Source organism: Enterococcus spodopteracolus (assembly GCF_030441955.1).
Taxonomy (GTDB): Bacteria; Bacillota; Bacilli; order Lactobacillales; family Enterococcaceae; genus Enterococcus_B; species Enterococcus_B spodopteracolus.
Map to the genome: position 1 here is coordinate 57,672 of NZ_JARJHD010000003.1, position 115,343 is coordinate 173,014.

General features: G+C 38.7%; 109 protein-coding genes, 1 pseudogene, 1 riboswitch and 1 other annotated feature (1 of these 112 only partly in view). Of the genes and pseudogenes, 30 read left to right on the forward strand and 80 right to left on the reverse strand.

Annotation, left to right across the window (positions count from 1 at the left end; all coding sequences use genetic code 11):
- Nucleotides 1-207: 207 nt before the first annotated feature.
- From P3R27_RS05300 to rlmH, 8 genes are all read right to left on the reverse strand, one after another.
- Entirely contained in the window at nucleotides 208-933 is a 726-nt protein-coding gene (locus P3R27_RS05300) for a hypothetical protein (protein WP_235186362.1), read from the reverse strand.
- A gap of 207 nt (nucleotides 934-1,140) precedes the next feature.
- Nucleotides 1,141-1,527, reverse strand: coding sequence for a DUF4176 domain-containing protein (locus tag P3R27_RS05305; RefSeq protein ID WP_051536270.1), 387 nt, complete (start codon nucleotides 1,525-1,527; stop codon nucleotides 1,141-1,143).
- Nucleotides 1,528-2,083: 556 nt separating this feature from the next.
- Entirely contained in the window at nucleotides 2,084-2,314 is a 231-nt protein-coding gene (locus tag P3R27_RS05310; RefSeq protein WP_301357596.1) for a hypothetical protein, read from the reverse strand.
- An 81-nt stretch (nucleotides 2,315-2,395) separates the two neighbouring features.
- Nucleotides 2,396-3,121, reverse strand: coding sequence for a hypothetical protein (locus P3R27_RS05315; RefSeq protein ID WP_051536272.1), 726 nt, complete (start codon nucleotides 3,119-3,121; stop codon nucleotides 2,396-2,398).
- Nucleotides 3,111-4,109: a hypothetical protein gene (locus P3R27_RS05320; protein ID WP_301357290.1), complete on the reverse strand. Its 999-nt coding sequence runs from the start codon at nucleotides 4,107-4,109 to the stop codon at nucleotides 3,111-3,113. The genes P3R27_RS05315 and P3R27_RS05320 overlap by 11 nt, the downstream gene beginning before the upstream one ends.
- On the reverse strand, nucleotides 4,110-4,397 hold the full coding sequence (locus P3R27_RS05325; RefSeq protein WP_051536279.1) for a hypothetical protein: 288 nt from the start codon (nucleotides 4,395-4,397) through the stop codon (nucleotides 4,110-4,112).
- The gene (locus P3R27_RS05330) at nucleotides 4,388-4,726 is read right to left on the reverse strand and encodes a hypothetical protein (protein ID WP_235186366.1); all 339 of its coding nucleotides are present in this window, start codon (nucleotides 4,724-4,726) and stop codon (nucleotides 4,388-4,390) included. The genes P3R27_RS05325 and P3R27_RS05330 overlap by 10 nt, the downstream gene beginning before the upstream one ends.
- Before the next feature lie 371 nt (nucleotides 4,727-5,097).
- Nucleotides 5,098-5,577: a 23S rRNA (pseudouridine(1915)-N(3))-methyltransferase RlmH gene (gene rlmH / locus P3R27_RS05335; protein WP_034689953.1), complete on the reverse strand. Its 480-nt coding sequence runs from the start codon at nucleotides 5,575-5,577 to the stop codon at nucleotides 5,098-5,100.
- Nucleotides 5,578-6,005: 428 nt separating this feature from the next.
- Here rlmH and P3R27_RS05340 point away from each other — a divergent pair, with 428 nt between their 5' ends.
- Nucleotides 6,006-7,310, forward strand: coding sequence for a S1C family serine protease (locus P3R27_RS05340; RefSeq protein WP_301357291.1), 1,305 nt, complete (start codon nucleotides 6,006-6,008; stop codon nucleotides 7,308-7,310).
- Between the two features lie 47 nt (nucleotides 7,311-7,357).
- Here P3R27_RS05340 and ytpR read toward each other — a convergent pair whose 3' ends face one another.
- From ytpR to pepA, 5 genes are all read right to left on the reverse strand, one after another.
- Nucleotides 7,358-7,963, reverse strand: a complete 606-nt coding sequence (gene ytpR / locus P3R27_RS05345) for a YtpR family tRNA-binding protein (protein ID WP_034689956.1) — start codon at nucleotides 7,961-7,963, stop codon at nucleotides 7,358-7,360.
- Nucleotides 7,960-8,181, reverse strand: coding sequence for a hypothetical protein (locus tag P3R27_RS05350; RefSeq protein WP_301399064.1), 222 nt, complete (start codon nucleotides 8,179-8,181; stop codon nucleotides 7,960-7,962). Before P3R27_RS05350 ends, ytpR begins: the two co-directional genes overlap by 4 nt.
- A 52-nt stretch (nucleotides 8,182-8,233) precedes the next feature.
- On the reverse strand, nucleotides 8,234-8,689 hold the full coding sequence (locus P3R27_RS05355; RefSeq protein ID WP_034689132.1) for a universal stress protein: 456 nt from the start codon (nucleotides 8,687-8,689) through the stop codon (nucleotides 8,234-8,236).
- Between the two features lie 21 nt (nucleotides 8,690-8,710).
- Nucleotides 8,711-9,031 (reverse strand): thioredoxin family protein, encoded by a 321-nt coding sequence (locus tag P3R27_RS05360; protein WP_034689135.1) that lies wholly within the window; start codon nucleotides 9,029-9,031, stop codon nucleotides 8,711-8,713.
- Between the two features lie 123 nt (nucleotides 9,032-9,154).
- A complete protein-coding gene (gene pepA, locus P3R27_RS05365; protein WP_034689137.1) occupies nucleotides 9,155-10,234 on the reverse strand; it encodes a glutamyl aminopeptidase in 1,080 nt (359 codons plus the stop codon).
- Between the two features lie 201 nt (nucleotides 10,235-10,435).
- Here pepA and P3R27_RS05370 point away from each other — a divergent pair, with 201 nt between their 5' ends.
- Nucleotides 10,436-10,786 carry a PepSY domain-containing protein gene (locus P3R27_RS05370; protein ID WP_034689140.1) on the forward strand — a complete coding sequence of 117 codons (351 nt, stop codon included), beginning with the start codon at nucleotides 10,436-10,438 and terminating at the stop codon, nucleotides 10,784-10,786.
- Nucleotides 10,787-10,924: 138 nt separating this feature from the next.
- Nucleotides 10,925-11,884 carry a glycosyltransferase family 2 protein gene (locus P3R27_RS05375; RefSeq protein WP_034689143.1) on the forward strand — a complete coding sequence of 320 codons (960 nt, stop codon included), beginning with the start codon at nucleotides 10,925-10,927 and terminating at the stop codon, nucleotides 11,882-11,884.
- 37 nt (nucleotides 11,885-11,921) lie between these two features.
- Here the strand turns inward: P3R27_RS05375 and P3R27_RS05380 are convergent, their stop codons facing one another.
- Nucleotides 11,922-13,379, reverse strand: coding sequence for an NAD-dependent succinate-semialdehyde dehydrogenase (locus P3R27_RS05380; RefSeq protein ID WP_301357293.1), 1,458 nt, complete (start codon nucleotides 13,377-13,379; stop codon nucleotides 11,922-11,924).
- 213 nt (nucleotides 13,380-13,592) lie between these two features.
- On the opposite strand from P3R27_RS05380, the gene P3R27_RS05385 reads away from it, so the two are divergent.
- Nucleotides 13,593-13,973, forward strand: a complete 381-nt coding sequence (locus tag P3R27_RS05385; protein ID WP_010736533.1) for a PH domain-containing protein — start codon at nucleotides 13,593-13,595, stop codon at nucleotides 13,971-13,973.
- A gap of 114 nt (nucleotides 13,974-14,087) precedes the next feature.
- On the opposite strand, the gene P3R27_RS05390 is transcribed toward P3R27_RS05385, so the two are convergent.
- The 3 genes from P3R27_RS05390 to pepV form a co-directional block, all read right to left on the reverse strand.
- Nucleotides 14,088-14,273 carry a hypothetical protein gene (locus P3R27_RS05390; protein WP_034689148.1) on the reverse strand — a complete coding sequence of 62 codons (186 nt, stop codon included), beginning with the start codon at nucleotides 14,271-14,273 and terminating at the stop codon, nucleotides 14,088-14,090.
- A gap of 135 nt (nucleotides 14,274-14,408) precedes the next feature.
- A complete protein-coding gene (locus P3R27_RS05395) occupies nucleotides 14,409-14,567 on the reverse strand; it encodes a hypothetical protein (protein WP_164546235.1) in 159 nt (52 codons plus the stop codon).
- Between the two features lie 413 nt (nucleotides 14,568-14,980).
- Nucleotides 14,981-16,399 carry a dipeptidase PepV gene (gene pepV, locus P3R27_RS05400; RefSeq protein WP_301357270.1) on the reverse strand — a complete coding sequence of 473 codons (1,419 nt, stop codon included), beginning with the start codon at nucleotides 16,397-16,399 and terminating at the stop codon, nucleotides 14,981-14,983.
- A 142-nt stretch (nucleotides 16,400-16,541) separates the two neighbouring features.
- On the opposite strand from pepV, the gene P3R27_RS05405 reads away from it, so the two are divergent.
- The 4 genes from P3R27_RS05405 (at nucleotide 16,542) to P3R27_RS05420 (ending at nucleotide 18,944) form a co-directional block, all read left to right on the forward strand.
- Nucleotides 16,542-17,366 (forward strand): NAD(P)H-hydrate dehydratase, encoded by an 825-nt coding sequence (locus tag P3R27_RS05405; RefSeq protein ID WP_301357269.1) that lies wholly within the window; start codon nucleotides 16,542-16,544, stop codon nucleotides 17,364-17,366.
- Nucleotides 17,367-17,383: 17 nt separating this feature from the next.
- Nucleotides 17,384-17,854 carry an acyl-CoA thioesterase gene (locus P3R27_RS05410; RefSeq protein ID WP_301357268.1) on the forward strand — a complete coding sequence of 157 codons (471 nt, stop codon included), beginning with the start codon at nucleotides 17,384-17,386 and terminating at the stop codon, nucleotides 17,852-17,854.
- Between the two features lie 64 nt (nucleotides 17,855-17,918).
- A complete protein-coding gene (locus P3R27_RS05415) occupies nucleotides 17,919-18,086 on the forward strand; it encodes a hypothetical protein (protein WP_019723404.1) in 168 nt (55 codons plus the stop codon).
- Between the two features lie 183 nt (nucleotides 18,087-18,269).
- A complete protein-coding gene (locus P3R27_RS05420) occupies nucleotides 18,270-18,944 on the forward strand; it encodes a GntR family transcriptional regulator (protein ID WP_034689156.1) in 675 nt (224 codons plus the stop codon).
- A 70-nt stretch (nucleotides 18,945-19,014) separates the two neighbouring features.
- Here the strand turns inward: P3R27_RS05420 and P3R27_RS05425 are convergent, their stop codons facing one another.
- The 7 genes from P3R27_RS05425 to infC form a co-directional block, all read right to left on the reverse strand.
- Nucleotides 19,015-19,659 carry a hypothetical protein gene (locus P3R27_RS05425; RefSeq protein ID WP_301357266.1) on the reverse strand — a complete coding sequence of 215 codons (645 nt, stop codon included), beginning with the start codon at nucleotides 19,657-19,659 and terminating at the stop codon, nucleotides 19,015-19,017.
- Nucleotides 19,634-21,763: a hydantoinase/oxoprolinase family protein gene (locus P3R27_RS05430; RefSeq protein ID WP_034689161.1), complete on the reverse strand. Its 2,130-nt coding sequence runs from the start codon at nucleotides 21,761-21,763 to the stop codon at nucleotides 19,634-19,636. Before P3R27_RS05430 ends, P3R27_RS05425 begins: the two co-directional genes overlap by 26 nt.
- Before the next feature lie 32 nt (nucleotides 21,764-21,795).
- A complete protein-coding gene (locus P3R27_RS05435) occupies nucleotides 21,796-23,136 on the reverse strand; it encodes a hypothetical protein (RefSeq protein WP_034689163.1) in 1,341 nt (446 codons plus the stop codon).
- 359 nt (nucleotides 23,137-23,495) lie between these two features.
- Complete coding sequence (locus tag P3R27_RS05440; protein ID WP_301357265.1) at nucleotides 23,496-25,316, reverse strand: DUF3329 domain-containing protein; 1,821 nt, start codon at nucleotides 25,314-25,316, stop codon at nucleotides 23,496-23,498.
- Nucleotides 25,317-25,785: 469 nt separating this feature from the next.
- Nucleotides 25,786-26,145 (reverse strand): 50S ribosomal protein L20, encoded by a 360-nt coding sequence (gene rplT / locus P3R27_RS05445; RefSeq protein ID WP_019723984.1) that lies wholly within the window; start codon nucleotides 26,143-26,145, stop codon nucleotides 25,786-25,788.
- 53 nt (nucleotides 26,146-26,198) lie between these two features.
- On the reverse strand, nucleotides 26,199-26,399 hold the full coding sequence (gene rpmI, locus P3R27_RS05450) for a 50S ribosomal protein L35 (protein ID WP_010736566.1): 201 nt from the start codon (nucleotides 26,397-26,399) through the stop codon (nucleotides 26,199-26,201).
- A 71-nt stretch (nucleotides 26,400-26,470) separates the two neighbouring features.
- Nucleotides 26,471-26,995 (reverse strand): translation initiation factor IF-3, encoded by a 525-nt coding sequence (gene infC / locus P3R27_RS05455; protein ID WP_010736567.1) that lies wholly within the window; start codon nucleotides 26,993-26,995, stop codon nucleotides 26,471-26,473.
- A 43-nt stretch (nucleotides 26,996-27,038) separates the two neighbouring features.
- Nucleotides 27,039-27,168 (reverse strand) — a sequence feature (ribosomal protein L20 leader region).
- 963 nt (nucleotides 27,169-28,131) lie between these two features.
- Here infC and P3R27_RS05460 point away from each other — a divergent pair.
- The gene (locus P3R27_RS05460; RefSeq protein ID WP_301355128.1) at nucleotides 28,132-29,493 is read left to right on the forward strand and encodes a lytic polysaccharide monooxygenase; all 1,362 of its coding nucleotides are present in this window, start codon (nucleotides 28,132-28,134) and stop codon (nucleotides 29,491-29,493) included.
- 132 nt (nucleotides 29,494-29,625) lie between these two features.
- Here P3R27_RS05460 and P3R27_RS05465 read toward each other — a convergent pair whose 3' ends face one another.
- Nucleotides 29,626-30,282, reverse strand: coding sequence for a deoxynucleoside kinase (locus P3R27_RS05465; RefSeq protein WP_034689169.1), 657 nt, complete (start codon nucleotides 30,280-30,282; stop codon nucleotides 29,626-29,628).
- A gap of 296 nt (nucleotides 30,283-30,578) precedes the next feature.
- Between P3R27_RS05465 and mvk the strand changes: the two genes are divergently transcribed.
- Genes mvk through fni form a run of 4 tightly spaced genes read left to right on the forward strand, consistent with a single transcriptional unit; the run spans nucleotide 30,579 to nucleotide 34,634 of the window.
- On the forward strand, nucleotides 30,579-31,526 hold the full coding sequence (gene mvk, locus P3R27_RS05470) for a mevalonate kinase (protein WP_284592240.1): 948 nt from the start codon (nucleotides 30,579-30,581) through the stop codon (nucleotides 31,524-31,526).
- Nucleotides 31,519-32,496 carry a diphosphomevalonate decarboxylase gene (gene mvaD, locus P3R27_RS05475; RefSeq protein WP_034689174.1) on the forward strand — a complete coding sequence of 326 codons (978 nt, stop codon included), beginning with the start codon at nucleotides 31,519-31,521 and terminating at the stop codon, nucleotides 32,494-32,496. The genes mvk and mvaD overlap by 8 nt, the downstream gene beginning before the upstream one ends.
- Nucleotides 32,497-32,508: 12 nt before the next feature.
- The gene (locus tag P3R27_RS05480; RefSeq protein WP_034689176.1) at nucleotides 32,509-33,594 is read left to right on the forward strand and encodes a phosphomevalonate kinase; all 1,086 of its coding nucleotides are present in this window, start codon (nucleotides 32,509-32,511) and stop codon (nucleotides 33,592-33,594) included.
- Complete coding sequence (fni, locus tag P3R27_RS05485) at nucleotides 33,591-34,634, forward strand: type 2 isopentenyl-diphosphate Delta-isomerase (RefSeq protein WP_034689178.1); 1,044 nt, start codon at nucleotides 33,591-33,593, stop codon at nucleotides 34,632-34,634. The genes P3R27_RS05480 and fni overlap by 4 nt, the downstream gene beginning before the upstream one ends.
- Before the next feature lie 41 nt (nucleotides 34,635-34,675).
- Here fni and P3R27_RS05490 read toward each other — a convergent pair whose 3' ends face one another.
- The 15 genes from P3R27_RS05490 to tgt form a co-directional block, all read right to left on the reverse strand.
- Nucleotides 34,676-35,479: a gluconate 5-dehydrogenase gene (locus tag P3R27_RS05490; RefSeq protein WP_034689180.1), complete on the reverse strand. Its 804-nt coding sequence runs from the start codon at nucleotides 35,477-35,479 to the stop codon at nucleotides 34,676-34,678.
- 15 nt (nucleotides 35,480-35,494) lie between these two features.
- Nucleotides 35,495-36,337 carry a 5-dehydro-4-deoxy-D-glucuronate isomerase gene (gene kduI / locus P3R27_RS05495; RefSeq protein WP_034689182.1) on the reverse strand — a complete coding sequence of 281 codons (843 nt, stop codon included), beginning with the start codon at nucleotides 36,335-36,337 and terminating at the stop codon, nucleotides 35,495-35,497.
- 16 nt (nucleotides 36,338-36,353) lie between these two features.
- A complete protein-coding gene (locus tag P3R27_RS05500) occupies nucleotides 36,354-37,361 on the reverse strand; it encodes a sugar kinase (RefSeq protein ID WP_034689184.1) in 1,008 nt (335 codons plus the stop codon).
- Between the two features lie 6 nt (nucleotides 37,362-37,367).
- Nucleotides 37,368-38,012: a bifunctional 4-hydroxy-2-oxoglutarate aldolase/2-dehydro-3-deoxy-phosphogluconate aldolase gene (locus P3R27_RS05505; protein WP_034689186.1), complete on the reverse strand. Its 645-nt coding sequence runs from the start codon at nucleotides 38,010-38,012 to the stop codon at nucleotides 37,368-37,370.
- 93 nt (nucleotides 38,013-38,105) lie between these two features.
- Entirely contained in the window at nucleotides 38,106-38,867 is a 762-nt protein-coding gene (locus P3R27_RS05510; RefSeq protein WP_034689189.1) for an IclR family transcriptional regulator, read from the reverse strand.
- Nucleotides 38,868-38,918: 51 nt separating this feature from the next.
- A complete protein-coding gene (locus P3R27_RS05515; RefSeq protein ID WP_034689190.1) occupies nucleotides 38,919-39,830 on the reverse strand; it encodes an AraC family transcriptional regulator in 912 nt (303 codons plus the stop codon).
- Nucleotides 39,831-39,886: 56 nt separating this feature from the next.
- Nucleotides 39,887-40,729, reverse strand: coding sequence for a sugar phosphate isomerase/epimerase family protein (locus P3R27_RS05520; protein WP_404830914.1), 843 nt, complete (start codon nucleotides 40,727-40,729; stop codon nucleotides 39,887-39,889).
- Between the two features lie 10 nt (nucleotides 40,730-40,739).
- Nucleotides 40,740-42,035, reverse strand: coding sequence for a TRAP transporter large permease (locus P3R27_RS05525; RefSeq protein WP_034689193.1), 1,296 nt, complete (start codon nucleotides 42,033-42,035; stop codon nucleotides 40,740-40,742).
- Nucleotides 42,036-42,045: 10 nt separating this feature from the next.
- Nucleotides 42,046-42,525, reverse strand: a complete 480-nt coding sequence (locus P3R27_RS05530; protein ID WP_301355141.1) for a TRAP transporter small permease — start codon at nucleotides 42,523-42,525, stop codon at nucleotides 42,046-42,048.
- A gap of 3 nt (nucleotides 42,526-42,528) precedes the next feature.
- Nucleotides 42,529-43,548 (reverse strand): TRAP transporter substrate-binding protein, encoded by a 1,020-nt coding sequence (locus P3R27_RS05535; protein WP_126133822.1) that lies wholly within the window; start codon nucleotides 43,546-43,548, stop codon nucleotides 42,529-42,531.
- A gap of 16 nt (nucleotides 43,549-43,564) precedes the next feature.
- Nucleotides 43,565-44,671: a beta-galactosidase BglB gene (gene bglB / locus P3R27_RS05540; protein ID WP_301355143.1), complete on the reverse strand. Its 1,107-nt coding sequence runs from the start codon at nucleotides 44,669-44,671 to the stop codon at nucleotides 43,565-43,567.
- 199 nt (nucleotides 44,672-44,870) lie between these two features.
- Nucleotides 44,871-45,125, reverse strand: a complete 255-nt coding sequence (locus tag P3R27_RS05545) for a hypothetical protein (protein WP_034689198.1) — start codon at nucleotides 45,123-45,125, stop codon at nucleotides 44,871-44,873.
- A 276-nt stretch (nucleotides 45,126-45,401) separates the two neighbouring features.
- Nucleotides 45,402-47,999, reverse strand: coding sequence for a bifunctional acetaldehyde-CoA/alcohol dehydrogenase (gene adhE, locus P3R27_RS05550; protein ID WP_019722420.1), 2,598 nt, complete (start codon nucleotides 47,997-47,999; stop codon nucleotides 45,402-45,404).
- Nucleotides 48,000-48,313: 314 nt separating this feature from the next.
- Complete coding sequence (yajC, locus tag P3R27_RS05555; protein WP_010736590.1) at nucleotides 48,314-48,691, reverse strand: preprotein translocase subunit YajC; 378 nt, start codon at nucleotides 48,689-48,691, stop codon at nucleotides 48,314-48,316.
- 93 nt (nucleotides 48,692-48,784) lie between these two features.
- On the reverse strand, nucleotides 48,785-49,930 hold the full coding sequence (tgt, locus tag P3R27_RS05560; RefSeq protein ID WP_010736591.1) for a tRNA guanosine(34) transglycosylase Tgt: 1,146 nt from the start codon (nucleotides 49,928-49,930) through the stop codon (nucleotides 48,785-48,787).
- 206 nt (nucleotides 49,931-50,136) lie between these two features.
- Between tgt and P3R27_RS05565 the strand changes: the two genes are divergently transcribed.
- On the forward strand, nucleotides 50,137-50,829 hold the full coding sequence (locus tag P3R27_RS05565; protein ID WP_023518956.1) for a DUF975 family protein: 693 nt from the start codon (nucleotides 50,137-50,139) through the stop codon (nucleotides 50,827-50,829).
- A 64-nt stretch (nucleotides 50,830-50,893) separates the two neighbouring features.
- Here P3R27_RS05565 and P3R27_RS05570 read toward each other — a convergent pair whose 3' ends face one another.
- Both P3R27_RS05570 and queA read right to left on the reverse strand, forming a co-directional pair.
- Nucleotides 50,894-53,554, reverse strand: a complete 2,661-nt coding sequence (locus P3R27_RS05570) for a calcium-translocating P-type ATPase, PMCA-type (RefSeq protein WP_034689200.1) — start codon at nucleotides 53,552-53,554, stop codon at nucleotides 50,894-50,896.
- A gap of 569 nt (nucleotides 53,555-54,123) precedes the next feature.
- Entirely contained in the window at nucleotides 54,124-55,155 is a 1,032-nt protein-coding gene (gene queA, locus P3R27_RS05575; RefSeq protein WP_034689201.1) for a tRNA preQ1(34) S-adenosylmethionine ribosyltransferase-isomerase QueA, read from the reverse strand.
- A 261-nt stretch (nucleotides 55,156-55,416) separates the two neighbouring features.
- On the opposite strand from queA, the gene P3R27_RS05580 reads away from it, so the two are divergent.
- From P3R27_RS05580 to P3R27_RS05595, 4 genes are read left to right on the forward strand one after another with little or no spacing between them, the layout of a single operon-like run.
- The gene (locus P3R27_RS05580) at nucleotides 55,417-56,586 is read left to right on the forward strand and encodes a betaine/proline/choline family ABC transporter ATP-binding protein (protein ID WP_284592242.1); all 1,170 of its coding nucleotides are present in this window, start codon (nucleotides 55,417-55,419) and stop codon (nucleotides 56,584-56,586) included.
- A gap of 3 nt (nucleotides 56,587-56,589) precedes the next feature.
- Nucleotides 56,590-57,231: an ABC transporter permease gene (locus tag P3R27_RS05585; protein WP_034689203.1), complete on the forward strand. Its 642-nt coding sequence runs from the start codon at nucleotides 56,590-56,592 to the stop codon at nucleotides 57,229-57,231.
- Nucleotides 57,228-58,145, forward strand: coding sequence for an osmoprotectant ABC transporter substrate-binding protein (locus P3R27_RS05590; RefSeq protein ID WP_034689204.1), 918 nt, complete (start codon nucleotides 57,228-57,230; stop codon nucleotides 58,143-58,145). The genes P3R27_RS05585 and P3R27_RS05590 overlap by 4 nt, the downstream gene beginning before the upstream one ends.
- A gap of 5 nt (nucleotides 58,146-58,150) precedes the next feature.
- Nucleotides 58,151-58,813, forward strand: coding sequence for an ABC transporter permease (locus P3R27_RS05595; RefSeq protein ID WP_019722425.1), 663 nt, complete (start codon nucleotides 58,151-58,153; stop codon nucleotides 58,811-58,813).
- A 419-nt stretch (nucleotides 58,814-59,232) separates the two neighbouring features.
- On the opposite strand, the gene P3R27_RS15130 is transcribed toward P3R27_RS05595, so the two are convergent.
- The 10 genes and pseudogenes from P3R27_RS15130 to P3R27_RS05645 form a co-directional block, all read right to left on the reverse strand.
- Nucleotides 59,233-59,367, reverse strand: a complete 135-nt coding sequence (locus tag P3R27_RS15130; RefSeq protein WP_318036064.1) for a hypothetical protein — start codon at nucleotides 59,365-59,367, stop codon at nucleotides 59,233-59,235.
- Nucleotides 59,367-59,579: pseudogene (gene mazE, locus P3R27_RS05605) on the reverse strand (type II toxin-antitoxin system PemI/MazE family antitoxin); the annotation flags it as partial. The gene P3R27_RS15130 and the pseudogene mazE, both read right to left, overlap by 1 nt.
- Nucleotides 59,580-59,866: 287 nt before the next feature.
- Nucleotides 59,867-61,690, reverse strand: a complete 1,824-nt coding sequence (gene kimA, locus P3R27_RS05610; RefSeq protein ID WP_010736602.1) for a potassium transporter KimA — start codon at nucleotides 61,688-61,690, stop codon at nucleotides 59,867-59,869.
- 300 nt (nucleotides 61,691-61,990) lie between these two features.
- The gene (locus tag P3R27_RS05615) at nucleotides 61,991-64,696 is read right to left on the reverse strand and encodes a YhgE/Pip domain-containing protein (protein WP_284592244.1); all 2,706 of its coding nucleotides are present in this window, start codon (nucleotides 64,694-64,696) and stop codon (nucleotides 61,991-61,993) included.
- A gap of 649 nt (nucleotides 64,697-65,345) precedes the next feature.
- Nucleotides 65,346-65,708: a type II toxin-antitoxin system PemK/MazF family toxin gene (locus P3R27_RS05620; RefSeq protein ID WP_019722700.1), complete on the reverse strand. Its 363-nt coding sequence runs from the start codon at nucleotides 65,706-65,708 to the stop codon at nucleotides 65,346-65,348.
- Nucleotides 65,709-65,718: 10 nt separating this feature from the next.
- Nucleotides 65,719-66,837, reverse strand: a complete 1,119-nt coding sequence (gene alr, locus P3R27_RS05625) for an alanine racemase (protein WP_034689207.1) — start codon at nucleotides 66,835-66,837, stop codon at nucleotides 65,719-65,721.
- 15 nt (nucleotides 66,838-66,852) lie between these two features.
- Complete coding sequence (gene acpS, locus P3R27_RS05630; RefSeq protein ID WP_034689208.1) at nucleotides 66,853-67,203, reverse strand: holo-ACP synthase; 351 nt, start codon at nucleotides 67,201-67,203, stop codon at nucleotides 66,853-66,855.
- A 613-nt stretch (nucleotides 67,204-67,816) separates the two neighbouring features.
- Nucleotides 67,817-69,352, reverse strand: coding sequence for a degradosome RNA helicase CshA (gene cshA, locus P3R27_RS05635; protein WP_034689209.1), 1,536 nt, complete (start codon nucleotides 69,350-69,352; stop codon nucleotides 67,817-67,819).
- A gap of 312 nt (nucleotides 69,353-69,664) precedes the next feature.
- Nucleotides 69,665-71,017 (reverse strand): UDP-N-acetylmuramoyl-tripeptide--D-alanyl-D-alanine ligase, encoded by a 1,353-nt coding sequence (locus tag P3R27_RS05640; RefSeq protein WP_284592245.1) that lies wholly within the window; start codon nucleotides 71,015-71,017, stop codon nucleotides 69,665-69,667.
- A gap of 197 nt (nucleotides 71,018-71,214) precedes the next feature.
- Entirely contained in the window at nucleotides 71,215-72,282 is a 1,068-nt protein-coding gene (locus P3R27_RS05645) for a D-alanine--D-alanine ligase (protein ID WP_034689211.1), read from the reverse strand.
- Nucleotides 72,283-72,461: 179 nt separating this feature from the next.
- Here P3R27_RS05645 and P3R27_RS05650 point away from each other — a divergent pair, with 179 nt between their 5' ends.
- Entirely contained in the window at nucleotides 72,462-74,207 is a 1,746-nt protein-coding gene (locus tag P3R27_RS05650; protein ID WP_301355163.1) for an ABC1 kinase family protein, read from the forward strand.
- A gap of 180 nt (nucleotides 74,208-74,387) precedes the next feature.
- Here the strand turns inward: P3R27_RS05650 and P3R27_RS05655 are convergent, their stop codons facing one another.
- The 8 genes from P3R27_RS05655 to P3R27_RS05690 form a co-directional block, all read right to left on the reverse strand.
- Nucleotides 74,388-74,753: a DUF2512 family protein gene (locus P3R27_RS05655; protein ID WP_034689215.1), complete on the reverse strand. Its 366-nt coding sequence runs from the start codon at nucleotides 74,751-74,753 to the stop codon at nucleotides 74,388-74,390.
- A gap of 175 nt (nucleotides 74,754-74,928) precedes the next feature.
- Entirely contained in the window at nucleotides 74,929-75,375 is a 447-nt protein-coding gene (locus tag P3R27_RS05660) for a YaiI/YqxD family protein (RefSeq protein WP_034689216.1), read from the reverse strand.
- Nucleotides 75,356-76,729, reverse strand: a complete 1,374-nt coding sequence (locus P3R27_RS05665; protein ID WP_034689218.1) for a hypothetical protein — start codon at nucleotides 76,727-76,729, stop codon at nucleotides 75,356-75,358. Before P3R27_RS05665 ends, P3R27_RS05660 begins: the two co-directional genes overlap by 20 nt.
- Nucleotides 76,730-77,162: 433 nt before the next feature.
- Complete coding sequence (locus P3R27_RS05670) at nucleotides 77,163-77,651, reverse strand: GNAT family N-acetyltransferase (protein WP_200868967.1); 489 nt, start codon at nucleotides 77,649-77,651, stop codon at nucleotides 77,163-77,165.
- A gap of 25 nt (nucleotides 77,652-77,676) precedes the next feature.
- Complete coding sequence (locus tag P3R27_RS05675) at nucleotides 77,677-78,279, reverse strand: TVP38/TMEM64 family protein (RefSeq protein WP_034689220.1); 603 nt, start codon at nucleotides 78,277-78,279, stop codon at nucleotides 77,677-77,679.
- Nucleotides 78,280-78,610: 331 nt separating this feature from the next.
- Nucleotides 78,611-79,240: a uridine kinase gene (udk, locus tag P3R27_RS05680; RefSeq protein WP_010734363.1), complete on the reverse strand. Its 630-nt coding sequence runs from the start codon at nucleotides 79,238-79,240 to the stop codon at nucleotides 78,611-78,613.
- 83 nt (nucleotides 79,241-79,323) lie between these two features.
- On the reverse strand, nucleotides 79,324-80,019 hold the full coding sequence (locus P3R27_RS05685) for a YjjG family noncanonical pyrimidine nucleotidase (protein ID WP_010734364.1): 696 nt from the start codon (nucleotides 80,017-80,019) through the stop codon (nucleotides 79,324-79,326).
- Between the two features lie 19 nt (nucleotides 80,020-80,038).
- Nucleotides 80,039-80,755 carry a 16S rRNA pseudouridine(516) synthase gene (locus tag P3R27_RS05690; RefSeq protein WP_034689222.1) on the reverse strand — a complete coding sequence of 239 codons (717 nt, stop codon included), beginning with the start codon at nucleotides 80,753-80,755 and terminating at the stop codon, nucleotides 80,039-80,041.
- 321 nt (nucleotides 80,756-81,076) lie between these two features.
- Here P3R27_RS05690 and P3R27_RS05695 point away from each other — a divergent pair, with 321 nt between their 5' ends.
- The 3 genes from P3R27_RS05695 to P3R27_RS05705 all read left to right on the forward strand — a co-directional run bounded on the left by P3R27_RS05695 (nucleotide 81,077) and on the right by P3R27_RS05705 (nucleotide 83,928).
- The gene (locus P3R27_RS05695; protein WP_034689223.1) at nucleotides 81,077-81,685 is read left to right on the forward strand and encodes a 50S ribosomal protein L25/general stress protein Ctc; all 609 of its coding nucleotides are present in this window, start codon (nucleotides 81,077-81,079) and stop codon (nucleotides 81,683-81,685) included.
- A 325-nt stretch (nucleotides 81,686-82,010) separates the two neighbouring features.
- The gene (locus P3R27_RS05700; RefSeq protein ID WP_034689224.1) at nucleotides 82,011-82,334 is read left to right on the forward strand and encodes a DUF960 domain-containing protein; all 324 of its coding nucleotides are present in this window, start codon (nucleotides 82,011-82,013) and stop codon (nucleotides 82,332-82,334) included.
- A 217-nt stretch (nucleotides 82,335-82,551) separates the two neighbouring features.
- Nucleotides 82,552-83,928 (forward strand): MATE family efflux transporter, encoded by a 1,377-nt coding sequence (locus P3R27_RS05705; RefSeq protein ID WP_034689225.1) that lies wholly within the window; start codon nucleotides 82,552-82,554, stop codon nucleotides 83,926-83,928.
- Nucleotides 83,929-83,975: 47 nt separating this feature from the next.
- On the opposite strand, the gene P3R27_RS05710 is transcribed toward P3R27_RS05705, so the two are convergent.
- Nucleotides 83,976-85,274: a hemolysin family protein gene (locus P3R27_RS05710; protein ID WP_034689247.1), complete on the reverse strand. Its 1,299-nt coding sequence runs from the start codon at nucleotides 85,272-85,274 to the stop codon at nucleotides 83,976-83,978.
- A 260-nt stretch (nucleotides 85,275-85,534) separates the two neighbouring features.
- On the opposite strand from P3R27_RS05710, the gene pepG1 reads away from it, so the two are divergent.
- A complete protein-coding gene (gene pepG1, locus P3R27_RS05715) occupies nucleotides 85,535-85,678 on the forward strand; it encodes a type I toxin-antitoxin system toxin PepG1 (protein WP_126134420.1) in 144 nt (47 codons plus the stop codon).
- A 142-nt stretch (nucleotides 85,679-85,820) separates the two neighbouring features.
- On the opposite strand, the gene P3R27_RS05720 is transcribed toward pepG1, so the two are convergent.
- From P3R27_RS05720 to rpsO, 4 genes are all read right to left on the reverse strand, one after another.
- Nucleotides 85,821-87,815, reverse strand: coding sequence for a KUP/HAK/KT family potassium transporter (locus tag P3R27_RS05720; protein WP_126133817.1), 1,995 nt, complete (start codon nucleotides 87,813-87,815; stop codon nucleotides 85,821-85,823).
- Nucleotides 87,816-87,915: 100 nt separating this feature from the next.
- On the reverse strand, nucleotides 87,916-88,173 hold the full coding sequence (locus P3R27_RS05725) for a GlsB/YeaQ/YmgE family stress response membrane protein (protein WP_010734373.1): 258 nt from the start codon (nucleotides 88,171-88,173) through the stop codon (nucleotides 87,916-87,918).
- 173 nt (nucleotides 88,174-88,346) lie between these two features.
- Entirely contained in the window at nucleotides 88,347-90,458 is a 2,112-nt protein-coding gene (gene pnp, locus P3R27_RS05730; RefSeq protein ID WP_034689227.1) for a polyribonucleotide nucleotidyltransferase, read from the reverse strand.
- Between the two features lie 177 nt (nucleotides 90,459-90,635).
- On the reverse strand, nucleotides 90,636-90,905 hold the full coding sequence (gene rpsO / locus P3R27_RS05735; protein ID WP_010734375.1) for a 30S ribosomal protein S15: 270 nt from the start codon (nucleotides 90,903-90,905) through the stop codon (nucleotides 90,636-90,638).
- 242 nt (nucleotides 90,906-91,147) lie between these two features.
- Here rpsO and def point away from each other — a divergent pair, with 242 nt between their 5' ends.
- Nucleotides 91,148-91,711, forward strand: coding sequence for a peptide deformylase (gene def / locus P3R27_RS05740; protein WP_034689228.1), 564 nt, complete (start codon nucleotides 91,148-91,150; stop codon nucleotides 91,709-91,711).
- An 876-nt stretch (nucleotides 91,712-92,587) separates the two neighbouring features.
- Here the strand turns inward: def and P3R27_RS05745 are convergent.
- The 5 genes from P3R27_RS05745 to P3R27_RS05765 form a co-directional block, all read right to left on the reverse strand.
- On the reverse strand, nucleotides 92,588-95,029 hold the full coding sequence (locus tag P3R27_RS05745; protein ID WP_126133816.1) for a hypothetical protein: 2,442 nt from the start codon (nucleotides 95,027-95,029) through the stop codon (nucleotides 92,588-92,590).
- A 94-nt stretch (nucleotides 95,030-95,123) separates the two neighbouring features.
- Complete coding sequence (locus tag P3R27_RS05750; RefSeq protein WP_241234783.1) at nucleotides 95,124-95,354, reverse strand: hypothetical protein; 231 nt, start codon at nucleotides 95,352-95,354, stop codon at nucleotides 95,124-95,126.
- Between the two features lie 206 nt (nucleotides 95,355-95,560).
- On the reverse strand, nucleotides 95,561-96,088 hold the full coding sequence (locus P3R27_RS05755; RefSeq protein ID WP_034689232.1) for a transcription repressor NadR: 528 nt from the start codon (nucleotides 96,086-96,088) through the stop codon (nucleotides 95,561-95,563).
- A 4-nt stretch (nucleotides 96,089-96,092) separates the two neighbouring features.
- Nucleotides 96,093-96,929: a chorismate mutase gene (locus P3R27_RS05760; RefSeq protein WP_034689233.1), complete on the reverse strand. Its 837-nt coding sequence runs from the start codon at nucleotides 96,927-96,929 to the stop codon at nucleotides 96,093-96,095.
- On the reverse strand, nucleotides 96,926-97,642 hold the full coding sequence (locus P3R27_RS05765) for an NAD-dependent protein deacylase (RefSeq protein WP_301355182.1): 717 nt from the start codon (nucleotides 97,640-97,642) through the stop codon (nucleotides 96,926-96,928). Before P3R27_RS05765 ends, P3R27_RS05760 begins: the two co-directional genes overlap by 4 nt.
- A 176-nt stretch (nucleotides 97,643-97,818) precedes the next feature.
- Here P3R27_RS05765 and P3R27_RS05770 point away from each other — a divergent pair, with 176 nt between their 5' ends.
- From P3R27_RS05770 to brnQ, 4 genes are all read left to right on the forward strand, one after another.
- On the forward strand, nucleotides 97,819-98,115 hold the full coding sequence (locus P3R27_RS05770) for a hypothetical protein (protein WP_010734383.1): 297 nt from the start codon (nucleotides 97,819-97,821) through the stop codon (nucleotides 98,113-98,115).
- A gap of 269 nt (nucleotides 98,116-98,384) precedes the next feature.
- Nucleotides 98,385-98,559: riboswitch (Lysine riboswitch) on the forward strand.
- 212 nt (nucleotides 98,560-98,771) lie between these two features.
- The gene (locus tag P3R27_RS05775) at nucleotides 98,772-100,367 is read left to right on the forward strand and encodes an ABC transporter permease subunit (protein WP_034689235.1); all 1,596 of its coding nucleotides are present in this window, start codon (nucleotides 98,772-98,774) and stop codon (nucleotides 100,365-100,367) included.
- A 12-nt stretch (nucleotides 100,368-100,379) separates the two neighbouring features.
- Nucleotides 100,380-101,123: an amino acid ABC transporter ATP-binding protein gene (locus P3R27_RS05780; protein WP_034689236.1), complete on the forward strand. Its 744-nt coding sequence runs from the start codon at nucleotides 100,380-100,382 to the stop codon at nucleotides 101,121-101,123.
- Nucleotides 101,124-101,501: 378 nt separating this feature from the next.
- Nucleotides 101,502-102,866 carry a branched-chain amino acid transport system II carrier protein gene (gene brnQ / locus P3R27_RS05785; RefSeq protein ID WP_034689237.1) on the forward strand — a complete coding sequence of 455 codons (1,365 nt, stop codon included), beginning with the start codon at nucleotides 101,502-101,504 and terminating at the stop codon, nucleotides 102,864-102,866.
- Between the two features lie 295 nt (nucleotides 102,867-103,161).
- On the opposite strand, the gene P3R27_RS05790 is transcribed toward brnQ, so the two are convergent.
- From P3R27_RS05790 to treP, 6 genes are all read right to left on the reverse strand, one after another.
- Nucleotides 103,162-103,536 carry a hypothetical protein gene (locus P3R27_RS05790; RefSeq protein ID WP_034689238.1) on the reverse strand — a complete coding sequence of 125 codons (375 nt, stop codon included), beginning with the start codon at nucleotides 103,534-103,536 and terminating at the stop codon, nucleotides 103,162-103,164.
- 136 nt (nucleotides 103,537-103,672) lie between these two features.
- Entirely contained in the window at nucleotides 103,673-104,137 is a 465-nt protein-coding gene (locus tag P3R27_RS05795; RefSeq protein ID WP_034689239.1) for a low molecular weight protein-tyrosine-phosphatase, read from the reverse strand.
- Nucleotides 104,138-104,184: 47 nt separating this feature from the next.
- Nucleotides 104,185-104,787 carry a TetR/AcrR family transcriptional regulator gene (locus P3R27_RS05800; protein WP_404830918.1) on the reverse strand — a complete coding sequence of 201 codons (603 nt, stop codon included), beginning with the start codon at nucleotides 104,785-104,787 and terminating at the stop codon, nucleotides 104,185-104,187.
- A gap of 48 nt (nucleotides 104,788-104,835) precedes the next feature.
- Nucleotides 104,836-105,837: a Holliday junction branch migration DNA helicase RuvB gene (ruvB, locus tag P3R27_RS05805; protein ID WP_034689241.1), complete on the reverse strand. Its 1,002-nt coding sequence runs from the start codon at nucleotides 105,835-105,837 to the stop codon at nucleotides 104,836-104,838.
- Nucleotides 105,838-105,849: 12 nt separating this feature from the next.
- Complete coding sequence (ruvA, locus tag P3R27_RS05810; RefSeq protein WP_301355192.1) at nucleotides 105,850-106,452, reverse strand: Holliday junction branch migration protein RuvA; 603 nt, start codon at nucleotides 106,450-106,452, stop codon at nucleotides 105,850-105,852.
- Between the two features lie 151 nt (nucleotides 106,453-106,603).
- Complete coding sequence (gene treP / locus P3R27_RS05815) at nucleotides 106,604-108,583, reverse strand: PTS system trehalose-specific EIIBC component (protein WP_301355194.1); 1,980 nt, start codon at nucleotides 108,581-108,583, stop codon at nucleotides 106,604-106,606.
- Nucleotides 108,584-108,815: 232 nt separating this feature from the next.
- Here treP and treR point away from each other — a divergent pair, with 232 nt between their 5' ends.
- The gene (treR, locus tag P3R27_RS05820) at nucleotides 108,816-109,529 is read left to right on the forward strand and encodes a trehalose operon repressor (RefSeq protein ID WP_034689245.1); all 714 of its coding nucleotides are present in this window, start codon (nucleotides 108,816-108,818) and stop codon (nucleotides 109,527-109,529) included.
- A 386-nt stretch (nucleotides 109,530-109,915) separates the two neighbouring features.
- Complete coding sequence (gene msrB / locus P3R27_RS05825) at nucleotides 109,916-110,362, forward strand: peptide-methionine (R)-S-oxide reductase MsrB (protein ID WP_034689349.1); 447 nt, start codon at nucleotides 109,916-109,918, stop codon at nucleotides 110,360-110,362.
- A gap of 138 nt (nucleotides 110,363-110,500) precedes the next feature.
- Here msrB and P3R27_RS05830 read toward each other — a convergent pair whose 3' ends face one another.
- The 4 genes from P3R27_RS05830 to mutS all read right to left on the reverse strand — a co-directional run.
- Nucleotides 110,501-111,445: a tocopherol cyclase family protein gene (locus P3R27_RS05830; protein ID WP_126133814.1), complete on the reverse strand. Its 945-nt coding sequence runs from the start codon at nucleotides 111,443-111,445 to the stop codon at nucleotides 110,501-110,503.
- A 174-nt stretch (nucleotides 111,446-111,619) separates the two neighbouring features.
- Nucleotides 111,620-112,186 carry a Maf family protein gene (locus tag P3R27_RS05835; protein WP_034689351.1) on the reverse strand — a complete coding sequence of 189 codons (567 nt, stop codon included), beginning with the start codon at nucleotides 112,184-112,186 and terminating at the stop codon, nucleotides 111,620-111,622.
- A 28-nt stretch (nucleotides 112,187-112,214) separates the two neighbouring features.
- Nucleotides 112,215-114,323, reverse strand: coding sequence for a DNA mismatch repair endonuclease MutL (mutL, locus tag P3R27_RS05840; protein WP_126133813.1), 2,109 nt, complete (start codon nucleotides 114,321-114,323; stop codon nucleotides 112,215-112,217).
- A gap of 17 nt (nucleotides 114,324-114,340) precedes the next feature.
- A protein-coding gene (gene mutS / locus P3R27_RS05845; RefSeq protein ID WP_034689354.1) for a DNA mismatch repair protein MutS crosses the window boundary here: on the reverse strand, nucleotides 114,341-115,343 show its end. It continues 1,616 nt past the right edge of the window; the window shows 1,003 of its 2,619 coding nt (coding positions 1,617-2,619); the start codon falls outside the window, past its right edge; the stop codon is at nucleotides 114,341-114,343.

Below are 115,343 nucleotides of genomic sequence, written 5' to 3' on the forward strand. Positions count from 1 at the left end.
ATTCCTATGGAGCAATGAAGGATTCCCTAATTTTTCTTTATTTGGTAGGATTTTTTGATAGATACTCAAAGATACAGCACCTATGCTCCTAAATGCTTAAAGGTCGACTAAAAAATAAATACATATTCTATATAAACTTAAATTTTGGAAATTCTAGTAGTCATATTCTTTCTTTTCAAACATTCTTCTGTTTATTCCCGTAATAGATTAGAATAATGGTTTCAAATGTACAATCATTTCAATTGATAATCTTTCATGTGATTTTCTTCTTTTTTCAATTTGATATTTAGAAGATACATCTGGGACTTCTCTAAAATTTGATATGATTTTTCCAAATATTAATGAAATTGTAGGTGATACTAATGAAACAAAAATAACTTTCCAAAAGTCACCTGATAAAATTGCCGATATAAATAGGTAACCTACAAATATACCATATACACATGATAAAAAATTACTCAGAAATACATAAATTTTTGACCTTTTATTTTCAACAAGTACTAACTGTACAATTGTCGTATCTTTAACGATTTCTTTCACTTTCTTATTGTTATGTAATAGTCGACAGGTTGATATTATTCCATATGTACTAAGAACACTACCAATCAATAGAGCTAAATATATTGATTCAAGATAGCCCAAAAATATAAGAAAAGGACTAATTACAAAAACTCCGAAAATCCCATAAGATTCAGGAACATAAAATTGTATTTCAGGTATTTTTTTACCTTCAAAAATTTCTGCTGATCCAGTTACTTTATATGCAGTCCAACTTTTTTTTGGAGCGTTGTCGTAAAAGGTACTAAACGGAAAAAAGTTTCTCAGCCTCATTAACTTAAAATAATCAACAATGTACAATCCATCATTTAATTCCAGTAAATAATATCTGCCATTAATTCTTTTAATCTCTTGGGCACAGTTGTTTCCTATCATCTAAAGCCTCCTTCAAGTTTCTCAGTTGATTCTGGAAAATTTAGCATTATAAGCTATTACTTAATTAGTTTCAAAACAGTTCTATAGTATTTTATTTCTGTGATTTTTTCATAAAAAACCAACCAAAACGATCTTGCTCCTCATCTTTAAATTGTATTTGATGGGCTTAATAATCCTTGCTAGCATTCTCATTAACTCAATATAAAATTAAAAACCAAATGTTTCTTCTTCCAAGAAAGATTTTTTTCTTAAATCCCCGTATTCTTTTTTCTTAGAAGTTTGTTTTAGATCAATAACTTTACCTTTAGGGATATCCAAATTATTTTGCTTCCATTCTTCTAAGGCTGTTAAAACTGTTTTTTCATTTTTACTTATATATTCTTGATATAAAATTTCGCGAATGTCCTCGTTATTAAAATACGCTATTTCTTCAATATTATTTAAACCAGTTAGTTGATTTACTGCAGCATAATCTAAGTAATAAATTTCCTCTTGCATCTTCAAAATCGGTTGTCGCGCAACAATTAGTAATGGCATAATTCCTTCTTTCATGTACACAACACTACCCAAAGGCAATAAATTAGTTTGTTTCATATGTATTCTTCATTCTAGTTATTATAGCTGTTGCTATTAGTAGGCTCAATCTCTGTATTTCCGACTTCTATTCCATAAGAAATTTAATACAAAAAAGGATATACATATTTACCGATCATCTTTATCAAATATTATTTTATATTTCACTTTTTTTTGTTGAATATATTTTGCCATTATATATAGTACTTACAAGAATAAACACTGTAAGAACAAATAATAATCTTTCTTGTATCAAAAAAAGCAAGAACTAGCGTAAATATGCCATAAAATATAAGCAATCCTATCCCTACTATTAATACCTTTACGCAATGAATCATCTTCATTCTTCTCACCACCACTTTAAATTTTTTTGTGTAATGATCAATGGAGTAATTGCATATCCCTTACCTATACGTTTTAAAGAACTACCTCTTTTTTCTAATTCCTTTTTTAATCTATTTTTTCGCCAATAAGAGACAACAGAAAGACAAATGACTAATGTTAACCAGAAGAATAATAAATTGATGATTCCTTCCAACATATCTATTGGCAAATTACTTTTGCCCCAAGGCCAATTCTATGGAATAAAATTCCTTACTAAGTTACTTAAAAGAAGTCCCATGGCTACTCCTAAATGACTTTTTTCTGATTTTTTCTTAATTTCCTTTTCCATTTCTAAACCAGAAATACTGAATTCACTCAAAGAAATACTGGCTTGATAGATCTTTCTATTAACCCTATATTGCTTTAAACCTACCATGAAATTGTTTTGTCTTATTAAATATTCTTCATTATTATCTGAAATCAATAGACACCAACCTGGAATTACTCTTTTTTTATCAAAGCATAAATTTCTAATCTAACCATCTTCTATTTACATATCATTTACTCAAGATACACTTTCTAACATTATATATTTCACATCATTATTAACGAACCAAACTTTACCATTGAACAAAATAATTTTAACTATATAAAAACTCAACAAACTTAGCAATCTTGCTTGTACTAAAAAAGGTATTATAAACAAAAAAATGATTGTCAAACAAATAATCAAAGCTAGACCAACTAGATTATTTATTGTCCATACTTTTTTTGTATATTTAGAATTATTAATCAGATTTATCCTTCCTAAAAAACTTACATCAAAACCATTATTCATCATTTTAAAAAGAAAATTTCTTTTTCTAAAGAATGAACAAAAGTACAAGCAAACTATTATAGTTAGCCAAAAAAACAATAGATTTTTTATACCTATAGAAAAATTAAAAGATTGATCAGAATTACCCCATAACCATTCAACTGGAACTATTTTTCTTATTATTGGATATAATACTAAAGCAATCGCACTACCTATGTAATTACTGTTCGATTTTTTCTTATTCTCTTTTTCCGTCTCTTTGTAGTCAACAGAAAAACTCTTTAAGGAAGTATTAGATTTATATATTTCTCTTTTTAAATGATAGTTGCCTAATCTTAAGAAATTAGAGTTTTGTCGAACAACAAATTCCTCATTGTTTTCTGTTACTAATAACAACCAACCACGAATAATTTTATTTTTTTGAAATGCAATATTATATATTTTCCCACCAATAATGTTACGGTTATATTCCATCTGATAGGCCTCCAATAAAACCACTCACCCCTGCAGTGAAATCACCCCATCCAGATACTACTGCTTGTCCCACACTATCTTCAAAATCTCTAATAAATTTGAATTTTTCTCTTAAAATATCATTCGCAATACCTACACCTATACCTACAGCTATAGAACCTACTATACCAATACTTACAGGAGCAGAAATTAGTCCAACTGCAGCTAATGCTCCCGTACTAAGCTTTATACCACTTACTACTCCTGCACTCGCTAATCCTGTAATTATTCCTTTTCCCCAAGCCTCTTCAGCACTATCACCTGAAACTATATCTATCCCTACACCAATTAATAATCCTGCTCCTTCTGTTATTACCTTACCTCCATATTTAAATACCCCTTTTATTGCATTCTCAGCCGATTCTCTTGCAGCTAGAGTGGCTCCAGGAACTTCTCCCAAAATCTTTCCGTCTGGTAATTCTAATGAATATCGGTTTTTCCAGATATAGTCGGAAGCATCTTGACCATGCTGTATTCCTTTTTGTATAAATAGTTTCTCTGTTTTCTCACTAGCCAGAGTCCCCCCTGTTGTTTGAAGTACTGAAATAACTTCATCATAATTTTCTATATCCATTTGATCAGAAGTAAACCACTTTTTATTTATCCCTTGTGGTAACAAATATGAACCATCTGTCCTCACTCGCGTATTCTTTAATACTAATACACCCTGCATTGCCAGTTTTAATTCATCCAAACTATGACTGAATAATCCACTAGTTTGAGTATTGAAATTATGTAATTTTTTTAGTTTATTTTGTAATTGATCAATATCTTGTTGAAAGCTTTCTGACATACGATCTAGATCTCGTTGGACATTTAGCAATGTTTCGAGAATGCCGATGAACGGATTACTTTGTGCTTGGGATCGGACAAAAGCATAAGTCGTGTCTACTGATGCTTTCATAACTCGTGTCGCCGCCAGTTGTTGGTTCAGTTTGTTTTCATCCAATTATCCTTCCATTGCTACAATCTGATCTGCGACTTTATACCTTTGTAGCTCCTGTTCAATTTTTTCAACCGCATTCGTTGTTCGTATAATTGTCGGAATGATCAATTCACTAAATAATCCTTTTGCTGCTGTATATGCTGCACCAGATAATTCGTTTCCGTTAACAGCTGACACGACTTTTTGACTTCCTCTCTTTAGTTGATTGATCGTTTCTTTACTACTTGCTAAGTTCTTCTTTAACGCTGACATAAATTCTGATGATTCCCCACTCACATATACTAACTCCACTCTAATGTTCTCCTTTCTGCAAACAACTCTTCTCTTTTTACTTCTAATCCTTGTAAAGTTTTCCTGTACGAAAAACCAAGTTCTTCATGTGCCTGATGAAATCGTTGTTGAAATGCTTGTTGCTTTGCTTCATACTCCTTCTGCATCCAATTTGCATTGGCCATACCTTGTTGGATATCTTCATGATTCAATTCAGATAATTGGCGAAAACCTCTTTGAAGTTCTTTTTCTAATTGAAGAAGCTGGTTTTCTACCCTAGGTTTCCCATTTGCTAATTCGTCTTGTTGCTGTTCCACTTTCCGAATTTCTTTTTGATTCTCATAGATCATTTCATTGTCTATTGACAGTCATTCACCTTCTTAGATATTTGATGGTTGATTTCTTGCAATATTCTTTTTCCTAAACGATAGCTTTGCTCTTTAGATACTGGCCTGCTTAAACTAAATACGCATTTTATCTGAATTATTTTCATATTTAAAACAATTAAAGCGATTTTTATTATTTCATAAAAAATTGAGCCCTTTGATCAAATAAAATAACTTATAAAATTAATTTTATACCTTCTATATATTTTCATTTTAATATAATAATCAGTTGAAAAATAAAAGATATCATAAAACATCGTTTCAGTCTAACAATCGTTAAAATAACAAAAAAGACCGCCATTTATTGACAGTCGATCTTGATATGGATAATTATTTCATTTGTGGTATGGAGCCCCAGTATTGATCCGAAATGCACGATAAATTTGTTCAACTAGGATCAGGCGCATCAGTTGATGAGGGTAGGTCATTTTGCCGAAAGAGATTTGGGCATTGCTGCGTTGCATGACATCATCGCTTAATCCTAACGAGCCACCGATGACAAAGACGAGCTGGCTTTTCCCTTGGATGCCTAATTGATCAATTTGCTTGGCAAAGGCTTCACTAGTAGGATTTTCGCCTTGGATCGCTAAAGCGTAGACAAATTCATGATCTTTGATTTTTGCGAGTATACGCTCGCCTTCTTTTTCTTTGACTTGGCGCATTTGAGCTTCGCTAAGATTTTCTGGTGCTTTTTCGTCAGGTACTTCTATTAGTTCGATTTTTCCGTAGGCTTTAAGACGCTTAACGTACTCATTGATTCCTTGAATCAGATATTTCTCTTTTAATTTTCCTACTGAGATGATTTTTATATTCATAATTATTTCCTTTCCTCATTCTTCCATGTCGATTTATTCCTTCCTTATTATAATTGAGGATGCTTATTCAAGAAAGTGATTTAAAAAAGTTTTCCCACATAGTTATACACATCTTCCACAGGTTTATCCACAGTTTATCGTGGTTTTATTACTTATTTCATAAGTATTTCTTAAGCAAACATATGTTTCGCACAGATTTTTCCACTTTTTCCACAAGTTGTTGATAACTTTTATGGACAATTATACGCATTTTTTACAAATACTTTTCCACAATTTCTGTGTATAAGTTTGTATTTAATTTTTTCATCTGAAAACAATTATTTTTCCTAATGTTTTTCATAAAAAGTTCACAGTCTGGAAGTAGACTAAATCTAGTAAATAAGTCTATACTTAACTTATCTAGAAAATAATAAATGGAGGCAGATCACATGGACAGAAGAGATGTGACACCAAAAATGAAAAAAAGAAAATCTAATGGCATTTGGCGAAAGCTAGGTCTTGGCGTAGTTGGTGGCGTGATTGGCGGATTACTGACTTTCGGTATTTTTTATGCAGCAACTGGAGGTGGTAACTCAGTAACGACTTCTTCTAGCAGTGGGACACAAAATGCATCAGGCGAAACAGTTGTCGAAAATGTAAAAGTCAATGTAGATTCAGATATCACTTCTGCAGTAGATAAAGTACAAGGAGCAGTTGTTTCTGTTATCAACCTACAAAAACAAAGTTCATCATCTGACCCGTTTGGTTCATTATTTGGCCAACAACAAGAAAGTAGTGGCGAAGATGGCGAATTGCAAGCTTACAGTGAAGGTAGCGGTGTGATCTATAAAAAAGAGGGCGGTTCCGCTTATATCGTGACGAATAATCACGTGGTCGATGGACAACAAGGGTTAGAAGTTTTATTAAAAGATGGAACAAAAGTGAAAGCAGAATTAGTCGGTACAGATGCTTACACTGATTTAGCTGTATTGAAAATCAGTGCTGACAAAGTCGACACTGTTGCTTCATTTGGCGATTCTGCTTCATTGAAAGTCGGCGAACCTGCGATTGCGATTGGTTCTCCTCTAGGTTCTCAATACGCGAATTCCGTAACATCAGGGATCATTTCTTCCTTGAATCGCCAAGTGACAAGTACCAATGAATCTAATGAAACGGTCAATATCAACGCGATCCAAACAGATGCAGCGATCAACCCGGGGAACTCTGGTGGTCCACTAGTTAATATCGAAGGACAAGTCATTGGTATCAATTCAAGTAAAATTGCATCGACTTCTGATTCTTCAAGTGTAAGTGTTGAAGGAATGGGCTTTGCGATTCCAAGTAATGATGTCGTAAATATCATCAATCAACTTGAAAGAGATGGAAAAGTAACACGCCCTGCACTGGGTATCACAATGACCGATCTTTCAGCCGTTTCTACACAACAACAGGAACAGATCTTAAAATTACCATCTTCTGTAACAAATGGCGTGATCATTCGTTCTGTTCAACCAGCAACGCCTGCGGAAAAAGCTGGCTTAGAACAATATGATGTCATCACAAAAATCGATGATACAGAAGTCTCATCTGGTGTTGAATTACAGTCTGTGCTTTATGGTAAAAAAGTTGGTGACACTGTGAAGATCACTTATTACCGTGGCGAAGAAGAAAAAACTGTAGATATCAAATTGACAATTGATAATACTGCATTAAACAAAGGAAATTCAAATAGTTCCAATGGCTCAAATAATTAATAAAAAAGACGACTACCTCAGTGGAGGTAGTCGTTTTTTTATTATTGCTAGTTTTTGAATGCTTCGCCAACTATCGCATCTTCAGGTAAAACTAAGATGCCTTTTTTCTCTGGGGCGTTAGGTACGTGAAGTTCCTTTGCAGAGCAAATCATTCCGTCACTTTTGACCCCTCTTAATTCTCCAGGCCAAATCATCATACCATCTGGCATCATTGCACCTGGTTTGGCAACGACTACTTTTTGCCCTGCTTCGATATTTGGTGCACCACAAACGATTTGTAAAACTTCGCCACCATCTACTTCTGTTTCAGTTACTGATAAGTGGTCTGAATCTGGATGAGGTTCACAAGTTTTAACAAAACCAACAACGATTTTCGGTTGATTGTCTTTTTCGAGTGTTTCTCCAAAGCCAGCTTCCTTGATCAAACGGTTCAATTCAGCTAATTGTTCTTCAGAAATCGTTACTTGCCCGTTGCCTTCAATTGTTAGATGATCTGAGATATGGAAAAAGTTCCATGCAACGATTTGGCCAGATTCATCTTTGATCTGCGCAACATTCCATTTGCGAATAGCGGTATTTTCTGTTCCTTTATCGTCGGCTACGATCACCATTAGTGTGTCGCCCACATGTGCGCGATTATAAGCAAAAATCATTTTGTTTCCTCCAATATCATTTGTTGAAGTTGTTTTTTATTTATGGCAACTGAAGACATCGTACTTTCGGGAAACCCAACGTAGTCCAGCGCCAAACTCTCTTGCTTTATCTTAACAAAAAAAGGCGGTTCTTGCATGATAAATTCTCTTAGGAAACCTTGCCGGAATAAAAAGAAAGCACGGATCACAAAAAAAGACGAGGAAACGAAATGCACCATCTTTCGTTTCCTCGTCTTTTTTTGTTCAAGGATCTGCCTATTGAATCAAAAACTATGCTTCTCTTGGTTCTGAAACGACTAAGACATCACACGGAGCTTGTCGAATCACATAGCTTGCCACACTACCAGTCATAAAACGTTCAACGGCATTTAACCCTGATTGACCAATCATGATCAAGTCGATTTGATATTTCTTTGGTAGTTTTACTGCCATAGATTCTCTGACCGAACCGTAAGCCACAATACCTTCTATTTTTTGGTAATCAACGGATTTTCCGTAATTTTTACATTCTTCAATCAATTCTTTTGCTGATTCAGTCTGTTGATCGATCAAGGATTGGTCAATAGGCGTATACCCCATAAATTGATAAAATTGTTGGTCGATCACATTCGTCACATATACTGTGCCGTCATTTCTACGAGCTACCTCAACGGCTTTTTTGAATGCAGCAAACGCTTGCTCGCTTCCGTCAATTCCAACTAAGATTTTCTTATATGCTTGTTCCATTTTTCCCACTCCTCTCGTTTCTCACTGCTGAATCGTTTTTGTTAAAAACTGTTCGATTTCTTCTTTTGTTTTACGATCTTTATTGACCAGACGACCTAGCTCTTTCCCATCTTTAATGACAATAAAACTTGGAATACCGAAAATATTCCATTCTGCTGCTAAGTCGATATACGCATCACGATCCATTTCGACAAATGTCCAATCTGAAAAGCTGCGCTCGATCTCTGGCATTTGTGGTTTGATGAAGCGACAATCGCCACACCAATCGGCAGTAAAGAAAAAGATATGATTGCCTTTTTCAACATAACCGGCTACTTCTTCAAGACTTTTAGGAGTAATCATAGGTTCACACTTCTTTCTTATTCTATATTCTACTTAAATTATACACCTTTACAAAAAACTGACCAAACTATATCTAAAAAATAAAAAACGAGCAAAAGCGGATAGCCTTCACTCGTTGATTACTTATTTTCCGTAAACGATCGTATTCACCGTTGATTTATCTAAGCCCTTCAATGTTTGGATCAACATTTCTCTGGCTGCTTCAAAGTCACGGATACTAAACATCGTTTGATGCGTATGGATATAGCGCCCAACCACACCGATAACGGTACTTGGGATTCCTTCATTTTGTGTATGAGCAGCACCCGCGTCGGTACCACCTTTTGATACAAAGTATTGATATGGAATATTGTTTGTTTCAGCAATATCTAGTAAATATTCACGTAAACGTGGCAACATGATCAATCCTGGATCTTGGATACGCATCAAGGTGCCTTCTCCTAGATGACCAAATGTGCCTTTTTTCGTTACTGTATCATCCGCTGCAGAGCAGTCTACCGCAAAGAATAGATCAGGTTTGAATTTGTTCACTGAAGCTTTTGATCCACGTAAACCAACTTCTTCCTGGACGTTAGCACCGGCGATCAGCGTATGACCTAATGTTTCTTTTTCTAGGGCTTCTAATGCTTCCAAGACCATCGTACAACCGTAACGGTTATCCCATGACTTACTGATGATATTTTTGCCATTTGCTGTTTTGATCGTTTCTGCAAAAGGTACGATCGTATCTCCTGGTAGGACACCAAAACTCATTGCTTCTTCTTTTGATTCAAAACCAGCATCAAATAAAATATCTGTTACTTCGACTGACTTTTGACCACTTGTACCACGTAATAAATGTGGTGGAACGGAAGAAGAAATACATGGGTAATTTTCCCCTGTTGATGTCTTCAATGTAAAGCGTTGAGCCGATACTACATAAGGATTCCAACCACCTAGCGGTACCACTTTGAACAATCCGTTATCTTGGATTTGTGTCAACATAAAACCAACTTCGTCCATGTGTGCTGCCACCATCACACGAGGGGCATCCGCTTCTTGGTGATGACGCAATCCAAAGATCCCACCTAATCCATCTAATTGTAATTCATCAACTAGTGGCTCCATGTGTTGTTCCATGTACGCGCGGATATCTTGTTCAAAACCGCTTGTTCCTTGTAATTCTGTTAATTCTTTGATACGTTGAAATGTTTTTTCATCCATAATAATGATCGTCTATAATTCAGACTTGTCTCCTTTCAATCTCAGCTTTGATTTGTCTTAAAAAAATAGCATCTGGACAAATCTATCGTGATCATTATACCGTATTTTATTTCAAAACGGTTATTTATTTCAAAGAAAATCCGATAGTGTGGTAAAATAAAGCCAAAGAAACTTGTGTAATTGTAAAGGAGGGCAAGCAGTATGTATGAAGAAAGTGAACAGGCCTATTTCAAAGGTGGTTTAGCTGTCGGACTTGGTTTAGGATTATTAAGTGGCGTGGCAACTGCACTATGGTACAACCGTAACAAAACGATGTCCGCTGATGAAGTCTTAGCTACCATCAAAGAAGCATTTTTAGACGAAGGCTCGATTGAAGGTTCCTGGATCTCTTTTGAGAAAGAACCGACACGTAAATTTGCAATCCATTCAAAAGCTTATCGTGGTGGGATTTCTCGCATAGAAGATGGGGAAATCGTCTATTATGAATTTTTAGCAGATGCCTATACTGGTACTGTTTTAGATATTTCTAGAAAAAAAGGAACAGATGCTTGATTTCATTTTTAAAAGATTCTCTTAGAAATAGGCTTTCCTATGGATAAGGGCTTCTTTTTTTGTGTAAAAACTGGTATAAACGTACATGATAGGTTATGCTTAGTTTAAACTTTTTCAATTTATTTAGGAGAGTGAAAAATGAATCACACAGAAAAAATTGCTGTCCTGATTCCTTGTTATAATGAAGAAGCAACGATTCCCACAGTCATTGCCGACTTTAAACGAGAGTTACCAGAAGCAGATATTTATGTATACGACAATAACTCAACGGATCACACCTACGATTTAGCAGTTGCAGCGGGTGCTATTGTAAAAAAAGAACCTCGTCAAGGTAAAGGAAATGTTATACGTCAAATGTTTTTTGACATTGATGCTGATTATTATTTGATGGTAGACGGAGATGATACATATCCAGCCGAAGCCGTACATGGACTTTTAGAAAAATTACGTTCTGGCGAAGCGGATATGGTTATTGGCGATCGTCTTTCTAATGGCACTTACTTTGAAGAAAATAAACGCGCCTTCCATGATTTTGGCAATAATTTAGTTAAAAATACGATCACTCGTTTATATAAAACAAAAATAAGAGACGTGATGACTGGCTATCGCGGATTTAATCGTATTTTTGTCAAAAGTTTTCCGATTATGAGTGCGGGATTCCAAATCGAAACGGAATTGACCATTCATGCCTTAGATAAAAAATTCAAATTAGTTGAGCTCCCTATTGATTACCGTGATCGCCCAGAAGGTAGCGAATCAAAATTGAATACCTTTTCTGATGGCTTTAAAGTCATTATGATGATTATTAAAATGTGTAAAGATTATAAACCTATCCTATTTTTCAATATCTGGACAGTCATTTTCTTTTTAGCTGGTCTGTTCACTGGGATTCCTGTCATTCGGGAGTTTATGTTGACCAGCTTTATTACTAAAGTCCCTTCAGCCATATTAAGTACAGGATTGATGATCCTAGCTTTACTTTCACTAGTTACCGGTATGATTTTAGATACAGTCGTTACAAATGCAAAGAAAGAGTACGAACTGAACCTCTATCATGTTTATCATGAGTATCACCAAAATAAAAAAGAAGAGAGATGATTTTATGCAATCATCCCTCTTCTTTTTATCTTATCATTTATTTCTCTGATGCAATCGTCACAAACTTCACTTCGACATATTCCTCTACCCCAAAAGTTCCGTTCTCACGGCCAAATCCTGAATGTTTGACTCCCCCAAATGGCGTCGCAGAATTTGAAATGGCCGTGTCATTGACGCCTACCATGCCATATTGCAATTTATTGCTTACATTGTTGATCGTATGGATATTTGTCGCAAAGAAATACGATGCTAAACCAAAAATCGTATCATTGGCATCTTTGATTACTTGTTCTTCGTCTTCAAACGTAATGATTGGAATCACTGGTCCAAATGTTTCATTGTAGAAAATATCCATTTCCTTTTTCACGCCATCTAATACTGTCGGTTCAAAGAAGAAGCCATTTGCATATTCTCCGTCCGTTAGACGATGACCGCCAGCCAAAATTTCTGCTCCTTTAGCTACTGCATCTTCTAGTTGTTCTTCAACTTTTTTTACGCCTTCTTCATTGATCAATGGCCCCGTAGTTGGATCGTCTAATCCATTTCCAACAGTCACTTCTCTGATTTTTTCCACAATCAATTTTGTTGCTTGTTCTTTGATTTCTTTATGGATAAAAATTCGATTTGGTGACGTACATACTTGTCCATTGTTGATAAATTTCGTTTTGATCAATGTATCGACTGCTAATTCTACATCAGCATCTGGAAAAATAATAAATGGCGCATGTCCACCTAGCTCCATGGATACTTTTTTCAAGGTAGGTGCTGCTTGTTCATTTAGAATTTGTCCGACTTCTGTTGAGCCTGTGAATGTGATTTTTTGAATATCATCCGATTCAGATAAAATCTTCCCGATTGTGGAGGAATCACCCATGACGATATTTACGACACCATCTGGAAAGCCAGCTTTGTGGAATAGTTCCATCAGCGCAAGTGCTGATAAAGGTGTTGATTTTGCTGGTTTTAAAATAACCGTACATCCTGCGGCGATTGCTGGTGAGATTTTACGAATGATCATGTTAGAAGGAAAATTCCATGGTGTGATGGCACCGACGACACCGATTGGTTGTTTACGTGCTTGCCATTGTTTCCCTTCAGGTGAAGGAATGATTTCTCCCATGATCCGTTGACCTTGCGCTGCATTCCAGCGAAGGTTCTCGACATTTGTTTGGATTTCTGCAGTTGCTTGAGCGAGCGGTTTCCCTTGTTCCATCGTCATGATTTTTGCTAAACGTTCACTGTCTTCTTCTACAAGATCAGCCATTTTATTCATTAATTTTGCTCGTTCGCTTGGTGCTGTTCTTGACCAATCCACGAATGCCTTATTGGCAGCTTTGATTGCTTCTTTTGTCTCTTTTTCGCCACCTTGTTGAACGCTTGCTAATGTTTCCCCAGTTGCTGGATTGACGACATCAAGTGTTCCTTCAGAGCCTTCAAGCCATTTGCCATTAATATAAAGATGAGTTTCTACTTGCGGTAAATCATATTTCCCCATAGTTTTCCTCCTCTATTCTTAATTACATAACAACCGTAACACTAATAAAGTCAAAGCTCAAACCATCTGTTTAGCGTGAATCTATCCCACTCAGACCTACATCTTCAATTTTTTCGTTCTTTTGAAGAATAAATTGATCGTTCATTCAAAACCTTTATTACAATGAAATAGAGTATCACTATAATTTTATCCTACGACTAAAGGAGTGTTTTTATGGGACTATTTGATGGCTTGATGGGAAATGCTACCCAAAAAGATACAACCAATATCACAAGAGAAGTTCAAGAAATCCTGATTCCAATGGAACAGGTAGAGTTAGCGTTCAAATTAGTACGTGATTTGATTATTTTTACCGACCGTCGGATGATTATCGTCGATAAACAAGGAATGACCGGTAAAAAAAGCGAATATAAATCGATCCCTTACCGTTCGATTTCACGTTTTTCGATTGAAACAAGTGGGCATTTTGATTTAGATGCCGAATTGAAAATTTGGATCTCTAGCGCAGAATTGCCCGCTGAATCGTTACAATTTAGAAAAGATAAGAATATCATCGCCGTACAACAGGCACTTGCAGCAGCTGTTTTATCTTAAACTTACAATCATCACAAAGAACCTCCATATCCAAAACTTGAATAAATTTGGGTGTGGAGGCTGATTTTTCATTGTTGACGACTTATGCAAAACTCTTCCTAAAGATTTAAAATTTTATAGTACACGGCCTTCATTTTTTTGATGATTCGCTCTTTTTTCTTTAAAATCCATTTTGTCTGGTTTAAATTTCTTCATATTTTTCTCTTTGATTTTATTGATTTCTGTAAAAGAACGTTGTTTGATATCCTCGATTTTTTGTCTTCTTTTCTCTTTTAACTTTTCTAGATCTTTTTCTCTCATCACGCTCTCCTTTCTTTTGAAGAAGTTTGATTTCTAAGATTCACTGTAACCATACAAACCTAGAAAGTAGTATCAATCGAATAGGATGGTGGGACGTTCAAGTATCTTCTATTCATATTCTAGATTTTTGAAAATTTATCGCTCTTTATTTTTTTCGCTTTGCCCAATAGTCTGAGAATCACCACTGTGTAATACTTCTTTACTTCTATCGACTTCATTTAATGCTTGCTCTTTAACTGATGCTAATTTACGTTCTTTTCTTTCTCTAAGCCCTTCCAATGTTTCGTGTGCCATCGTAATTCCCTCCTTTAGTAATTATTCTATTGGATAAATGTCGAAAAAATGAACGAATTTTTTTTTGAAAATAAAAAAAGTATTTCCTCCACACTATAAAGAGAAAAATTACTGTTGGATAGTCGCTTGTAAACATTAATAAAATGAAATAATATTACTCTTTACAAATAAAAAAAGTACTAAAAACTACATATATCCACTTAATCACGCAAATACACTCAGCTTATCATCTTGTTTGTTGGTAACGGATCCGTCCACAAAAAAGCCTTCAGAGAAGCCCAATTCTCTGAAGGCCAGGTATCACTCAAGTCTTTGTCATTTGTTACCTATTGATTTTATCATGTTATATCTAAGATAGGCGTACAACTATTTCTGACTTTTGCAATGAATGTTGCAGTAAGAATAAAGATGATTTATTTTGCCAAACGATAGATAGCATCTGCATAAATCGCTGTAGCACGGAACAAGTCATCTAGACTCATAAATTCATTTGCTTGGTGCATTGTATCAGTGTAGCCTGGGAACATTGCGCCATACGCAACACCGCGTTTTAATAAGCGTCCGTATGTCCCACCACCGATGATTTGTTCGTAGCCTTTTTCGCCGGTATGATCTTCGTAGACTTGTAATAATGTTTCGACCAACGGATCATCCATTGGTACATAATGTGGTTCCATTACACGGGCACCACGAGTAACTGATGCACCTTCGTCTGCTACTGTTTTGTTCAGTTTACTTTCTAGTTCATCTGTGGTTGTGCCTTTAGGAAAACGGAAGTTCATGTTGATATAGTTATCGTCTTCTGAACCATTTTCTTTAAACGCAAACAATCCAGCATTCATTGTTAGTTTACCCATTTTTTCATCTTCGTGGGCAACGCCTAATTTCTCACCATAAAAGTCTTCATGGACGTAAGTAGCTACCACATGGATGAATTGTTTAGCTGCACCAATAAATTCATAATCATCGAGGAAGCTCGCTAAGAAAGAGCCGGCATTGATCCCAGATTGTGGGCTTGCGCCATGTGCCCCTTTTCCGACTACGTTGAGCGTAACAAATGTATGCTCTGCTTCGATCGAACCGTTGATTGGGTTTGCTTCAATAAATTCATAGAATGCCTTTTCTAAAGCAACTGCTGCATCTGCGCTTGGTACTTCAATTTTTGCAGTCGCTGTTCCTGGCACCATGTTTTCACGTAAACCTGACGTAAATGATTTCAATACATAGTCACCGGCATTATCGCCTTTAAAACGGAATGCGAAAGAAACATTACCTTTTTCTCCGTTGATGATCGGGAATTCCGCATCTGGTGAGAAACCGAAATCAGGTTCTTCTTCATGTTCAAAGTAGTAAGCCATATCTGCCCAACCACTTTCTTCGTCACTACCTACGACAAAGCGAACTTTTTTCGATAATTCTAAATCTAGATCTTTGATGATTTTCATCGCATAGTAGGCAGCCATACTTGGTCCTTTGTCATCACTTGACCCACGAGCAAAGATTTTTCCGTCTTTGATCACTGGTTCGTAAGGATCAGTATCCCAACCATCGCCAGCAGGCACCACATCCATATGCCCAAAGATTCCTAAGGTTTCGTCTCCTTCACCTAGATCGATGTGTCCTGCGTAATTGTCCACGTTTTTTACAACGAAGCCATCACGTTCACCATAAGCAAGCATGTGTTTCAATGCGTCACGAGGCCCAGGTCCAAATGGTGCATCTGAAGTTGCTTGTGAATCATCACGTTCACTACTTACGCGTAAAAGATTTTTTAAGTCTTCAAGCAAGTCTTCTTTACGTGCTTCGACTTCTTTTTGCCAATTGATTGTCATAAAGTTACTCCTCCACTCATTCAGTCTACGAGTTCATCATAACATAAATCAGACAAATTGTTTAAAAAATCAGACAACAGATAAACGAAACAGTTTTTTCTCTAAATATTATGGGCTATAATGAAATAAAGGAGGTTTTCTCATGGAATTAAATGAACGATTACTCCAACAAGTCATTACTCCTCGTTCTGTGAAATCCCATAAAGGTACGTATGGAAAAGTCGTACTGATTGGCGGAAATGAACAGTTTGGCGGTGCGATCATCATGAGCGCTTTAGCAGCTGTCCATAGTGGGGCTGGCTTGACAACTGTTGTAACAGATCCTAATAATCATGTGGCCGTCCATAGTCATTTACCAGAGGCAATGGTGGGGGATTGGACAAACAAAGAAACATGGCATTCGGCTTTTGAAGAGGCCGATGTCTTACTGATTGGTCCGGGATTAGGAACTAACCAACAAAGCCTTGAACTTCTGCAATTTGTCGTGACAAATCAAACAGAAAAACAATGGTTAGTCATTGATGGTTCTGCCCTGACACTACTTGCTACGCATTCACTGGAGCTTCCCTACCCAGAGCATACCGTTCTCACACCCCATCAAATAGAATGGCAACGCGTCAGTGGATTGCATTTAGATGAGCAATCTGAAGAGAATAATCAGCAGAAGCAACAAGCATTAGGGGCATCTCTTGTTTTAAAAAGTCATCAAACAACGATCTATGGGCAAAATGGCATCTATTACAATACAGCAGGTTCACCAGCTATGGCAACAGGTGGTATGGGCGATACGTTAGCTGGCATGATTGCTGGTTTTTTAGCTCAGTTTCCCAAAAATGACCAAACGATCAGTGCTGCTGTCTATTTGCATAGCTTTATCGGCGACCAATTAGCAAAAGAGCAGTATGTCGTTTTACCGACTCAAATCAGTCAGTACATCCCAAAATGGATGCATTATTTTAGTCAATGATAAGAAGGAGCATAACAATGGAAAAATATACTGGCTACCTTAGAGAGCCTTTTTATTATGAAACCGATCAAATGGGTATCATTCACCACAGCAACTATATCCGCTGGTTCGAAGAAGCACGTGTTGCGTTGTTAGAACACTTGGATTTTAGTTACAAGAAAATAGAAGAACAAGGCATCATCATCCCTGTACTAGGTGTAAGTTGCGAATACAAAGAGATGATCCGTTATGGGGACAAAATTTTGATCCAACCGATTATTGAAAGTTACACAGGCACACGCTTGAATTTCCGTTATGAGATTTACGACACAGACGATCAGCGTTTACGGACGACCGGTACAAGCCAGCACTGTTTCTTACTGGCAGAAAATCAACGTTTAGTCAAACTAAGCCGTTTCAACCCTAGCTTGGATAGTCTGTTTAAAACTTATGCAAACATCGACGCAGCCCCTGATTCTGCAACAGAAAGAAAAGAAAAGAAAAAATAAGTGTTTATTCTTGCCTTTTAACCCCCGATTTGTATAATGGAAAGAAAAAAAGCAGGTGATTATGATGTATGTCGTGAAAGTACTACACGGTTATATTGATAAAACTGGCTGTCGCACACGTGAAAAAAACCCGGAAAACTTGCTTGTCTTCAAAGACAAAAAAGAATCAGAAACCTTTGCCAATCAAATCGGTGGTCGTGTCAAACAACTACAGGAAGTTCGCCCAGATTGACTGTTGCTTTCGTGAAAGGATGAGATGTTCGCACTATGGATATGTATTGAAAAGAGTCGACAAACCAATTGTTTGCGGCTCTATTTTTGTGTTTCCGTTCGCTGTTCATATTGCTTCCTCCCTTATTCTGTTCCCAGTAAAGGATATGCTATACTGGATATAACTTTTTGAAAGGGGTGTTCTATGGGGAACAATTTGCAACAACAAGCATACGAAGCCATCAGACAACAAATCATCTATTCTGAATTAGCTCCAGGGAGTAAGATTTCCGACAGAATCTTAGAAGAACAACTAACGATTGGACGCACGCCGATTCGAGAAGCATTGATCCAACTTAGAAATCAGGAATTGATCAAAACAATTCCTCAATCCGGTACATATATCTCAAAAATCGACATACGTTCCGCAGACTTGGCACGTTACATGCGAGAAAAATTAGAACAACCAATTTTACAAGAGTGCAGTGCTAAAATGAACGATACCGCTCAGCAACGTTTGGAGATGATTTTAGAACAGACGGATCAAGCCATCTTGGCACAAGACAAAAAAACCTTTTTTCTTTTGGATAAAGCCTTTCACCAAATGTGTTACAAAGTCGCGGGGAAAGAAGAAATATGGCCTTGGCTTGAAAGCTATAGCACTCACTTAGATCGTTTCCGTTGGTTGCGTTTGACGATTTCTGAATTAGATTGGGGCCGTGTATTAGATGAACATCAAATCTTATTGAGAGCCATGAAAGAACACGCACTTGATGAAGTGGGCTTTCTTTGTAACCTTCACCTCCATATGATCATTGAGGAACAAGAACAAGTGATCCTTCATTATCCGAATTATTTTGAAGCATCCTCTGAAGGATGATTCAAAAGAGGCGGAACGCTCCGCAATTTTTAGGAACGTTTGCGCCTTCTTTTGCCTTATTCAAATAGATTTACAATGACTGAACAAGTCGCTCACAGAGTAGGGGATCATACGGCCAAATCATAGCGACTTCTAACACATATGGTGAAAATCCTACGTTATTCAACTTCTCCGAAAAGCTCATCGCTGCAATCTCACTCAATGTTCGGATCTTAGACTGATGACGATACCCAAAAAATCGCCATAGTTCTACAGTTTTCTGTTGGGTATACAATGTAGGATCGCATGTTTCAAGATGATGATATAATTCATGAGCTAAAATCAAAGAAGCCACTTGTTCCAGTGGGAGAGCAGTGATCTTTTCCTGTTCAAACTTCTGGATTGGTTCTGTCATTAAACAGATCCCCGTTGTTTCATCGTAAGTGGCGAGTGTCAAACGATCATCCCGCCATGCTGTTTCTCCATAGGAGATAGCGACATTTAATGTACGACAAAGCGCATGAATATTTTTTGTACGGTACTTTCGATAAATCACTTCTGCTAACCTTTCTCCACATTGTCTCGCCAGTTCTCCCCACGCTCGTTGCTCAGAAAGTGAGAGTTTCCCTACTAAAATCTCTCGTTTAAATTGATAATCACACCACTGTTGATCAGAAATCGTCATTAATTCTAAAATCAACTCATCTAGTTTACTTTTGCTTGATATTTCCCGCAATCACGATCACTTCTTCCGCTGGATCCAACATCGCGATTTCTAACTCCATCAAGAGTTGTAGTTGTTCAAATTCTGTCGCTGAAAAATCTGCGACACGCGCGCCGATACATAGATAAAATTCCGGTCGAGCAATCAGCTCAGTCTGATAGACCGCAAGTTCTTCCCATAATTGTTGGACAGCGGAGAGATACTGTTCAGCTGTAGTTTTCAGACATTTTGCATACCCTCTTTGAACTTTGATGAATCCTTTTTGGTTGATGATCCGTAATGCGCCGATTGAATGTTCTGGACTATTTTCCCCAACCACATAGAAGTAGTCAGTATTCGCTAATAAACGAACATCTTTGAGAGACATCCGTAAATCTTCTGCAGCTAATGTCAACGCCTCTGTTTCACTGATCTGCTTTGTTAAATCAGTCGCTTTGACTTCCGTTGAACCTGTAGCAATTGCCGTCACTTTCGACGTCTGTGGATCAATTTCAACATGGACTTCTATCGATTCTGGTGTAGCGCCAGATTCGATTGCTTTATTCATCGCTTCATTTTTCAATCCTCGAATCTCTTCTTTACTTGGAGAAGGAATGATCCGTTCTACCACATCTCTCACCATCGCTAATGCCACACCGATAGATGAGATCACTTCCGCATTTTCTGGTATTGAATACTTAACACCCATGTTCTGACTAAAATAAGTAATCAAGGACGCTGCTCCACCTCCTACCCCAACCAAGGAGATTTGCTCTTTTTCCAATTGATATTTTTCTGCCAGTTCCAAAATCACTGGTTCGATTTTGGCATAAGCTTTTGCCATGATTTGCTCAGCGATATCTTCCACAGAAGTCTGACAATAAGCTGCTAAAGCTTCTATGGCTTTTCTTGCGGCTTGTGGATCACCATAAGAAAAGTGTTCTTCTTGGACAAGCCCAAGAACATTTGCTGCACATGTATTGGTAATAGTGACCTCTTTTCCGTCTGCCAAAATCACTTTGACATAATCAGCCGGATCTCCCTCAATGGGTGAGAAAAAAACGATTTTCGGTTGATCGATTTTTTCAATCGGTGTGAATACAGCATAATCCAATCCAGCAATATGGGCTGAACGTGGTCCCACGTCAAGGATCCCTGTGCGATCTGCCCGAACCATTGAACCACCAGCCACACCTAAGACACGAACATCTAACGATGAAATATAGGTCGCATGACCGCCGACCACTGAGTAATCGATGGCTGGGCGCCCATTTCTAATAACACCAATATTTGTCGTTGTCCCTCCGACTTCAAAATACACACCATTCGAGGCACGTAAATACATCAAAGAACCCATGACAGAGGCAGCTGGACCTGAAAGCATCGTTAATACTGGTCGCTTCTTCATTTCAGCAATTTCCATTACACCACCATCACCACGCATAATCATCAAAGAAACATTGACACCGGCAGCTCGAACGGAACGTTCAGTTAATGTCGCTGTTTCTAACATTTTAGGCAAAATCGAGGCATTGATCGCTGCCGTTCGTGTGCGTCTCGTCAAACCATAAAGCTTTGTGATTTCAGAAGCCATCGTTGTTGGTATCCCTTGTTCCGAAGCAAGTGAATAGATGACTTGTTCTGGTTCACTATTATCTACGCCAAAAGCCATGGAAGAAACTAAAACTTCCGCCTGTTCTTTTTTAAGTGTAGCAATCGTCTCTAACACTCGTTCATTTGTCAATTGTTTGATTGGCAAGAACACATTTGCAATGTCTATTTTTCGATTATTCCCTAAATCAATCGGTGCTAATCGAGTTTGTCTTTTTGCCAAAAAACCTTCGAACCCTCCCTTAGCCATTCCGATCACTCCTACTTTTGCCACATCTCCTTCAATCAAGGCATTCGTTGCTTGAGTTGTAGAATGCGCGACAAAAACAACATCCTCGGGGCTGATCTGATTTTCTTGCAAACAATTTTGGAACGATTGTACGACCCCTGCAGCTACACCCTCTGGATGGTGATGCGTTGTTTTAACAGATGATTTACCGATGATTTCATGTGTCGCATTGTCGATTGCGACTGCTTTTGTATGGGTACCGCCTACATCAATGCCCATTCTTACTGCACGTTTCATTTTGCATCCTCCAAATTTTTTACTTGCTATATCTATCGAAAATTACCATAAAGGATCAACGTCAAGATACAGACGATCACACCGATCGCCCACCCTGTCGGAATCGATTTTTTCATGAATTCACGAGAGGAAACCTTTGTATACCCTAATCCCCATGCGATCCAGGATTGCGTGATATCTAAATGCTGTGGCGCAATGGTCGTCGTCGCAAATAGCGGAAATAAGAAGGCCACGGGCATTGTCGGATTAACTGCTAAAACGACTGCCAAAATCGCTGATCCCGAACCGACTAGACTCAACGGACCACGGAAAAAACCTAGAGGCGTCAACCATGCAAAGGCAATTGCCAACACAACAGGTGTCTGGGGAATAAAGTCTCCCAAAATCGCAGAGAAATAAGAAGAAGCATATACCGCCGAATTATTGAACATTGCTAAAGTCATCAAAAAGCCAACCATCGGTGCTACATCTGTTGCTCCATCTGTAAATAATTTTGCGAATTGTCGGCAGATATCCTTGTATCCACCACGTAATTTCCCAGTAAACAGCAACGCCCAGATCCCTGCCAACATGAAACCAAGAATAATCGGAATTTCTAATAACACTACTCCCAACACAGGGATAACGACTGTCAACCAAGAAATCATTGGCGCTTCCCCACCTTCTCGCGGAAGTTCAGCTGCCATTGCATAGCGTTTCTTTGGGTTCATTGATATATTAGCTACAAGTAGAACGATCACTAAACTTACGATCATGCCAATCATTCCGATTTGAAAGTAATCATTGTATGTATAATTTTCAGCCGCAGCATTAAACCCTGCATAGATCGTTTGGTATTGCTTGAAATTGACAATATTTGCAAAGATCCCTGCCATAATCGAACCCATGAATGCAAATAGAGCAACAGGTGCAGCAATTCCTAACGACATCAAAATCGGTAAAACGATCACCGCAATTGAAATCACTGGGCCAATCCCAGTCATCGACATAAAAATAATTGACGTTACAAGACATAAAAGGCTCATCGTGATCCGCGGTTTATCACCGCCAAGCTCTACGACTTTTCGAATCAATGTAGCTGCTATCCCACTATCTACCAATACTCGTCCAAAAAAAGCACCAAAAAATACATTCACTAAAATCGATTTCGCATATTCCGCTGGACCAGTAGCATATACATGGGTCAACACATCAATGACTGACTGTCCTTCCATTGCGGCATTCGGTGAGAAAAAATTACCAATCAGCGCCAATCCCATCCAAATTGTCGCCATGATCGCTAAACCAACCATCAAATTAAGTCCTTTGACACAATACCAAACCATAAAAAAGAACGACAAAATCAACAACATGCCAATAATCATTTCGCTCATAGACTCACTCCATTCTATTTCATCTCACTGATATATCAGTTGATTCATTCTACCTTACAGAGAAATCGCTTTCATTAAATGTTAACGACAGAATAAGTACATATGATTAAAAAAGATTCATTACGAGCTACTGAAATGTCTTTTCAAAAAACATTTCAGTCAGATAACTATATACACAGATTCATTATCTAAGATAAAAAATGAGCTATGGTCACCTTTCTTTTCAAAAAAATATCATGCACTTTATCTATTTGGTTATTTCAATTTATTTGTACATAACAGAAATTTTATTGAAGTTTGATAGATATAAAAAAACACATCTAAGCAAGCTTAGATGTATTTTGCTTCGAATCTTATATTTATCTTGAAACGGTCACTCCTTGTTCATTTGAAGCGATGTTTACCGCATCCATGATCTGACCGTTTTTGGATAGCACAATAATGTTGACACCTGTTTTATTTCTTGATACCTCGACGCCGTCGATTTTAATTCTAGAAAATTGTTGCTCCTCATAAGGCGTAAAACTAGAAAGCATTGAGATGTTCTTATCAGTAAGTTTTTGATTAACTTCATTATAATTTTCATTTTGCGAAAGAATAGGAGTCTGATTCTCTTGACGAATACCAGTAAAATTCCAATTATGAGTAAACTTCTGTAAATCAAGATCCGGTAAAAGTTTTGCTATTTTCACTGCTAAAGCTTCACTCATTTGTTGGGACTTACCTGAACCAGCAATCAGAACTGTATAATCTGAGTCTTCTAATTCTTTTAGATATTCCTGATAATCCCAAATATTCATCAACGTTGGATCACCATTTTTATAAATCGAATTCCAAGCATTTTTAGAAACCAATCGAATCGTCTCTAAGCCAAAATATTTAGCATTTGAACGGTTGATCTGAGAGTCTATGTTCGCTCCAACGTGTGACAGTGCGCTAGAATATGCTGGATAGGGCATCCCTTCATTTGCATTGAAATCAGCGAGCAAAGGATTTAGATTCCCTTGCTTTTTCTGGTTCTCTACATACCTATATTGTTCGTTGATATCACGATAAGACTGAACGATCCCTTGCACACCTAAGACAAAGGAAAATAAAAATTGAACAATGAGAATTGAGCTGATCACACTATAAAAATTTCCAGCTATTGTCTTCGTTAATTTATTTGGCCATTCGATTAACATCGCAATAATAATATACAATGCGCCACCAAAGAATGACCGCCCCCAGTTAAGTCCAGTTGGCGAAAGAGATAACACATAGATAGTTGCTAGTCCGGCAAGAATATATAAATATGAAAGTCGGAACCAGTTTTTATGATGGTTAAAAATAATACCTAATGCAATTAAAATAGCCGCTAAAACAAATAATTGCAAACTGTTTTCATAAAGAGTTCGTGTAATCCCAAAAACACCAGTATATAACTTACGAGCAAATGACCATGTACTACGGTCAAAGTACGTAGCTCGTATCGCATTCCCAGGAGCCGCAACCATCATTAATAATCCAAAGATTGCTCCACCTAAACCTGAAAGCAACCATACCTTGATCGGTCTTTTCTCTTTATAGATAAAATAGATATATCCTAAAACAACAAGAATCGCTCCACCAGATGTATTTTCATTACACCATCCGGCAAGTATCCCTAAAACTGTCATAATAATAATTTGCAATGGTTGACTGAATGGTAGTTCTCGACCTTTTGTATAATAGCGGTGATACATAGAAAGGAAACTAATAATGATGATGCCACCCCATAGATAATTCGAAGCTCCAGTCTCCCATAAGATCGTTTGTCCGAAAGTTGGGACAAATAGCCAAATCAACAAATTGATTATTAAATATTTAAACACATAAAAATTCTCATTATCTTTAGTTGATATTTTATAGATCAAAATGGTTAGTAAAACATAAATCAATGGATTCATAAAATTGAATACGATTTTTGGCATCAATAAAAATAAACGCGCAATGATATGGACCACTGACCGACCTGTCCAATTCATATATTGCATATATTCGTCATGGAGAATAGTTGAAAAACTGGTTGTTTTGTACATGTATTCAATATCATCTGCAATCAATGGCGTTAAAAAATTCAAGATGACCATGACTACGTAAACAGAAACTATCACAATCATCTTTTTATGCTTACAGATACTATCGATTATTCGATTCATTTTGTTCTTCCCTTCCAACAGTTATTTAAGTGATTACTTATGGATATTATTATAACATTATTACAAGATTTCAAATCATTGGATGCCCTCAAATCAAATTATACTATTCATCATTTTTTTATATTGATATCAAAATCCTTTTATACCTTTAAATAAAAATGTAATTTACCATGAAAGTAATATTTATTGACAATAAAGAAAATTTACGAGGAATCAACAGGAACAAATCTACGCGAATCTTTTTACTTGATTCTACAAGGAATTTATCAAAACCACTGGATTATTCAAGATAAATCCTAATTAAAATTTAGTATTAAAATCAAATCATACAATAATGAAGATCCCACAGCTGAAAAAAAGAAAAGTCTTTTACTATTTGATAGATACAAGGAGAGTACAAATATGTTAGGACAATTTCCGAAACAAAATAAAAAACCCACACAATAAAGGTGGGTTTTACGCTAGTTGCTTATTTAGCTAAAGCGTCTTTTGCTTGGTCAGCTAATGCAGTAAATGCTGCTGCATCATGGACAGCCAAGTCAGCTAACATTTTGCGGTTGATGTCGATTTCAGCTAATTTCAAACCGTGCATCAATTTTGAGTAGCTTAAGCCATTCATACGAGCCGCTGCGTTGATACGAGCGATCCACAATTTGCGGAAGTCGCGTTTCTTTTGACGACGATCGCGATATGCGTAGTTGTATGAATTCATTACTTGTTCTTTTGCTGTTTTAAATAAAGTGTGTTTTGAACCGTAGTAACCTTTTGCTAATTTCAGCATTTTTTTGCGACGTTTACGAGTTACTGTTCCACCTTTTACACGTGCCATGTATAATTCCTCCTAATAAAAATAAATCTTTAAATTTCAGTTATTTTACGTTCTTATTTCATTTTTGCTAGTTGTTGACGAATACGTTTGAAATCGCCACTAGAAACCATGCGCGCTTTACGTAATTGACGGCGTTGTTTTTTAGTTTTGCCGTGGAAACGGTGACTTGTAAACGCACGGAAGCGTTTCAATCCGCCTTTACCAGTACGTTTGAAACGTTTTGCTGATCCGCGGTGTGTTTTTTGTTTTGGCATGACTATATTTCCTCCTCAAAATCTTTCGTTATCCGACTATTGACTGTCCAACAATCAGTTAGTCATTCAAATTACTTACTGTCGTTTTTCGGTGCCAGCGTCAAGAACATGCTGCGTCCGTCCATTTTCGCTTTTTGTTCCACTGTTGCAATATCAGCAGTTTCTTCAGCTAAGCGATCCAAGACTTTTTGACCAATTTCTTTGTGGGTAATGGCACGGCCTTTGAAACGGATAGAAGCTTTCACTTTATCGCCTTTCTCTAAGAACTTACGTGCATTACGAAGTTTTGTATTGAAGTCATTCAAATCAATTGTTGGACTTAAACGAACTTCTTTTACATTGATCACTTTTTGTTTTTTACGCGCTTCGCGGTCTTTCTTTTGTTGCTCGAAACGGTATTTTCCGTAGTCCATGATTCGCGCTACTGGTGGTTTCGCACCTGGAGCAACTAACACAAGATCCAAGTTTGATTGTTCTGCAATTTGCAATGCTTCTGCTTTTGACTTAACTCCTAATTGCTCACCATCTGAACCGATCAATCGTAATTCACGTGCACGAATGCCGTCGTTAACCATCATATCCTTTGCTATGGTCATTCACCTCCAAATATTATGAGAGAAAGAAAAGCTTACCGAATGAACGGCAATAAAAAAACGAGTTCTTTTGATAGAACCCGCACGTACTCCACCTATACTACATATAGATGAAAACTATCTAGCCCAGTGACTGTATCAACTAAGGCGAGAAGCGGGTGCTTCTGCTTTTATTTCTCAACTTAATTATCATACCAAATCCATTTCTTTTTGTCAATCATTTTTCCACTTTTTTCTATTTGCTCATAGCAGTGATTCATCTCATGCAACTCAGCAATTGGACATTTTTGTTGCTCTGCTTCTCACCAATCGAATACGTGCCTCCTTTGCTACTACCTCATTTACGTTTTATATCGTTTTATATCGTTTTGTTTCTTTCGTTTTAAAAGAATAAAAATAAAATCTGATCAAATCATTCATTTCTTCATTCCAAAAAAGTTGCTGAAAACCTTAAAAACAACGTTACAGCACATCTTATTTTCTATGTTCCTACTATGTTTTCACCTGCACATCGTTATAAACTAATTCGTAACTCTTCTTTTTTTAACCTTAATTTCAGATAACACTAATTACGAAACTCATCTTTTGATATACGTTGCCTAAATCTTATTTACATAAAAATAGAGAGAATTGCTTGAGATATTTATTTAACAACCTCGAAATTCTTGTATCTAAATTAACGAGATTCTAAATCGTTTTTTTCGATAATTAGGTGAAACACGCCTAACATAATCTAAGAGCAAAAAATTGCTGGTTGCATCCATAAAAAGAGATTAAAACAACCAACGAAAAGGTATATATGTGAATAACCATGAAAAAACAACTATGAATGATCAGCTAAGCTACCTCATTTAGAAAAAAATTGTTTGTTATTTTTTATATACAGAATAAAAAAACAAATAATCAATAAAAAACACAACAAAAACATCTCTAAAAGCAATATTTATTCATATTTCCAATAATTATTTTCCAATTTGGTGTCAAGTCCCAAATTTACCTAATATCTGGTATAAACAGATTATTCAATAGTAAAATTCTCTGATAGTATTACATAAAGATAACAACGAAGCACATCGAACGAGTCATACTCATCGACCTTATTAGTTATCTAAATTATCATTTTATCTATGGAGGGAAACATGAAAAAACAAATTTTAGCAACAGTTCTATGCTCTAGCATTTTAGTAGGAGTAGGTTTATCTATTGGAGGACAAGACACTTCAGCTCACGGTTATGTACAATCACCGATCAGTCGTTCATACCAAGGAAGCCGCGATCGCTCAATCAATCATGATGCAGCATTAGCAAAATACGGTCCTGTGATTTATGAACCACAATCTTTAGAAGCGCCAAAAGGATTTCCATCAGCAGGTCCTGCTGACGGACAAATCGCTTCTGCAGGCGGTGCTGTTGGAAACAACTTCAACTTGGACCGTCAAACTGCGACAATGTGGACAAAACAAGACTTAAACACAGGTCCTAACACATTCACTTGGCGCTATACCGCAACTCACCCTACAACTAAATGGCATTACTACATCACAAAAGCTGATTGGAATCCAAATGATCAATTAAATCGTAGCGATTTTGAATTGTTAACAACGATCAACCATGGTGGCGCTCAAGCTGCAACCAACCCATCACACTCAGTGAATATTCCTAGCGACCGTCTTGGTTACCATGTTGTTTTAGCTGTTTGGGATGTCCACGATACAGCAATGGCATTCTATCAAGTAATCGACGTAAACTTGAAAGGTGACTCGGTAATTCCAGTAGCACCTACAGCACCACGTAATGTTCGTGCAACTGACGTGACTTCTTCAACTGTTCAATTGACTTGGGATGGACAAGCAAATGCTTCATCATTCAACGTTTACCGTGACGGTCAATTATTAGGAAATACAGCTTCACCAGATTTCAGCGATCAAAACTTAACTGCGGAAACTACATACACATACGAAATCGAGGCAGTAGGCCAAACAGGATTAGTTTCTGAAAGAACATCTTTATCTGTAACAACTTTATCTGAAACGGCAGAAGAAAAACCGACTGCACCTAGAAACTTACATTCAATGGGTCAAACAAGCTCAAGCGTTTCATTGATGTGGGGAGCTTCAACACACTCGAAAGGAATCAAACAGTATGATATCTTCCGTAATGGCGAGTTGATTGGTTCAACTGCTGAAACTGTTTTTGAAGTAGAAGGTCTAACTCCTGAAACGCAATACTCATTTGTCATTCGCGCAATCAGCAATGAAGGCGATGTTTCAGATGCAAGTAACACATTAACAATCACAACTGATCGCGATGAAAACGGTGGCGGTGAAGTCGTTACTGGACGTCAATGGACAGTAGGAAGCTTCTTCTCACCTGTGTCTTATACAGCCGGTGAAGAAGTTGTACACAACGGTGTGACTTACATTACTTGGCAGTCTCACTTGAACTACGGTGATACAAACTGGGCACCAGGAATTGCTCACTCATTATTCTATCCTAAATAAATCACTCACTCCCCTTTGTTCGACTAAACAGCGATTGAAATAAGCAAGAGGCAATCACTCATTTGTGGTTGCCTCTTTTTTGTGATTTTTTATTTGGACAATTCAAAGTTCCATTTAAGTCAGAACATTTTTTTATACGCTGATTTCTTCGCGGATCTCCGTTAGTTTTTCTTCAATCATTTGTAACACTTGCACTCTAGCTGCTTCATCTTCCACAAAGTTCAAGCAGTCCCCGTCGATTTGAAGCTTAGGACTTTCACTATAAGCTTCATACCATTCATCATAACGGCGATTCAATTCTTGATAATACTCATAGAGACTAGGATCAAAAGAAAGTTGCTCATATGCCCGTCCTCTTTTTTCGATCCGTTCTAACATGGTTGAAAAAGATACGCGAATATGAACCAATAGATCGGGATGTTTTTTCGATGCCGCATAGGGCAATTCTTCCATCATGTTCGCCAATAATTCATCGTAGACTTGGACTTCTGTTGCTGTCGCTCGACCAAGATCTGCATTTAAATGAAATAATAATGAATCTTCATAGATCGAACGATCTAACACATTGTTATCCTCTTGCATCGCTTGCTTGATGCTTGCAAATCGCTTATTCAAAAAATAAATTTGCAATAAAAACGCATATTGTTCAGGGTTTGCATAAAACAAAGGCAATACTTCGTTGTCATCGATTGATTCGTAAAATGCCTGACTCTTAAAATGGTCAGCAATCATTTTTGTTAAGCTTGATTTCCCTGCTCCTATCGTTCCTGCTAAAACAATCACACTCATTTCCCTCCAGCTCACTTCTCCCACTAAATACAGTGTTTTTTTCTCATATTTCTAAATATAACCCCAATATCTTGTGGTGTCAAACGAAATCAACAAGATTCTTTCCTATGAAAAATCAAAATTTTATTAAGAAAATCACGTTTTTTATCGAGAAATCGTATTCTTTATTTTACTTCTTGACTGGTTTTAGTAAAATAAAGAAGGACTGTTTTTTTGGACAAACATTGCGCACATAGTAATAGGCGCTTTATTTTTTGTTAAAAAGCTACTCTTAGAGGAAAAGAAGGAGTTGTATTATGGCAATTCATGGCCAAGGGGAATCGAGTGGAAAACTGATTTTAATGGGTGAGCATGCTGTCGTTTACGGCGAGCCTGCCATTGCCTTTCCGTTTTATGCAACAAAAGTAACAGCTACACTTGAAGCACTCCAATCATTCAATAAAGATCAACTTATTTCTTCCTACTATATAGGAAATTTACATGATGCACCACATGCGTTGAATAATATCAAACAGCTGATTGCTGGTCTGAAAACTCACTACCATGTGCAAGACACCTTGCGTTTAACGATTGAAAGCACCATCCCTGCAGAACGTGGGATGGGTTCCAGTGCAGCCGTAGCCACTGCGATCACACGAGCTTTTTATTCCGCCTATGAGTTGCCATTATCACGAGAACAATTATTGGCACATGTGCAAGTTTCTGAAAAAATCGCACATGGAAACCCCAGTGGAATCGATGCTGCCGCAACAAGTGGATTCGAACCGATTTATTTTACAAAAGGCCATCCTTTTGATTATTTTGCGTTGAATGTCGATGCTTTCTTGATTGTCGCTGATACGGGAATCAAAGGACAAACACGTGCAGCGGTGAAAGATGTCGCACACCTTTTTGAGAAAGATGCGCAGAAAACTGGACAAAAAATCCAACAACTAGGATACTTGACGAAACAAGCTAAAAAAGCAATTATCGACAATTCACCAGAAAAACTAGCTGAAGCAATGAATGATGCCCAGCGCATTCTAAAAAGTTTGACGATCAGTAATGACTTTTTAGATACTCTGATCGCTACCGCACTTGCTGCTGGCGCTTTAGGTGCAAAATTGACCGGTGGCGGACGTGGTGGATGTATGATTGCCTTAGCACAAACAAAAACAGAAGCTCAAGAAATCAGCCACGCACTAATACAAGCAGGCGCAGCTGAAACTTGGATTCAAGGATTAGGAGTACATACCTATGCTTAGTAGTAAAGCCCGTGCTTATACAAATATCGCCTTGATCAAATATTGGGGCAAAAAAAATGAAGAATTGATTCTTCCGATGAACAACAGTTTATCTCTCACACTCGATGCTTTCTATACAGAAACCGAAGTGATTTTTTCAGATTCGTTCACAGATGATCTGTTTTATTTAGATCATGAATTACAAACAGAAGCAGCCACCAAAAAAATCAGTCACTTCCTTGATCTTGTACGCATACAAGCGAATACCAACAAACGCGCAAAAGTGATCAGCCATAACTTTGTTCCAACAGCCGCAGGGTTAGCTTCCTCTGCAAGCGGTCTAGCTGCGTTAGCTGGCGCCTGTAATGAAGCCCTAGGACTCGAATTGGATAAACAAGCCTTGTCCAGATTGGCTCGTCGCGGCTCTGGCTCTGCTTGTCGTAGTATTTTTGGTGGCTTCGTGGAATGGGAAAAAGGGCATGATGACCAAACTTCATATGCGCAACAAATCTCTTCTAATGGATTTGAAGACGAACTCGCCATGGTATTTGTATTGATCAATGATCAACAAAAAGATGTATCTAGTCGTGATGGGATGCGTCGAACAGTGGAAACTTCGCATTTTTATCAAGGGTGGCTTGATTCAGTCGAAACAGATCTACGGGAGCTGAAACAAGCAATCGCTGAAAAATCGTTCCAAAGAATGGGTGAAATCATGGAGCGAAATGGGTTAAAAATGCACGGCACCACGTTAGCGGCTAATCCACCCTTCACCTACTGGTCTCCGGATAGTCTGAAGGCGATGCAAGCAGTTCGTGAACTACGTGCTTCAGGAATCCCTTGCTATTTCACCATGGATGCGGGGCCAAATGTCAAAGTGTTAGTTGAAAAGAAAAATCAAACGGCAGTTCAAGAAAAATTCATTGAATTATTTAGCCGTCAGCAAGTGATTCTTGCTCATGCTGGGCAAGGAATCACGATTATTGAATAAAGGGAGATTGTTATGGTTGAAGTATCTGCACCTGGAAAACTTTATATCGCTGGAGAATACGCAGTTGTCGAAACGGGGCATCCTGCAATTATCGTGGCAGTCGATCAATTCGTCACAGTAACAGTAGAAGCTGCTCGGAAAGTAGGGAGTATCCAATCTGCACAATATAGCGAGATGCCTGTGCGTTGGACAAGACGAAAAGGCGAACTCGTTCTAGATATCCGTGAAAACCCGTTCCATTATATCCTTGCTGCTATACGTTTAACTGAGAAATATGCACAGGAAAAAAATATTCTTCTTTCATTTTATGATTTGAAGGTAACCAGTGAATTAGATAGCTCAAATGGCAGAAAGTATGGACTAGGTTCTAGTGGCGCAGTAGCGGTAGCGACTGTTCGAGCATTGAACCAATTTTACGCACTGCATTTATCTCAGCTTGAGATATTTAAAATTGCAGCTTTAGCTAATCTAGCTGTCCAAGACAATGGTTCTTGTGGCGATATTGCGGCTAGCTGTTATAGTGGTTGGATCGCCTTCTCCACTTTTGACCACCAATGGCTCAAAGAACAAGAATCAAGTAAAACGATCAGTGAATTATTAGCGCTCGATTGGCCTGGTTTATCTATTGAATCCTTACACACTCCGGAAGATCTCCGTTTATTGATTGGTTGGACTGGTAGTCCTGCCTCTACTTCCGACTTAGTGGACCAAGTACATCGCTCTCGTGAAGATAAAATGGCGGCGTATCAACAATTCCTTGAAGATAGTACGCTTTGCGTCAACACGATGATCAAAGGTTTTAAAGAAAACGACGTGGCTTTGATCCAAGAAATGATTCGTAAAAATCGTGAATTATTGCGTGATCTGTCTGCCATCACTGGCGTGTTGATTGAAACACCGGCATTAAATAAACTATGTTGTTTAGCTGAACAATTCGAAGGCGCGGCGAAATCTTCTGGCGCTGGGGGTGGGGATTGTGGCATCGTGATCGTCGACCAAAAATCAGGTATCCTTCCATTAATGAGTGCTTGGGAAGAAGCTGAGATCACCCCGCTTCCATTACATGTCTACCATCAACAGAAAGAGGCCAAATTATGAATCGAAAAGATGAACATGTATCATTAGCCAAAGCATTTCACAACAAACAGCTAAATGAATTTGACTTCGTTCGACTTGTCCATCGGCCACTTCCACAAAGCAAGGTTGATGAAGTGTCTTTGCAGACTGAAGTTGCAGGTTTTACTCTTTCTAGTCCTTTCTATATCAATGCCATGACTGGCGGTAGCGAAAAAACAAAAAAGATCAATCATGACCTTGCACAGATTGCTAAAAGTGCTGGATTGATGGTTGCTACCGGTTCTGTCAGTGCTGCCTTGAAAGATCCTTCCTTGTCAGATTCTTATACGGTGATGCGCGATGTCTATCCCGAAGGGAAGATTTTAGCGAATGTTGGTGCTGGCACCTCCGTCTCACGTGCCCAAGAAGCCGTACAGCTCTTCCAAGCGGATGCGTTACAGATCCATTTAAATGCACCACAAGAATTAGTCATGCCTGAAGGAGATCGCGATTTTTCGCAATGGAAAGAACTGATTACAGAAATCCAACAAACCCTTGATGTACCAGTAATCGTAAAAGAAGTGGGCTTTGGGATGACAAGGGAGACCATCATTGAATTATCTGAACTAGGTATCAAGACGATTGATATCAGCGGGCGTAGCGGTACGAGCTTCACACAAATCGAAAATGCTCGCCGTAAAAAACGTGAATTGGCGTATTTGACGGATTGGGGGCAATCCACTGTGTCCTCCTTACTTGAAGCAAATGAAGCAAATACAGCTGCCGAAATCATCGCTTCGGGTGGCATACGAAATGCTTATGATATCTTTAAAGCGTTGTGCCTTGGTGCGAATGCTGTAGGGATTTCCGGAACAATCTTGACGCACTACATGACACACGGGATCGAGGAGACGATTGCTCTTATGGCACAGTGGCAAGAAGAACTACGAATGCTCTATGCCATGGTCGGTGCAACAAAAACAAGTGATTTAACAAAACAATCCTTGATTTTGTCTGGCCCTGTCAAAGAATGGTGTGAAGCCAGAGACATCCCAATATCAAAATATGGTCGACGCAAATAAAAATGACGAGTGCATCGTATGCACTCGCCATTTTTTGTTTATTATGGTTGTTTTCCAATATAAGCTAAGATACCGCCATCTACATACAAGATATGTCCGTTAACAAAATCAGAGGCACGTGATGCTAGGAAGACAGATGGGCCAGCTAAGTCGATCGGGGCGCCCCAACGAGCGGCTGGTGTACGCCCAACGATAAATTGGTCAAATGGATGACGCTCCCCGTTTCCTTGTGTTTCTCTTAAAGGTGCTGTTTGCGGAGTCGCAATGTAACCTGGTCCGATCCCATTACATTGGATGTTGTATTGTCCATATTCTGAAGCAATGTTTTTCGTCAACATTTTCAATCCGCCTTTAGCAGCAGCATAGGCACTTACTGTCTCACGGCCAAGCTCACTCATCATTGAACAAATATTGATGATTTTCCCGCCACCTTTTTCAATCATATCAGGGATAACTGCTTTCGACATGATAAACGGTGCATTTAGGTCCACGTCGATAACTTGACGGAAATCTGCCGCATCCATTTCGATCATCGGTGTCCGTTTGATGATTCCTGCATTGTTGACCAAAATATCGATTGGACCAACTTCTGATTTGATTTGTTTGACCATTGCTTGTACTGCTGACTCATCCGTCACGTCACAAACATAGCCTTTTGCTTCGATGCCAATTTCTTTGTAGTTGGCAATTCCTTCATCTACTGATTCCTGAGTTAAATTATTGAAGACGATCGTTGCTCCAGCTTCTGCTAATGAGCGAGCGATCTCAAAACCGATTCCGTATACCGCACCGGTGATTAAAGCGACTTTATTGTCTAAGCGAAACATATCCATCTTGAATGACATTTTTATCTTCCTTTCTTATTTCAATTGATCCATTGCTACCATGTCCATATCTGTGTACGTGATATTTTCACCGCACATTGCCCAGATAAAGGAATAGTTACTTGTACCAACACCTGAGTGGATCGACCAACTCGGTGAAATCACGGCTTGTTCATTATCTACAACTAAATGTTTTGTTTCATCTGGTTTACCCATCATATGGAACACCCGAGTATCTTCATTTGCATAATCAAAATAAACATAAGCTTCCATCCGGCGTTCATGTGTATGACAAGGCATCGTGTTCCAAGAACTACCCGGTTCTAAAATGGTATAACCCATCTGCAATTGACAGCTTTCACATACGTTTGGATGGATATATTGGTAGATTTTACGCTCATTCAATGTGACACCTTCGCCGGTTTCCATTGGCTTCACTTGATCGATGCTGATTTTTACATTTGGATATTTATGATGTGCTGGCACAGAACTAATATAAAATTTTGCAGGATTTTCTGGATCTACAGAGGAAAAGACTACATGCTCCGTTTCTTTACCGATGTAATAGCCATCTTGTTTCTTCATTTCTTCTTTTTCGCCATCGATTTCAATCAATCCAGGTCCGCCAATGTTGATAACACCAAGCTCGCGACGTTCTAAGAAATAAGTAACACCTAGTTCTTTATCTAGTTTGATTTCTAATGGACTAGTGGTTGGTGTTACGCCGCCGAAGATCATACGATCATTGTGTGTATAAGTAAGACTGATTTTTCCTGGAACAAATACTTTCTCTACTAAAAATTCATTTCTCAATTGTTCTGTTGAATAATGACGAATATCCTCTGGGCTATGTGTATAACGTGTTTCCATTTCTTGCATGTTGATAGATTCTCCTTTATCGAATGATTTTTCCAGAATCGCTAGTAATAAAACTAGCAACTTCTGCTTGATTGAATTGATTGCAATCTCCATGGATCGTGTGTTTCAACACAGAGGCTGCTGTCGCAAAATCAATGATTGTTTGTGGTTGCATCTCTGCTAAAATTCCATGAAGCAATCCTCCAGCAAATGCATCTCCTCCACCCACACGATCAACGATCGAAGTGATTTGGTGAACTGGTGATTCAAAATATTGACCATTCATCCATAAGGTACCTTGTAGATCATTTTCACTTGCTGAATGCACCGTACGTTTGGTTGAGTAAAACGTTTGGATGTTGGGAAATCTTTCTTGCATTTTTTCGTAATAATAGATAAGTGGATTTACTGTCGTTTCAGGTGCTTTTGCTATCCCTAACAAATAAAGCGCATCCATCTCACCCGCTGAACAAATATCCACGAGTGGTAATAATTGTTCTAACACTTTACCCGCTTCTTGTTGTGTCCACAGCTTGCCCCGATAATTGATATCAAAACTGATTTGACAGCCTGCTTGTTTGGCTGCTTCCATAAGTTCTTTTGTCAGCCATCGCCAATTTTCTGTTAATGCCGGCGTGATTCCTGAAACATGGAAGAGATCGACTCCCTTGAAACAGTCCTCTAATGACCATTCCAAGCCATCCATCACCGCGAAACTGGAACCGGCACGATCATAAATGACTGAAGCCGCACGTTCGCCGATGCCTGTTTCCATATAATATGTGCCGAGCCGAGGGCCGCCTTTTAGCAGTAGACGAGTATCTACTCCATAGCTTCGTAAATGTTTTTCGACTGCCAGACCCAGTGAATGTTCTGGGACTTTTGACATGAACGAAACCGTATGTCCATAATTGGCTAATGAGATCGCGACATTCGCTTCCCCACCGCCATAATGCGCGCAAAAATGATCACTGTCTTGTAACCGATATCCTTGTTGTGTCGATAAACGTAACATGATTTCTCCAAGTGTCACTACTCTTCCCATCAGCGGTTACCTCGTAATTTCTTTCATTTTTGCCGCATATTTTTGTGCGACTTTTGTCACTTCCTCAAAATCTCCATGAGCTGCTGGTGCCAACAAGTTCCCACCAATACCAACAGTGATCACGCCTGCCTCAAACCATTCTTGCATGTTTTCTAAACTGACCCCACCAGTAGGCATGATATTGACATGGGGCATCGGCGCTTTGAATGCAGAGATGATACTTGGACCGAAAGCACTTCCAGGAAATAGTTTGACGATGTCTACGCCACTTTTTAGCGCTGTTTTGATTTCATCGATCGTCATACATCCTGGCAAATAAGGGATTTGGTATAAATTGCATAGTTCTGCGGTTTCCTGATCAAAACAGGGGCTGACGATATACTCAGCACCTGCTAAAATCGCTAAACGCGCAGTAATAGCATCCAACACGGTCCCTGCACCGATTACCACATCCTGTTGGTCTTTGTAGGTTTCTACTAGTTCTTTGATTACTCGATCTGCTTGTGGCACGGTAAAGGTCAATTCAATGCCTGTTAGTCCGCCTTTGATAATCGCGTGACAAGCATTCAGCGCTTCTTCATTTGTTGCTCCTCGTACGACTGCAATAACTCCCGCTTGTTTCAAACGAGATAAGATATCCATTTTTTTCATCTTCCCACCCATTTCTCATTTGGAAATTATATTTTACAATAAAGAAATTTACATCTTCATTATACGGCAGGAAGAAAATATTGCAAACGCTTTTTAGCTTTTTTCAAAAGTTTTTTCGATTTCTTCTTTCGTTTGCAGGATCGTTTGAATGATTTGATTCTTGATTTCTTCACTCAATCGATACTTCGGCATACTGACACTGAATGCTCCAACCACTTGGTTCTCATGAACTAAAGAGGTACCGATGCAAAAGATATCTTTTTCGACTTCTTCATCATCGAAAGCAACTTTTGTTTGTTTGACTTGCTGGATCTCTTTTTTTAGTTTTAATGGATTGGTAATCGTATATTCAGTAAATGGAATCAGAGGACATTGTTCGATATACTGTTGATATTGCTCTTCCGTAAAATGCGCTAAGACGGCTTTTCCCATTGCTGAACTATATAAAGGTCTGGTAATACCGATTTTTGAAGACATGCGGATCGTTTGATTTTTAGGGTCCAACTTATTGACATAGAGAATCTCGTTGTTGTCTAAAATACCTAGATGAATCGTTTCATCAATTATTTGCTGTAATTTTTCCAAGAATGGTAAAGTACGCTCCACCAAATCGATTTGATCAATATTTTTGTTTGCATATCGGACCAGTTTCCCACCTAAACGATAATTTTTTTCTTGATTTTTATTTACATAACCAATCATGGATAACGTATCTAAAATTTTTAATGTAGTAGATGACGTCATGTCGATCCCTTTTGCAATTTCTTGTAATGAAGCGTCTGGATGTTCTGCTAGATAATCTAAAATACGCGAAGCTTTGATTAAAACGGTCCCATAAGGTTTTTTATTTTCCATATTCCACTCTCCTATTTCTATATAGGAAATTATATCTGAAAGAACGATAATTTAAAAGGAATCTTTGTTTTCTTCTTCATAATGCGTATAATGAACAAACTCTCCTGCCAGATCTTTTTTCAAAAATTCTTTGGGAGTTACGCCAAATTCGGTTTTGAATGCACGTAAATAATGAGGATAAGAAGCGAAACCACATTTACTATAAACGGAACTTGAGCTGCCATACTCTCTTAATAATTGTTTTGAATAAAGTAGTTTTTTCTTCATCACGTATTGATGAAAGGTAAAACCAGTATGTTTTTTGAATTCGCGAGTCACGTGATATTTACTGATGAAAAATTCTTTTTCCATTTGTTTGAGGGAGAGGGGCTCACTCAAATTCTTTGCGACAAATTGGAGCATTTTTTCTAACCGTTCATTCGGCACAGTGAAATGTTCTTCCGAAATATGTTCTTCGACCTGTACCATACGATTGAGAAAAATCAAATATTCGACTAGCGCTTGTTCATAACGAATATCTGTCCCATAATCTTTACGATCCAACGTTTGATCGATAAAAGAAAGTTTTTCTTTTAATACTTGTGGTTCGATATGTAATATCCGGCTTCGGCGTTCACCGATCGGCCAAAAACAGGCGGATAGATTGGACCATTTAGTGGAACGACTTTCCAAGAAGGCTGGAGTGATAAACATGTAGACCCGCTCAAATATGTCGGTTGATTGTCGGACGATCCGATGAAGATCTCTAGAGTGGATCAATAAGACATTTCCTGATTCGATCGTAAATTGGCGACCATCTAAATAAAAAATGGCTTCTCCTTCTAAAGTAGCATGAATCTCATAGAAGTCATGATGATGATAAACCGTTTTATTTTGGCTAACGATATCTTTCACGTGATAAATCTCATATTGATCAGAGATCATCGTGTTGACTTCTTTTCCATTGATGTGTTTTTTCTCCATCCTATCTCCCCTTTCGCATTGATCAATAGTGAGCAAATGCACATTCCTTCGTTTTCTTATCTAATAACGTGATTCAGTATCGAGACAGCGTGCTTTAGCGCATCGTCTTTTGTTTCTTCTAAAACGATATAAAGATACGGACGATGCTTCTGCGCGATGTTTACGATTGCTTCATAATCAATCAGTCCCGTACCTAAATCAGCCGGGATAATCTTCCCTTCATCAGAAACGAGGTAGTCTTTTAGATGTAATCCGCAAATTTTTTCTCCAAAACGTTCAAAGGCTTCTTCAACTAATCCGACTTGTTGGTGATGACTTTCTGCAGTGATCAAATTGGTCGGGTCTAAAATGATGCCTAGATAATCCGAATCGATTGTTACAACTAACTCTGCTACACGATCAACTGAATACAACGGATGATTCAATCCTGGTTCGATCCCTACCATCATTCGATGCTTTTCTCCAGCCCGCACTAATCGGTCAATAGCTTCAACGATCTGTAAGAAGGCTTCATCTGAAAAGTTCTCTTCTGTATAACCCGCTTCACTCACGCTCCCCGTCTCGGTTGCGACCATCGTCGCCCCAAAACTAGCAGCATATTGGAGATACCGTTCAAATTGTCTCAGTACTGTTTTCCGAACAGATAGATCAGGATGGATCATGTTGATATAACAGCTCAAGATACCGACGCTTACTCCTTCTTTTGCTAAAGACTGTTTTATATAATGCCCCATGCCGGGATTGATTGCATGTCCATTAGACGCGAGAACAGGAAAAGATCGACTTAATGCTAATTGTAGCGTAGAAATTTCTTGTCCGCTTGCTTTTTTTGCTAGGTCATCTACGTTTCGTACATGGGTCAAATCATGTCCTCTAGCAACTAGATTTAGTTTCATCATCGATTCTCCTTTATCCTAAAAGATCCGGTAACCACATCACGATTTGTGGAAAATACGTAATCAAAAACAAAACAGCTAATATGATGCCATAAAATGGTAACAACGGCTTCAACATCGATTCTGCTTTCACGCCACCGACACTTGCGCCTACATAAAGACCTGTGCCAACCGGTGGAGTAATGGATCCGACACAAAGATTCATGATTGAAAATAACCCATAATGCACAGGATCGACTCCAACACTTGTTGCGATAGGTAAGAATATCGGAGTAAAAATCAAAATAGCCGGAGCGACATCCATAAACATCCCAACAAGTAGCAAAATAATATTTATCAATAATAAAATAATGAAGCGATTATCAGTGACCCCAATGATCAGACTGCTGATTGCTTGCGGTATCCCTGTAAATGCCATAGCAAACGACATCATGGAAGAAGTCGCCAGTAAAAACATGATCGTCCCCGACATCGCGACGGATTGGATCAACATTTTTGGTATGTCTTTCAGTTTCACTGTCTTATAGTAGAACAAAGAAATCAACAAGGAATACAAAACTGCAATCGCTGATGCTTCGATAGCTGTAAAGACCCCAGTCAAAATACCACCGATGATGATTACGATCAAAGCTAAGCTTGGGACTGCTTCTTTTAACACTTTACCAACTTGCTTCCCTTGCCCTTTCTGTACTGTCGGGTACTTATTTTTTTTCGCAACCACAAATGCAACCGCCATGATCCCTAACGACCAAAGGGCACCGACTAAATAGCCCCCCATGAATAATGCGGAGATTGAAGCACCTCCAGCAACTAAAGAGTACATGATGAACGCAGTACTTGGTGGAATCACCATTCCTGTAGGTGCCGAAGCAATGTTGACTGCTGTCGCAAATTTACGATCATAACCTTCCTCTACTTGTTGTGGGATCAATACTCCACCAATCGCTGTTGAAGCAGCAATCGCCGAACTAGAGATCGAACCGAACAACGCATTTCCTAAAACATTCGTATGTGCTAAAGAGCCTGGAATCCGTCCAACAAACAACATGGCAAAATCAACTAACTTCTTGGCGATCCCTCCATGGTTCATGATAATTCCTGAAAAGACGAAAAACGGAATAGCAATCAGTGAGAAACTGTTGATACTACCGACCATTTTTTGTGCGGAACTAAATGCTGCTACATCAAAAGGTATCACTAATAACAACGTGAGCATCGATGAAAAAGCGATGCTAATTGCAATTGGCATGCCAACAAACAACAAAAAGACAAAAACAAAAAATAAAATTGCACCTGCTTCTAAAACCATCAAATTCCTCCTATCCCTTTTCCTGAACGACAGACTTCCTATTCATTGCTTCAATCAAATTGATCAAACTGTAGATAATGAGCAAAATACCTGAGACCGGCACCGATAAATAGACATAGCCCATCGGAATCCCTAACGAAGGTGAGAGTTGGCCCATTGTCAAGGGGACAGCATTCCAACCACCATAAACCATGATCGTTACGGCAAAAGCTAAAAATAGACACTGAACGATGATCTCCAATATATTGGCTTTCTTACCAGTTAATTTTTCACTTAGTAAAGTGACCGCTAAATGACCTTTTTGTCCAACGACATAAGCAGAAGATAGCATCGCAAACCAGACTAATCCAAAACGCACTAATTCTTCTGTTACAGTATTTGGATTACCCAAAATCGTTCGCGAGAATATTTGCCACAAGACAATGATGATCATACCAATCAACAGACATGCTCCTAGAAATTCTAACAGCCGACTGATTCCTTTTTTCATCGTTTACACCCCTTCTTCTTGGATCATTCGGTACAGCGTTTGAAAATCTGGATGATTTTTGAATTCATCATGCAACGGTGCGACTGCTTCACGAAATGGCGTATTGTCCACTTCATTGAACTGGACGCTATATTCTTCCGTTGCCACTCTTTTTTCTTCTTCGATTGCTTGAGCGAATACTTCGATTTCAAAAATCGTTGATTCTTTTGCTGCTTCTTCGATTGCTTGTTGTTGTTCCGCAGTCAAACGTTCTTTGATCGCATCGTTCATGATGATGATATCTGGTACTCGTGTATGTTCATCATAGGAATAATACTTTGCGACACCGCCATGCCCGGCTGTATACAAAACAAATTCATTGTTCTCTGATCCGTTGATCAAGTTTGACTGTAGCGAAGTATATACTTCGTCACTGCCCATCGGTACAGGTGATCCACCTAGTAGTTCCACCATTCGAATGGCCGTTTCACTTTGCATCACGCGGATTTTTTTCCCTTTTAGATCATCCAGTAGATGGATCGGTCCATCGACCATGTAAAAACTACGTTGACCTGAATCATAATAGGCGAGTCCAGAAAAACCTAAATCCGTTGTCGATTGATAGATTGGTTGCATGATTGCTTCATTCTCCATAACATCGAAGAAATGTTGCTCACCATTGAACAAGTAAGGAACTGAAAAAATCGAATAGACTTTAGAGAAACTTTCTAACGCAGAAGCACTGACTTTCGTAAAATCAATCGCCCCTGATTGCGTCAGTTCGATCAATTCACGTTCTCCTCCCAATTGACCATCAGGAAAATATTTTACTTTGACTGAGCCAGCTGTTTTTTCTTCTACTAACTCTCCAAATTTGTTCATTGCATCAATGACTGGCTGACTATTGCTGGCATAAGCAAAACGTAAAGTGATCGTTGCTTCTTCCTCTGCATTTGCGACAACACCAACACTTGACTGACTACTACAACCACTCAAACCGATGATTCCCAGTAAACAAAAAGCAAAAGCAAGTGTTTTTTTCATTTTTTTCTCCTTTCGATTAACAATATGACACAAGTAATTCTGTCAGACATAATACAAGTAACGATTGGCCATAAGGCATCGCTGTCTTGCCAATCGTACGGTAAAACTCTAAATCATCGCCCATCCCCGTACCTACCGAAACATTTTGAACTTCGCCAGTTTCATCTACTTGCTCAAGCAACCCTTGGATCGCACGATAGGCGGTTTCTAAATATTTCTTTGGTAAATAGCGCTCATGCACTGCTTTTAAAATACCGTAAGCAAAACCTGCTGTAGCAGATGACTCTAAGTAAGAAGTTGGATCATCAATCAAGGTATGCCATAAACCGCTTTCTGATTGATATTCTGCTAAGGTTTGCACTTGTGCTTCTAACGTTTCGATCAACAATTTACGGAAAGCATCACCTTCTTTCAGTTCCAGAATCGCGATGATTTCAGGAATCGCAATCGTCAGCCAACAATTTCCACGCCCCCAAAATGCTTCCGCATAATTATGATTCCCTTCAAAGGTCCATCCATGGTACCAAAGGCTTGTACGTTTATCCAGCAAATATTTGATATGGATCATAAATTGGTATCTGGCTTCTTCTAGGTATTCTGGACGATTTAGGAGCTTGCCGATTTTGGCTAATGGTAGTACAGTCATCATCAAGGTGTCATCCCACAATTGATTCTTATTTTCTGGTCCATATGTCGCGTGCTGTAATCCGTCTTCCTCTGTCCGCGGCATATCATTTATGACCCATTCCGCCCATTGCTTCAAGTAAGGCAAGTAGCGTGAATCTTGCGTCTCCTCATATAAATACGCCATCGTGAGGATTGGTGCCATCGTATTGACGTTCTTCGGCGGTGCACCTTCTTGCATCCTTTCTTCAAACCATTCTTTCACCACTTCCGTCGCACGAGGATTTTTAGTCAACTGATAATTTTTGTAGATACCGTATAGACCTATACCTTGTGGCCAATTCCAAATAGACCAACTTTTGTCATCCACCTTTAACCCCTCAAAATCCAATAAAAATTCCCCTGAATCATCGTTGATCGTCGTCAAATTCTCCACTAATCGATCGATTGTTTCTTCCACAACTTCTTTCTGTACAAATAGTTCCTCTTTAATAATCAATTTTCCCTCTCCTTTTTAAACGCTCTCATTCTATGCTGTTAATATATCAGTAAACGCTTTCTCAAAAAATAGCATCATTTGAACAAAAACTATCTAAAATTGACATAACGAGATTATTTATGGGGTTCCTGTAAAAAATAGCCCTATCAAAAGAAAAACCATGACGTTTACCACTCGTCATGGTTTCAAAATCCACAGTTCATAAAAATGTATACACCATAAAAAATGGCAAACAAGCAATTAATGGAAACAAAAAGTAGTTCTTACGAAAACCCAACTCACTATTTTCCTGATTCACTCGCATTCGATCCCCTGAAACTGCTGTTCCGGAAAGCGCAATACCGGTCAAAAGTAAGCCGATGCCAATGTTCCGTAAGATTTCTCGTTCCAAAAGAAAGGATAATCCAAGAGAAACGACACATACAATCAACAAAGTAACAATATATTTCTTCAAGATCTCATCTCCTTTTTTATAGAAAAATAGTAGCATAGCATATTCATCAAAATACCTATTATTCGAGTTATCTAATACTTCTTTTTTAGATATTAGAAAAAAAGCTACGACATTTTTCTCTTCTAACAACATGTTGAGCGATTCTACAAAAATTATTTCCGGAAATTCTTCTGGTGTATCGCTTGATAGACATTATCTTAAAAAGAAAAAACAACGAACCAAGTGAGAAGCTTCTCTCATGCTTGATTCGTTGTTGGGACAACTTTTAGTTATGACTTACGCATTATATGCGTCGATAATGATTTGTTTCAATTCACTGATCAATGGTTCTTTTGGATTGGCTGTTGTACATTGATCTTCATACGCTAATTCAGCCATGCGATCAACTGTTGTGTCTAATGTTTCTTGCGTCACGCCTTGCGCTCTCAAGCTCATGTCGATGCCTACAGATTTTCCTAAGTCGCTAACAGCTGTTGCTAATGCTTCTACAAGCTCTGCTGTTGTTTTCCCTTTCAAACCTAAGAACTTCGCGATATCCGCGTAGTCTGTATCTGCACGGAAGTAGTCATATTTAGGGAACATCGCATGTTTTTGTGGATCTTTCGCATTATAGCGGATGATATGCGGCAATAGGATCGCATTTGTACGTCCATGAGGGATACCGTATTCTCCACCGATTTTATGCGCAACTGAGTGACAAATTCCTAAGAAGGCATTTGCAAAGGCCATACCAGCCATTGTTGACGCATTATGCATTTTTTCGCGTGATTCCATATCTGGTGTTTTCACTGATTTTTCCAAGTAGTCAAAGACTAATTTGATGGCTTGTAAACTCAACCCACGAGTGTAATCAGAGGCCATAACAGAGACATAAGATTCGATAGCATGTGTCAAGACGTCCATACCTGTATCCGCTGTAACAGAAGCGGGAACTGACATCACAAATTGTGGATCAACGATTGCCACATCTGGTGTCAATGCGTAGTCAGCTAATGGATATTTCACATGTGTTTCGCTATCTGTGATTACTGCGAATGGTGTCACTTCTGAACCAGTTCCTGATGTTGTTGGGATACATACAAACTGTGTTTTTTCAGGTTTGTCGATCTTATACGTACGTTTACGGATATCTAAGAATTTTTGTTTTGCGCCAAAGAATGAAGTATCTGGGTGCTCATAGAACATCCACATGCCTTTCGCCGCATCCATTGCTGATCCACCACCAAGAGCGATCACTGTATCTGGTTTGAAGTCCGCCATCATTTTTGTACCAGCGTAAACTGTGTTTGTTGAAGGGTTTGGTTCAACATCTGAAAAGATCTCGATTTTCACATCATTTTTACGACGTGCTAATACTTCTCTTACAGTGTCACAGTAGCCGAATTGAACCATACCTGGGTCACAAACGATCATGACACGTTCAACGTTTTCCATTTTTTCCAAGTAAAGCAAAGAATTCTTTTCAAAGAAGATTTTTGGTGGTAATTTGAACCATTGCATGTTATTTCTCCGTTTCGCTACAGTTTTGACGTTGATTAAGTTGACTGCTGATACGTTTCTTGAAACAGAATTCTTTCCGTATGAACCACAACCTAGTGTCAATGATGGAATCATTTCGTTGTAGATATTTCCGATTCCGCCTTCTGCTGATGGTGTGTTGACTAAGATACGGCAAGCTTTCATGCGTAGTCCAAATTGAACATGCAACTCTTCGTTTTCTGAATGGATGACAGCTGTATGCCCTAATCCACCAAGGTTCAACATTCCTTCACATAATTCGAAAGCATGTTCTGTACTGTTTGATTTGACCATTGCTAAAACCGGTGAAAGTTTCTCACGTGAAAGTGGATAATCAGGCCCTACGCCTTCTAATTCTGCCACTAATAATTTGGTTCCTTCTGGTACATTGATCCCTGCTAATTTTGCAATATCCATTGCTGAATGTCCCACGATTGCAGGATTTACAGCGTATTTACCTTCATTCATGACAGCATCTTCTAATTTTGAAAGCTCTGCTGGTTTGACGAAGTACACTTGGTGCGCTTGGAATTCTGCTTTTACGGCTGCATAGATTTCTTTATCTACGATAACTGCTTGCTCAGAAGCACAAATCATGCCGTTATCGAATGTTTTTGATACGATCAAGTCATTCACTGCACGTTTTACTTTTGCTGTTTTTTCGATATATGCAGGAACGTTACCCGGTCCAACACCTAAAGCTGGTTTACCAGTTGAATAAGCGGATTTTACCATGCCTGCGCCACCAGTTGCTAATACGATTGCAATTCCTGGGTGGTTCATCAACATTGAAGTCGCATCGATCGATGGATGCTCGATCCATTGGATACAGTTTTCTGGCGCACCTGCTGCGATGGCTGCATCACGAACGACTCTTGCTGCCTCAGCGGAACATTTTTGAGCGCTTGGATGGAAAGCAAAAACGATTGGGTTTCTGGTTTTCAAAGCGATCATTGATTTAAAGATCGTTGTTGAAGTTGGGTTTGTTGTTGGTGTTACGCCACAAACGACGCCGACTGGTTCAGCAATCTCAATCAATCCTTTTTGAGTGTCTTCATTGATTACTCCGACAGTTTTGTCATATTTGATACTGTTCCAAATATATTCTGAAGCATACATATTTTTGATTGCTTTATCTTCATAGATTCCACGGCCAGTTTCTTCGACAGCCATTTTTGCTAGAGGCATGTGCTGATCTAATGCAGCCATTGCCATTTCATGCACAATGTGATCTACTTTTTCTTGATCAAAACTTTCCATTTCTTTCAACGCAACATTTGCTTTTGTCGCTAAATCGTCGATCATCGCTTGTACATCAACAGTTTTTGTCTCTTCTTTTTCCATTATTTTAGCCATTATGTTCCTCCTACTGAGTCATGGTTATTTGTTAATTATTTCACATACACATCATACAACACTTTTTTTTCGATGTAAATACTTTTTTTGTGATTTTTTTCACAGTTATATTTTTCTTTAGAAACAGAGCGTTCCACAAGAGAGATTATCGAGTAACCGCTCCATAATGGCAGATGTGATTTATTTAGCAAAGTCACAAAAAAAGACTGATCGCCTTCTTATCTCTATACGAGATAGGAATGACAACAGTCTTTTTGATAAAGAATGATCGAACTCCGTATACATTTAGCCAACGCGTGGCAAACAACCGGTGTCTATAATTCTTTTTCTTCTTTTTTCTCTTCAGGTGTTTCTGGAACTTCAACAGTTTCAATTACTTCTGGTTCTGTCGGTTCTTCTACTGGTGCGATTGGTGTGCTTGTCATCGCGCCTGTACCTGGTTTTACCGTTTTGATGGCTGCTCGATCGTATTCTAAAAAGATCCCTTCGCAGTCTAAAACAACTGTACGATTTGTCTCGTCGATTTCTGAGACTACGCCATGAAGTCCACCGATCGTGACTACTTCATCGCCAGCTTTCATACTATCAAGCAAGTTTTGACGTTCTTGTTGTTGTTTCTTTTGTGTACGTGACATAAAGAACCACATCCCTAATAGGGCAACGAACATCACTAACATTGGTAATGAACCCATTTTTTTCACCTCACTAACTAAATATCTACACTAAACACTTTAGCAGAAAAAGGCGCTAGAAACTAGTTTTTTAACTAAATTTCACAAATCCTGCTAGAAACTTTTTGCGTTTTCTTTATTGAACCCATACTCTTCGAAAAAGGCTGCACGAAACTCTAATAAGTTATCATCCATAATCGCTTGTCGAACTTGTTTCATCAAGTTTAATAAGAAGTATAGATTGTGATAAGACGTTAAACGGATGCCAAATGTTTCATCACATTTGATCAAGTGACGAATATATGCTCTCGTATAATTTTTACAAGTATAGCAATCACATTTTTCATCGATTGGACGGAAGTCCCGGGCATATTGCGCATTTTTTACGACTAATCGTCCTTGCGATGTCATACATGTTCCGTTACGAGCGATTCGGGTTGGTAGAACACAGTCGAACATATCGACTCCACGAATCACGCCATCAATCAATGAATCCGCAGCTCCTACCCCCATCAAATAACGTGGCTTATGATCTGGGATCAATGGCGTCGTAAATTCTAAGACACGGTTCATCTCAGCTTTTGGTTCACCGACAGATAAACCTCCGATGGAATACCCAGGGAAATCCATACTGATTAAGTCTTTCGCACTTTGTTTACGTAAATCTTCAAAACCAGCTCCTTGGATGATACCAAATAATCCTTGACGATCTGGATTCGCATGAGCTTTCAATCCACGTTCTGCCCAACGAGAAGTTCGTTCAACTGATTTTTTCACATAATCATAGCTCTCATCAAATGGAGGACATTCATCAAAACTCATCATGATATCAGAACCTAATTTATTTTGGATGTTGATGGCTTTTTCAGGAGACAAGAACATTTTTGAGCCGTTCAAATGGTTTTTGAAATGCACACCTTCTTCAACGATGTTACGCATATCACTTAATGAGAAGACTTGGAAACCACCAGAATCAGTCAAGATTGGCTGGTCCCAATTCATAAATTTATGCAAGCCACCTGCTTCTTCGACCAAATCTTCTCCAGGACGAAGCCATAAATGATAGGTATTACTCAAAATCACGCCTGCACCCATTTCTTTTAGTTCTTCAGGCGACATAGTTTTAACGGTAGCTAGTGTACCCACAGGCATAAACATCGGCGTTGGAAAAGTTCCATGGGGAGTAATCAATTCACCAAGGCGGGCGCCTGTATGTTTTTCTTTTTTTATTAAACGATAACGAATGGCAGGTTCTGTCATTCAATTCCCTACTTTCTTTTATAGAATCGCGTTTGCAACTCCCACCATCATAATCTTTTCAACTACTTTTTGCAAGAGCTTCTCTTTTTTTATAGTTCTTTTTAACCTGCTTTTTTTGCGAACCTTTCAATAATGAAAGAGTAATCCCTGAGCTAATTCGGCCCTTCTTTGATATACTAAGGGTATCAAAAAAAGGAGTGGAGTGTATGGTATCTTCTGGGGAACTAAAAAAACAAGCAAAGGATAGCTTAAAGGGGCGCTGGGGGCAAGCAATTTTGTTGAATCTGATTCCAACATTGATCACAATTGCTATTATTCTTATTTTAGCTTTGCCTACCGCTTTACTGATTGCATCGATGCAAGACAGTAGTTCAATACAAGAAATGGTGAATGGCTCAAGTAGCAGTAGTTCAGGTGGAGGGATCGTTTCTACGATCATCAGTGCATTATTCATGAGTGGGATTTCTTGGACCTATTTAGACATTATCCGTGGGAAACGAACAACGATCGAACCATTCAAAGATGCTTTCCGAGGTTTTTCAGGCGTATTCTTCGGTGGCGTTCTATTGTTAGCACTAGTGACAACAATTTTCACTACGTTATGGGCATTGCTTTTAGTCATTCCTGGGATCATCAAAGGGTATGCCTATTCTCAAAGTTATTTCATCTACTATGATGTCGTAACAGAAACAGGTGAAAAACCAAAAATCCTTGATACGATCACTGCAAGCCGTAAATTGATGGATGGCTACAAAGGAAAATTATTCTGGTTAGACTTATCGTTTATCGGATGGCACATCTTAGCAATTGCCACAGTCGGTATCGGTTATCTATGGTTGAATCCATACATCACTGCAACTAAAGCTGCTTTTTACGAACAATTACCAAAACAAGTTTAATCAGCTTTTTCACCATAATAAAAAGGATTGGAAAATCTCCAATCCTTTTTTGGTGTTTATTTTTTTACATTTCAGATTCTGGTTCTTCTACTGTCTCTTCCTCATCTGGCAATTGGTGGAACTTGATCAATTCATTGACCCCAATCGGTATGAGCGACAAGATTCCTACTAAGAACCAATGATTCAAACTAATATGAACTAACCCAAATAATTCTTGCGTGAATGGTAATAAAGCGACTGCTGACGTGATAAGAAGGGAAAGGATCGCCATTTCCACTAACGATTTATTCGTTGCTAAGTTCACTTTGAAAATCGATTGACTGCTACGAACATTAAAGACATGGATGATCGAAGAGTAAGCCAATACTAGGAATGCGACGGTTTGGCCAACTTCTTGACTAGCATCAACCCATGGGCTGATCGTATCGACGAAGCTTCCTAAGTAATAACCAAATAAAGTAACTACCGTAAATATCCCTGCATTGATGGCAATTTTCTTCATTAGACCACGAGCGAAAATCCCTTCATTTTTAGGAATTGGCGCTTCATTCATGATCCCTTCCTCTGCTGGTTCTCTTCCTAAAGCAAATCCAGGTAGTCCATCAGCGACAACGTTTACGAACAACAGTTGAACGGCTGTAAATGGTGCCCCCCAACCAACTAACATCGCAATCAATACGATAAAAATCTCAGAGATATTACAGCTCAATAAGAAGTTAATTGCTTTTCGAATATTTTGATAAACGGAACGTCCTTGGCTAACTGCATCTACGATCGTAGCGAAATTATCATCGGTCAAAATCATGTCAGCGGCACTTTGCGCCACATCTGTACCGGTGATCCCCATCGCACATCCAACGTCACTCGCTTTCAATGCTGGCGCATCGTTCACACCATCACCTGTCATTGCGACCACGGCACCTGTTCGTTGCCATGATTTGACGATTCGGATTTTATCTTCTGGGGTTACGCGAGCATAAACGGATAAATCTTTTACTCGATCATCTAATTCTTCATCAGATAACGCACGGAGTTCCGCACCTGAAAGAGCTTCGTTACTATTGGTCAAAATTCCCAATTCTTTGGCAATCGCACTGGCAGTGACGACATGGTCCCCAGTGATCATCACTGTTTTGATACCAGCTTTTTTCGCACGCTTGATTGCACCTTTACTTTCAGGACGTGGCGGATCGATCATACCAATCAAGCCAATCAAACGCAGATCTTTTTCTAAAGCTTCTGAAGTGATTTCTTGTGGTTTTTCGTCATACGTTCGATAACCTACTGCAATTACACGCAAGGCACGTTTCCCAAAACGATCGTTGACCACTTCTGCTTGTTCAACATCTCCAGACGTAAATTTTGGTGCTAAAACATCAAATGCGCCTTTTGTGATAGAGATATACTTATCACCCATTTTATGGACAGTCGTCATCATTTTTCGATCAGAGTCGAATGGAAGTTCGTCAACCCTTGGGTATTTTTCTTCTAATTCTTCTTTTGTATGATAGTTTTCCTCAACTGCACGTACAATTGCTGCTTCCGTTGGATTACCTTTGACGATCAATTCATCGTCCTCTTTTTCAACCGTCACATCTGTACATAATGCAGCCATTTTTAAAATTTCCATAGCACTATTTGTCATTGAATCTTCGACATCTGTTACTTCATCTTCTTTACTCCACACACGACGGACGCGCATCCGGTTTTGTGTCAGTGTACCGGTTTTATCCGAACAGATGACATTCGCAGTACCGAGCGTTTCAACAGCTGGCAGCTGACGAATAATCGCATGTTTTTTCGCCATTTTCTGCACACCATAAGCAAGTGTCAACGTAACGATAACCGTTAATGTTTCTGGTACTGCGGCAACAGCTAAGGAAATCGAAGTCATGAACATTTCAAGTAACGGTTCCCCTTGAAGTTCACCAATCAAAAAGACTAAGGCAGCAGCTGCTAATGCAATCACACTGATTCGCTTCCCTAATTGATTCAAACGGACTTGCAGTGGTGTTTTCTGCATTGTATGGTCATTTAATAATCCGGCGATTTTTCCCATTTCGGTCTGCATACCAATCGCTGTGACGATCGCTTTCCCACGACCAGCAGCAACGGTACAACCTTTAAAGACCATGTTCAATTGGTCACCGAGAGAGTCATCTTCTTGACTTATGTAACCTGCGTCTTTTTCGACAGCCTCACTTTCACCGGTTAGAGCTGATTCTTCTACACGTAATTGTGATGTTTCAACTAAGCGAGCATCTGCAGCAATTGCTGATCCTGCTTCTAATACCAGCACATCCCCGACAACTAGATTCTCAGCATCTACTTTTTCTACTTTACCATCTCTGAGGACCGTAGCGGTTTGTTTATTCATATCTTGTAGGGATTCTAATGCTTTTTCTGCATTTCCTTCTTGAACAATCGCTAGAACTGAATTGATGATAACAATCGCAATGATCAAGAGTCCTTCGAAAAGGTCTCCATGTTCAGTTGCAAATGCGGTGTAAAATGAAATGACTGCGGCAACTAACAAAACAATCGTGGTGAAATCTGAAAGACTTCGTATAAATTTTTTGAAGAGTGATTCTTTGGGGGCTTCTTCGAATTGATTTTTTCCTTGTTGTTGACTTCTTTTTTTTGCTTCAGTCATCGACAAGCCTTGATCTATATCTACTTTTGTTTCTTCTGCTATTTCTTCTATTGTTTTTTTGTAACTATCCATCCTATACCTCCTTCAAAAATCATACGTTATGTATAACGCACTATTTTAGTATAACATCATTTTTTTAATTAATTCAACTATATCGCATATATATATGAAGAGAAATATTTTAAAATAATCAATACATATTTATTGCAAACGTTACCAAAATGTGGTAAGATTTAACCATAAGGAAGGAGGAAAAGACAAATAGATAGAAGAATTTCTCGATAGAGTAGTATAAGCAAATAAAGTTGTTAGAAGTACAAGTTTCACCTTAACGAGCATGTGAAGTAACCATTATAAATAGTGAATGCGTATGACTGTTTGAAACGAAAATCGTTCAAAAAAAGAAGTAGTGGGATACGTAACAATTAAATAACATGAACATCTGAAAATTGAATAGGAACAAGAGATGATTCAACTGTTGAAGATGTAAAGAAAACAAGATTTTTTGTTTATCAAGAAGAAATTCAACACCGTACTTTGCATGTTCTATGGAAAGTTACACTAATTCTATTTATTTGTTTCCTTCCGAAGCACAAAAGCCCCGACTAATCGAGAGTCGGGGCCTTTTTTATCTTAAAAAGTTACTTTACAAACATCGCATCTCCAAAACTGAAGAAACGGTAACGTTCCTCAATGGCATGCTGATAAGCTGATAATGTTAATTCTCTACCAGCAAACGCACTGACTAGCATCACTAAAGTGGATTTCGGCAAGTGGAAATTCGTAGAAAAAGCTTCAACTATCTTAAAATCATACCCTGGCGTAATAAAGATATCGGTCCAACCACTATCTGCTTTGATCTCACCAGCAAATTTCGTACCGATCGTTTCTAACGTGCGGATCGAAGTCGTTCCTACTGCTACGATTTTTCCGCCGTTTTGGCGAACTTGATTCAAACGAGCAGCAGCTTCTTCGGTCAAACGATAAAATTCACTGTGCATTTCGTGCTCTTCGATTTTATCGACACTCACTGGACGGAAGGTTCCTAGCCCAACATGAAGTGTCAAATACACAAGCTCCACGCCTTTTGCTTTGATTTCATCTAATAATTCTGTCGTGAAGTGTAAGCCAGCAGTTGGTGCAGCTGCTGAGCCATTCTCTTCTGCATAGACAGTTTGATAGCGATCTGGATCTTCTAAACGTTCTTTGATATAAGGAGGTAAAGGCATTTCACCAAGCGCTTCTAGATTCTCTAAGAAAATCCCCTCATAGGCAAATTCAATGATTCGTCCACCATGATCTAGCTCTTCTTTCACAACTGCTTTTAAACGGCCGTCACCAAAAATGATTTTTGTTCCTACTTTGGCACGTTTGGCTGGTTTAATCAGTGTTTCCCATGTGTCACCTTCCGTATTGGTCAAAAGCAATACTTCTAAATGGGCACCCGTCTCTACTTTTTCACCGTATAAACGCGCAGGTAGTACGCGTGTATTATTCATCACTAACGCATCACCAGGGTTTAATTCCTCAATGATTTCATGGAAATGTTTATCCATCATCTCACCCGTTTTACGGTCAACTACAAGCAATCGGGAATGATCCCGGTCTTTTAATGGTGTTTGGGCAATCAGTTCTTCGGGTAACTCAAAATCGAAATCTTCTGTTGTTAACATATCGTCACTCACTTTCTCTCTTTGGCCCTTTTATTTTACCATTTTATGCTGACAATGCCAAAAAGCAAAAATCTTATCCTTCCATTCATTTATGATTAGTTACGTTATCTTTTCAGCTATATTTTATTTATAATCTCAAAAAACGCCTACTAGTCTAGTTATTAGTATAGTAAATAAATCATCAAATTTGTATTCCTTAGTTATTTTAGGCATACTATTATAAGAACATTCTTTATGGAAAAGAAAAGAAGAGGTGCAAATATGATCGAATTTCAGAATGTATCAAAAATTTATAAAGGCGGAAAAGTCGCGGTCGAGAACGTCAATATTTCTTTTGAAAAAGGCGAATTCATCTGTTTTATCGGTACAAGTGGTAGCGGAAAAACCACTACGATGCGGATGCTTAACCGCATGACGGATCCGACAGAAGGTCAGATTTTGATTGATGGAAAGTCGATCCAAGAAATCAACCCCGTTGAACTCCGACGACAAATCGGCTATGTGATCCAAAGTATCGGTTTGATGCCTCACATGACGATTCGGGAAAATATCACTCTTGTCCAAAAATTATTAAAGGTCAGCCAAGAAGAACGAAACAAAACAGCAGAGAAAATGATCGACCTGGTGGAACTTCCTCGTGAAATGCTTGATCGTTACCCACATGAATTATCTGGCGGTCAACAGCAGCGTATCGGTGTCGTTCGCGCATTAGCGGCAAATCAAGACATCATTTTGATGGATGAACCTTTTGGAGCATTAGACCCTATCACAAGAGATTCCTTACAAGATTTAGTCAAGGATCTACAAGAACGTCTAGGAAAAACCATCGTCTTCGTGACACATGATATGGATGAAGCAATCAAATTATCCAGTCGTATCGCGATCATGAGTGAAGGTAAAGTCATTCAATTTGATACGCCACAAAATATTTTACGCCACCCTGCCAATGAATTTGTCGAAGAATTGATCGGTGAAGATCGCTTACTTCAAGCCAAACCAGATACCACAAAAGTAGGCGAAGTCATGCTGAACCAAGCCATCACGATCACGCCAGAGAAATCATTGCAAGAAGCCATCAAATTGATGCGTGAAAAACGCGTCGATACGCTTTTAGTGACTGATAATTCAAATACCTTAAAAGGATTTATCGATGTTGAAACAATCGATAAGAAACGTGGAAAAGTCTCGAGTGTTGGCGATATCTTGAACAAGGATGTTTTTTATGTAAAACAATCTGCTTATTTACGTGATACCTTACAACGAATCTTAAAACGTGGTTTAAAATATGTGCCAGTAGTTGATGAACAAAACAAAGTCGTTGGTATTTTAACTCGAGCATCTCTTGTCGACATCGTCTATGACGTGATCTGGGGCGAAGAACCACCGCTTACTGATGCAATTGGTACGCCAGCTGAAACAAAGGAGGTTTAACCAATGGCCGAATTTTTTCAACAACATGGCGCTGAGATCCTCTCAAAAAGTCTCGAACATCTCTATATTTCAGCAATTGCATTGATCATCGGGATTGCCGTTGCTGTTCCTTTAGGCGTTCTTTTGACGCGTTTTCCTAAAGTCGCAACGATTGTCATTGGACTGTCCAGTGCGTTACAAACGGTCCCTTCTCTTGCCCTATTAGCACTTATGATTCCTTTATTCGGTGTCGGTAAATTGCCTGCAATCATTGCCCTATTTATCTATTCCCTTTTACCTATTTTAAGAAATACCTATATTGGGATGAAAAATGTGGATTGGAATTACCGCGATGTCGCAAAAGGCATGGGGATGACAAATAGCCAATCGATTTTTTCTGTCGAATTGCCGATCGCTATGCCGACGATCATGGCAGGTATCCGCTTAGCAGCAGTCTATGTGATTGCATGGGCAACCCTTGCCTCTTATATCGGCGCAGGCGGGCTAGGCGATTTGATTTTTAGCGGTTTGAATAATTATCAACCCGATTTGATTTTCGCTGGAACGATCCCTGTAACGATCTTAGCATTGCTTGCAGATTTCTTATTAGGACTATTGGAGAATCGGTTAACTCCGATCGCATTGAGGGAGGAGAATGACGAATGAAACGAATCAGAAATAGTGTCGTTCTCGTATTGACCGTCTTATTACTTGCAAGTTGCTCCTTCCCAGGATTGGCAAGTAATACGGATGAAGATACGATTTCTATCACCGGTGGAATCACTTCTGAAGCTCAGATCATTGCCAGTATCGTTGCTGGGATGATTGAACACTATACGGAAAAAAATACAACGATCATCAATAACTTAGCAACGACGACGATCAATCATCAAGCGATGATGAACGGCGACGCGTCTATTTCTGCCGCTCGCTATACAGGAACAGATTTGACTACTACCCTTAATTTACCGCCTGAGAAAGATCCTGAAAAAGCATTTGATATCGTAAAACGTGAATTTGAAAAAAGGTATGATCAAACCTGGTTCCCTTCTTATGGTTTCGAGAACACCTACGTTTTTCTTGTCCGCAAAGATACTGCGGAAAAATACAATCTAAAAAAAGTCAGTGACTTGAAAAATGTCGCCGATGAACTTGTTGCTGGTGTGGATACTTCCTGGATCAATCGTAAAGGAGATGGCTATGACGGCTTCAAAGAAACATATGGCTTTTCATTTGATTCCATCTTGCCTATGCAGATTGGACTAGTCTATGACGCTGTAGAAGCTGGGAGAATGGATATCGTTTTAGGTTATTCGACAGACGGACGTATTGCTAGTTATGATCTAGTCATGCTAGAAGATGACTTGAGTTTTTTCCCACCTTATGACGCTGCACCGGTTGTAGATAATCAACTATTAAAAGATACGCCAGGTTTAGCAGAAGCACTAACAAAATTAAGCAACACGATCAGCACAGAAAAAATGCAACAATTAAACTATGAAGCAGACAATAATCTGGTTGAGCCTTCTGTCGTCGCAGAACGCTTTTTAAAAGAAAACCAATACTTTGGAGGGGAGTGACGATGATGGAAAACATGAATTGGCTTGAACAATTTATTTATTATTTTCAAGAGAATGGTACGTATGTCTTTTCACAGTTTCTACGTCACTTTCTCATTTCGATCTATGGCGTACTTTTTGCAGCAATCGTCGGTATCCCCGTTGGTATTCTCATTTCACGAAAACGTAAGTTAGCCAATTGGGTGATCCGTTTTGCAAATATCATCCAAACGATTCCTTCTTTAGCGATGATTTCGATTTTGATGATTGGTTTAGGTTTAGGGGTCAATGTCGTGATCGTCACGGTGTTCTTGTATTCGCTGTTGCCGATCATCAAGAACACGTACACTGGGATGATCCAAGTCGATAAAAATATCCTTGATGTCGGCAAAGGCATGGGAATGACAGCCAGCCAACGTCTCTTTATGGTGGAACTACCGCTGTCTGTGTCAGTCATTATGGCAGGCATTAGAAATGCTTTGGTCGTTGCTATCGGGATCACCGCCATTGGTGCCTTCGTCGGAGCTGGCGGATTAGGAGATATCATCATTCGTGGGACCAATGCCACAGATGGTACATCGATCATCTTAGCTGGAGCCTTACCAACAGCCTTCATGGCAATCATCACCGACTGGGTCTTAGGAATCATCGAACGCCGTTTAGACCCTGCGGCAAAGCATTCAAGATGACGAACAGCGAGAATTCAGATTGAACCCAATGGATTTCTATTTTTAAATAGTTGAAAACACCGCCAGTTCAAGAGATAAACTCTTGATTCGGTGGTGTTTTTTTATTTAAAATTCTGATAAATAATCATTGACTGAATCTTCTGGTATGTACAGTTCTATATAAACTATAAATAAATGAGTTGCTCCTTACTCTGACAATCATGACGAAAAATCAAATCCCATATCAATGATTTGCGCCACTTCACCTAATTCAGCCAGAGTGGCTTTCTCTACAAAGCGTATATTTCTCTGCTTTTCCATCAAATCAAATGTTTTGCTTTGAAAGTGATTGATCTATCCTTGTAGTTTATGCCTCCTATTTAATGCAAAATGTTTTTTATATTTCGTATCAGTAAATGGACAAACCGCACACATTCCTGTTACTGCATTAAAATGGTTCGCACTGCCAACAATTGCAGGCCTTCTTTTTTAATCTCTCTACCTCTACTGGGATTGAAATTAATAATCACAAAATCTCCTTGTTTAGGCGTATAGCCATTAATATCAAATGCCATTAAATAATTTCCTTTCCCACAAGTGAATCCTTAGGAAATCCAGCACTCACATCAATTGTTTCATCATTTTCAAAGGCTTCATCAAAAATATTTTTTTTTATCAATGTGATTGTATTGTCTTCTCCCTTAATAGCAATGTACTCAACATTTTCTTCTATGCCAAATTTAGTAGGTACAGTTAAAACAATCACATCCCCTTGTTTCCTAGTCTTCGCCCACCATTCTAACTATTATCATCATACTATAAATACAACGTGAATACATTTGTCGTAAAATTGAATACCCAACCCAATTTCACATAACTATAAAAAAGGGAGTAGAACATCATTTCTCTACCATCACCTAAAACCGAATAAACGGCAGGAACAGAAGTAATCTCTTCGGAAATAAGGCGCCACCCACAAAAAATTGGAAAACAATTTTCGTGGATGGCGCCTTATTTCTCGAGGCTGAACACTTCTGTCCCGACCTTTAAAAGTTGTTACTCACTATCATATGCTTATTTTTTCAAATGATAACTATACGTACTTACGACGATATTTTCACGCCAAGAAAGGCGTAAACGCAATCTCAGACTTGTCTGATTATGCAAGATATTCTGCCATCTGCGATTTGGGACAAATTGTGGAATCAATACGGTCGTCGTATAATTTTGTTTTGCAGCATTTTTGCTGACTATGTCCACATAACGCAAAATCGGATTTTGGATCGACCGATAAGAAGAATGCACGATTGAAAGACGAACATCTGGAAAATGCTTTTTAAATTCTGCTTGGATCTCTTTTTCCTTTTCGATATCCTCATCTAATGAAACATGCATAGCAACAACATAATCACCGATCGAACGCGCATAATTCAACGCTCCGGTATTTACCCGCGTAACGTTCCCTACAAGTACCAAAACCGTATTTCCTTCATACTCATGTAAGTTTACTTCGTCTTCTAATCGAAGTTGTTCTGCTACTTTTTTATAATGATCATGGATTTTATAGAAGACGAACATGACGATTGGCATGATGATGAAGAACGGCCAAATATCCCCTAAGCGGTAAACAAATAAAATTGCGATGATAGCATAAGAGATAAATGCACCCGTAATATTCGCAATTGATTTCGTCCACCACTTTTTGCCTTCTTTTTTCCATTTGATGACCATTCCTGTTTGCGATAATGCAAATGGGATAAATACACCAATGGAATACAATGGAATCAATCGTTCAGTAGAGCCATTGAAAATAAACAATAGCACAATCGACCCTAATGCAAGCGTGATGATCCCATTTGAGTACCCTAAACGATCACCACGATCTTGGTACATATGAGGCATAAATTTATCTTTTGCTAAGTTATAGGCTAATACTGGAAAGGCAGAAAACCCTGTATTTGCTGCCACTGCCAAAATCAAGGCTGTCGCAAATTGCAAGATATAATACAAGATCCCATGTCCAAAAACAGCTTGTCCGATTTGTGAAAGAACAGTTACTTCTTTTTCAGGAACGATTCCATACCAATAGTTGATAAACGTGATCCCTACAAAAAAGAACCCTAAAATCAATGCCATCATCGTCAAGGTCATCGCTGCATTTTTCGCCCGTGGCTTTTTGAAGAACGGGACCGCATTACTGATTGCCTCTACACCTGTCAATGAAGAAGAACCAGAAGAAAAAGCCCGTAAGATCAATGCGACAGAAACCCCAGGAACAACTGCACCAGGCAATGCTGTTGCTTGTAATGGTACTGCCCCAGTCACGATATTAAACAAACCAACGACAATCAATAAGGAGATGACGAGAATAAATGTATAGACTGGGAATAGTAAAAACGAAGCTGACTCTCTCAGTCCACGTAAGTTCAACATCATCAACAAGAGGACGATAGTCACTGAAATCGCTACTTGATGCCCATATAGAGCTGGTATAGCAGAAGTAATCGCCTCTGCACCGGCTGAGACGGAAACCGCAACAGTCAGCATATAATCGATTAATAAAGACCCGCCCGAAATCAGTCCAGCATTTTTACCGAGGTTCTCACTACTAACAACGTAAGCCCCACCCCCGTGTGGATATGCGTGAATGATCTGCCGATAAGAAAGAGTTAATGAAATCAATAAAATAATAACAAATGCAGCAATTGGCAATGAATACCAGATCGCAGCAGCAGACAACGCCACTAATACCACAACGATTTGTTCTGTTCCGTACGCAATCGATGACAACGCATCGGAAGATAGTAGTGCTAACGCAGCAAACCTTGTTAATTTATGCTCGTCGTTTTCCGCCGACTTCAACGGCTTCCCTACTAACAACCTTTTTAAGTAATCCAATTTCTATGCTCCTTTACACACCTTTTCCCCTACGAATTACAGGTGTCATTTTTTATAGTAAACAAGATGTTATAGTACGCCCTTGACCTTTAAATGTCAACAAAATTCAGAAAAAATATCGATAGAAAATCCCCATATTTTTTTAATTCATTTTTAGAGTGATTTCCATAATTAAACCACTTGCTTTCTCTGGTATAGAAAAAAGACGAGTTTAGGAAAATAACGTTATCCTAAACTCGTCTTCACTTAAAAACTGAGACTTAAAATCTTTACGAGAAACAAATAGATGGTATCACGTTTCTAGTGGAAGATTCGACTTTCATGCGCAGCTTCTTTGAATTTCTTCATTTTTTCACTCACAAATGGATAGGATACTGTACCAACGATCCCTACGACAATAAATATGCCGACTAATATCAAAATCGCATGTAGCGCATTTGGCCAATAGATACCACCAGCTGATTCACGTAAGAGGTTGACTGCATGAGTGAATGGCAAGAAAGGATTGATCATTTGGAAAAATTTCCCTGAAACTTGAATTGGATAGTTCCCACCACCACCAGATATGGACAAGACAAGAATAATGATGGCTATCCCTTTGCCGACATTGTCAAACAGTGCTGCTAAAACATAGACGATCATCATAAATGACAAAGCAATCAAAACAGCAAACAGTACACTGTAGACTGGATTCACTACATACACACCAAGCAAGAACATGTTCCCTAAAGTAACGATCAAGCTTTGAGCGATTGCCATCGTCAAGAAGGTCAACATGCGGGCGCCAAACTGTTCCCGTTTTGTATAGTTTTTACGCGCTTTTTTATCTAAATAATAATCTGTTGTAGCGACACTTGAAAGTAAGACCGCACCTACCCACAAACATAGCGCAGTATAGAACGGTGTACTTGCTGATCCATTATTAGGGATTGGATACAACGAATTAGTTTGCAGTTCCACAGGCATCGTAAAGAATTCACTTTCCTTTGTCGCATCTAATTTCAAGAGTTTGATGACTTCCCCAAGATCAACCTCTTCTTCTCCTTTACGGATCGCGTCTGCGGCTTTTTGGATACCAGCTTTGATGTTTGGCCAGTCGTTCGTGATCAAGTCTGCCGCAGCATTCACTGCTGTTTCGACTTCTGGCATTTTATCGTTGACGGTGGTCATTGTGGTATTGATTTCATTTTTGATCGTTGGCCAATCATTTTGGATAAAATCAGCAGCTAAACCAAGTTTCTCTTCTAATACAGGTAAGTCGTTATTGTATAGGTCAGCTCCCTTATTGATTCCATTTACGATCGTTTCCATATTACCATTTAGCATCGTATTTGCATCATGGACCTCTTGACCGATTGCAGGCATTTCTTTTTGATATTTCTCTAAGATCGCCACCGCATTTGTCACGGTTGCTTTGGTTGAATTCAATAGCGAATCAAAGTCGATTTGATCTGCTTTACTCAACGCACCTTGCGCCGTACTGATCGTATCGATCACTTGAGTCAAGATTGATTCAACGGTGGTGCTGACTTCATTTACATTGATACTACTGATCAATCTGTTGACAGAATTAGCAGCAGCTTGTACTTCTTCTAAAAGGCTAGTAACTTGAGAAACATCTCCTGCTTGAACAGCTTCATTTAATCGTGTTAAACGATTTTGTAAATCAGTTAATACTGGTTTAACACTCTTCAATGTATCAATAATAGGTTGTAGTTTTGTATTACCAGCGTTGGCTTGTAAATCTTCCAAAAATGAAATCAACTTGTCAGTTGCTTGTTGTTGCTCATTAATACTGTTGATAAAATTAGTTAACAAGTTATTGATATTCGTTTTTTCATCATCTGTCAATTGCCCATCTTTGACAGCATTTTCGATTGTTTTCGCTAATGAACCTGTTGTGGTCGCTACTTGCCCAATCGAATCTAACGTCGTCTTCACGCTTGTCGTGATACCTGGTACTGCTTCTTTTAATTGTTCAGCGCCCGTTTTGGTATCCTCTGCGAGATTCTTCGCTTGTGATTCTAAATTTTTCACATCAGGTAAGATGTCTTGGACTTGTTGGATGATGGTCAATCCTTGTTTTGCTTCCTCGATTCCTTGATTCATCGTTTCTTCGATTGATGAAAAATCGTTGTCGATTTCAGCAATTTGTCGTCCAGCATCTTGGATCTCTGGGATTTTTTGTTGAAGGTCAAGAATGATTTTGGCTTGTTCCTTTAATTCTGGCATTTTATCGTTCAATTCAACGACCTTTTGTCCCATCTCATCCACTTCTGGGAGATAATCAACAAATTCATTTGCTTTCGCTAATTTGTCTTTGATATCTGGTAGTTGTTTTTGTAGATCAAGTACTTGTTGGGTATAGCCATCGATCGTATCTAAGTTTTCATCTGTTGATAAAATCATTGATTTTACTTTATTGATACTTACCAGATTTGTATCGATATCGTACCCAATTTCATTAAAGACTTTTAGTAAAGTTTCGCTCGCCGTCCGAATAAATTCACTGGAGATTTGTGATTGGATCGTAGATGCACCTTTATCTGTGATTTTTGGTGCAATGGCATTGATTTTTTCATTGACTGTATATTCAATTTCCGGCTTTTTGATATCACCACTCGTAAAGCTTAATAAATCCTCCGAGAAATTCTCTGGCAAATAGATACCAGCATAATATTCCCCAGACCGTACACCGTCTTCTAATTCTTTTTTAGAGTCAACAAACTGCCAACCTAAATCTTTATTTTCATGTAATGAGTTCAGTACTTCTTTTCCGATGGCAACTTCTTGTCCTTCAAACTCAGCCGGCTTGTCTGCACTATAAACAGCAATCGGTAATTCCCCTGTATTGCCATAAGGGTCCCATAATGCTTTGATATTGAACCAAGCATATAATGAAGGAATGATCATAATTGCGATGATCAAAAGAGTCGCAACAGGATTTTTAAAAATTCGTTTCCAATCAAGTAAATATAAGTTTATTGTATTTTTTATTGATTTCATATTCATCACCTTTTTTTGTTTCAGCTGCATCACTTTATCATGAAAACCATACGATTTTCAATCCTATTTTCAATCCAGCAACTAATTTTTTGACAGTTAAATCAAACTGTCCGAATGTTGTCATCTTTTGCTTAATAAATAATTAATCTTCTTTTATCCACTAGTCCACTACCAAATGTAGCATCCCGATAATTTTTTTATGTGTAGTCAAATAAATCTGTTATAAAAAGCTTACCATAGTTTCTAAAAAAATGTCTAAATTGGTTACTCATAAAAATATAATCTTATTTCCAATATATATATCGTTATTTTATAAACTAAATCTTCCAATAGAACTGGAAAACCCGGCAAAACTGAACCACACAAACAAAAAAAGGCACGACAGCCCGAGGTCGGGATAGAAATGTTTAGCTTCGAGAAATAAGGCACCATCCACGAAAATTATTTTTCAAATTTTTGTGGATGGCGCCTAATTTTCGAAGAGGTTACTTCTGTTCCCGCCGTTTATTCGGTTTTAGGTGGTGCGATAGGACGAATGTCCCAGACCGTTGAAGTTCCTCTTTTTTGTTGTTGCCAAGCGCTGAATCGCGCAATGATTGACTAAACACACGGTGCTATTTTTTATGTATAAACGTGCTGTTTTTGTCTTTTATTTTGACACTGGGACAAGCGCTTCGATACCAACACTGATTTTCAATGCACGATCGACATCTAACATGATCGATCGTTCCAAATGACAGACTTTTTCTTTTAATCTGGACTTATCAATCGTTCTGATTTGTTCAAGTAAAATGACTGAGTCTCTTTCGATCCCTGTTCCGGTCGCTTTGATTCCTATATGTGTGGGCAATTTAGGTTTCGCCATTTTCGCAGTAATTGCTGCTACGATGACCGTTGGACTAAAATGATTACCTAAATTGTTCTGAATCACTAAGACCGGTCTTGTCCCACCTTGTTCTGATCCTACCACCGGAGAAAGATCAGCAAAATAAATATCTCCTCTTTTTACCATACGCCTCTCCTCACTCTTGATATTCTCTAGGTATACGGGGCCCTAGCACACATGCGACTTCGTAATGGATCGTACCCAATTGATCTGCTACATCTTGCATCGTGATTTTAGCCTGTTGATTTTTCCCTATCAATGTAACTTTAGTTCCTACTGGCATTTGATAGGGTAGACGGATCATCAATTGATCCATGCATACACGACCAATGATCTCACAATAATTTCCCTCCACTAGTAATGAGAAACCTTGCATTTTTCGTAACCAACCATCTGCGTAGCCGATTGGTACAGTTCCGATCCATTCTGAAGCTGAAGTCGTATAGGTTTTCCCATAACCTACACCTTCTCCTGTTGATAACTCTTTCACTTGGATCAATTCAGATACAAGTTCAAGCGCTGGTTGTAGGGGATACACTTCCGCTAACGCGTGACCGGATGGATTCAAGCCATACATCGCTACCCCATAGCGGATCATATTGCCTATAGCTTTTTCGTGCCATAATGCAGTAGCACTATTACTGCTGTGGACATATCTTGGTAAAGTAGGTAGACCTTCAATGATCTCACTGAATTTTTGGTTCTGATGTTCCCAATAGGTAGTATCTGCTTGATCTGCTGTAGAAAAATGAGTATAGATCCCTTCCCATTCTAAATTGGGACTATCCTTGATGATTTCCACTGCCTCATTCACTTCCGCACTATTGAGAAAGCCAATTCTTCCCATTCCGGTATCGACTTTCAAATGCAATTTCAATAAATATTCTAAATGTCGTTCTGCTATATAAGTAGCCGCAGCTTCCAACCATTCTTTTGTTCCCGCGGTAATGGATAAATCGTGGATGACTGCAAGTGTTAACGCATCGATCGGAACCATATTCAATACAAGAATAGGTTGTGTGAAACCTGCCTCTCTCAGCTCGATTCCCTCATCTAAAGTAGCTACGCAAAAACCAGAAGCTCCACCTTTTTTTGCAGCTTCTGCTGTTTCGATTGCTCCATGACCATAACCATCTGCTTTGACAACAGCAAACAATTCTTTCCCATTCAATCGAGCTATTTCATTTGCTACATTTTCTGTAATTGCCTTTTTATGTACAATTGCTTTTGTCGGACGATGCCAAGCAATAACCATTGTTCTTCCTTCTTTCTAGTCTTCTAAAATAATCTGTGCAAAAGCTAACTCGTCTGTATGTGTGATGCTGACCCAGACTGCTCCTTCATGTGGAGATTTCGTTACAATTGGTTGTCCTGATCCATTTTTTAAAATTTCGATCTCTTGAAAGGTAACTTTACCGATCCCTGTTCCCCAAGCCTTTGAAAAAGCTTCTTTACATGCATAACGACCGCCTAAAAACTCGACCTGACGATGAAATGGCAGCAAACGAAATATTTCGATTTCACTTGGTGTCAGTACACGATCAATAAAGTTTTGCTTTTCTTTAATGATCTTAGCAATCCTCGACAGTTCAACTGCATCAATCCCAATCCCTTTTATCATACACGATTCTCTTTTCAAAAAATTTTAGAACACTCTAATTCTACCAAATTTTAAACAATTTACCACCAATAAGTCTAGAAATAACAAAAATGAAAGTTGTTTCTTAGTGAAAAACCATCTCTTCCTTTTCTCCAATTAAAAACCATTGAGAATTGACTGATAAAAATCTCTGATACAAAGAAAACTGTCCAAGTCACTTCATTTTTTTTTACGAATGTTTTTCAAAAAAAATAAGACTTACAATTCGAAAAAACAGCTGATATATAAATAATTTTTTCCCTTGTTTGTTTGTAAAATCATTTTATTGGTATTAATCCTAATTTACCATGGAACACAAACAAAAAAAGAAATTATTTTTACTTTATAAACAAAAAAAACAATAATTTGCTTCTAACTACTTAAAAAACCAAATATTTTATTTTTTTAAATAACATTTCCAATAAAGTTATCTAAAGGGCCCGCTAAAGAGAGGCTATGTCTGTTTTTTATTATCTATCAATTCCAAATAAACAATTCAAAATAAGCCCGTCAAGGCCAAAAAATAGGTAAGCTATTTTTTGATTTGACGGGCTTATTCGGATAGTCCTTCTAAGACCACCACTTTACATGTGGATTAGTCGTTGTTCGTGCGGATCACGAAACCACGTTTTTTGTCATTTGTACGTTTTCCACCGTTGTCTTTTTGCTTGTTATGGTTTTTGCTGTAGCTACCGCTACCTTTCGAATTTTTGTTACCTCGGTAGTTGCCATTGTCACGGCGATTGCGGTTGTTTCCGCCACCACTTCCGCCACCACGTTTACCATTTTTGTTGTAGCCTTTTTTCTGCATTGGTAATGGACGTTCTGGTGTGATTTTCACTGGTGTCGCATCTGATGGATCTTTGGCTGTTGTCTTTAATAATAAAGCGACTAAATCTTGAGCAGAGTATTCTTCTAATAATTTATCCGCAGTTTGCAAATATTTATCTAAGCCATTCTCTTCAAGTTTTTCTTCGATTTGTTCAACGGCAGCGCCTAGTTGTCCTTTGAATGCTTCTTTTTCAGTTGGTGGACGTAATGTCGTCATGCGTTTTTTCGTTAAGTTTTCGATGACATGCAAGTAACCCATTTCGTTTGGTGTAACAAAAGTGACTGACATACCGCCTTTACCTGCACGGCCTGTACGACCGATACGGTGAACATAGCTTTCTGGATCTTGAGGGATATCGTAGTTGTATACGTGCGTTACTCCTGAGATATCTAATCCACGAGCGGCTACGTCTGTAGCAACTAAAATATCTAAATGACCACTCTTGAATGAACGTAACACACTCATACGTTTTTGTTGAGAAAGGTCACCATGGATACCTTCTGCACGATAACCGCGAGCTTCTAGTCCACGTGCTAATTCATCCACACGGCGTTTTGTACGACCAAAAACGATTGTTAACTCTGGTGTTTGTACGTCTAATAAGCGAGTCATGATATCGAATTTTTCATATTCTTTTGCACGAACGTAGTACTGATCGATCAAGTCAGCAGTCATTTCTTTGGTTTTGATTTTCACGTGTGTGGGATCTTTCATAAATTTCACACCGATATTTTTGATTGCTGGTGGCATTGTTGCTGAGAACAATAGTGTTTGACGTTGGTCTGGTACTTTAGAGATAATACTTTCGATATCTTCTAAGAAGCCCATGTTCAACATTTCGTCTGCTTCATCTAATACTAATGTTTCAACAGTTCCAAGTTTCAATGTGTGACGGTTGATATGGTCTAACATACGACCTGGTGTACCAACAACGATATGTGGACGATCTTTCAATCCCCGGATTTGGCGACCAATATCGGCACCACCATAGACAGCTTGGACACGGACACGTTTGTCACGTCCTAAACGATAAAGTTCTTCTTGTGTTTGGATTGCTAATTCACGTGTTGGTGCAATAACTAATCCTTGTAATTCTTGGCGACTTGCATCGATTTTTTCTAACATCGGTAAGCCAAACGCAGCAGTTTTACCTGTTCCTGTTTGTGCTTGTCCAATCACATCTTTACCTTCTAATGCAAGTGGGATCGTTTCTGATTGGATCGGTGTCGCTTCTTCAAATCCTGCACGCTCTACTGATTTTAATAATTCTGGTGATAATTCTAGTTCTTTAAATTTCAAATGAATCCTCCTATATGGTTGTTAACTGAGGATGTAGCGATAAATTGCTACCCCGTCTCTTGTTCGGTCAAAGTGTCTGTTTCTTTTGACAGTGGCCACGCACGTTTTCCATCCATTCTTAGCCCCTGTGGCACCACCGAAAAATCACTTTGCGAAGTTTAGGCATTAGAAAAGCCAAACGGGTCGCGTTCAGCTTTATCATTGTTATGACATCTGGCTTCACATTCATCTTCAAGCCAGTCCAATTTCTCTTCATCTTTCGGCAATAGGTTATTCTAGCATAATTTATTGTTTTCTGCAAGTTTACAGTTTTTATTTCATTTCTTGTAGTCGTTCGACTACTTCAATCAAGCCCATACTATTACTACCTTTTAATACAATCGTGTCATCTGGCTGGATCTCAGCAATCACCGCTGCAATCAATTGCTCTTTATTTTCTTCGATATAATAAACTGGCAAATCAGGATATTTCTGAGCCAAGGCATCTTTTAACGCCTGCATCTCTTTTCCATGCAAAAAGATCATTGAAAACACTTCTGGAGAAATATGTTCACTCATTGAAGCGTGCATGTTGGATGAATCTGCGCCTAGCTCCAACATATCAGCTAAAACGGCAAGTTTTCGTCCCGTTGCTGGGAGGCTTGCTACAGTATCTAAGACTAATCCCATAGCTGTAGGATTGGCATTATAAACATCACTTAAGATCGCTGCCCCGTTTCCAGCTGTCAACCATTCTGTTCGGTTTTGTGTCACGGAAACAGTTGCTAGACCTCGTCGGATTTCCGACAGAGACAACTCGAAAAACTGCCCGATCGCATAAGCAATCAGTGCATTCGTTACATTATACTTACCAGGTAAAGGGATCGTGAATGATTTGCCTTCAACGATAAATGTCGTTTGTTGCTTTTCTTCGATGATTTGTTGTGCAGAAATATCGCCTTGTTCGATTCCAAACGTCTTGATTTTTTGAGACAACGGAGCAACCAACGGTTCTAATAATGGTTCATTATTCGGTACGATCAATAATCCGTCTGGTACCAACCCGTCAGCAATTTCCATTTTTGCTTTGGCGATGCCTTCGCGTGAACCTAAATTCTCGATATGAGCCTCACCGATCATCGTGATTGCTGCAACTTTTGGTTGTGCCAGTAACGAGAGTTCCGTAATTTCATTGGCATGATCCATTCCCATTTCTAAAACGATTATTTCAGTATCTTGAGGCATATGCAAGATCGTATAAGGCATGCCAATATTATTATTGTAATTTCCTTGTGTTTTATAAGTTTTATATCCTTGCGCTAAGACAGAAGCTGTTAGATCCTTTGTGGTCGTCTTCCCATTACTACCGGTAACAGCCACCACATCCGCCCCAACTTTTTTCAAATAGTATTGTGCGAACTCTTGCATTGCTTTTAAAGGATCAGAAACTGGTATGATCTCGATCCCCTCTGGTGCCTTTTCGGCTGCCCAACTCCAAAAAGAAGCAACTGCTCCATTTGCGATAGCTTGTTCAATAAATTCATGCCCATCTCTTGCGCCAGCTAAAGGAACGAATAAATCGCCTTCTTTGATTTTGCGGCTATCAAATTCTACCCCTGTGATTGATTGAGTTGACTCATGATGACTTCCAACTGCTTGAGCAATTTCTTGTATTGTTATGTTCATCCATTCTCTGTCCTTTCGATTTAGACCAGTAGTCCTATAGGAATAGGAACAAAAAAGGTGGTGGAAATCGCCAATACTGATAGCGTCGAATAGTAAAAATCTTTCGCTTTCAATCAGTACCAGATGATCATCCACAACCTTTATTTTGATATACATACTACTTCGACACATTCATACTTGTGCTGATTATGTTTCAATTAGTCAAAGAAACTTTGTCTTTGATTATAACGGTTCAAGCCTAATTGGATCAACTCTTCAATCAAGTCACCGTATTTCAAGCCCATATTTTCCCATAGCAATGGGTACATGCTGAATGCTGTAAAGCCAGGCATTGAATTTAATTCATTAAGGAATAATTCATTTTTATTCGTCAAGAAGAAATCACAACGGCTCAAGCCACTTCCACCTAACATCGTATACGCTAATTTTGCGTACTCTTGTGCTTTTTGATGGACTTCTGCTGGTACTTCTGCTGGAATCTGCATCTCGATGCGATTATTGATGTACTTCGCATCATAATCGTAAAATGCCACGTCTTTTACCACTTCACCAGGCAAGGTCGTGCGGACGTCTTCATTTCCTAAAACAGCGACTTCGATCTCCCGTGCTTCAATTCCTTGTTCAACGATGGCACGTGAATCATATTGGTAAGCTGTTGCTAAGGCATTCTGTAATTCTTCTCGATTTTCAGCCTTAGTGATCCCTACGCTTGACCCCATGTTTGCTGGTTTCACGAACATCGGATAAAGCAATGAGCCTTCACATTGGTCAAATACCTTTTTAGGATTTTCTTTCCATTGATTCTTCAAAACTGGAACATAAGGTACTTGCGGTACACCGGCTGCTTGTAAAATATATTTTGTCATGATCTTATCCATGGCACAAGCACTCGTCAATACACCCGCACCAACATAAGGCATATTCAAGGTTTCCAAGAATCCTTGAATCGTGCCATCCTCGCCATTTGGACCGTGAAGAACTGGGAAGACGATGGTTCCTTCTTCTTTGATCTCTCCTGGATTGATGACAGTGCCGGTAAATCCTTCTGTCATTTTCCCACTTGGGTCCCACGTCAAGTGCAATTCTTCTTCACTTGTAGGTTTTTCAGTCAACAACGGGCCTTTGACCCATTGGCCGTCTTTACTAATAAATACGAGCTGTACTTGATAATAAGCATAATAAATAGCATTTAAAACGGAAAACGCTGAAAGAATCGAAACTTCGTGTTCCGCACTGCGTCCACCATATAATAAAGTAATCTTCAAAAGATTTTCCTCCTGTATTCGATATCATTCATTTTTACTTCATATTTTAGCACAAAAACAAAAGATGCAAACAGCTTATTTGAAAAAAGGTGAAGTACATGTCATTTTATTCAAAAAAACAGCGGAATAGTTGTCGCTTTTTTTCTTTATCGTTATGATAAGAGAAAGGAGGCATAGTTATGACCAAAACTACTTCTCGAAGCCGCTTAGCAGAAATCATTCACGTATTCATCAAAGAAAATGTTCTGCCAAATCTGATCCAACAAAAAAATCCTGAACAAGTAAAAAAAGCCTTTGAAGAACTTGGCTCAACCTTTATAAAAATTGGGCAAATGCTTTCTGTACGTGATGACTTACTCTCTGCTGAGTTTACTAAGACATTCAAAACATTGCAAGACAATGTACCAAGCGATCCCTTTGTCACGACGAAAAAAACGATTGAACAGGAATTAGACGCATCCTTAGAAACGATTTTTACTAGCTTCAATAAAGCACCTTTCGCTTCTGCCTCTATGGGTCAAGCCCATCGTGCAACGTTAAAGAATGGTGATGCAGTCGTTGTAAAAGTCCAACATCCAAATATTGCGAAGGAAATCATGATGGATTTACAGTTATTCGAACGGGCGATTCCTTTGATCAAATATATTCCTGAAACAAGCGTCATCGATTTAAAAGGTGTGTTGCAAGAAGTCAAACGTTCATTGACAAACGAATTGGACTTCTACAAAGAAAGTCAAAATGGCGCACGTTTCTATGACCTAAACAACCATTGGTATGAAATTAGATCCCCTAAAATCTATGAGGCACTTTGCACAAAAAAAGTCATTGTGATGGAAGAAATGTCTGGAAAGAACTTCAACCAATTGATGAATCTTGAAGAAACAGATGAACGTCTCATTGAGAGACTTACGAATACTCAATTGAAACAACAAGTGGCTAAACGATTGATCGAACATTTTATGAAGCAAATCTTTGACGATGGCTTTTTCCATGCCGATCCACATCCTGGGAATTTATTGTTCCGTCCTTTAAGCGTTGAAGAACTTTCAGAAAATATAACGACAGACACAAAAGAACACCAAAAACAACTAGGCTCGATTTCTTTCAAAACGACTGCTACTGTCACTGAACCATTGCAACCATATACAATCAGTTATATTGATTTCGGTATGATGGGTAGTCTCTCCGCTTCGCTAAGACAAAAGCTGATGGAAATCGTTTTAGCGATTTATACACGAGATATTTACCGTATTGAAAAAGCCGTCATCAACTTATGTCAACAAGAAGGGCCTTTTGATGAAGGTGAATTCCATCAACAACTCGCTAACTTTTTGACGCAATATTTAGACCTCTCCCTTGAAGAAATCGACTTGCAAGAAGTCTTTGCGCAGATCGTCTTGATTTGCCACCAGAACAACTTACAAATCGATCGTGATATCACGTTATTGCTTAAAGCGTTTAGCACATTAGAAGGAGTGATTCGTGTCCTTGATCCTGAAGTTTCTTTGATGGAAGTCGCCACGCCCATTGCACAACGTTATTTCTTGGCACATCTCTCTGTCGAAGAAACCTTGAAGCAAGCGGGCTTAGATATACTCGATGGTATCAAAACCGTACCGAAAATCCCGCAGCAAGTCTATCACCTTCTAGAAAATTGGCGTTCTGGACAAGGAAAAATCAATTTGGAACTAAAAAAGCAAGACCAACTGATGAACCGGATCGAAAGTATGGTGAACCGTTTAGTATTTGGTGTGATACTCGCCGCATTGATCGTCGGCTCTTCGTTGCTTGTCCAAGCTGCACCAGACGATCAAATCAATTTTATTACACTATTAGGTATATTCACGTATACGATCGCAGCTGTGGTCATTCTCTTTTTAGCCATTGATACACTGATCAACTATTATAAAAAAAGACGAAAATAAGCGAAAACATCCCAAAATATGAAACTATTTTCGGATGTTCTCGTTTATTTTTTAAGCTGTGTACTTTTGACACAACCTCATTGCTGGATGATTAGAGTTAAGGATACGCACTATTCCTGTTTTTTAGTCTGTAGCCTTTTGCTCGCTATCTATTTGATAATGTTAGCTTTTTTTGTTTGATTATTTCATTTTTCGTTCATCTGGTACGATTCTTTGTGAGAGCAACCACTTATGGAAGAACCATTCAGCAATCCCGATCAATACCGCCGGTACTAAAGCCTTCATCCAAATATCCGTCATATCGTTCATAAAATAAAGATATAACCATAGAATGGCTGCAGCTGAACCAGCATCTGCAATTGTAGCCGCGATATTTCCTACTTTTCGTAAAATCAACAAATCACCTACTACATAGATCATGACAACAATGATTACTCCGACAATCGTTGAATCCATGAAACTAACACCATACAGTCCCGTTAAAACGATCCACAAAATCGCCCAGATCATGATTGCTTTTACCACCAACGCCTTCACATGTTTCATTTTCTGCACTCCCTTCTTTTTGGTTAAAAATATATGATTATATAATTAAATAATCTTCATAATTATATCTTTTGTTATAGAATCAATCAAAGATATCGTACTTATTTTAGCAATAAAAAAGATGAACTCCGCTTCTGTTTAGTTAGAAACAATGTTCACCTATTTTATATTCTATTCAAATTTCTTCAAGCGCTCGGATCAACACTTCTTTGAACCTTTGGTGATCTTCATGAGTGAAAGGCTTCGGCCCTTTCGTCCGAATGCCCGCTTTTCTCAACTTACTGCTCTGATAACGTTGTTCTAATAATCCATCAATGTTCGTGGCATCAAATTCCTTTCCCGATTGATGAAAGACTCGAACACCTTTAGGTAAGACCAATGAAGCTAAGCCATAATCTTGAGTGATCAAAAAATCACCTTTTTTGATCAGTCCGACGATTTTATAATCTGCACTATCTGCCCCTTTATCGACGTATACAAACTGTACATCGCTTGGATACTCTTTATTGGTATAGTGATCGACACTTGTCACGATCATCACCTCTAATTGAAAAGATGCCGCAATTTCAATCACGTCATTTTTCACTGGGGAGCCGTCACCATCAATGAATATTTTTTGCATGTTCTTTCCTCCATAAAAGATAAACAGTGATTACTCCAAGGATCAATACACTGACATTTATCCATTTTACGTAAACTAACAATTGGAGCATCGCATTTGGTACGCTCAGACTCCCAGTCAATTGGAGCAATACACTCACAGGTTCGTCCAACCATCGTGCCATCACTAACAGCAATGACATCAATAAAAATTGATGGGTCACACTTCCTTTATTTTGTGTCGTAAACTTTTTGATCACACGATTATCCATCGGTATTTCTGTATCGATCTCATAATACGTACGATTCAACCAACTGCCTACTACCGCGTGCCAAAAACTTAATAAGAATAAGCCAACCACAAAGCCGATTTGCGGAAGTAACAGAACCATCAACGAACTAAATAATCCAGCTAATTGAATGAGGACTGGTTCGATCGTGGGAATCTGGATTGCTTGATTGCCAATGATTTTGGCTAACACCATGCCTGCAATATAAGGTAAATACATATATACGCCTAAATAGTCGAAACCATAGACGCGGCCGATATAAAGTGTCCCGAATAAAAAAAGAAAATTACCTAACATGCCATTCAGAAAAGTAAAACTATTTAACCAAGTGGGTAATTTCCACTGCTTTCTAGCCCTTCCCAGATAAAAAGCTGCAAATAGAAACAACAGCATAAATCCATAGATTGCTACATCAAATAATGCAGGATCAATCAACAAACGAGCATTTCTCAAAAGAAACAATAAAACGAAAAAGCCAATAAATAAAAGCAACTCTTTGGTAGCTACCACATTCGACTTCATCTCTTTAAAATCCAATTCATAGCGAGGATAATGACTGATCGTATGGTATGCCATAATGTAGAACAATGTATATAACGCTAATGTCATCACGACTTGTGTCGGCCCGGGAAGCTCGATCACCCGAAACAAAACAAGCAACAACAGGATCGCAAATGGAAATTTATTTGCTGACATGTTCGTGAATCCCTGTTGTTTTTCATGGTAATTCACTGTGATATTTGTGGGGATCAGCCATGCCGCACTTAGTCCTAAAAGTACACTTGACAGATAATACAACGGGAAATAAAGGACGCCAAAAATCCCGATCAACGAACCTGCGCCACCCATCAATAAAGAAATCATCAACAAGGTATAACTATCCAAACCAAAGCGAATACTACTAACTAAAAACAGACCTGTCATCCGAAAGGTATAGAACAAAGTGAAGGGTAAAATCGATAACCATTGGTTCCCATCACTCAAACTTAAAAATAACAGATACGGCACCAAGATAACCGTATTACTCAAAATAAAAGGTGTCGTCTGGGTAAAGTTCCGCCCAAATCGTTTGATTTTATCAATCATATAAAAACTCCTTACGTGTTAAACATGAGTTACTTGTCATGTCAACGTATCATCTCTATAGGCATACTCACATGTCTGTAGGTACAAAACTGATTATACCATAGGAGCAAAGCAGCCAACACCCTATAGAGGTTGTGGAAGCAGCACACTGATCCGCAGCCAACCGATAGACAAAAAAGCAGGAACTCCACAAAATTTGACTAGCAAATTTGGGAATCCCTGCTTTTTTTGAGTGCTGAACATTTCTGTTCGCCACTCACTGGTGCCTGAAAGAATCAGACAGACAAGTCCTTCTCCACAAAAGTCTTGTCCAGCACGCCTACATCCGGTAGGTGATCCGTGGATCATGTGCCGCCAAAATCAATTAGACCTCTAACGTTCAGAGATCTTCTCGACCCGTCGCATAACGTATACTTTAACACAAGCAACCATTTTATGCGAGTCTTTTTTTCATTTTATAATCAACCATTTGAAATCCTTCGCCAATATCGCTGATCAATTCTCCCTCAATGACAAATCCCTGATGTTGATAGACTGCGATTGCTTGTTGATTTCCTTGATTGACACGCAAGAAAATCTCCTGTGCTTCTGTTTCTTTTGCTAGTTGTTCGTACCAATGAAAGACTTCAGAGGTCAAACCTTTCCCTCGTACTTCTCGAAGAATATAGAGTTTACTTAAATAGATCGAAGAACCCATTTTTTCATAAGCAGTATAGCCAATCGTTCTCCCCTCTAGCTTCAATAAGAAATAGTTGACCCCTGCTGCACATTCTTTTCCGATCTGTTTTTTCGATTGATACGTCTCCAACATATAAGCGACTTGCTTTTGACCGATAATCGGCGTAAAGGCTTCGGGCCATATTTCATGGATCACTGTCACGAGTTCATCGAGTTCTTTTTCAGTTACTACTACTTTCTCCAACATTTTACTTCCTCCATTCAATGAACTAAAAATGCCCTTGTGCTTGCTGGAATAAAAACAACATGATCATACTATATACAGCGACCGACCAAGGTTTTAAAAGAATAACAATTTGCATGTATTCTCTAAATGAAAGCTTCGTCAATCCAGCAACGAGACAAATCAAATCATCTGGCGCAAAAGGTAAAAGTAAGGTAACGATCAATACCTTTTTGATATTGTTTGTTTTTTCAATGACTAGCTGTTCAAATTTCCGGAATTTTTTTGGTGATAAGATAAAACGGACAAAACTCGTACCATAATAACGCACAAATAAAAAGCCGATTGCTTCACCAATAATCAAGCCAATACAACTATACAGCAACCCAAAGACATTTCCAAACATCAACATCCCTGCAACAGAAGAAATCCCTCCTGGCAGAATCGGAATGATCACTTGGATGATTTGGATAAGAATAAATAAAATGATCGCATAGCTCCCAAACTGTTGCATGAATTGTTGCAAAGAATCTGCTGATTGAAAGATGCCATGTCGATAGCCATACATGATCAATATGAAAAAAATACTTAATCCAACGAGTGGTGCGACTTGGATGGTTCTATGTACCCATGTTTTCTTCTCAGCCATATGCTTCTCCTACACTTTTCATTTTTCTATGTTTTATAAAAGAACAAGTAACGAACAACTACAAAATTGTCGTATGTAACTTCGAGCAACAGAAGCTTGATCCTCTGGTGCCTCCTAATCCCGAATAAACAACGTGAAGTAGCTCCTTCAGAAATAAGCGTAAAACCCCAAAAATTCAAAGGAAATTTTCGGTTTTTCACGCTTATTTCTCGGATTTGAGCACTTCCTTTATGGCTTGTTACCCACAGAAGTTACTTATAAAACACCGTTTATTTGGTTTTAGAAGATAGGCATAACAGCTACTTCAGTTCTAACATCTGTTCTCATCTTTTTACTGATGATTCAAAAAACTAGCAACTTTCGTTGTGATCAAGTCGATAGCTACGTGATTTTCGCCACCTTCTGGGACGATAATATCAGCGTAACGTTTTGTTGGTTCAATAAACTGATGATACATCGGCTTAACGACTGTTAAATATTGTTCGATCACAGAATCTAAGGTACGGCCGCGCTCTTCCATATCACGTTTGATCCGGCGAATGATCCGAATGTCATCGTCTGTATCTACATAGATCTTGATATCCATCAAATCACGTAAACGCTCGTCTTCTAAAATCAAGATACCTTCCAAAATAATCACTTCTTTTGGTTCTTGGATGATTGTTGCTTGACTTCTCGTATGGGCAACATAATCATAGACTGGTTTTTCAATGGCTTCATAGTTCAGTAGTTTTTCAACGTGCTGGATCAGCAGTTCATTATCAAAGGCAAAAGGATGATCGTAGTTTGTATTCAACCGTTCTTCAAAGCTAAGATGACTTTGATCTTTATAGTAAGAATCTTGTTCAAGCATCATGATGGAGTGGTCTGGAAAGTGACTAAAAATCCCTCGGCTGACGCTTGTCTTTCCGCTTCCCGATCCGCCCGTCACACCAATGATAATTGGCTTGCTTTTTGTCATTGACTAAAACCTCTTTCATATCCGTTTTTTCATTCTAATCTATTATAGCGAAAAAAAAGGAAAATGCACTATTTTTCTGAAAATTAATGAGGTGAGATTTCCAAGAGCGGGTAAAGTTCTTCTAAAGAATCAATCCGATAGGTTGGTTGGATCTCTGGTATTTCAGGCAACTTATTTTTATTGAACCAGATCGTATCGATCCCTGCTTCATTTCCACCTTTGATATCAGAAGTCAGTGAATCACCGATAATAACCGTTCGTTCTTTGTCCAACTCAGGAATATTAGCAAACACGTGATCAAAAAAAGCCTTCATTGGCTTTTGTGCGCCAATCGCTTCTGAGACAAAAATTTCTCGAAAATAATGAATCATCCGAGCATCTGTTAATCGTTGATGTTGGGTTTGAGAAACTCCATTCGTCACTATATAAAGTTCTGCTTCACTTGACACTGCTTCCAGTAATTCATGGCTTCCAGGAATCCAATGATGGCCCTGATTCAAATAATGTCGATACCGTTGATCCATCGCTTGGCTATCTACGGTCTTGCCGAACTGTTGGAACAACAGACCAAAGCGGTTGCCTGTCACTTCATCTCTTGTCATCTGCCCCTTTTCAAATTCTCGCCATAAATGATGATTCAATGCTTTATAACTTGTTCTGATCTCTGGTGTCAGTTCAATGCCTTGTTCCGCAAAGAGTTGGTGCAAGGCTTCTGTTTCTGTTTGTTGAAAATCTAACAACGTATCGTCTACGTCAAATAATAATGTATGATATTTCATCTGATTCTCCTATTTTCTTCTATTTAAAATATTTTTTCAGTTTTTTTAGTTCGTCTAACGTCAATGAACGATATGAACCTTCAGCTAAATGTGGATCTAACTGTAATGGGCCCATGCTGATACGTTGTAACGCAGTCACTTTTTTTCCATAAGCCAAAAACATTTTTTTCACTTGGTGGAATTTTCCTTCTTGGATCGTCAGGCGTACGATACTTTGACCTTGTTGGATATCCAAGACTTCTAGATGGGCTGGCAAACACTGATAGCCACTATCAAAGATGATCCCTTTTTCAAAAGCAACTTGATCATCTTCTGTCACTTGTTCATTGACGACTGCTACGTATGTTTTCTTCACTTTCTTCTCAGGCAGTAACATTTCATAGCCTAATTGTCCATTTGAAGTGATTAGCGATAACCCTGTTGTATCACGATCTAATCGCCCCACTGGATACAAAGGCTGGGTGCGGTCGGCTGAAGCCAACAAATCGATAACAGTCGTTTTGTGCATGTCTGTCACCGCTGTTACTGCTCTTTTCGGTTTATTCAGCATAAAGTATACTTCATTTGTATGTAGCTTTACGCCATCCACTTCGATACAGTGAAGCAAACTATCCACATTACGATTCTGTTTCTGTTCCACTTTACCATCGATACGTACGAGTTTCATCGCAAAAAGTCGTTTCATTTCTTTACGTGACGTTTCTAATTCTTTTTCTATTAATTTATCTAACCGCATAACTGCTTCCTCTCCTAGCTACATACGCATTATAACCTTAAACTTACACCTTGCAAAATGGAAACGCTAAGTTGTTTCCTTGACTTACTTAGAAATTCGCGTTACGGTTAAAGAGTAAAGTGAATTGGATTTCTCATACACAGCGTAATGACCTGGTGGAGAAAAGTTGAATTCTGACTTTTTAAGGGCAGATGCGCGCATCTGCCTTTTTGCGTTTTTTCGCGCTACCTGATAATGTGCAAGAGACCATGTGACATTCACTTAAATAAAATCTGTCTGACACCAAAGCAGACAGTCACATTTTAAGGAGGAATTTTGGTTATGTCAGTATCATTAGAAGTAAGTAAAAGAGAAGTACGTCCCCGTTCGTTGAGAAACAAATTGCGTCATGAAGGAAAAGTTCCTGCAATCGTTTATGGCTACAATGTAGAAAGCACGCCAATCTCATTTGATAGTGCGACATTTAGTAAAGTATTGCGTGAGAATGCCGCAAACACAGTTATCACAATGAACATTGAAGGAAAAAAAGTCAACACACTTGTTCATAAAATCCAATCAAACACATTTACCAACCAATTAGAACACGTGGAATTCCTATCTGTTAATATGACAGAAGAAACAGAAGTCGAAACAGAAGTTGTCCTTGTCGGTGAATCTACTGGTGTGAAATCTGGTGGTGTATTGGCTCAAAACCTATATACTGTGATTGTTTCTGCTACACCAGATCAATTACCAGAAAACATCGAAGTGGATATCACTGATTTAGCATTAGGTGATTCGATCACTGTAGCGGATCTACCGAAAAATGACGCATACACGATCATTACTGATGGAGAAGAACAAATCGCCGCAGTTGTTGCACCAACAGAAGAAGAAGAACCAACTGGTGAAGCAGCTGAACCAGAAGTGATTGGTTCAACTGAAGAATAAACGTCTTTTGATCAACGAAGCGATGACTAGTGTCATTGCTTCGTTTTTTATTTCTCTCTTAAAAAAGTATTTCAAAGACCAGTAGTTTCCTATTTATTACCCCTTATTTGTATTTCCCTACAAGCTTAAAAAACCTTATATAATAAGGTTTTTGCATGACCTCTTAAAAAATTCTTATACTTTAAAAAAAAGTATGCAAATATTGTTGCATTTTGTATAAATGTTTATTAGAATGAACCAACGTTAAAAAAGTATAACTCGTTTATCCTGATAATAATATGTTGTTCTCGTCATTTCGGTTTTTTAGACAAAGGAGGCTAAGCCGATGTTTGAAAGTTTTGATAATAACCGTAATCGATACGCATCATTAGGTGTGGTATCAAGTTTACCAGATGAACTGATCGATAGTATTTGGTTCATTATTGATTTAGACCTTAAGGGTGTTATTCCATTAGATAATATTTTAGCTTTTGATTTAATTAATAATCATGGGAAAGTAACCTTGCATTTTTCTCAAGCAGGCAGTACCGTTGAGATGGGGATCGATTTGCCATTCCCTTATTCTCCACAGTATCCGGCGCAAGTATTTGCCTATGATGATGGGACCAGAGAAACCATTCTTCTCCCAAGTGAAATTAAACAGTACTAAAATAAACCCTTTGTTTTGCACGATAGCCAAGTAGTTGACTCTTTGATTTTCATCGCAGACTCACTTCTTGGCTACTTTTATGATGACCTTCTCTGAAAATTTCCAGAAAACATAAAGCATTTTAGCTATTTATTTATCATGAGATTCTAATTGGTATTCCAAGGGTAAACACTATATACTACTAACTAAATTTTAAAAGAAATAAGGAGTTTACAAGATGCGCGATTTAACAAAAGGAAGCCCAGCCAAACTGATTTTGCTATTTACTGTCCCTTTATTGATAGGCAATGTTTTTCAGCAGTTTTACAACATGGTTGATATGATCATCGTTGGGCAGACATTAGGGAAAAACTCACTAGCTGCTGTAGGAGCTACCGGTGGATTAACTTTCTTGATTATTGGCTTTGCTCAAGGTCTAACCGCTGGTTTAGCCATTATTACCGCACAACGATATGGTGCGAAAGACTTCCGTGGTTTGAAAAAAAGTTTTGCTACAAGTGTCATGATTAGTGTCATTATTACTGTGATTTTAACCGTCCTTAGCTTAGTATTTATTCGTCCGATGCTTCAGTTGATGCAAACACCTGCAGATATCATTGATGAAGCACAAACATTCATCGTGATCATCCTATGGGGAATCTTTGCTGCCGTCAGCTTCAATTTATTGTCAAATGTTATTCGCGCACTTGGTGATAGTCGAACGCCTTTACTCTTTTTGATCGTTGCGGTAATTATCAACGTTGTCTTGGATTTGATCTTTATTATCAACTTCGGTATGGGAGTAGAAGGTGCTGCTATTGCAACAGTGATTGCGCAAATTGCTTCTAGTCTATTATGTATCGTCTATATCAAGAAAAAGATTCCGATGCTTCAGTTACGTAAAAAAGATTTTTCGTTCGATAAACAAGAGATCCGCACACATTTAAATGTTGCTTTACCAATGGCTTTCCAATCTTCGATCATTGCGATTGGTGCAATCGTCCTGCAATCTGCATTAAACAGCTTAGGTACAGATGTCGTCGCTGCCCAAGCCGCAGCTGGTCGAATCGATCAATTTGCTGTTCAACCTATGATGTCCTTTGGGATTGCGATGGCGACTTTTACAGCACAAAACTATGGAGCGAAACAATATGGACGTATCTTAAAAGGCGTTCGTCAAACATTAGTCATGAGTATTGGCTTTAGTTTCTTAGCCGGAGCAATTGTTATTTTCCTTGGCCGACCATTGGTAAGCTTGTTTGTCAGCGCAAATGAAACTGTCGTTTTTGATTTGGCGCAAACGTATTTCAACATCAATGGCTCTCTTTACTGGATCTTAGCTATCCTATTCATCTTACGTTACACTTTACAAGGACTTGGTCAAAGTAAAGTACCGACGATTGCAGGGATGATGGAACTGATCATGCGTTCTTTTGCTGCAATTATTCTGACTGGAATCTGGGGCTATCCAGGAGCCGCTCTCGCTTCACCACTTGCTTGGGCTGGTTCTGTAATCGTCTTGCTCTACTCTTATATCCGCGCTGTAAAACATTTGAAACAGTTAGATGCCGAACAACAGCAATTTTCAATTGAAGATGCTGAAATCAGTTATTAGATTCAGAAAAAGTGTTCCTCCTATACTTATTGGAAGAACACTTTTTTTTATGGATTCATTGGTAAAATAATCAAGCTGAAATAGTCGATATGCGCATGATCATATTCCAAAACGGTGAATTGAAATTGACCGATCGTAATCACTGTACCTGCCTCGATATCTTTTTGATAGCTCGACATAAAACCAGCGAGAGTGATGAAATTCGTCTCTTCAAATTCTGGAACATCCTCATTGAAGTAGCGCTCAAAATCATCTAAGGTCAATTTTCCTGAAACAATATAGCTACCATCTTCTTGTTTCGCAATCAAAGCTTGATCCACGTCTGTTTCGTCTCGAATTTCGCCGACGATTTCCTCTAAAATATCTTCAATCGTAACAAGACCGCTTGTTCCACCATATTCATCCTTTAAGATCGCTATATGTTTTCCTTTTCTTCGCATGATCGTCAATAGTTTTTTGATGGGGATAGTTTCTGCTGTCACGATTGGTTCTTCAATCAGAGACTCCACCGTTATCTGGTCATCCTCTAAAGATTGTTTGATCAACGCAGGTAATGTAACGTATCCTAACACATTATCTTTGGATTCCAGTATGACAGGATATCTCGTATGCCCGCGTTCAATCGATTCCTTGATGGCTTGTTTGACTGTATCTGACGCATCAAATACTTGCATCGATGTCCGATCGACTTGAATGTCTTTTGCCAGCGTGTCATCAAACTCAAAGACATTTTCTAAGTACTGGTATTCATCCTTTGTCAACTCACCTTGCTGGTAAGAGTTGAGGGCAACTAAAGTCAATTCTTCTTGTGAGAGTGTTTCTTCACCTTCTGATACTAGCTTCACGCCTAGCAATTTACCTAAGCTTGCTGCCGAATGATTCAATACCCAGATGAAAGGAAACATCGCCAGATAAAAATAATGCAAGGGTCTGACTACGAATAACACAACTTGTTCCGTATTGACGATACTATAACTTTTCGGCAAAAGTTCTCCCACCACAACGTCGACATATGTCACCAGAATGAACCCTAATGCGACAGAGATCGTTGCACTTATTCCCCGTCCAATCGGAAGTTGACCGATCCAGGGTTCCAATAATGCTGCCACAGAACCTTCGCCAACCCAACCAATGATCAAGCCTGTTAATGTGATACCCAACTGACTTGCAGATAAATAATCGTCTAAATGGTGGGTCACATGTAACGCTAGTTTAGCGTTCTTCACGTCGTCTTTTTCCAATTGCTCTAAACGGGAACGTCTGATTTTTACTAAAGCAAATTCACTCGCAACAAAAAAAGCAGTGATTGCTATCATCAAAAATAATATGACAAAATTTACTACCATTTGTTTCGCCTCACTTTTCCATTTTAATTGTACAACTTTTCGTAAAAAGAGTATAACTAGGAGGCTTTTGATTTCTGCTTCTCCCACTAGATCACTCTAAATAATGGAAGGATTTATTCACTTGTGTCACTAACATTCAACAGCTATTCAATAACAAGAAATTTATTAATTAAGGTTTAAAATGTGCGCATGTGCTATGCTATTATGTGACAGTACAGTTCAATGAAAATGGCTATCCTTCCGCAAGTGAGGTGGTGCGTATGCCCATACTTTCTAACTCTTATGAAAGGAGACGCCTTTTGTCGGCACTCGATACAGTCCAATTGATGCTCAGCTTTGGTATGTTTACCGTCGCTCTGGTCACGTTGGTTGTAGCATTGCTTAACAACGACAAAAAGAAATAACCGTCCTCGGCTTAAGACGGTTATTTTTACAACAATTAACTAAACCTATGCCGCTGTTTTTTAAACAACGCTATCAAAAGAGAGTTGTTATTGCAACCCCTCTTTTCAGTTTTAGTATAGCATAATCTAACGCTTTATCTACTTATTTTTTCCGTTCTTTCAACCATGTTTTTCTTGTTCCACCAATCAGCAAAGGTACTGTTTCATGTTTGACTTCACTGTATTCTAAACCAAACCATGTTTCTGGCGTCGTAGCGATTTTCTTGATGGCAAGTTTAGCTTGCATGATTTGTCGTTCCCATTTCCCAAGAGTTGTTACATTGGAAACTACTTCGTCGATCAAGATGAATTGGAAATCGCCGACTTCTCTTCCTGGAGTCAATGAATACGTCTGTGGTTGTTTTGGTAGACGTCCTTGTTTCATTAAATCGTGGATGATTTGTCGAACGTAGACATTGATTTCTTGTTGCACGCGGAATCCTAAGAATAGGTTCACTTGAATAACGAAATCGGTCCCCATCATATCCACTTGATATTCTTTCGTATAGGGTTCATCGGTTACTTCTACATGGACAAACCAATAGGCCTTCGCCCGCTTTGGTCGTTTATCTAAAATGGAATACACAAACTGGCGACCGACCTTCCCATCTGCCATATCCGGCACTAAGAAAACCACATTAGTTTGATACATTGGTAAGGTCTTGTCCTCTTTCAATGCTTGAAGTTGTGGAATATATTCTTTTAATGCCACTTCTTCTGCGACCGATTCACGAATGATATTTCCTTGTTCCCAAACAAACATGACTGCTAGAATGACTAAAGCAATCAACACAGCGACAAAACCGCCATGGAAGAACTTCACGATACTTGAAATAAAGAAGACGACTTCGATTGCCCCAAAGAAAAAGGTAATTGTATGAGCCAACCACTTCGGATAGCCAGTTTGGAGCAAATAGAAATAAAGTAAGGCAGTCGTCATCAACATCGTTACGGTAATGGACAGTCCGTACGCAGCTTCCATATGATGTGAGGTTCTAAAGGTAACGACAACCAGTGAACAAGCAATCCATAGAATCAAATTCACTGCCGGAATGTACATTTGTCCGATGCTGCTTCCAGGATACATGATTTTCAATCGAGGCAATAATTTCAATTTGATTGCTTCTGAAACTAGAGTAAATGATCCAGTAATTAGTGCTTGCGAAGCGATAACAGCTGCAATCGTTGCAAATCCTACTCCGATGACTGTAAAACTAGCCGGCATCATTTTGAAAAATGGATTCAAGTTTTCGATTGCTTGTGTTTCTGGATTTTGATAGACATTCAACAGCCATGCTGCCTGCCCAAAATAATTCAAGACCAAACATACTTTGACATACGGCCAGCTTAAACGGATGTTTCGTTTTCCGACATGTCCTAGGTCAGAATAAAGCGCCTCCGCCCCAGTAGTAGCCAAAAAGATATTTCCTAGAATGAATAAACCTAGCTTATTATCAGGACTAAATAGCAACTGGATTGCATAATAAGGATTTAAGGCACGGATCACTGTCCAGTCTTGACTGAAATTAAACATGCCCATAGCACCTAAAAAGGTGAACCATAAAAACATAATCGGTCCAAATGCTTTCCCAACGACTTCTGTGCCAAATCGTTGGACCATGAATAAAACAAAAATAATAACTAAAGTAATAATAACGATGATGTTCTGGTCATTGCCGAAACGGTCAAAGAATTGTGGAATCCCACGTAATCCTTCAATAGCGGTCGTAACCGTTACAGCAGGTGTCAGTACGCCATCTGCTAACAATGCTGCGCCACCGATCATTGCAGGTATGATCAGATATTTACCGCCTTTTCTAACCAAAGTATATAAAGAAAAGATACCACCTTCCCCATGGTTATCTGCATTTAATGCAATCACGACATATTTGATCGTTGTTAATAATGTCAAAGTCCAAAAAATCAAGGAGACTGCTCCGATAACAAAATCTGGGTTGATCCCTCGCAAGCCGCCATTGTCTTCTACGATTGCTTTCATTACATAAAGCGGACTTGTACCAATATCTCCATAAACAACTCCCATGGCTACTAGTAACCCTGCCATCGAGATTTTTTTTGTGTTATGCTTTGTTGTCACTGTTCCCCCTCATTTCTCCAATCCTATGATTGACCTAAATTTCACCTAATTATCCAAGGATTCAACCTTGGTGTCAATCAATTCGATAAAAATAACTAAGTCAACGATGCCTTCTTAAATAATCAGCAGTAAATGAGTAGAGAGCTAAACAAACGAGTGCCCCGATCAAGGATGGGATAAGATAAAAGCCACTGATAGATGGACCTAGATCGCCTAACACAAATTCACCTAACCAACTTCCAAAGAAACCAATAATAATATTTCCAGTGACGCCTCCTGGTACATCTTCATTAAGAACAGCTCCAGCAACGAATCCTAATATGCCACCTACTATTAATGAGAATAAAAAATGGATCATTTCCATTCCTCCTTTTGCACTTTAAATAACTAAGTGTTTTTTAAGAAAATTTAAATTGACCCTCTATGCCTTTTCTTTAACGATTAAAAAAATAAGCGTACTACTTTTGAAAATATAAAATTATTTTCGTAGTAGTACGCTTATTAAAAAACTTTTATCTTAAAATGATAGAATTACTTCTTGTCCTCTTCGTTCAACATTGCTTTTCTTGAAAGATTCACCCGGCCTTGTTTGTCGATCTCTGTCACTTTCACCAACACTTCATCGCCTAGTTTTACAACGTCTTCTACATTGTTTACACGTTCATTCGCTAATTGAGAAATATGGACTAAGCCGTCTTTCCCTTTGATCAAGTTGACAAATGCACCGAATTTTTCGATACGAACAACTTTACCAAGGTAGACTTCGCCAACTTTGACTTCTTTTGTCAAATCTTCGATGATCTTGATTGCTTTTTGGATCATTTCTTTATCAGAAGAAGCAATACTTACTTTACCGTCTTGATCGATATCGATCTTCACGCCTGTTTCATCAATGATTCCATTGATCGTATCGCCACCTTTACCGATGACATCTTTGATTTTCGCAGGATCGATTTGGATCATTTCGATTTTCGGTGCATATTGGCTAAGCTCTTCACGTGGTGTAGCAATCGTTGAAGTCAATTCTTCTAAGATTTCCATACGTGCTTGTTTTGCTTGTGCCAATGCTTCTTTTAAGATTTGTTCCGTGATACCTTGGATCTTGATATCCATTTGTAGTGCTGTGATCCCATCTTTTGTTCCGGCAACTTTGAAGTCCATGTCGCCTAAATGGTCTTCTAGACCTTGGATGTCTGTTAAAATCGTATAGTTTTCACCATCAGATACTAATCCCATAGCAATACCAGCTACAGGTGCTTTGATTGGCACACCTGCGTCCATCAATGCTAAAGTACCTGCACAGATACTTGCTTGAGAAGATGAACCATTCGATTCAAGTACTTCTGCCACTAGACGGATCGTGTAAGGAAACTCTTCTTCTGAAGGAATCACTTGTGCTAATGCACGTTCACCTAATGCACCATGACCGATTTCACGACGACCTGGTGATCCGGCACGACCAGTTGAACCCACAGAAAATTGTGGGAAGTTATAGTGATGGATGAATCGTTTGCTGACTTCTACACCTAAGCCATCAATGATTTGGTGTTCCCCTAAAGGTGCCAATGTACATGATGATAGTGCTTGTGTTTGTCCACGAGTAAATAATCCAGAACCATGAACACGTGGCAACAAGCCAACTTCTGATGCTAAAGGACGGATCTCATCTAATTTACGACCATCAGGACGGATTTTGTCAATCGTGATCAACTCACGAACGACGTCTTTTTCAAGATCTTCCGTAATTTGTTTTACTTCTTTTAGTAATTGCGCTTCCTCTTCATGACCCGCAAATTTCTCTGCATAAGCTTCGCGAATATCGACTTTTACTTGGGCGATATTCTCTTCACGAGCTAATTTTTCTTCTGTCATGACCGCTTCTTTCATCGTGCCATACGATGCATCAAAAATTTCTTTTTTCAAATCAGCATCGACTTGTAATAAAGAAACTTCCATTTTTTCTTTGCCGACAGCTTGAACGATTTCTTCTTGGAATGCGACTAATTCTTTGATTGCGTCAAATCCAAATAATAATGCGCCCAGCATATCTTCTTCAGAAACTTCTTTCGCGCCACTTTCAACCATGTTGATTGCTTGTTTTGTACCAGCTACGCTTAATTCGATATCGGTAGTCTCTGCTTGTTCAACTGTTGGGTTCAAGACGTATTCACCATTGACACGACCAACTTCAACACCTGCGATCGGTCCATCGAAGGGGATATCTGAAATCGATAAAGCTAGGGAAGAACCTAACATTGCTGCCATTGCTGGGGAACAATCTGTTTCTACACTCATCACGATATTTGTGACTTGGACTTCATTACGGAAACCTTCTGCAAACATTGGACGGATCGGACGGTCGATCAAACGAGCAGTCAGGGTTGCTTCCGTACTTGGACGACCTTCACGTTTGATAAATCCTCCTGGGATCTTACCAGCTGCATACATTTTTTCTTCATAATTGATCGTCAATGGGAAGAAATCTGTATCTTTCGCTTCTTTTGAAGCAACTGCCGCACTTAATACGACCGTATCCCCATAACGAACTAATACTGCTCCATTGGCTTGTTTGGCTAATTGGCCAACTTCGATCTCTAAGGGACGTCCGCCCCATGTCGTTTTAAAAACTTGTTTTTCTGACATAAATACTCCTTTTCTTTCTCGTGAACGCTAGACGCTACTAAACAAACGAAAACCGCGAAAGCGAGCTTTTGCACCTTTCATTTGGTTAGTAGGAGTCCATCGAGCTGATTCACAGAAATGTTTGATAGTTTAAAGTAAAAAAGTGAGATTCACGCGAACCCCACTTTCTGTTAAAAATTAACGGCGTAAGCCTAGACGTTGGATCAATTCACGGTAACGTTGAACGTCAGTTTTACGTAAGTAAGCTAACAAGTTACGACGATGACCAACTTTTTTCATCAAACCACGGTATGAATGATGATCTTTTTTGTGAACACGTGCATGTTCGTTCAAGTGGTTGATTTCTTCAGTTAATACAGCGATTTGTACTTCTGGAGAACCAGTATCTCCTTCATGACGTGCGTAATCTTTGATGATTTCGTTTTTACGTTCTTTTGAAATTGCCATTTCTTTCACCTCGTTTAATTATTCCCCTGTGACTGAGTAAAACGTTGGTGATTCGTTTAACCAAGTAACAGGACATATGCTTTAAACATACAGCTATACTTTACCTGAATCTTTCTAATAAATCAAGTGTAGAATCCTTAAGAAAATCTAGTTGATTAAACAATCAGGCTACTACTTTTTCAAATTTATGGTAAACTATTAACCGAAAAGAGAGTGTTTGATAAGAAAGGGGTACATATTCCATGATCACAATGGATGATATTATTCGAGAAGGCAATCCAACATTACGTGAAGTCGCGCAAGAAGTCACTCTTCCACTCAGTGAGGAAGATCTTTTATTAGGAGAAGAAATGTTGGAATTTCTTAAAAATAGTCAAGATCCAATCAAAGCAGAAGAATTAAATTTACGTGGTGGTGTCGGCCTAGCTGCGCCCCAGCTTGATATTTCAAAACGGATCATTGCGGTCCACGTACCAAATCCAGATCCAGAAATCACAAAACCGACGTTGAGTACGGTCATGTATAACCCAAAAATCTTGAGCCATTCCGTCCAGAATGCTTGCTTGGGTGAAGGTGAAGGCTGTTTATCAGTCGATCGTGAAGTTCCTGGGTATGTTGTGCGCCATGCAAAAATCACGCTTTCGTATTATGACAAAAATGGGGAGAAACAAAAAATCCGTTTAAAGAATTACGAATCAATCGTGGTGCAACATGAAATTGACCATATCAATGGCGTAATGTTCTATGACCATATCAACGACCAAAATCCTTTTGCCTTAAAAGAAGGCGTCTTGGTGATCGAGTAATAATGGATAATCACAAAAATGAACAGAGAAAAGCAACTTCATTTGCTTTTCTCTGTTCATTTTTTCTACCGTAAAAGATCATCTCTGATTCCAGCATTTTACGTCCGTGGATATCAATCATTTATAGTCAGCTATCTGGACAAACTCTTTGTCCTTTGTCTCTAAAGTTAACAATAATGCGAGCATAGTCACTCTTTTTTCAAACTCAAGCTTCTTTTGTTTGTCTAACATCTTCTGTTTTATTCTCTCTACAAGAGGGATTTCGCTTATGTTCGTAGAAGTTATTTATCTTGTTGAAGAAGAACTTGATTACACGTTTTTAGTTGTGCGCTCACCTCAGCTACATTAAGTTTTCCATCGATAATTGACTGTTTCGGGATTTCCTACTTGTTCAATTCTCATTTTCAAAAAACCTTGCATTGGCACAGACATCAGCGTTGCTCGATCTTTCTTGCTTTGCTTATCTTATTGTTGTCTTATAAACTTTTTACTATAGTCTTCATAGTCTTTTATTCTTTTTCTAAAGAAAAAAACAATGCAAGCATCTCTGCTTATTTGTTGAAATCATTACCACTTTCAGTCATCTTGTCCTTCGGATTTTGGTTACTCAACGTTCCGACATTGTTTTTTGTTGGTATGTTTTTTTCTGGGGTATCCCGAAATTCTTTCCAAATTTAGTTGGTCGGAAATCAGTTAACAATGTAGCCATCCTAACGTTTTCTGGATTGGTTTGTTTGGTTGTCTCATTTTCTGCTGGAATGCTTCTCCCTTTTTTAAATAGATTATTGAACCGAGTCACAATACTACTAAAGCAATGGGATTTACTTTTAGCTTTCTTTCTAGTGTTCGTGCTTCGATCATTCGTTTCTACCATTCTTATTTGATACGTTTGACTTTTTTTTGAATTGATTGATCAGTCGCTTGATCAACCACTCGTTTTATTGGTTTTTGTAGTGGCTCTAGCTTCATTTTGCCTCTGGTTTCAGGCACTATCTGTTCAAATAGCGTACTTACATTTTTGCACAGCTTAAGCTCATCTAAGGATTCCTTTATAACCCCTTCCTTATTTTGTGAAGTTTCTTTTCCAAATAAGCATCTTTTAAGATTGTCCAATTCACTCTTCTGTTCATTTGAACGAATTTTGGCCACTATAACTTGGTCTTCTTTTACTATCGTGCTTAATTGGGTAACGACACTCTTGAAATCCTTAAGGTTATCATTGACTACTACCTTAGCTTTTTGTGGTTCGATCGTATCTAGCGAAGTGAATGTCCGTTCATATTTCTTTGTCTCTTCATTTAACGGTGGAAGCACATCGATAGTTGCTTTTTTGGTTACCTCTATAGGAAAGGTGTTATTTTTGATAACTGATTTTGGCACACGATTTGCCCATAATTCTGGCTCACGCTCCCATGGCGCAACTACTCTTTGCTCATTTTTCCAAAAAACAAGTCTACCTTGTAGTTGATTTCTTTGAAGATACAAAACTCGCAGAGCATGATCAAACACATCATTTCTAAAACCGTCCATTATTTGATCCATTTGCTGATGAAGCGAATCTAATGGTACCCATATCTCAACCTCTTCTCTTTTTTTTACCGCTTCAATCAGGATCAATTCAGAATGATGGAGCAATAGGTTTTGGATCCCCGCATCTGCAATCTCTTCAAGGATTTGATTATCAGGTTCCATTGTTTGTGCATATTTTTGGCTCTCTTCCAATAATTGCATTGGATAAACAGCATTTAAGTTCAAATCTGTACTTTCTCTTATTACGTGAATGATTTCTTTAAGTAGAGGATTGTCTTGTATTGCTCTTTCTAAATCCATGGAATTAAATGAACGCTTTTTTAAGGCATGAAAAATCATTTCTATGTAGACTTTCGGATCATAGGGTATCTTTTTTTGTCTATGATCTAAATGATCCAATTTTTCAATTAAGCCTTTTCTATTCTTATCTTCACCAAAAATCAATATGTGTTTTAAGTTCTCGACATTTTTTTCTATTGGAGAAATCATTTTCTGCGGGTCATGGATCGATACAGGTTCGCTCAGTTTCTGTTCTATCTTTCTTTCTTTTGATACTTTGCGTTGGTGTAATTCCCCTTGTACTTCCTGTTTTTTCTTTTCTAAACTAGCTATCATTCGTTGGATCATTTCCTTAGCTATCGGAACCTGGATAAATGGTAAACGACCATTGATTATATTGGTTATGTACTTTTTTCGATTAAGATATTCTATTAAATCATCAGCAGAAAACTCTGCAAGCTTACTCGTAGAATGAATGCCCAGTGACTTAATGATATTGTTGGATTTTTCTTGGATCAGGTTCTCATCTATAGTTGGGAGTTGTCCAGGATTATTGAATATTGCTGAAATATATGGATCTTCCTTAAAAAGAAACTGAATTTGTAGATGCCATCGACGATTTTTAGTATAAATATTTTTTAAAAATTCACTTTTGAGCTGCCCTTTTTTACATAAATAATAAAGGTATATATAATCCAACTGCCGATTTAGCTCTGGATTCTTTCCTTTTAAAGCAATCAGAAATCGATTACGCATTTCCAAAATTGATTCAGCATGTTCTGAATGCCATTTAGGCGTCACTTGCTCACTCGTATCTAAAGAAAAGAGATCTTTTCTACAATTATATAAAATTGTTTTTAAAGAAGCATCGACTTCGCTAACGGAACAATTTCCACTCTTTTGTCCTTTCATCGTGATGGCCGGTATACCGATCGATTCGTTTTGGATGGAAAGAGTTGCTAATCTGTTCAATACAAAATAGGGTTTTCGAACTTCATGAAATCGCTCATCAAGAAATAGTTGACTTAATTTCAAAATATTTGTTGGAGGAATCTCAAAATAAGAAACAGTTTGATCATCGAATCCTTTCTCTTTATCCACCTTCATAATTACAAAAGAGTTATTCTTTTTATAGACTGTTAATCCACATGTATGCGACGAAATCTCTCCATACTCCCCTGGATAAAATGAAGAGGGAATAAGTATGAAATCTGTTGGATCATTATTTCTCAATTTTTCCAAGATCATTTGAACTTGTTCTATTTTCTCAAAATCATAAAAATCTATTGTCCGATTTAGCGATTCAATGATATTTTCTTTTTGTCTCTTTTCAATAAAAAAATCATCTTGATCATCACGAATCATTTGAATATACGTTGAGAATAATAATTGATAATCTTTATTTAAACCAAAATTATTGATATTTTCTTGTAGTGATAAAGACAAAGCTAATATATCCAATTTTTTTCTAAATTCATTCGTTGAGTCAGTTGTTGTTTGATCTAACATCGTTGACCTCCAAATAATTATTATTTTTTATCCATTCGTTTTCGAATACGTATTTTTAACTTAGTCAGCGAGAAGGCTCCTTGACACGGACCGTTTACTTGCTTTGCAATTGAAACCTTGGGTCCTCCATCATGATGGCTTGAATCTCTTCCCATAGTGGATATTTGCTACCTGCTTTTATTTGGTCAATCAACTCTTTAGGTTGAAGAGAGAAATTCTCAAAAGGTTGTTGAATGAGATCGTCGACTAACCCGTCCATATAAACCAATGGGTCATATGGATTTGTTTTTTTCCTGAGTTCTCTATCATTCAACTGTTGTTCCAAATTGCTTTCAGCTACTCCAAAGCAAAGAATTTTTTTGATTTGTTCCTCGAAGCATTTTTCTCCCTCTTTCAATAAAAGTATTTGTAGCATTTCTGTTCAGTATAGTTAAAGTTTTGCCATAGCATAAATCAATTATTTTATAAATAAAGAAAAAATGAGATTGAGATAGAAGTAAAAACACTCCTATCTCAATCTCATAAAGTAAATTATTGATTCCCTTCGAACAAGATACCTGCTTCTGCCAAGCCTTGTTTGATTTGTTGCAATACTTCCTTATGTGAGTAACGGATCGTATGCAGATGGATCCCATCCGTTAATTCAGACAATAACGAAGCCTGACTTTTCCGATAACGTTTCATAAATGAACGAATATCTTCTGCTGTCTTGATATGAAGCATTCCTGTCAGTTCGCCATACAAGGGATGCTCAACGATAACGTCTAGTATCTCGCCACCATGAGCAACGATCAACTGTAATTCTTCCTCTGTTTGTTCTCTCTGATGTTGTACTGCGATTTTACTGATGAACCCATTTTTGGCTTGTTCATCTTCCAAAAGATATCCTCTGGCCGTCGCCACGATCGCTTCTCCTGCCGCTCGTAGCAACGCAATGTCTCCTACAATGATTTGGCGGCTGACACCAAAACGAGTAGCAAACTTACTGGCACTGACAGGTTTCTCTGCATCAACTAGCGTTTCAATAATTTCTTTTCGGCGAGTTTCTCCTTCAATCATTTATCTACTCCATTCGTTTCTTTTGATAGTTTCGTGAGTGCTTCATGATATCTGCATAAGTAGCTAAGATCGTCTCACTGTATTCTGGTGTTTTCAACCAACTAGCAACTTTATCCAACACTTGTTGTTCTCTTTTTTTATCATAAACCGCTTGGTTAGTTGCTTGTTTGACGTCACCGATCTTCGTGACGGTAGTCATTCTTTTTTCAAGTAGTTCTACTAATTGGTGATCGATTTGATCAATCGATTGTCTCAACTCTTCCAATGCCTCTTCAGGCATTGGTTCATCGATGCGTTTGATGATCCGTGCCGGATTCCCTGCGATTACTACATTATCTGGGAACGATTTGGTCACGACTGCTCCCGCCCCGACCACGACATTGTCTCCTAAAGTCACTCCAGGTGTGATGATCACTCCACCACCTAGCCACACATTATTGCCGATCTCGATTGGTTTAGCAAATTCTAACCCACTATTTCGCTTCACTGGATGTAGTGGATGTGTGGCAGTATAAAGCTGAACATTAGGGGCAAACATGCAGTTATCACCAATTTTGATCGTACTGACATCTAAGAATGTACAATTAAAGTTCGCATAAAAATTCTCACCTACATAAATATTATAGCCGTAATCAAAATTGATTGTCGGTTCCATATAAATCTTCTCGCCGGTAGCACCAAATGTCTCTTTAAGTAATTGACTGCGAAGTTCACTTGTTTCCGCTTGGTTGATGATCTGGCTTTGACTTCGAGCAAATTTTCTATCGGCTGATAATTCTGGATCACCCGCAAAATAAAGTTCGCCTGCAATCATTTTTTCTTTTTCTGTTTTAGCTGTCATTTTACACTCTCCTGTACTTTTTTGAACACCTTCGTTCCATCTGTTTGGACAAATCGGTACGCCTCTGATAGATAGACAGAGGTCTGATTGATGACTAATAGTTTCGCTTGTGGTGAGCGAAACTGGATCAAATCACAAAAAGGATGGACTTGGAAACTTGTCCCTACAATCACAATCAAGTCGGCCTGACTGACAGCAAAAGCTGCTTGCTCTAATACTTCATCCTGGAACCCTTCTCCATATAACACAATATCTGGGCGAATTTGGCCACCACACAGTTGATGCTTATCACTGGTAAGATAATCTTGCCAGTCAACAGGTTGATGGCAGTTTCGACAATAACAATGATACAGATTCCCATGAAAATTAACTAGTTTTTTACTTCCAGCTTTCTCATGTAACCCATCGATATTTTGCGAAACGACCCATACCTCTTTTTCTTTAGCCAACTCTACGATTTCTCGATGGATGATATTCGGGCGTGCTTCGGGATGATAAAGATGTTTGAGAAACGAATAAAATTTTTGTGGTTCTTCATCGATCGCTTGATGACTCAATAAATATTCTGGACGATCCAGCCCTTGATAAACACCTGTTAGTGAACGGTAATCAGGTATTCCAGAAGGTGTGGACACACCTGCCCCTGTTAGAAAGGTCAGTTTTTGACTTTCAATTATCGCTGTCGCTGCTTCTTCAATTGTTTGTTCCAACATTTATCACTCACCTCTCTTCTATTATAATCGAAATAAAATGAAACATACCCTCAATCGAATGAAAATTCAGAGATTTTTTTTGAGAAAATACTCACAAACATCACTGACAAAACAATGAAAACGTGCTACAATACCAATGATCTGTATATTTTTAGTATGAAATGAGGTGAATCAATATGGTTGCATTCTTAATTTATTGGGGCGTTATTTTAGCATGTATCGCTTGGTTAGCATTAAGTATTTATTTCTCTATCTTCTATTTAGTACGTAAAGAAAATGGAAATCTATGGGCGTTTGCCTTTTTCAATGTATTGGCAGCAATTGTTCTAGCAATTACATTAGTTGTTTATCGCACATGGGGCTGGGGGATCACACAATACTCTAGTTTGATCTATCTCGTTTTAGCTATTTATGGGGTAACAGTTATTTTACAAGCCATTCTTGGTCGTGAACCTAAGAAAGCTACAGCTTAAAATATTTTTAGATAAAAAAGAAAACAGACTGCGTGATTTTGCAGTCTGTTTTTCGTTATTTTACTATCATTTAAGTTTTGCATAAAATGTATAATTATTCTTTTTTTGAAAACATTCTCTTTTCCTTTTTTCATGAAAGAAATTAAATAAACAGTATTTTTCTTTATTTATCAACTTTTTTCTGCAAAAATGTAGTTTCTCATTGACAAAGTGGCTACTCTATCGTAGACTATTTTTTGTATAAATAACTGAATACGAGATGCCTCAATCAATGAGGTAGAGGTCGCGAGAATCATTAAACCTGTGGAGTGGAGCAAACATGTGGAAGCAGGGCTAGGGAGGATCGCCGAAATGTACTTTTTTTTGCTTAAAAAGTATGTTGGGACGTAAGTTAACAGCTTACGGACTGTCTTAGCAGTGATGCTAAGTTGCGCTATGTTTTGTGAGAGGTTTATCACTCTGTGAAATTTAGCGGCCCTTTTGTACCTACAAAGTGGTCGTTTTTTATTTCTCCTTGATAAGCAACTGCAATGCATGTATTCGACCACTCGTGTCAAAGCGCTTTGGTTACCAGCCAAAGAAGCTGAGCGAACGTTGGTCTTATCAGTATATGTCTGAAGGACCACGTACGTGAACAAACAAAAAGGAGAAGACAGATGAAAAAAAATTCAGTTACACTCACTCTAATTTTTACGTTTATTCTATCGATCTTTAGCTTGACCACTTTGGCTCATGCAGATGATAAAACACCGAGCGATCAATTTCGTGTCGGAATGGAAGCTGGTTATGCGCCCTTTAACTGGTCTCAACAAACAGATGCAAACAATGCCTATCCAATTCAAGGACAAAATAGCTTTGCTGGCGGATATGATGTTCAAATTGCCAAAAAGGTAGCTGAAGGTTTAGGTAAAGAACTAGTCATTGTCCAAACGAAATGGGACGGTTTACCGCCTGCCCTTCAATCCGGAAAGATCGATGCAATCATTGCCGGCATGAGTCCAACGGCAGAACGCAAAAAGGAAATCGACTTTACTGATCCATACTATGAATCAGAACTTGTGATCGTCGTACAAAAAGATGGTAAGTTTGCGAATGCGACTAGTTTAGAAGATCTTTCTGGCGCAAAAATCACTGCACAATTGAATACATTCCACTATAACGTGATCGATCAGATCCCAGGAGTGGACAAGCAACAAGCAATGGATAACTTTTCAGCCATGCGAACAGCACTAGCTTCTGGCATGATTGACGGTTACGTCAGCGAACGTCCAGAAGGCGTAACAGCCACAAGCGTTAACCCAGCCTTGAAAATGCTCGAACTAGATGAAGCAAATGGCTTTCAAACAAATCCCGAGGATGTCCAGATTGCTGTAGGGATGCGTAAAGGTGATCCTGATCTCCAACAAGTCAACCAAATATTAAGTGGCATTTCTCATGATGATCGTATTGCTATCATGGACCAAGCCATTGAAGACCAACCTGCGTCAACGGATGGAGATGCAGAAGAAACTGGCTTGCTCCATGATTTCAAGACGATCTGGGATCAATATGGCAACATGTTCTTACGAGGAGCTGGTTTGACACTATTTATCGCATTGATCGGTACAGTTGTAGGAACAACATTGGGTTTATTGATTGGCGTCTTTCGCTCAATTCCAGAATCTGATAATAAAGTGACACGCTTCTTCCAAAAAGTAGCTAATTTCTTGTTATCTGTTTATATCGAAGTCTTCCGTGGTACACCAATGATGGTTCAAGCCATGGTCATCTTCTATGGATTGGCTCTAGCCTTTGGTATTTCTCTGGATCGCACGATTGCTGCGTTGTTCATCGTTTCGATTAACACTGGTGCATATATGACTGAGATTGTACGTGGTGGGATTTTTGCAGTAGATGGCGGACAATTTGAAGCAGCCCAAGCGATCGGCATGACACACAGTCAAACGATGCGTAAAGTAGTGATTCCGCAAGTATTGAGAAATATTTTACCGGCTACTGGAAATGAGTTTGTCATCAATATCAAAGACACCGCCGTATTAAGTGTCATTGGTGTAGCAGATCTATTCTTCCAAGGGAACTCTGCCTCTGGTGCCAACTTCCAATTCTTCCAAACATTCACGATCGTTGGGATCATCTACTTGATCATGACCTTCACGATCACAAGAATCTTACGTGTGATTGAGAAGAAAATCGACGGACCTACTGCGTATACAAAAATTGAAGAAGTCAACAACGCGAACCTACAGGAATAAGGAGGCAGTCCTATGAGTGAGAATATCATCAAAATCAATCATTTAAGTAAAAAATTCGGCGACAATGAAGTGCTGAAAGATATTAGCATGACCGTCAATAAAGGGGAAGTCGTAACCATCATCGGTTCCTCTGGTTCAGGTAAATCAACATTCTTACGTTGTATCAATTTACTAGAAAAACCATCAGGCGGCGAGATCATTTACAACAACGAAAACGTCTTAGCACCAAAATATAATTTACCAAAGTATCGGACAAATGTCGGTATGGTTTTCCAATCTTTCAATCTTTTCAATAATATGAATGTTTTAGAAAATTGTATTTCTGGACAAACTACTGTCTTAAAAAGAGAGAAAGAGCATGCCCGTAAAGTGGCAATCGAAAACCTAGAAAAAGTCGGTATGAGACAATACATCGAAGCTCGCCCTTCTCAACTATCTGGTGGTCAAAAACAACGGGTCGCTATCGCTCGTGCTCTATCAATGAACCCTGATGTGATGCTCTTCGATGAGCCAACTTCTGCCCTTGATCCTGAAATGGTTGGTGAAGTTTTGAATACGATCAAAGATCTAGCCCATACTGGATTGACAATGATCATCGTAACCCATGAAATGGAATTTGCGAAAGAGGTATCTGACCGAGTGATCTTCATGGATAAAGGTGTGATTGCGGAAGAAGGAAGTCCTGAAGATATCTTCGTTCATCCAAAGGAAACACGTACGAAAGAGTTCTTGTCACGCATTTTGAATAACCAATAAAGTATCAAATCACCCTTAGTATTCAAACTACCGCAACTTGATTGAGCAAGGTCATCCTACTCAAAAAGTTGCGGTTCTTCTTTTTATTTATTGTTTTTGTTCCGATCGCTTTATCGGTTGAACTTTTGCGCAACCTCACGTAACATGTGGTTGTGAGAAACTTCTTCAATTAAGAAGATTCAGATATTGGAGTAATCTTTTGACTAACATTTTTTCGAGGCAGTGAAAACACGCTACTTATTGCTATCACAGGGTTAGCAGTCATTTCGTCAATGTGTAGCATCATTCTAGAGAATTCGATAATTTTCAGAAAATTGTTGCAATTCATCACATAATTTGTTACTTTTAACAAAATACAAAAAAGTAAAGGAGTTTTCTATGTCAAAAAAATTATCATTCAAAGAAAATCTATTCATCGGTTCCATGCTATTTGGCCTATTTTTTGGAGCTGGTAATCTTATATTTCCTGTCCATATGGGGCAAGAAGCTGGTGCGGATATCTTCTGGGCAAATCTTGGCTTTTTAGTTACAGGGATCGGTTTACCATTCTTAGGTGTTATTGCGATCGGTGTTTCAAAGACCTCTGGTGTCTACGAATTAGCACAACGAATCAATAAAACTTATGCACTTATTTTTACTGTCTTACTTTATTTAGTCATTGGTCCATTTTTTGCCTTACCACGTTTGGCAACTACTTCTTTTGAAATTGGCTTAGCACCTTTTATTCCAGCAGAAAATCAAACATTATTTTTAGCTATTTTTAGTTTCTTATTCTTTTTAGCTGCTTGGTGGTTATCCAAACGTCCAACTAAAATCTTGGATTATGTTGGTAAATTTTTGAATCCCGCATTTTTAGTATTACTAGGCATCTTGCTATTACTTGCTTTTATCAACCCACTTGGCTCAGTGGCGGATGCGCCTGTACAACCTCACTACCAAAACCAAGCATTCTTCACTGGTTTTACACAAGGATACAACACGTTGGATGCGTTAGCTGCCTTAGCTTTTGGGATCATTATCGTCACAACGATTCGTGGCATGGGTGTCACAAAGCCTTCTGATATTGCAAGAGATACGATCAAATCAGGCGCGATCAGCATCGTTTTGATGGGGATCATCTATACCCTACTTTCTTATGCAGGAACAATGAGTTTAGGAACATTCCCTATGAGTGCGAATGGTGGTATCGCTTTGGCACAAATTGCTGATCACTATCTAGGAACTTACGGGAGTATCCTATTAGCCTTTATCGTGATTCTTGCTTGTTTAAAAACAGGTATCGGACTGATTACTGCATTCGCAGAAACATTCACTGAATTGTTTCCTAAAAGAAGCTATCTATTCTTTGTAACCGGAACAAGTTTATTGGCATGTTTAGTTGCAAACGTGGGCTTGACGAATATTATTCAGATTTCTTTACCGGTCTTGATGTTTATTTATCCGTTGGCAATGACCTTGATCTTACTTGTGTTGTTTGGCCCATTATTTAAACAACGTACTTCTGTTTATCGAATGACCACATATTTCACATTACTCGCTTCCATCGTGGATGGACTGAATGCTTGTCCTGATTCAATTAAGCAAACAAGTTTCGTCAAAGGAATTTTAACATTCGCTGATTCCTATCTTCCATTCTTCTCATTAGGAATGGGCTGGATCACACCAGCATTGATTGGCTTTATCATCGGATTACTCTGGAGTTTCTTCAAAAATGAAAAAAAGTCTGACTTGATTGTTAGCTAACAAAACAAAGAGATGTTTAACTTTTTCTATAAAAAAATTAACAACTTTGGTAAACTTTCGTCACAAAATATTCACAACTCACCTTTAATATATAAGTATACCAACAAACAACCCTAACAACACTTTTTCATTTTTAACTCCTTTCCTGCTAGCTCCCCGGCTAGCAGGTCCTTTTTTTATTCATACCTATCCAACAAATCAAGTTCTTTGAGAATCTTTAGATCCGCTCTCTCTAGTAAGGAAAACATATAAAAAAGCTATGAAAAAGCAATCTACTTTTTCATAGCTTTTATTCTTATTTAGATAATCGCTCTTGGTCTCCCGTAGGTGAAAGACTAGTGATTTTTTCGATTTGTTCAATTGGGACGATTCGGATTTGTTGCTCTTGGTTTTGCAAGCGGATCATCACTCGCTCGTGTTCAACTGTTTTCGTTGCTACCCAACCGGAAAAGGTTTCGTACTTATTGCTTAATGGTTTCTCGCGCACTTGTAGAATCACTAAACTATTCTGAGCTGCAGCTTTCTGGAGTTCTAGAATGAACTCACCTTGTAACCGTACATTCTCAGCTTTTTCTTCTGTGTCATTCACAAATGAATCAAAAAGTTGAAACGAAGTATTAGTCACTAACTTTGTCAGCTTCTTCATTGGTGATACTGTTTCTTCATCCATTGAATGTACCCCTCCCCTAGCTAAGAATATGTTACTTAATTACTCTTATTTTATCCAATTTTTCTTAAAAAAACAAGAATATAGTTTAATTTATACCAACTTTTATCTAAAACATAAAAATAATACAATTGTTATTTTATTTCACTTCCATCCATAATTCAAGCCATTTTTCCAAGCCTTCATTGATCAATCGATAGGTTTCTTCAAAGTTATTTGTGTAATATGGATCAGGGACATTTTGTGCTTCCTTACCCATGACCGGACTCAAAAATAGTTGGATTTTGTCTTGGGCCTCAATAGGCGCTAATTGCCTCAAATCGGCAACATTTGATTGATCCATGCCAATGATCCAATCAAAATTCTGGAAGTCTTCTCGACGTACTTGGCGGGCAATCATTTGACGTGTATCCACGTGCTCTTTTGCCAATATCGCTTGGGTACCAGGATGAGGGGCACTACCTACCTCATAAGTACTCGTTGCAGCAGAATCAATGACGAAAGAATCTGCCAAATCCTTTTCTGCCACTTTCTTTTTTAATAACCCTTCTGCCATGGGTGAACGACAAATATTTCCCAAACAAACAAATAATACTTTCGTCATAACATTCTCTCCTTTTTGTTCCTACTTGATGGAATCGATGAAAAAGGTCATTCGTCTCTTGTCTCCATTTCTTCTTCTAGTGCGTACAACCGATACGAATACAATTCAGTATCTTTGGCTAAACGAAAGAACTGCATGGCAACTTCTAAGGGTGTTTCTTTATAACCTTGTGTGATCCAATTGACTAAGACTCCACTACAGCCATAAGAGAAAAAACGCGCATAAAATAATTTATCTTTGGAAGTTAGTTGTTTTTCTTCATCCATTTGCTCAAATATTTTAATAAATGAGGGTTGGATCAACGCAGAAAATTGCTTTTGCAGAATCTCCTGTTCTGAACTAACGGTACTTGAATAGAACTGTTTATTTTCGGCAATGGCTTTTAACATCAGCAATGCTTGCTCTTCCCAATTATCGAGAGAAAGCGATTCTGTTTTTAGGTAATGCAATGAATCTTCATAGTACACCCAACGCAATAAATCATACTTATCGGTGAAATGATAATAAAATGTTTGTCGGTTGATGCCTGCTTCGTGTGCGATCTGTTGCACACTGATTTTGCGAAAAGGCTGTGTTTCGCAAAGCAACACCAAGACTTTTTTGATCATTTGTTTCGTATGTGAAGCGTCTCCCAAAATGATCCCTCCCATCTCTTCAATCAATATTCTACTATTTGCTCTTTCAATAGAAAAGAGTGATCACACTTGGTAGTCATAGCCAAAGTGTTCATACGCATAGGCGGTAGCGATCCGCCCGCGAGGAGTCCGTTTCAAAAAGCCTTTTTGGATTAAAAAAGGTTCATACATATCTTCGACTGTTTCTCGCTCTTCTCCAATATTAACGGATAATGTGCTTAGACCGACTGGGCCCCCACCATACAGCTCGATCATCGTACGTAGCAATTTCTGATCGACATAATCCAATCCTGCTTGATCGACCTGTAAGAGTGTCAATGCGCGGTCAGCAATCAACTGATCGATCTTGCCATTTCCTTGTACTTGGGCAAAATCACGCACTCGTTTTAACAAGCGATTAGCGATCCGCGGGGTCCCACGGGAACGTCGTGCGATTTCTAAAGCCCCTTCGGTGATGATCTCCGTTTGAAAAATATCGGCAGATCGTAAAACGATTTCTCTCAAATCTTCTTCTTCATAGTATTCCATATGCGAAATGATCCCAAAACGGTCACGTAAAGGTGCAGACAGCATCCCTGCTCGAGTCGTTGCACCGATCAACGTGAAAGGTGGTAACGGAAAATGAACGGGGTGAGCGGTCGGCCCTTGCCCTACCATGATATCTACATAAAAATCTTCCATCGCCGAATAAAGCATTTCTTCTGCCACGCGAGGTAAGCGATGGATCTCATCAATAAACAAGACATCCCCTGCTTCTAGTTCATTCAAAATTGCCACCAGATCTCCGGGTCGCTCAATGGCTGGTCCACTTGTCGTACGGATATTGACTTGCATCTCATTTGCAATGACCATAGCCATCGTTGTTTTCCCCAAACCTGGAGGACCGTATAACAAGACGTGGTCTAGCGGTTCTTCACGATTACGTGCCGCTTCGATGTAGATACTCAATTCTTGTTTGACTTTATGTTGACCGATATATTGCGCAAGCAATTGAGGGCGTAAAGATTTTTCTAAACTCAATTCATTCTCACCAGGTTCTGGTGAGAGAAGATATTCATCTGTCATCAAGAATCCTCCTTACTTTTTCATCATCAATTTCAATGCTTGCCTTAGATACTCATCCGTTGTTTGATTGTCGATTTCTTTGAGTTGTTTCTCTACTCGTTTGATTTCACGCTCACTGTAGCCGAGAGCAACTAAAGCTTCCATTGCCTCTGACAAGGCAGTTGCATCTTGCACCGTTGCTTCATCAAATAAAGAAAATGGCGTATCGATACTCAACTCGCCAAACTTGCCTTTTAGATCCAAGATCATTTGTTGTGCTGTTTTTTTACCTACACCTGGGAACTTCGTCAAGTAAGTCACATCGCCAGTTTCCACCGCTTGGATCAAGCCGGAATGATCGTCACTCGCCATGATCGCTAAGGCACTTTTCGGTCCGATCCCTGAAACACTGACTAATCGTAAAAACAATTGTTTCTCTTCGAGTGAATCAAAACCGTATAGTAAATGTGCATCTTCACGAATAACTTGATGAACATAGATTTTTACTTCTTTATCTAACTTACTACTATAGCGATAAGGGTTACCTAACGCAATTTGATAGCCCACCCCTTGCGTTTCTACAACGATATAATACGGACTGATAAAAGTCACGATGCCTCTTAGATATTCATACATTGAAATTTCCTCTTTCTTTCGCACACATACGTTCCCATATTTCTATCCATTGTAGCATACTTTGCGATTTAAAAAAAGTGTTCCCAAAAACAGAACTACGAGCTTAAGTCTTTGATAAAGACCCAAACTCGTAGCATATTTTCTCTGTGTATTAGCGATTGATAGATGCTTGACCAATCATTTCTTCATGTTGTACTTGACCTGATTTACTTAATGAGAAATCAGCCACTTTGTCCGTATTCGTTAGAACAACTAAGACATCTGTTTGTTTACCTGCTTGTTCAACAGCACTGAGATCCATCTCTGCTAGTTGTTTAGTTGGCGAGACCTGATCGCCTTCTTTTACAAGAACATTGAAAGGTGCACCTTTTAATTCGACAGTATCAAGTCCCATGTGAACAAGAACTTCCATACCGGTTTCACTTAGAATACCGATTGCATGTTTTGTTTCAAATACACTAGTTACTTTACCATTTACTGGCGAATAGATTTTTTGATTGTCAGGAACGATCGCATAGCCTTCACCCATCATTTTTTGTGAGAAAACTGGATCATTCACATCTGTAATTACTTTGATTTGTCCATCTGCAACGGCGAATAACTCTTCATTGGCAGTGGCTACAGCAGTTGTTCCTGCGGTTTCAAAGTTTTGTGTAGGAATAGATACGCCTTCCGCAGTTTGTAAAACACTTACTTCTTCTGGATTGACTGGATCTAATTTGTTCAAAATCCCTTTACGTCTAAACACTACAGTTAAACCAAAGGGTACGATGATTGCGATGATCATTGCAATCGTGAATGGTAACCACGTTTGTGCTTGGATTGCTAAGATTCCTGGCAAACCACCAACACCAATCGCATTTGCTCGAACATCCATCAAGTTCGCAAACATTCCTGCTACACCAGAACCGATCATTGCAGCTACAAATGGATACACATATTTCAAGTTGATCCCAAACATTGCGGGTTCCGTTACCCCTAGATAACAAGAAATCATCGCTGGGATAGAAACTTGTTCTTCTTTTTTATTGCCACGATGCAAGAAGATGATTGCAAGTACGGCAGATCCTTGCGCAATATTTGACAATGCGATCATTGGCCATAAATTGGTTGAACCAAAGTCAGCAATCAACTGCATATCGATTGCATTTGTCATATGGTGTAATCCCGTAATAACCAGTGGGGCATACAAGAAACCAAATAACGCACTGAATAACCAACTGATCGATGAAGTCAATCCAGTATTCACGATTGATGAGATCCAGTTACCAATTGCCCAACCGACTGGACCTAAGACTACATTAGCCGCGATAACAGTTGGTAATAGTGAAAACAGTGGGACAAAAATCATTGAGATCGATTGTGGGATATACTTACGGAAGAAAATCTCTAAATAAGCAAGTAAGAATCCGGCAAGCATCGCTGGAATGACTTGCGCTTGGTAACCAATCATTTGTACTTGTGCAAAGCCAAAGTCCCAAAATGGGATATCTGCAGCGGCAGTTGAAGCGACACTATAGGCATTTAATAATTGCGGTGAAACCAAAGTAATCCCTAAAACAATTCCTAAAATCTGTGTCGTTCCCATTTTCTTTGCAATACTCCAAGTGATCCCTACAGGTAGGAAATGGAAAATCGCTTCCCCAGGTAGCCATAAGAATGAATTCACACCATTCCAGAATGTTGAACTTTCTGCAATCGTTCCACCTAAACTCTCGAACTGAATGCCTTCCAACACGTTACGGAACCCTAAAATCAATCCCCCAACAATGATTGCTGGAATCAATGGTGTGAAGATCTCAGCTAGAACTGCAATTGCTCGTTGCAAAGGATTAAGATTCTGTTTCGCAGCAGCTTTACTTTGTTCTTTTGAAACGCCTTCAACTCCTGATACCGCAACAAAGTCGTTATAAAATGTTGAGACATCATTCCCGATAATCACTTGGAATTGACCGGCATTGGTAAACATTCCTTTTACACTGTCAATCTCTTCGATCTCAGCTTCATTTGCTTTTGCAGGGTCATTTAAAACAAAGCGCATTCGTGTTGCACAATGGCTAACCGCAGCGATATTTTCTTTCCCGCCGACTCCTTTTAACAGCTTCTCGGCATCTGCTTGATATTTCCCCATAACATAAACCCCTTTCATTTTACTTGTTTATACAAGTTGCTTTGTACTCACACTATAATGTTTTTCTCAATAAATTGCAAGCGTTTTATGCTAAAAACATAAATAACTTGTAATCGTTATTATCCTTGCCCTAGAAACATCTTCCTTCTATCCAACTCCAGTTTGAAATCTCCATATAGCTATAGTATAGTTTATAAGCGAAGAACGAACGATTGCCCAAAGGAGAGGACCGATGAACAAATTCAATGAAATTTTTTTAGACTTAGAAAAGAAAATCTTAGACAAAGAATATCCTCCTCATACTTTACTACCCAGTGAAAATCAATTGATCAAAATTTATGGTGTTTCACGGGAAACAATTCGTAAAGCACTCAATCTATTGACAACAGAAGGATATATCCAAAAGAAACAAGGAAAAGGCTCAATCGTTTTAGACCGTAACCGCTTTGATTTTCCCATTGCTGGATTGACAAGCTATAAAGAACTTCAAGAAAACCAACATATCCCCAGTGAAACGATCGTGCAAACACTTGAAGAAACAGTAGTCGATAAAGAATTGCATAAAGTTACTGGTTGGCCGATCGATACACCTGTCTGGCATTTAGTCCGCCAAAGGAAAATCAATGGCGAAGTCGTCATTTTAGATCGAGACTATTTGTTAAAAGAAACCATTCCTACTTTGACTAGCGAGCAAGCAAGTAACTCGATTTATGAATATTTTGAGAATGAATTAGATCTCTCGATTGCCTATGCCCAAAAAGAAATCACCGTCGAACCGATCGACGATAGTATTTCAGAAGCAATGGACCTCCATGACGATCCTTATGTCGTAATTGTTCGTGGACTCGTCTATTTAGAGAATACCGAATGCTTCGAATACACTGAATCAATCCACCGCCTCGACAAATTCCGCTTCGTAGAATTTGCAAGGAGAAGAAGGTTGTGAAGGAAGCGGTTAACACTAAGGCAGAAGCCAAAAAAATCAAAAATGGCTGTTTCATTTTTGATTTTTTTGGCTTGTGACCGAAGTGTTGCTTCTTGAACACCGTTTATCTAGGTTGTAAGAAAAGCGTCCTGACCTGAACAGTAAGAATAGGAAATTTGAAATAGCTTCTCATATTTTCAAATTTTTTAGCTTAATGTTGAAGGTCAGCTTTTCGAACACTGTTTATCAGGTTGTGAGAAAGCCAAGTAGCTCGACGTAATTAGGCAGCAAGTAAGTCCTATTCTTTAAAATTCTGCTAAATCGCTTGGCTATCCCCCTCCCAAAAGCAGATTGTTTGCTTCTATTTCATATGCCAGTATGATTAGGAAACAAAGGGGGCATTATCAATGAGTAAACCAACCGAAACAAACGAAGAGAATTTAAAAGAAACGTTATCACCAATTTCTTACGCTGTTACACAAGAAAATGCAACGGAACGTCCTTTTACCGGCGAGTATGATGACTTTTATGAAAAAGGGATCTATGTCGATATTGTCAGTGGCGAACCGCTTTTCAGTTCTGCAGAGAAATATGATGCCGGCTGTGGCTGGCCAGCTTTTAGCCAACCCATCAGCAGAAAAGACATCAAAGAAAAAGCGGATTTTTCTCATGGGATGCACCGAGTCGAAGTAAGAAGTAATGAAGCCGACTCCCATCTTGGACATGTTTTTAATGATGGACCCGCAGATAAAGGTGGCTTACGCTATTGCATCAACTCTGCTGCCTTGAAGTTTATCCCTTATGAAGAAATGGATGCTGCTGGTTACAGTGAATATAAATCAATTGTCGAATAAGTCGAATGTGTTAAAGTCGCATCGCTCCGAAAAATAAGCCTGAACCTCCGAAAATTGTTCTAATTTCTGGAGGTTCAGGCTTATTTTTGAAGGTGCGATATAACTGCTCTCTCTATTTCTTTTTTATAGTCAAGATCCTTAATATGTGTGCCCGTGTAGATTGCCCACTTCTTCAAATCCAGCAGCCTTCCCCTTTTGATGAAAGATTTCTTGCTTGTTTTTTCGGACAATCAAGGTCATCTCTGTACTCGCTTTTTCACGGATGATCCGACTCATTTGACCTTGTTGTGGTGCCATCAACGCATGCCCTTCTTTTGCTAACACTTGCATTTCTAGTTCAATATCTTTTTGTTGTATTCGAATGATCAGATGGTTTTCTTCACGAAAAATCTCCGAGATTTTGGCGCCATCATAGGTGGACAAGCGATACTCTTCCTCGCCGACTTGAAAAACCGAAATGATTCCTAAAAAACGGAACCCTAAAAACGGGATCTCAGCTGCGGAAAAGAAGAAACGCGCATCTGAACTAGTAAACTGATTGCATTGGACCCATAAATAGGTTGCAGGAAATGAACTTCCCCAGTCCTTTTCTAAATATCCTATTCCATTCGTAAAATCGATGAGTTGACCGTTCCAACTCATCGATCCTTTTAATGAATGCTTCATGCTTAAAATTCCATGATAGCATTCCATAAAAGATAAATAAGAGAAAGGTCCCATGATACTTGGGGCATAGCGGCTCCTTTTTAACGGAGTAAACTCTCCATAAGAAATCTTTCCTTCAATCGTCAATGAGGGGCTACGTAAAGCGAGTGTGATTCCTTCCTCGCTAAATGTGTTCTCACCGATTTTCACAAACAAACGATCTTCGCTTGCCATAAAGACTTCACTATCAAAATGGAATACTTCCGAAGACTCATGATTGATCACTTGGATAAACGGGCACTTTTCTCCTTGTTCTCCAATGGAGTACCCCGGAATAAATGCGTAGACTTCATCGCCGATTTGATGCTTAAAATACCAACCTTCAAAGAACGGCGCTTTTTTCGTTTCACCATGATAAAACTTATCCGTTGTAATCAACTCGTCCACTCCCTTCAGATAGATTAAGTGTACCATGTTTTTTTATAGCTTCTAGCCGATACGCTTGAATCTAGGTCATGAACTAATGTAAACAGAAAAAACACATGATCCGTTTCTTGCTACTCGGATCATGTGTTTTTGATTTTATTCACCTAGATACAGATGTCCACAATTTTAGGACAAAAGATCTGGCCATTTTTTCAACGCCTGATTGACTGCGCCGATCGGAAAGCCGACAATACTATAGTAATCTCCAGAAATCGACTCTACGAAAGCCCCTGCGTAACTTTGAATGCCGTAGGCCCCAGCTTTATCGCGGTGATCGCCAGTTGCTAGATAGCGCTCGATCTCTTCATCGATCAATTCATAAAAAGTGACTGATGCATGGGAAAGAATGCATTCTTCTTGAGTCCCATCAGTTATTACAACGGCTGTGTAGACGTCGTGTGTCGTACCACTGAATTTGCGTAACATCCGTTTTGCCTCTTCATCATCTTCCGGTTTACCAAGGATTTCGTTTCCTAGAACTACGGTAGTATCACTAGCAATAACTAACGTTTCTTCGTTGTCCTTTTGCACAGCAGCCGCTTTTTCTGCTGCCATTCGTTGGACGTAGGCAATTGGGTCTTCATTTGGCTTAGGCGTTTCATCGATATCTGCCGGTTGGATTGAAAATACTGGCACTAATCTTCCGAGTAATTCTTTTCTTCTAGGCGACTGTGAAACCAATACTATTTTCATCAAAAACTTCCTTTCCGAAGCTCGCGGATCAATGCGGATCTTGGATTCGTTTAAACATTCGTTCCATGTCTGAATTCGTAAAGTGGATCAATACCGGACGACCATGAGGACAGTTGAACGGATTCTCACATTTTGCTAAGTCTTTTAATAAGACCCTCGCTTGTGCTTCGTTCAAGTAGTGATTCGCTTTGATCGAGCGTTTACAGCTCATCATGATTGCTGTGGCTTCTCTGAATTTCTTCACACTCACTTCACCAGTCGCCAACAACATATCGATCATCCCTTGAATAATCGATTCTTCTTCCCCGCTTGGGTACCATGTCGGATGCGCTCGAACGATAAAACTATTCTGACCAAATTCTTCCAGATAAATGCCTGCTTCTTCCAATAGTTCTTTCTTCTCTTTTAGCTTGATTGCATCACTATTGGGATAATCTAAAACAAAAGGGACAAGTAATTCTTGCAAATCATTTGAAACATCCCCGATTTTTTCACGGAAATACTCATATTTGATCCGCTCTTGTGCTGCATGTTGGTCAATGATGTATAAGCCTTCATTGCTTTGAGCAAATAGATAGGTCCCGTGCATTTGGCCAAAATATTCAAGATGCGGGAAACGTTGCGTTGGTACTTCCTGCTTCACTTTACTGATTGCTTTCTCCAAACTTCGGCTATCTTGACTCATGTCAAACTCGGGATGCAACTTGCTTTCTTCTTGCTCAAAACTGGGTTCTTCCTCGATGCTTTTCTCTTCTACTGATGCTGTTCGTTCTTCTTGTACTGAGTAGTTATCAACAGTGGATAAATGATTTTGCTGAAAGTTATCCACTGGTTTTTCTACAAAGTTATCAACACTTTCACCAGAGTTATCCACCGTTTTTTCCTCTTTTTCTGGATAATTCAACGTATCTTCAGAAAATGCAGAGGAGTTTTCAACATTTTCCACAGACTTATCAACAGGACAGGTTGATTTTTGTGGATTTTCTTCCACGTAAAATGTACCTGTCTGGCGATCAAAATTTAAACTTTGGGGTTTCTTTGGTGGTTCCTCAAACGCATAAGAAAGATCGATTTCGATTTGTTCCGTTTTAGGTTGATCGGCGATTTTTTTCTTGAAACGCAAATTGTCTGCTGCACTAGGAATCAGATTTTCTTGACTTAGTGCTTGTTGAATCGCTTGTGCAATCAATTCAGTCAATTCTTTTTCCTTCGATAGACGGACTTCTTGCTTCGTTGGATGGACATTCACATCGACAAGCAACGGATCCATTTTGACTTCTAAAACAGCGATTGGAAAACGACCAACCATCAGTTTAGAACCATAACCTGCCACGATTGCTTTGTTCAAGGAAAAGTTCTTGATAAAACGACCGTTGATGATCGTTGAAAGATAATTACGACTCGCACGAGTGACTTCTGGTAAAGAAATGTAACCAGAAACTTCAAAGTCTAGATCTTTTGCTTCAACCTTCAACATTTTTTTCGCTGTCGCCAAACCATAGATTCCGGCAATCGTTTGTTTCAACTCTCCGTTACCAGCTGTTGCTAACATCTTGTTGCCATCATGGATTAAACGAAAGGCGATGTCGGGATGGCTCAACGCTAGTCGATTGACGATATCGCCTATATTCGCCAATTCCGTTTGTAATGTCTTGACGTATTTTAACCGTGCAGGCGTGTTGAAAAACAAATTACTCACTGTGATTTTCGTTCCTTGTCTCAATGGAGCAGGCCGATGTGTCAACACTTCCCCACCTTTTAATTCAAGATAGGTCCCTTGTGTTTCATCTTGATTGGCTGTCTCGATCGTCAATTCAGAGACAGAAGCAATACTAGGAAGAGCTTCCCCGCGGAACCCTAATGTCCGAATGCGGAACAAGTCATCACGGTTATGGATTTTACTCGTCGCGTGACGTTTGAACGCATTTTCAACGTCTTCTGCTAAGATTCCTTCACCATTATCGATGATTTGGATTTTTCGTAAACCGGCTTCTTCTACGAGAATATCGATTTGAGAGCTATGGGCATCAATGGCATTTTCAACAAGTTCTTTCACCACAGAAGCAGGTCGTTCAACGACTTCTCCTGCGGCGATTTGATTGGCCAAGCGTTCGGATAATTCTTGGATCTTCGCCATCGATCAGCACCTTCTTCCTATAATTGTTTTTGCAGTTCGTACAATTTATTCAACGCATCCATTGGCGTCATTTCTAGTAGGTTCAACTGTTTCAATGCAGCAATGATTTGCGTTTCAGCTTCCGTTGCTTCACCAAATAAAGATAGTTGTTGACTCTCTTCATTGACCTGCTGGCTTGGTTGAGTTGTTTGGATCATTGGATAATCGCTTTTTTTCGTGACAGATGCTTCAAGTGCCGAGACATGGTGTGTCGTTTCTCCTGATTCTAAAAAGGCTAAGATCGCAGAGGCACGTGACAATAATTCATCTGGTAGACCCGCAATTTTAGCGACGTGGATCCCGTAGCTTTTATCTGCTGGACCATCCATCATCTTGTGTAAAAATACCACATCGCCATCTTTTTCAACTGCACCAACATGGACATTTTTCAATTGCGGCAATTCCGTATCAAGCACTGTCAACTCATGATAGTGCGTAGAAAACAATGTCTTGGCTTTAACGTGTTGATGGATATACTCAATAATAGCTTGTGCTAATGCCATACCATCGTAAGTGGCTGTTCCTCGACCGAGTTCATCAAATAAAATCAAACTATTCGGTGTCGCATGGCGCAACGCTTGGTTGGCTTCCATCATTTCTACCATAAAGGTACTTTGTCCTGCAATCAAATCATCACTTGCACCGATTCGAGTAAAGATCCGATCAAAAATCGGCAGCACTGCTTTTTGTGCCGGAACAAAACAACCCATCTGTGCCATCAATACCGTCAATGCTAACTGTCGCATATACGTACTTTTACCAGACATATTAGGACCAGTGATCAACAAGATCATTTCTTCTTCCGACATGATCACGCTATTTGGGATATATTCTTGATGCCCTAACACTTTTTCTACAACCGGATGACGACCTTCTTCGATCACCAATGTTTTTTTGTTCGTTAATTCTGGACGAACATATTGATAACGCTCACTGATCGTTGCAAAACTTTGTAAGACGTCTACAGTACTCAATGATTTT

Excerpts from the sequence above, each read along its gene's own strand:
- P3R27_RS05685 (WP_010734364.1), bottom strand. The coding sequence starts at position 80,019 with ATGAAATATCATACATTATTATTTGACGTAGACGATACGTTGTTAGAT.
- P3R27_RS05360 (WP_034689135.1), bottom strand. The coding sequence starts at position 9,031 with ATGATTACTCCTAAAAGTCTTGAAGAAGTAGCCGGTTATGTTGAAAAA.
- mvaD (WP_034689174.1), top strand. The coding sequence starts at position 31,519 with ATGCTTAGTAGTAAAGCCCGTGCTTATACAAATATCGCCTTGATCAAA.
- rlmH (WP_034689953.1), bottom strand. The coding sequence starts at position 5,577 with ATGAATATAAAAATCATCTCAGTAGGAAAATTAAAAGAGAAATATCTG.
- udk (WP_010734363.1), bottom strand. The coding sequence starts at position 79,240 with ATGACAAAAAGCAAGCCAATTATCATTGGTGTGACGGGCGGATCGGGA.
- P3R27_RS05380 (WP_301357293.1), bottom strand. The coding sequence starts at position 13,379 with ATGGGGAAATATGATTTACCGCAAGTAGAAACTCATCTTTATATTAAT.
- P3R27_RS05665 (WP_034689218.1), bottom strand. The coding sequence starts at position 76,729 with ATGATTGATAAAATCAAACGATTTGGGCGGAACTTTACCCAGACGACA.
- P3R27_RS05795 (WP_034689239.1), bottom strand. The coding sequence starts at position 104,137 with ATGACGAAAGTATTATTTGTTTGTTTGGGAAATATTTGTCGTTCACCC.
- P3R27_RS05705 (WP_034689225.1), top strand. The coding sequence starts at position 82,552 with ATGCGCGATTTAACAAAAGGAAGCCCAGCCAAACTGATTTTGCTATTT.
- P3R27_RS05770 (WP_010734383.1), top strand. The coding sequence starts at position 97,819 with ATGGTTGCATTCTTAATTTATTGGGGCGTTATTTTAGCATGTATCGCT.
- P3R27_RS05620 (WP_019722700.1), bottom strand. The coding sequence starts at position 65,708 with ATGGTAAAAAGAGGAGATATTTATTTTGCTGATCTTTCTCCGGTGGTA.
- P3R27_RS05370 (WP_034689140.1), top strand. The coding sequence starts at position 10,436 with ATGTATGAAGAAAGTGAACAGGCCTATTTCAAAGGTGGTTTAGCTGTC.
- P3R27_RS05595 (WP_019722425.1), top strand. The coding sequence starts at position 58,151 with ATGGAAAACATGAATTGGCTTGAACAATTTATTTATTATTTTCAAGAG.
- P3R27_RS05385 (WP_010736533.1), top strand. The coding sequence starts at position 13,593 with ATGGGACTATTTGATGGCTTGATGGGAAATGCTACCCAAAAAGATACA.
- P3R27_RS05510 (WP_034689189.1), bottom strand. The coding sequence starts at position 38,867 with ATGGAAAATAAAAAACCTTATGGGACCGTTTTAATCAAAGCTTCGCGT.
- def (WP_034689228.1), top strand. The coding sequence starts at position 91,148 with ATGATCACAATGGATGATATTATTCGAGAAGGCAATCCAACATTACGT.
- pepA (WP_034689137.1), bottom strand. The coding sequence starts at position 10,234 with ATGGATGAAAAAACATTTCAACGTATCAAAGAATTAACAGAATTACAA.
- P3R27_RS05390 (WP_034689148.1), bottom strand. The coding sequence starts at position 14,273 with ATGAGAGAAAAAGATCTAGAAAAGTTAAAAGAGAAAAGAAGACAAAAA.
- P3R27_RS05515 (WP_034689190.1), bottom strand. The coding sequence starts at position 39,830 with ATGGAGAAAAAACACATCAATGGAAAAGAAGTCAACACGATGATCTCT.
- pepV (WP_301357270.1), bottom strand. The coding sequence starts at position 16,399 with ATGACAATCAATTGGCAAAAAGAAGTCGAAGCACGTAAAGAAGACTTG.
- rpmI (WP_010736566.1), bottom strand. The coding sequence starts at position 26,399 with ATGCCAAAACAAAAAACACACCGCGGATCAGCAAAACGTTTCAAACGT.
- rplT (WP_019723984.1), bottom strand. The coding sequence starts at position 26,145 with ATGGCACGTGTAAAAGGTGGAACAGTAACTCGTAAACGTCGCAAAAAA.
- P3R27_RS05615 (WP_284592244.1), bottom strand. The coding sequence starts at position 64,696 with ATGAAATCAATAAAAAATACAATAAACTTATATTTACTTGATTGGAAA.
- fni (WP_034689178.1), top strand. The coding sequence starts at position 33,591 with ATGAATCGAAAAGATGAACATGTATCATTAGCCAAAGCATTTCACAAC.
- P3R27_RS05350 (WP_301399064.1), bottom strand. The coding sequence starts at position 8,181 with ATGGTGCATTTCGTTTCCTCGTCTTTTTTTGTGATCCGTGCTTTCTTT.
- pnp (WP_034689227.1), bottom strand. The coding sequence starts at position 90,458 with ATGTCAGAAAAACAAGTTTTTAAAACGACATGGGGCGGACGTCCCTTA.
- rpsO (WP_010734375.1), bottom strand. The coding sequence starts at position 90,905 with ATGGCAATTTCAAAAGAACGTAAAAACGAAATCATCAAAGATTACGCA.
- ytpR (WP_034689956.1), bottom strand. The coding sequence starts at position 7,963 with ATGATTTTTGCTTATAATCGCGCACATGTGGGCGACACACTAATGGTG.
- mvk (WP_284592240.1), top strand. The coding sequence starts at position 30,579 with ATGGCAATTCATGGCCAAGGGGAATCGAGTGGAAAACTGATTTTAATG.
- P3R27_RS05305 (WP_051536270.1), bottom strand. The coding sequence starts at position 1,527 with ATGAAACAAACTAATTTATTGCCTTTGGGTAGTGTTGTGTACATGAAA.
- P3R27_RS05405 (WP_301357269.1), top strand. The coding sequence starts at position 16,542 with ATGGAATTAAATGAACGATTACTCCAACAAGTCATTACTCCTCGTTCT.
- ruvA (WP_301355192.1), bottom strand. The coding sequence starts at position 106,452 with ATGTATGAATATCTAAGAGGCATCGTGACTTTTATCAGTCCGTATTAT.
- P3R27_RS05695 (WP_034689223.1), top strand. The coding sequence starts at position 81,077 with ATGTCAGTATCATTAGAAGTAAGTAAAAGAGAAGTACGTCCCCGTTCG.
- P3R27_RS05660 (WP_034689216.1), bottom strand. The coding sequence starts at position 75,375 with ATGCAAAAAATATTCATTGATGGTGACGGCTCCCCAGTGAAAAATGAC.
- P3R27_RS05395 (WP_164546235.1), bottom strand. The coding sequence starts at position 14,567 with ATGGCACACGAAACATTGGAAGGGCTTAGAGAAAGAAAAGAACGTAAA.
- pepG1 (WP_126134420.1), top strand. The coding sequence starts at position 85,535 with ATGCCCATACTTTCTAACTCTTATGAAAGGAGACGCCTTTTGTCGGCA.
- P3R27_RS05650 (WP_301355163.1), top strand. The coding sequence starts at position 72,462 with ATGACCAAAACTACTTCTCGAAGCCGCTTAGCAGAAATCATTCACGTA.
- P3R27_RS05330 (WP_235186366.1), bottom strand. The coding sequence starts at position 4,726 with ATGATCTATGAGAATCAAAAAGAAATTCGGAAAGTGGAACAGCAACAA.
- treP (WP_301355194.1), bottom strand. The coding sequence starts at position 108,583 with ATGGGGAAATATCAAGCAGATGCCGAGAAGCTGTTAAAAGGAGTCGGC.
- P3R27_RS05340 (WP_301357291.1), top strand. The coding sequence starts at position 6,006 with ATGGACAGAAGAGATGTGACACCAAAAATGAAAAAAAGAAAATCTAAT.
- P3R27_RS05525 (WP_034689193.1), bottom strand. The coding sequence starts at position 42,035 with ATGGTTTTAGAAGCAGGTGCAATTTTATTTTTTGTTTTTGTCTTTTTG.
- P3R27_RS05760 (WP_034689233.1), bottom strand. The coding sequence starts at position 96,929 with ATGACAGCTAAAACAGAAAAAGAAAAAATGATTGCAGGCGAACTTTAT.
- P3R27_RS05375 (WP_034689143.1), top strand. The coding sequence starts at position 10,925 with ATGAATCACACAGAAAAAATTGCTGTCCTGATTCCTTGTTATAATGAA.
- P3R27_RS05780 (WP_034689236.1), top strand. The coding sequence starts at position 100,380 with ATGAGTGAGAATATCATCAAAATCAATCATTTAAGTAAAAAATTCGGC.
- P3R27_RS05300 (WP_235186362.1), bottom strand. The coding sequence starts at position 933 with ATGATAGGAAACAACTGTGCCCAAGAGATTAAAAGAATTAATGGCAGA.
- kduI (WP_034689182.1), bottom strand. The coding sequence starts at position 36,337 with ATGCAAGAAATGGAAACACGTTATACACATAGCCCAGAGGATATTCGT.
- P3R27_RS05585 (WP_034689203.1), top strand. The coding sequence starts at position 56,590 with ATGGCCGAATTTTTTCAACAACATGGCGCTGAGATCCTCTCAAAAAGT.
- P3R27_RS05500 (WP_034689184.1), bottom strand. The coding sequence starts at position 37,361 with ATGGGAAGAGTAGTGACACTTGGAGAAATCATGTTACGTTTATCGACA.
- infC (WP_010736567.1), bottom strand. The coding sequence starts at position 26,995 with ATGACCATAGCAAAGGATATGATGGTTAACGACGGCATTCGTGCACGT.
- P3R27_RS05775 (WP_034689235.1), top strand. The coding sequence starts at position 98,772 with ATGAAAAAAAATTCAGTTACACTCACTCTAATTTTTACGTTTATTCTA.
- P3R27_RS05490 (WP_034689180.1), bottom strand. The coding sequence starts at position 35,479 with ATGTCATTCAAGATGGATATGTTTCGCTTAGACAATAAAGTCGCTTTA.
- acpS (WP_034689208.1), bottom strand. The coding sequence starts at position 67,203 with ATGATAAAAGGGATTGGGATTGATGCAGTTGAACTGTCGAGGATTGCT.
- P3R27_RS05765 (WP_301355182.1), bottom strand. The coding sequence starts at position 97,642 with ATGTTGGAACAAACAATTGAAGAAGCAGCGACAGCGATAATTGAAAGT.
- yajC (WP_010736590.1), bottom strand. The coding sequence starts at position 48,691 with ATGGGTTCATTACCAATGTTAGTGATGTTCGTTGCCCTATTAGGGATG.
- P3R27_RS15130 (WP_318036064.1), bottom strand. The coding sequence starts at position 59,367 with ATGGCATTTGATATTAATGGCTATACGCCTAAACAAGGAGATTTTGTG.
- P3R27_RS05755 (WP_034689232.1), bottom strand. The coding sequence starts at position 96,088 with ATGATTGAAGGAGAAACTCGCCGAAAAGAAATTATTGAAACGCTAGTT.
- P3R27_RS05640 (WP_284592245.1), bottom strand. The coding sequence starts at position 71,017 with ATGAACATAACAATACAAGAAATTGCTCAAGCAGTTGGAAGTCATCAT.
- P3R27_RS05460 (WP_301355128.1), top strand. The coding sequence starts at position 28,132 with ATGAAAAAACAAATTTTAGCAACAGTTCTATGCTCTAGCATTTTAGTA.
- P3R27_RS05800 (WP_404830918.1), bottom strand. The coding sequence starts at position 104,787 with ATGGGAGGGATCATTTTGGGAGACGCTTCACATACGAAACAAATGATC.
- P3R27_RS05435 (WP_034689163.1), bottom strand. The coding sequence starts at position 23,136 with ATGAGCGAAATGATTATTGGCATGTTGTTGATTTTGTCGTTCTTTTTT.
- P3R27_RS05745 (WP_126133816.1), bottom strand. The coding sequence starts at position 95,029 with ATGTTAGATCAAACAACAACTGACTCAACGAATGAATTTAGAAAAAAA.
- P3R27_RS05580 (WP_284592242.1), top strand. The coding sequence starts at position 55,417 with ATGATCGAATTTCAGAATGTATCAAAAATTTATAAAGGCGGAAAAGTC.
- queA (WP_034689201.1), bottom strand. The coding sequence starts at position 55,155 with ATGTTAACAACAGAAGATTTCGATTTTGAGTTACCCGAAGAACTGATT.
- P3R27_RS05415 (WP_019723404.1), top strand. The coding sequence starts at position 17,919 with ATGTATGTCGTGAAAGTACTACACGGTTATATTGATAAAACTGGCTGT.
- msrB (WP_034689349.1), top strand. The coding sequence starts at position 109,916 with ATGAGTAAACCAACCGAAACAAACGAAGAGAATTTAAAAGAAACGTTA.
- brnQ (WP_034689237.1), top strand. The coding sequence starts at position 101,502 with ATGTCAAAAAAATTATCATTCAAAGAAAATCTATTCATCGGTTCCATG.
- P3R27_RS05315 (WP_051536272.1), bottom strand. The coding sequence starts at position 3,121 with ATGGAATATAACCGTAACATTATTGGTGGGAAAATATATAATATTGCA.
- P3R27_RS05355 (WP_034689132.1), bottom strand. The coding sequence starts at position 8,689 with ATGGAACAAGCATATAAGAAAATCTTAGTTGGAATTGACGGAAGCGAG.
- adhE (WP_019722420.1), bottom strand. The coding sequence starts at position 47,999 with ATGGCTAAAATAATGGAAAAAGAAGAGACAAAAACTGTTGATGTACAA.
- P3R27_RS05690 (WP_034689222.1), bottom strand. The coding sequence starts at position 80,755 with ATGCGGTTAGATAAATTAATAGAAAAAGAATTAGAAACGTCACGTAAA.
- P3R27_RS05725 (WP_010734373.1), bottom strand. The coding sequence starts at position 88,173 with ATGATCCATTTTTTATTCTCATTAATAGTAGGTGGCATATTAGGATTC.
- P3R27_RS05570 (WP_034689200.1), bottom strand. The coding sequence starts at position 53,554 with ATGGATAGTTACAAAAAAACAATAGAAGAAATAGCAGAAGAAACAAAA.
- P3R27_RS05440 (WP_301357265.1), bottom strand. The coding sequence starts at position 25,316 with ATGAATCGAATAATCGATAGTATCTGTAAGCATAAAAAGATGATTGTG.
- P3R27_RS05700 (WP_034689224.1), top strand. The coding sequence starts at position 82,011 with ATGTTTGAAAGTTTTGATAATAACCGTAATCGATACGCATCATTAGGT.
- P3R27_RS05420 (WP_034689156.1), top strand. The coding sequence starts at position 18,270 with ATGGGGAACAATTTGCAACAACAAGCATACGAAGCCATCAGACAACAA.
- P3R27_RS05430 (WP_034689161.1), bottom strand. The coding sequence starts at position 21,763 with ATGAAACGTGCAGTAAGAATGGGCATTGATGTAGGCGGTACCCATACA.
- P3R27_RS05465 (WP_034689169.1), bottom strand. The coding sequence starts at position 30,282 with ATGAGTGTGATTGTTTTAGCAGGAACGATAGGAGCAGGGAAATCAAGC.
- P3R27_RS05480 (WP_034689176.1), top strand. The coding sequence starts at position 32,509 with ATGGTTGAAGTATCTGCACCTGGAAAACTTTATATCGCTGGAGAATAC.
- P3R27_RS05530 (WP_301355141.1), bottom strand. The coding sequence starts at position 42,525 with ATGAAAAAAGGAATCAGTCGGCTGTTAGAATTTCTAGGAGCATGTCTG.
- P3R27_RS05675 (WP_034689220.1), bottom strand. The coding sequence starts at position 78,279 with ATGGCTGAGAAGAAAACATGGGTACATAGAACCATCCAAGTCGCACCA.
- alr (WP_034689207.1), bottom strand. The coding sequence starts at position 66,837 with ATGGTTATTGCTTGGCATCGTCCGACAAAAGCAATTGTACATAAAAAG.
- ruvB (WP_034689241.1), bottom strand. The coding sequence starts at position 105,837 with ATGACAGATGAATATCTTCTCTCACCAGAACCTGGTGAGAATGAATTG.
- treR (WP_034689245.1), top strand. The coding sequence starts at position 108,816 with ATGAACAAATTCAATGAAATTTTTTTAGACTTAGAAAAGAAAATCTTA.
- P3R27_RS05520 (WP_404830914.1), bottom strand. The coding sequence starts at position 40,729 with ATGATGAAACTAAATCTAGTTGCTAGAGGACATGATTTGACCCATGTA.
- P3R27_RS05505 (WP_034689186.1), bottom strand. The coding sequence starts at position 38,012 with ATGAAAAAAATGGATATCTTATCTCGTTTGAAACAAGCGGGAGTTATT.
- P3R27_RS05790 (WP_034689238.1), bottom strand. The coding sequence starts at position 103,536 with ATGGATGAAGAAACAGTATCACCAATGAAGAAGCTGACAAAGTTAGTG.
- P3R27_RS05655 (WP_034689215.1), bottom strand. The coding sequence starts at position 74,753 with ATGAAACATGTGAAGGCGTTGGTGGTAAAAGCAATCATGATCTGGGCG.
- P3R27_RS05835 (WP_034689351.1), bottom strand. The coding sequence starts at position 112,186 with ATGAAAATAGTATTGGTTTCACAGTCGCCTAGAAGAAAAGAATTACTC.
- mutL (WP_126133813.1), bottom strand. The coding sequence starts at position 114,323 with ATGGCGAAGATCCAAGAATTATCCGAACGCTTGGCCAATCAAATCGCC.
- tgt (WP_010736591.1), bottom strand. The coding sequence starts at position 49,930 with ATGACAGAACCTGCCATTCGTTATCGTTTAATAAAAAAAGAAAAACAT.
- P3R27_RS05565 (WP_023518956.1), top strand. The coding sequence starts at position 50,137 with ATGGTATCTTCTGGGGAACTAAAAAAACAAGCAAAGGATAGCTTAAAG.
- P3R27_RS05410 (WP_301357268.1), top strand. The coding sequence starts at position 17,384 with ATGGAAAAATATACTGGCTACCTTAGAGAGCCTTTTTATTATGAAACC.
- P3R27_RS05710 (WP_034689247.1), bottom strand. The coding sequence starts at position 85,274 with ATGGTAGTAAATTTTGTCATATTATTTTTGATGATAGCAATCACTGCT.
- P3R27_RS05590 (WP_034689204.1), top strand. The coding sequence starts at position 57,228 with ATGAAACGAATCAGAAATAGTGTCGTTCTCGTATTGACCGTCTTATTA.
- P3R27_RS05535 (WP_126133822.1), bottom strand. The coding sequence starts at position 43,548 with ATGAAAAAAACACTTGCTTTTGCTTTTTGTTTACTGGGAATCATCGGT.